The organism is Ensifer adhaerens (genome assembly GCF_028993555.1).
In the GTDB taxonomy this organism is placed as follows: domain Bacteria; phylum Pseudomonadota; class Alphaproteobacteria; order Rhizobiales; family Rhizobiaceae; genus Ensifer; species Ensifer adhaerens_I.
Map to the genome: position 1 here is coordinate 3,405,001 of NZ_CP118610.1, position 115,343 is coordinate 3,520,343.

Genomic DNA, 115,343 nt, shown 5'->3' on the forward strand with positions numbered 1-115,343 from the left:
TACCACTGGATCCACATTCCGGTTGGATACCTCTATTGCATCAACAACCCGCGCACCGACTGGTGCTTCACCACAGCCGCGGAAGAGGGCCTCAACGGCCGCTCGCTCGGCTATCCCCGCGGCAAGGTGCTCGGCGGCTGCTCCTCGATCAATGGCATGATCTATATGCGCGGCCAGGCTGAGGACTACGACCACTGGCGCCAGCTCGGCTGCACCGGCTGGGGCTGGGACGACGTTCTGCCGCTCTTCAAGAAGTCCGAGGACCATTATCGCGGTGCCAACGAGATGCACGGCGCCGGCGGCGAGTGGCGGGTGGAAAAGGCCCGCGTGCGCTGGGACGTGCTCGATGCTTTCCAGAAAGCCGCAACTGAAGCCGGCATTCCCGAGACGCCGGATTTCAACCGCGGCAGCAACGAAGGTTCCGGCTACTTCGATGTCAACCAGCGCTCCGGTATCCGCTGGAACACGGCGAAGGCATTCCTGCGCCCGGCGCAGAAGCGCGGCAACCTGACGGTGCTCACCAAGGCGCATGTGCGCAAACTCATCATCGAGGACGATCGCATCGCCGGCGTCGAGTTCCAGCACGATGGTGTGGTGAAGCGCGCCCGTGCCACCCGTGAGACCGTGCTTTCGGCCGGTGCCATCGGCTCGCCGCACATCCTCGAACTCTCAGGCATTGGCCGCGGTGACGTGCTTCAGGAAAACGGCATCGAGGTCCGCCACGAACGCGCGGGCGTCGGCGAAAACCTGCAGGATCACCTGCAATTGCGCATGGCCTATAAGGTCACCGGCGTGCCGACGCTCAACGAAAAGGCCAATTCGCTGATCGGCAAAGCATCGATCGGGCTTGAATATCTGCTCAGGCGCTCCGGACCGATGGCGATGGCGCCGAGCCAGCTCGGCATCTTCACCCGCTCCGGCCCGGAGAAGGAAACGCCCGATCTGCAGTACCACGTCCAGCCGGTCTCGCTCGACAGGTTCGGCGAGCCCGTTCATTCCTTCCCGGCGATCACCGCCAGCGTCTGCAACCTGCGGCCGGAAAGCCGTGGCTCGGTGCATCTGAAGGGGCCCGATTTTGCCGCCGCACCGGATATCCGGCCGCGCTACCTGACGGCCGAGGCCGACCGCAACGTCGCCGTCAGCGCCATCCGGCTGACCCGACAGATCGTCAAGCAACCCTCCTTCGCCCGCTTCAACCCGGTCGAGTTCAAGCCGGGCCCGTCCTATGAGAGTGAGGACGACCTGAAGCGTGCGGCCGGTGATATCGGCACGACGATCTTCCATCCGGTCGGGACCTGCCGCATGGGCGCCGATCCGGAAAGTGTCGTCGACCCGGAACTGCGGCTTCGCGGCCTCAAGGGCTTGCGCATCGCCGACGCCTCGATCATGCCGACGATCACCTCTGGCAACACCAATTCGCCGACGATCATGATCGCCGAAAAGGCTGCGGGCATGATTTTGGCTGCCAATCGCTAAGACCGTCGAAGGTGCTGATTCCACGCCCGATTCAGGCCTCGTCGCGCCGGCGGATAACGGTAAACTGGCCGAAAAGCGACGCGAAATGCTTAAATCTCGGGGCTTGAGCCCCTATATCAGGCCCTGATGGCTCAGTTTTGAGCCCAAGCAAGATTAGGGGTTATGATGGCAATGCAGCGATTTGGGCGCTTTGGACGAACTCTGGCAATGATGGCGATCGGCATGGTCGTCGCGCTGACCGTTGTGGACGTCGCCGAAGCGCGGCGTTCGGGCGGTGGCTTCGGCAGCCGCGGCACCCGCACCTTCTCGCAGCCGCCGGTGACCCGCACCGCGCCGACAAACGCGGCACCGATCGACCGTTCGATGACGCCGCGCCAAGACGCAGGCCCGGCCGCCACCAATCCGGCAGCCGGACAGACGCGCCCGACCAACGCCACCCAGCCGAACGCCCGTCCGGGCTTCTTCAGCGGCTTCGGCGGTTCCCTCCTCGGCGGCCTCATGGTCGGCGGCCTCATCGGCATGCTGATGGGCGGCGGCATCGGCGGTGCTGCCGGCTTCCTCGGCCTGATCGTGCAGATGCTTCTGATCGGCGGCCTGATCATGCTCGCCATGCGCTTCTTCGGCCGCCGCCGTCAGCAGACGGCCTATGCCGGCCCGTCCGAGCGCTCGTCGGGTCAGTCGCCGTCGAACGGCATGCCGTCGTTCAAGATCCCGAGCATCGGCGGCGGCCAGCCGGGTGGCCAGGCGCAAGCTCGGCCCCAGGCCGCGCCTCAGCCGGCGCCCGTCACCGATGGCCCCGCCGATGAAATCGGCATCCAGGGGTCCGACCTCGAGCAGTTCGAAAAGATGCTGAAGGACGTGCAGGCCGCTTACGCCGCGGAAGACTACGGCACGCTGCGTCGCCTGACGACGCCGGAAGCCATGTCCTATCTTGCCGAAGAACTCAGCGACAACGCGACGAGCGGCGTCAAGAACGATGTGCGCGACGTGCACCTGGTTCAGGGCGACGTGGCCGAAGCCTGGTCCGAAAACGGCACCGAGTACGCGACCGTCGCGATGCGCTACGAGAGCATCGACGTGATGCGCGACCGCGCCACCGGCAAGGTGATCAGCGGCGATCCGGACAAGCTGACGGAAGCAGTCGAACTCTGGACCTTCGTTCGCAAGCCGGGCGCCGAATGGCAGGTTTCGGCGATCCAGGGTGTCAGCCACGACTAACGCGGACGCGAAATGAAATCGACGAAAGGCCCGGTCGGCTCCGCCGCACCGGGCCTTTTCCTTTTCACCGTCACGCGATTGCCGGAACAGCCTCCGACGCGCCAAGAATCTGGGTGATCACGTCCCGGAGCCAACGGTGGGCAGGGTCAGCGTCGCGCCGCCGATGCCAGATCTGTCGAAAGGCAAAGGGCGGAATGGCAAAGGGGGGATAGAAGACAGTCAGCGGCCCGGCCTCTGCGTCGAGCGGCAGGATACGGCGTGCCACCGTCAGCACGAGATCGGTTCCGAGAACGAGGCCAGGTGCGGCACTCCAATGGGGCAGCGCCAGCGCAATGCGGCGTTTGTGCCCTGCGGCCGCCAGCGCCAGGTCGATCTCGTTGCCGGTGTCGCCGCGCAGCGAAACGAGGATATGCGGTCGCTGCAGATAGACCGTGAGATCCATCGTCTTTTCATCACCAAGGCTGGCGGCATCTGCCAGACAGGCGAAGTGCTCTTCGAAGAGAAGCGATGTTCTGAGATCCTCGGCAAGGACGGGAAACACGCCGAGCGCCAGGTCGATCTCGCCGTCGATCGCCTGCGACATCATCACTTCGCGGCTAGCCTGGCTGATGATGAGATCGACGTTTGGCGCGCCCCTGCGCAGCACCGCCATCAACTTCGGCAGCAGCACGAGTGCCGCATAATCGGACATCGCCAGCCGAAAGACATGCCGCTCGCGCAAGGGATCGAACGCCTCTGATCCCATGAGCTGGCGCATGTGCGCCAGCGCCTCGGCGAGCCGAGGGGCGATCTCCAGCGCGCGCACGGTCGGTTCAAGCTGTCCGCCACGGCGCACGAGCAGTGGATCGTCGAAGAGAACTCGCAAACGCGCAAGCGCATGGCTCACGGCCGGCTGGCTTTTGTTGAGCCTGATCGCCGCCCGGGAGACATGCCGTTCTGCGAGCAGGGCATCGAGCACCACCAGCAAGTTCAGATCGATCGCGCCAAGATTATTCATCAAACGAATATAGCACGTGATAAATTGGAATTTCCATTCTTGCAGTCGATGAAGAAGAATTGGGCAGTCAAGAAGGAAAAACAATGCCCACTCTCTCCTCCCTCCTCATGCTTGCCGCGGCGATCTTCGCCGGCGCCGTCGTCCCCCTCCAGGCCGGCGCCAATGCCAACCTTGGCCGCCTCCTCGGCCATCCGCTCTGGGCGACCACCGTCTCGCTCGGCGTCAGCCTCGCGCTCATCCTACCGATGCTGATTGCCTTGCGGGCGCCGTTGCCAAGCCTCTCGTTGGCTTTCAAGGGTCCGTGGTGGATCTGGATCGGCGGCCTCGCCGGTGTGATCTACATCACCGCGGCTCTCCTCCTTGCGCCGACGCTCGGCGCGGCAAGCTTCATCGTCGCTGTCATCGCCGGCCAGATGGTCATCTCCATGCTGATCGATCACTACGGCCTGATGGGTTTCCCGCAAAAGCCGGTCAATGCGGCGCGGCTGACCGGCCTGCTCTTCATCGTCGGCGGCATGGTGATCACGCAGATCGCCAATGTTGCTCCGGCCTTGGCCAACGCAACGCGATAGCGCCGCAAAGCGACGCGGGCAGCCAGACCAACGCGGCTGCCGCTTGTCACCTGGGAAGCGCGCATGGTAGATGGCTGATCATGTCGAGCGAACCCCATTTGATGGCCTGAGCTGCCCCGCAAGGCGGGGCTTGCAACCGTGAGCCCAGAACCGTCCGCCTGTCGAGCGGACAGATTACGTTCGCATCGATCCGCCCAAAGCTCGGCCCTTGAAAGGGCACCCGGATCGACTGCCTGCCATCGGGCTCGTCATGACCACACCCAATCTCTGGGGCGCCGCCGCCTTCCGGCGCATCAGCCTCGTTCTCGTTGTCCATTCTTTCGGTTCCTGGATGCTCGTTGCCGCGTTGCCGCTCATCGTCGCCGCACGCTTCGGCGCCGGCGCTGAACTCGTGGGCAGCCTGGCTCTCCGCCTTCTGCCGCGCATCCTGTTTGCGCCCCTGGCCGCAGCCCTCCTGCGGAGAACCGGTCCGCACATTCCGGTCCGCTGTGCGATCGCTGGCATCGCCGTAGCGATCCCGGGCCTGGCACTGGCACCGGATGCGATAACCCTGCAAGCAATCGTCTTCCTCATCGGCCTTGCGGATACGGTGATCACGCCGGGCCTTCTCACGCTCCGTGCCGCCTCCGTACCGCCCGCCCGCAATATGGAAGCCAACACCGCCTTCCAGGCCATCGACCGCTTCGCCAAGATCTTCGGCCCGCCGGCGACGGGTCTTGCAGCGGCCGCGACCTCGATATCCGCGACACTGTTTGCCCTGGCGCTCGGCCACATCGTCGCGGCAGCTCTCCTTTTGCGCCATGCCGGCAACCGGCAGCCATGTGCGCCTTCCGTCTCCAATGCCCCGAATTTCCGGCAGGAGGTCATCACGATCCTGCGCGACAATCCGTTGCTGTGGGCTCTGCTGCTCCCTGCCCTGGGCTACATGGTTTCGCTCGGCGCGCTGCAGCCATTCCTGTTCTGGCTCAACCGTGACCAGTTTCATCTGGGACCGGAGATGTGGACCGTGCTGCTCGGCGCCCAAGGGCTGGGCGCCCTGATCGGCGCCCTTGTCTCGAGCCGGCTGGCGAGAGTTCTCACCGAGACGCGTGCACTGTTGCTTGCCTATCTCGCCGCAAGCCTATTGGAGGGCATCTCGACCTTCGCGCTGATCTTCGCGCCCGATCATGGTACGGCCACGGCGCTGCTGATCGTCGGCGGCATACCGGAGATGGTCGCATTCGCGGCCTACTTCACTCTCGTGCAGCGATGCCTGTCGCTGGAACGCCAGACTGTCTTCTATGCCCTTACCTTGCCGCTGATGGATCTCTGCCTTGCTGCAGGGGTGCTGTCCGGAGCGATCTGTACGAGCGGGCTCATGTCCCTTGGGCAATTCTGGTTGTTTGCCAGCGCCTGTGCCGTGCTGCCGGTTCTGCCGTTCCTCGGATGGCGCGGGCGGATTGCCGACCGCTGAGCGACCGCTCTGAGCCAAAAAGATCAACGCCAGCCGTCACTTGCGGCTGGCGTGTTTCGTTTCGACTGGCCATACTCTCTGCGGGCTAGAAGGGGTTTGGCATGCAGGATCGATTGTTCATCGACGGAAAATGGGAAAAGCCGCGGCGCGGTGGCACGCTCGACGTCATCAACCCGGCGACGGAGGAGATCATCCACCGCGCACCCGCCGCAACTTATGAAGACATCGACCGGGCCGTGAAAGCCGCTCGTATCGCCTTCGACAATGGTGGCTGGCGGCAATTATCCGGCACCGAGCGCGCCGCCTATCTTCGGGCGATCGCCGCAAAGATCGAGGAGAAGCGCCACTCGCTGGCGCGGCTCGAAGTGGCCGACAACGGTAAGCCGCTGCCCGAGGCGCTGTGGGACATCGACGATGCCGCAGGCTGCTTTCGCTACTATGCAGGCCTTGCCGAAGAACTGGATGCCGATCCCGAAGAGACAATCGCCGTCAGCGACAGTCGCTTCACGTCTCGGGCCGTGCGCGAGCCGCTCGGCGTCGTCGGCGCGATTACGCCCTGGAACTATCCGCTGCTGATGGTCTCCTGGAAAGTCGCACCGGCGCTTGCCGCCGGTTGCACCATCGTGCTCAAGCCCTCGGAGCTGACGCCGCTGACGGCGCTGGAACTCGGCGCCATCGCCGAGGAGATCGGCCTGCCGCCCGGCGTGCTCAATATCGTCACCGGTACCGGCGCGGATGCCGGTCAGCCGCTCACCGAGCACCCCCTGGTCGACAAGCTCGCCTTCACCGGCTCTGTCGTCACCGGCCGCAAGGTGATGATGGCCGGTGCCCAGGACATCAAGAACGTCAGCCTCGAACTCGGCGGCAAGTCACCCTTCGTCGTCTTTGCCGACAGCGACATCGACAAGGCCGTCGAATGGATCATGTTCGGCATCTTCTGGAATCAGGGCCAGGTCTGTTCGGCGACCTCGCGGGTGCTGGTCGAGGAGGAGATCTACGAGACTGTCGTCAGGCGTCTTTGCGAGGAAGCCGCGAAGATCAAGATCGGCAACGGCCTGGAGGATGGCACCCTGCTCGGGCCGATCGTCTCCCGCGGCCAATATGACAAAGTTGTCGGCGCCATCGATCGCGCCCGGCAGGACGGTGCCACGGTCGCAACAGGCGGCGGCCGCCCGGCAGGCCTGAACAGCGGTTACTTCCTCGAGCCGACTGTGCTGACCGACATGCGCGACGACAGTTTCGTCTGGCGCGAAGAGATCTTCGGCCCGGTCGTCTGCGTCAAGCCGTTTCGCGAGGAGGCGGACGCGATCCGCATGGCCAACGACAGCCGCTTCGGGCTGGCCGCGGCTGTCATGTCGGCCGACCGCGAGCGTTGCGAACGCGTCGCCCGAGCCTTTCGCGCAGGCATCGTCTGGATCAACTGCTCGCAACCGACCTTCACCGAAGCCCCCTGGGGCGGCTACAAGCAATCGGGCATCGGCCGTGAGCTCGGCCGCTGGGGTCTTTCGAACTATCTCGAGACCAAGCAGATCACCAGCTTCGACACCGACGAGCCCTGGGGCTGGTACATCAAGGAGTAGCGACGACCGTGTCGCGGAAGCCGCGGCGTCAAATTCCCTTCATGCGCCTGTGAAATAAGCCGACTAACGATAGCATCCCACAGGCTGTCGCGGGGCACACTCAATCCGGAGGGTCAGATGAACAGTTCGAACGACGAAACACAGGACTGGCTGGAAGCGGAATTGGCCGACACGCTCGATGAGGATTACGAGCTCGAGCTCTCCGAGCCGGCGCTGTCGGAAGAGATCCGCAAGATCTACCGAAAGAGCCACCCGCCATCGATCCCGCGTATCGATTACTTCCGGACGCTCCTGAGGCTTCAGTCCGAGCTGATCAAGCTGCAGGACTGGGTGGTCTACCACAAGGAAAAGGTCGTGGTGATCTTCGAGGGCCGTGATTCTGCCGGCAAGGGCGGTGTCATCAAGCGTATCACTCAAAGGCTCAACCCGCGCGTCGTGCGCGTCGCAGCGCTGCCGGCGCCGTCCGACCGTGAAAAGACGCAATGGTATTTCCAGCGCTACGTGCCGCACCTGCCGGCCGGCGGCGAGATCGTGCTGTTCGACCGCTCCTGGTACAACCGCTCCGGCGTCGAGCGCGTCATGGGCTTTGCTACCGAAAACCAGGTCGAGCAGTTCTTCGACGACGTGCCGGAGTTCGAGCGCATGCTGGTACGCTCGGGCATCCGGCTGGTGAAATACTGGTTCTCGATCACCGACGAGGAACAGCAGATGCGCTTCCTCGTGCGCATCCACGATCCCTTGAAGCAGTGGAAGCTGTCGCCGATGGACCTGCAGTCGCGGGTCCGCTGGGAAGGCTACACCAAGGCCAAGGAAGAGACCTTTGCCCGCACCAACATTCCGGAAGCCCCGTGGCACATCGTCGAAGGCAACGACAAGAAGCGCGCCCGGCTCAACTGCATCGACCATCTGTTGACACAGATCCCTTACGAGGACGTGCCGCACGAGGAAATCTCGCTGCCGGAGCGCGTCTTCAACCCGGACTACGAGCGCAAGGTGCTGCCGCCGGAACTCTACGTGCCGTCAAAGTACTGACAACGAAGCGAAGACCCTCGTCCGTTCGCAGTTGAAAGCGAGGCGGCACCCGCCCGCCTCGCTTGCAATGTCTCCCCGAACATCAGAGATTGCCGTGAAACGACAGTTTCATGGAATCGACATGAGCCCCAAAGAACGCTCCTTCCTCACCCGTGTCCGCCAGGTGCTGCCGGAGCTGCATCCGGCCGAGCGGCGGCTGGGGGATTTCCTCTGCGATTTTCCAGGCGAAGTCGCAAGCTACTCGGCCCAGGAACTGGCCGCGCTGGCGCATGTGTCGAAGGCGACTGTCTCCCGTTTCATCCAGCGGCTCGGCTACGACAACTACGAGGAGGCGCGTCGTCATGCCCGCGCCGACAAGCAGACAGGTTCTCGCCTGTTTCTCGCGACCGCCACCGACAGCGGCGGCGAGCAGTCGCTCACCTCCCACGTAGCCCAGGGCGTCGCCAATATCGAGGCGACCTTTCTCGCCATATCCGAAACCCAGGTGACCGCGGCGGCAACCGCCATTCTCGGCGCCCGCAAGGTCTGGGTGATCGGCTTCCGCGCCAGCCATTCCTTCGCCACCTATCTGCAATGGCAGATGACACAGGTGGTCGAGCATATCGCCGCCATCCCGGGCGGCGGCCAGACGCTGGGGGAACATCTGGTCAGCATCGGTAGTGATGACGTCGTCATTCTCTTCGGCCTGCGCCGGCGCGTTTCGCTGATGGAGCCAATCCTCGCACAGCTGGAAAAATCGGGCACGCGCCTGCTCTATATCACCGACGAGGGTGTACCTTTCCTCAACCAGGCGGAATGGCACTTCCGTTGCCAGACGCTGGCGCCGGGGCCCCTGTTCAACCACGTCTCGGTCATGGCGCTCTGCCATCTGCTCACCACCCGATGCATCGAAATTGCCGGCACTGCCGGCCGAAACCGGCTGCGCGGCATCGAAGCCATCAACGACGCGCTCGAGGAATTGTGAGCGCCGATTGGGCATTTGCCTGAAACGCTGGAACAATTTTCAAGCACAGGAAATCTGAGTTTCTTCCGCGCGAATGATGGCCCCTACGCCTAAAGCTTTGGTATTAAACAAGAAACCTTAGTTTCTCAACAAATGGCATGAAATCTGCATTGCATGTGCGGCGCGGCGAACGACCGTTTCGTTCCGCAGCGCATCATAGAATCCTCTATGAAACTGAGATTTCATGATGTAGATTTCATGAAACTGAGTTTTCACATTTTCACGTTGTTAAGCCATAAAGGGGAACGAACCATGGCAGCGGAAAATATGGTGCCGTCCGGCAGGTCATCGCCGGTCATCAGACAGTTGGAATCAGCCTTCACCAAGATCGGCGTCACCGGCGCCCACAAGCAGATCCTCGCCCTCGTGCTCATCGGTTGCCTGTTTGACAGCTTCGAGCAGAACACCATCGGCGTCGCCGGCCCGATCCTGAAGGAACATTGGGGCCTCACCGGCACCGACATCGGCTTCCTCAACACCATCACCTTCGGCAGTGCAGCACTTGGCCGCCTGCTCTCCGGTATCCTCGGCGACCGCTACGGCCGGCGCGTAATGCTGACGATCAACCTCCTGCTCTTCACCATTGGCTCGGCGGCCTGTGCCATGGCGCCGAACTTCGCCACGCTGTGCTTTGCCCGCGCGATTGTCGGCTTCGGCGTCGGCGGCGAGATCTCGACGGCCGTGACGATGCTCTCGGAATTCTGCTCTCCAAAATTCCGCGGCACCGCAGCCGGCCTCGTCAATGTGGGCGCCGGCGGCTTCGGCAACTTCCTGGCACCCGCCTTCGGCCTGATGATCTTCACCCTCTTCCCGGGTGAAAACAGCTGGCGCTGGCTCTTTGCAGCCCTCGCCCTTCCGGCCCTTCTCGTCGTCTTCTACCGCCGCTTCGTGCCGGAAACGCCGCGCTTCCTGGCATCGCAGGGCAAGATCGACGAGGCCAACAAGGTGCTTTCGATCCTCGCCTCCGGCTCGCTTCGCCCGCGCAACCTCAAGGTCCAGGAGTATCTGACCAAGGACCATCTGAAGGACGAGGAACCGGCCAAGAGCGACTGGAAGGAACTCTTCCGTGCGCCCTTTATCGGCCGCACCATTCCGGTCGCCATCGCCATCCTGATGAGCTACGGCGCCCAGCTTTCGGTGCTGACGCTGATGCCGATCATCTTCGTGTCGATGGGCTATACGCTTCAGGGCAGCCTGCTCTACAGCATGATCATCCAGAGCGGCAGCGTGCTCGGCGCCATCGCCGCCTCGATGTTCGGCTACTACTTCCCGCGCAAGAGGGTGCTGACGCTTGGTGCTGTCTTCGCCTGCCTCGCGGCGGTCTCGATCGCCTATCTCGGCACCAACATCTATCTGGTGCTGATGTTCGGCGCGATCTTCCAGTTCTTCGTGCTCCTGCTCAACACCTCGATCTGGATCTACGCGCCTGAACTCTTCCCGACCCGCATCCGCGCCTTCGGCGTGGCCCTGATCCTGGCAACCGGTTCGGCCGCGGGCTCCTTCATTCCCACCATCGCCGGCGCCCTCTTCGATGTCTACGGCATGGTCGGTGTCTTCGGTCTCGCTGCCGGCATGTATGCAGTCTTTGCCTTCTGCATCCAGCTGGGCCCCGAGACCTACGGCATGTCGATGGAAGACTTGACCCAGCCTGCCGACGCCGATCTGGCCAAGGCTGACACTTCTGAAATCAAAGTCGGCGTGGAACTGAGAACGTGAGCGCACATATCCTTCTGATCAACCCGAACAGTTCACGTGCCACCAGCGACATGATGGTCGCCATCGCACGCCGGGCGGCATCAGGACGCATGGCCGTGGCAGTTGCCACGGCCATGCGGAACCCACCGATGATCGTGACACCGGAGCAGCTGGATGCAGCCGCCGCCGAGGTCGTCGAGATCGGCGAAAAGCACGAGGCCGGATGCCTCGGCATCGTCGTCAGCGCCTTCGGCGATCCCGGCCTTGCCGCCCTCAAGAACCGCCTCGCGATCCCCGTGATCGGTATCTGCGAGGCCTCGATGATCGAGGCCTCGCGCAACGGTCGCAAATTCGGCGTCGCCACGACGACGCCGGAACTGATCCAGGCGATCGACGACCGCGCCCGAGACCTCGGTGTCTGCCCGCAATATACCGGCATCCGCTGCACGTCAGGCGACCCACTCGCACTCTCCGCCCACCCGGAACGGCTGCTGGCAGCTCTCGGCGACGCCGTCCGCCAGTGTGTTGAGCTCGATGGCGCCGAAGCCGTCATTATCGGTGGCGGCCCGCTCGGCCAGGCGGCCGAACAACTCCAGCCGCTGTTCTCGACGCCGATCATCGCACCCATCCCGAGCGCGATCGACCGCATGCTCGACCTGATGCAGGTCGCCGCCTGACAGGCATTCATCATGAGCCACCCAAAAGGAGTATGGATCAGGCGGCAGTAACGCCTGTTTCCGCCGGTCGCCCTGTGGTATTTTCGCTCTTTCAAATTAGGCGAGACCGAAGCTGGGGCGGAGGTTGCGCGATGAAATCTCTCTTTGCTTCGCTGGCCGCGGTGGCGTTTTTTACCGCGGCGGCCATGGCAGGTCCCTTGCATGACGCGGCACGGGACGGCGAAACAGAACGCGTCAAACAGTTGCTCGATCAAGGAACCGACATAACCGAGCCCGATGCGGCCGGTGAGCCGGCGCTGCTGATCGCTGCTCTGAAGGGACGCACGGAGGTTGTAGCGCTCCTCATCGAGCGCGGCAACGACATCGAGATTCGCAACAAGGGCGGCCTGACAGCACTGCATGCGGCGGCCTATGGCGGCAATCTCGAAACCGTCAAACTGCTCGTCGCCAAGGGTGCTGCCGTCAACGACACCGCGAACTTCTACAAGATGTCGCCGCTGCATGCGGCAGCCGAAGAGGGCCACGCCGAAGTCGTCGCCTTCCTTCTCGCCAACAAGGCCGACATCGAGGCCAAGGAGCGCAACGGCTACACGCCGCTGACACAGGCGGGGTGGCGATCATACTGGCCAACCGCCGAGCTTCTCCTGAAGGCTGGTGCCACCTGCCAGAAGGCCGAATTGGTCGGAGATTGGCTCTATGGTGAATGCACCAAGCGGCAATAAAACCAGATCCGGAAACGGAGGAAATGGCATGTCTCGATACTCCATACCATTTGCAATCGCGGCGACAGCGGTGCTTGTTGCGTCCGCCGGCCCGTCGCTGGCCGAAGAACCTGTCAATACGGGCTACTTCGGCGATGTGGCGATCAAGGGATACGACCCTGTCGCCTATTTCACCGAGAACAAGGCAGTCGAAGGATCGCCCGAATTCAGCTACCGCTGGCTGGGCGCCACCTGGCAGTTCGCAAGCGCCGAGCACCGTGAGCAATTCATGAAGGAACCGACCCGCTATGCACCGCAATATGGCGGCTACTGCGCCGATGGCGTCTCCTTCGGTACCGTGACGACCAATATCGATCCGAAGGCCTGGCGCATCATCGAGAACAAGCTCTATCTCAGCTATGATCCGGGGGCGGCAGACGGTCTGGTGAAGAACCCCAACAAGGTGGTCGATTCGCGCAAGCATTGGTCCGAGGTGGAGCAGACGCTGCTCACCGAGAAGGCGAACATCAACTGGACCAAGGCCCAGCCCTGACAGCTTATGGACCGGACGTGATCGCGACTATCGTTCGATCGAGAAGAATTTCAGCGCCTGCGGCGTGACGTTGATGTAGTCCGCCGTACGCTCGCCCTTCGCCGTATTGCGGTAGACGTAGCCGCAGACCATACGGTCGAGAAAATACCCGTCATACTTCTCGCAGAGCTGGTTGCCCTTCACTTCGATGCGGCCGGTGATGTTGGTGTTGCTTGTACGGTAGGCGGTGTTGCCGTCCTTGTCGAAGAACTGTGCGAAGCTCGTGCCGTTCTTGTGCACGCCGACCCAGGTCTTGTCGTCGGTCAGTTGCTTGAGCTCCGCCGGACCAAGCCGGTCGCCGGCAGCGCCTACGAAGCCAAAGGGCCATTCGGGGATACCGGCGACGCGTAGGCCGAACAGATGACGATAGAGATCCTCCTCGCGCCAGTAGTCGTAGAGATAGCCGTAGTAGCTGAGGTTCGTATCCGGGAAGAGCTTCAGCAGTTCGGCCGCTTCGGAAGCCGCACTCTGCTGGTCACCACGCTGGGCATAGGCGGACGCCAAGTATTCGCGCACCGCCTCCGCCTTTGGCAAGGACGCACCTGCTGCCTCAATCAACGGGATCGCCTTTTCGAGGCGGCGCGCCGTGTAATAGACAATGCCCGCCAGCAGCTGCAGGCTGGATGACGGTGACGGATCGAGCCTCAACGCCCGCCCGACGTCATCGATCGCTTGCTCATGTTCACCGGTCTGGGCCAGCACCAGCGCCAGGTTGGCAAGCGCCTCGGCATCGTTCGGCTGGGCGGAAACGGCCCTGAGCGCCGATTCCTTTGCCTCCAGCGGGCGACCGTCGACCAGTTGCAGCAGCGCCAGCACCGTATGGGCGCGGGCATTGTTGGCGTCGAGCTTCAGCGCCTGGCCTGCCGCATCATAGGCAATCTTGCGCGCCACCGCCGCCGACCAGAGGTAGTTGTAATCGTTGCGCCAGACATCGACTGCGACACGGGCAATCCCGGCGTGGGCATCGGCGAACTTGGGATCGAGGTCGATCGCCCGCTGGTAGAAGGAAAGCGTCTGGCGATAGGTATCGACATCGCGCCAGACGAGACCCTGCTGCTCGGCCCGCATGTAGTTGTCATAGGCCTCGAGATTGTCCGTCGGGATGCGTGCCAGCTGGTCGCGCTCCCCCTCGCTGAGCTTGACCTCCAGTGCGGCAATGATCTTGCTGATGACGTCGTCTTGGACAGCGAACAGGTCGGCATACTGCCGGTCGTAGCGCTCCGCCCAGAGTGACAGCCCGCTCACCGCATCGATCAGCTTGACGTTGATGCGTAGCCGCTGGTCAGCCCGCTGCAACGTGCCCTCCAGCACGTAATGCACGCCGAGTTCGGCAGCCACGTCCTGGATCTTGGTGGCATTGCCCTTGAGCGCGAAAACCGAATGCCGGGCAATGACGAAAAGGCCGGAGACCTTGGACAATTCGGTGATGAGATCGTCCGTCAGCCCTTCGGCCAGGTGATCGTGATCGCTGTCGCCGCTGACATTGATGAAGGGTAGTACCGCGACCGAAGGCTGGTCCGGAAGGGGATAGGCAAAGCGCTGTGACGGGCCTTGTGCCGGGATCATCGTCCACGGCTGCCACCAGGCAGTCGCGGCGGCCAGCGCCAGCGCCACCACGCCGATCGCTACACGTTTCAACAGGGCAGCGGTACTTCTGTCTTTCACGACAATCGTCTTGCCCGCCGCACCGGGGTCCAGAAGTACCCGGTAGACGCGGACCGGCTCGGCCAACCCCTTGACCGGCTGTCGGCCAAGCGAGGCAAAGCCGACTTTCAGCTTGGAGCTGACCTGGTCATAGGCCGTTCCCGAGATGGCGATGCCGCCAGGCTCGGCCAGACCCTGGACCCGGTCGGCAATGTTGACGCCATCACCGTGGATGTCGTCGCCTTCGACGATGATGTCGCCGAGATTGATGCCGATGCGGAAGTCCAGCCTTTCCCCGTTGGGTCCCTTTTCGTCTTCCGCCTCAGCCTTGCGTTTCTGGATATCGATCGCGCATTGTGCCGCGTCGACGACGCTGCGGAATTCGACCAGCAGGCCATCGCCCATCGTTTTCACCAGACGGCCGTGATGCTCGCGAAACAGCGGCTCCAGGATATTGGAAACGTCAGACTGGAATCTCAGGCGCGTCCCTTCCTCGTCCAGCCGGCTCAAGCGGCTGTAACCGACGACATCCGCGATCAGGACGGCAGCGAGGTGGCGCTCCATCGACGAGCTCTCAACGCACGATGTACTCCAGCCGTAATGTTACCGCAGCTTGGCGGGCGGCGCCATCGGCGCGCATGGGCAAGACGCTGCGCCAGCACCGTAACCGTTACGTACTTGCGGCACCCAGCCGAACTGGCACGATTGCCGGCGATCATTCAAAGGAATTTGCCATGCTCAAACGACGGTCACTGCTGATGCTCGGCGCTCTTGCAACGGCACTGCCAGTGCTCAAGATGACGAAAGCGAGCGCTGCCGATATCGGCCTCTCCGCGGACGAGGCGCGCGCCATCGCCAAGGACGCCTATATCTACGGTTTTCCGCTCGTCGACAGCTACCGGATCCAGCATTCCTATTTCGTCGATCGCAGCAATCCGGAGTTCAAGAGCGGCTGGAACACGCTCAACAACACCGCGCGGGTCTATACGCCTGAGGACAAGGCAATCCAGACGCCGAATTCCGATACGCCCTATTCCTTCCTCGGCGCTGATTTGCGTGCCGAGCCGCTGGTCCTGACCGTGCCTGCGGTCGAAAAGGAGCGTTACTACTCGCTCCAGTTCATCGACATGTACACGTTCAACTTCGCCTATGTCGGCAGCCGCGCCACCGGCAGCGAGGCCGGCGCCTTCCTGCTGGTAGGACCGAACTGGAAGGGCGAGACGCCGCCAGGGATCAAGGCGGTAATCCGCTCGGAAACCGAATTCGCCTTCGTGCTCTGCCGCACGCAACTCTTCAACCCCGCCGACATCGAGAACGTCAAGAAGATCCAGGCCGGCTATAAGGTCGAGCCGCTGTCGTCCTTCCTTGGTCAGGCTGCACCGGCGCCGGCACCCGCCGTCGATTTCATCAGGCCGCTCAGTGCCACAGAGGAGAAGACCTCGCCGGAGTTCTTCGAGATCCTCAATTTCGTCCTCGGTTTCTGCCCGACCAACCCATCGGAAAAGGACCTGATGGAGCGCTTCGCGAAGATCAATGTCGGGGGCGGCAAGAGCTTCGACTTCGACACGTTTTCTCCTGACATGCAGCAGGCGATCGAAGGCGGCATCGCCGACGCCTGGGCCGCCTTCAAGGAATTCAAGGAAACCGAACTCGATACCGGAAAACGAACGAGCAGCGACAGCTTCGGCACGCGCGAATATCTGAACGGTCGCTATCTCGACCGCATGTCCGGCGCCGTGCTCGGCATCTACGGCAACTCCAAGGATGAAGCGATCTATCCGGTCTATTTCACCAGCGACGACAAGAAGCCACTTTCAGGTGAGAACCGATACACGCTGCGCTTCGAACCGGGGCAACTGCCGCCGGTCAACGCCTTCTGGTCGCTGACGCTCTACGAACTGCCGGCGAGCCTGCTCTACGCCAATCCACTCAACCGCTACCTGATCAATTCGCCGATGCTCGGCGATCTGAAGAAGGACGCCGATGGCGGCGTGACGCTCTACATCCAGCACGCGTCACCCGGCGCCGACAAGGAAGCCAACTGGCTGCCGGCACCGAGCGGTCCGTTCTTCACGGCCATGAGACTCTACTGGCCGAAGCCGGACGCATTGGACGGCAAATGGAAGGCGCCGCCGATGCAGCGCGCCAACTGATGAAAAGGGACCCGATAATGATGAACACTCGTTCTCTCTTCGCAGCCGGCGCGCTGCTGATCGCCGGCGCAGCACCCTCGAGCGCGGCCGACCCCGTGACCGTCGGCGTCGACAACTTCATTCGCGCCGAGAGCGACATGTATGCGGCCGGCATGGTCAAGGACGGCGCCTTCGGCAAGTTCCTGCACCGGCGCGAGCCCGCCTCGATCGACAATCAGACCGTCATCCGCCTCAATCGCGACACGCTCTATTCGTCAGCCGTGTTCGATCTCGATGCCGGCCCGGTCACCATCACCATGCCGGACGCGGGAAAACGCTTCATGTCGATGCAGGTTATCAGCGAGGATCACTATGTACCCGAAGTCGTCTACGGCGCCGGCGAAACGACGCTGACCAAGGAAAAGGTCGGAACCCGCTACGTCGTCGTCGGCATCCGCACCCTCGTCGATCCGGCCGACCCGAAGGATATTGCCGCAGTGCATGCGCTGCAGGACGCAATCAAGGTCAGCCTGAAGGCTGAAGGTAAGTTCGAGATCCCGGCCTGGGATCCGGCAAGCCAGAAGACGGTGCGCGAGGCGTTGCTGGTGCTTGGTTCTACGATACCGGACTTCAAGAAAGCGTTTGGCACCAAGGCTGAGGTCGACCCGATCCGCCACCTGATCGGCACTGCTACCGGATGGGGTGGCAACCCGGACAAGGATGCGACCTATCTGAACGTGACGCCGGCCAAAAATGACGGCAGGACGGTCTACAAGCTTACCGTCAAGGACGTGCCGGTCGATGCCTTCTGGTCAGTCAGCGTCTATGACGCGCAAGGGTTCTACGAGAAGAACTCCTACAACGCCTATGCGATCAACAACATCACCGCCAAGAAGGGGGACGATGGCAGCGTTGCGATCCAGTTCGGCGGTTGCGACGGCAAGTTCGCCAATTGCCTGCCTGTGGTCGACGGCTGGAACTACACGGTTCGGCTCTACCGGCCGCGCAAGGAGATCCTCGATGGCTCTTGGCATTTTCCCGAGCCGCAACCGGCGAACTAAGCTTCCCGCGTCGCGAATCAGGCTGCGGAGGCCGCGTGCATGGAGTTCAGGGATGACGACCTCGCGGCTTTCGCCGAGCATGGCGCAACGCCCCTGCCCACAGCAACCGTCGAGGGTCATGTCGAGCACGACGGAGCGCGCATCTGGTATGCGGCCCATGGCGAGGGCAAACCGGTAATCCTGCTGCATGGCGGCCTTGGCCACAGCGGCAACTGGGGCTTTCAGGTCCCGGCGCTGCTTGAGACCGGCCACCGCGTCATCCTGATCGACAGCCGTGGCCATGGCCGCAGCACCCGCGATGCCAGGCCCTACACCTACGAACTCATGGCGTCTGACGTGCTCGCCGTCATGGACAGGCTGGAGCTGCAAAAGGCAGCCTTTGCCGGCTGGAGCGACGGTGCCTGCATCGCGCTCGTTCTTGCCTCGATGACACCGGAACGCGTCAGCGGCGTGTTCTTCTTCGCATGCAACATGGACCCGAGCGGAACCAGGGAGATCGAGCCGAGCCCGGTGCTTGACCGCTGCTTTGGGCGGCATGCGAGCGATTACAAAGCGCTATCGGCAACGCCTGATGTTTTCGGCGCCTTCGTCGGTGCCGTCAGTGAGATGCAGAGGACCGAGCCGAATTACACGGCCGAAGACCTCGGCCGCATCGTCGTGCCGGTCGCGATCGTCCAGAGCGAAAACGACGAATTCATCAAGTGCGAACACGCAGACTATCTCGCGCACAGCATTCCGGGCGCCGCGTTCATCCTGCTTCCCGGCGTCAGCCACTTCGCACCGCTGCAGCGGCCGGACCGCTTCAATGCCGCGCTCACGGCCTTCCTTGCCGCGCTGGATGATGAGACCGAACGCGACGCGCAGCGCGACTAATGACGAGCCCGGATCGGCCCGCCATCATTCCCGATCGCAACGTTACTCTGCTGCTTCGGTTTCCGGCATCGGCACGTAGTTGAGGATCGGCGACAGCCAGCGCTCGACCTCGCGTACCGGCATGCGCTTACGTTCGGCATAATCCTCGACCTGGTCGCGCTCGACCTTGGCGACACCGAAGTAGTAGGCTTCCGGGTGGCCGATATAGAGACCCGAAACCGACGAGCCCGGCCACATCGCATAGCTCTCCGTCAGGCTGACGCCGATCGCGGCGTCAGCATCGAGCAGCCGGAAGAGAGTCTCCTTCTCGGTATGGTCGGGCTGGGCCGGATAGCCCGGCGCCGGGCGGATGCCGGCATAGGGTTCGCCGATCAGGTCCTGCGGCATGAAGGTCTCGTCGGCCGCATAACCCCAGAGCTCGGTGCGCACATATTCATGCATGCGCTCAGCGAAGGCCTCGGCGAAGCGGTCGGCCAGCGCCTTGACCAGGATCGAGGAGTAATCATCGTTGGCGCGCTCGAAACGCTCGGCGATCGCTACCTCCTCGATACCAGCCGTCACGACAAAGCCACCGACATAGTCCTTGGAGCCGCTATCGGCAGGGGCAACGAAGTCGGAGAGCGCCACGTTCGGGCGCCCATCGCGCTTCGACAATTGCTGGCGCAGCGTGAAGAAGGTCGCAAGCTTAGAGGTCCGATCCTCGCCGGTGAAAAGCCGGATGTCGTCGCCGACGGTGCCAGCCGGCCAGAAGCCGACGACCGCCTTCGGAGCGAACCACTTCTCCTCGATAATCTTCGCAAGCATCGCCTGGGCGTCATCGAAGAGTTGCCGCGCGGCGGCACCTTGAGCCTCGTCGTCGAGGATTTTCGGATAGACGCCCTTCAACTCCCAGGTCTGGAAGAACGGCGTCCAGTCGATGTAGCGGGCGAGTTCCGCCAGGTCCCAGCTTTCGAAGATGCGCGTACCGAGGAACGATGGCGCCTTAACCTGATAGCCGCTCCAATCGATCCGGTGCTGGTTGGCGCGCGCCTGCGACAAGGGCAACCGGCGCTTTTCCGCCTCGTTGCGGGCATGCGCGTCTGCGACCTTGCGGTATTCCGCCCGCACCGTCTCCATGTAGCTGTCACGCGCTTCGGGCGACAAGAGGCTGGAGACGACGCCGACCGCGCGGCTTGCATCGGTGACATAGACTGTCTGGCCGCGGTCGTAGCGCGGGTTGATCTTGACCGCCGTGTGCACGCGGCTGGTCGTTGCGCCGCCGATCAGCAACGGCACGTCGAAGCCTTCGCGCTCGAGCTCGGAGGCAACATGCACCATCTCGTCGAGCGACGGGGTGATCAGGCCGGAGAGACCGATGATGTCGACCTTCTGCTCGCGCGCCACTTCGAGGATTTTTGCCGAGGGCACCATGACGCCGAGATCGATGATCTCGTAATTGTTGCAGGCGAGCACGACGCCGACGATGTTCTTGCCGATATCGTGCACGTCGCCCTTGACGGTTGCCATCAGGATCTTGCCGGCGCTCTCGCGCGCCTCACCGCCATTGGCAAGCTTTTCCGCCTCCATGTGCGGCAGGAGCACGGCAACCGCCTGCTTCATCACGCGCGCGGATTTGACCACCTGCGGCAGGAACATCTTGCCGGAACCGAAGAGGTCGCCGACGACGTTCATGCCGGCCATCAGCGGGCCTTCGATCACGTGCAGCGGCCGCGCAGCGCCAAGCCGCGCCTCCTCCGTATCGGCCTCGATGTATTCGGTAATGCCGTTGACCAGCGCATGCTCGAGACGCTTTTCGACCGACCATTCGCGCCAGGAGAGATCCTTCTCGCGGCCCTGCGAGCCGCCCTGGCCGCGATATCGCTCGGCGATTTCAAGCATGCGCTCGGTCGAGTCGGCGCGGCGGTTGAGCACCACATCCTCGCAGGCCTCGCGCAGATCCGGGTCGATCGCATCATAGACGGCAAGCTGGCCGGCATTGACGATGCCCATGTCCATGCCCGCCTGGATGGCGTGGTAGAGGAAGACCGCATGCATCGCCTCGCGCACCGGCTCGTTGCCGCGGAAGGAGAAGGAGAGATTGGAGACGCCGCCCGAGACGTGCACATGCGGCAGGGTCGTGATGATCTCGCGCGTCGCCTCGATGAAATCGACGCCGTAGTTGTTGTGCTCTTCGATGCCGGTCGCCACCGCGAAGATGTTCGGATCGAAGATGATGTCCTCGGGCGGGAAACCCGCCTCTTCGGTCAAGAGCTTGTAGGCGCGGCTGCAGATCTCGACCTTGCGCGCCTTGGTATCCGCCTGGCCGACCTCGTCAAAAGCCATGATGACGACCGCGGCACCGTAGGCGCGGCAGAGCTTTGCGTGATGCAGGAACGCCTCTTCGCCTTCCTTCATCGAGATGGAATTGACCAGTGGCTTGCCCTGAACACATTTCAGGCCCGCCTCGATCACCTCCCATTTCGACGAATCGATCATCACGGGAACGCGGGCGATATCGGGCTCGGAAGCAACGAGGTTCAGGAACTCGATCATCGCCTGCTTCGAATCGATCAGGCCCTCGTCCATGTTGATGTCGATAATCTGGGCGCCGTTGGCCACCTGGTCGCGCGCCACATCAAGGGCTGCCGAATAGTCGCCGGCGGTGATCAGCTTGCGGAACTTGGCCGAGCCGGTGACGTTGGTGCGCTCGCCGACGTTGACGAAGGGAATGTCCGAGGTCAGCGTGAACGGCTCGAGCCCGGAAAGCCGCATCAGCGGCTCGACCTTCGGGATCTCGCGCGGCGGATGCTTGGCAACGGCTCTCGCAATCGCGCTGATATGCGCCGGCGTCGAGCCGCAGCAGCCGCCGACGATGTTGAGGAGACCGTCGCGCGCAAACGCCTCCACCTGGGCGGCCATCTGCTCCGGCGTCTCGTCGTACTGGCCGAATTCATTCGGCAGGCCGGCATTGGGGTAGGCGCAGACGAAGGTATCGGCGACACCAGAGAGTTCGTCGATATGGGCGCGCATCGCATTGGCGCCGAGCGCGCAGTTGAGCCCGATGGTGAACGGATCGGCATGGCGAACGGAATGCCAGAACGCCGTCGGCGTCTGGCCGGAAAGCGTGCGGCCCGAGAGGTCCGTGATCGTGCCTGAGATCATCACAGGCAGTTCGATGCCCTTCTCGGCAAAGACTTCCTTGGTCGCAAAAATCGCCGCCTTGGCGTTCAGCGTGTCGAAAATCGTCTCGATCAGGATGATATCGGCGCCACCGTCGATCAGCCCGCGGATCTGTTCGGCATAGGCAATGCGCAGGTCGTCGAAGGTGACGGCACGGTAGCCGGGGTTGTTGACATCGGGCGAGATCGACGCGGTGCGGTTGGTCGGTCCGAGTGCGCCGGCGACGAAGCGACGGCGGCCGTCCGCGGCCTCGGCACGCTTGGCGGCACGGCGCGCCAGTCTGGCTCCATCGCGGTTGAGATCATAGACCATGTCCTCCATGCCGTAATCGGCCTGGGCGATACGGGTCGAGGAGAAGGTGTTGGTCTCGAGGATGTCGGCACCGGCAATCGCGTAGGCGTAGTGGATGTCCTCGATCGCCTTCGGCTGGGTCAGCGTCAGAAGATCGTTGTTGCCCTGCTGATGACAGGCGCAGCCGCCGAATCGGTCGCCGCGGAAATGCTGCTCGATGAAGCCGAGCTGCTGGATCTCCGTGCCCATCGCGCCATCCATGATCAGGATGCGTTCGCTGGCCGCTTCGCGCAGCGCGCGCATGATCTCGGAGCCGTCCGGCTTGGAGGAAACGTCACCGAAAAGGGCGCCGATGGCGGACATGGGAAATCTCCCGTTCTGAAAACGACAAACAATAAACGAGTCAATCACATAAAGATATCTTTATGTCAACATATGGCAAGCTCACATTTGACCACCAAGGCAAAGAAAATGGCCCGTCGCGATTGCGGCGGGCCATAACGAAAGTGCTGCGCAGGATCGGAAAATTAGAGCCGGGCCAGGCAGTCCTCGGTTTCATAGATGGCGCAGAGAATATGATAGAAACTGCTGGCCGGCGCAGGCTCGTCGACAAAGCTGCCATCGGCCTTCTGTTTGTCGCGCCAGAGGCCCGCGACCGGTGTGTCGAGGAAGGTTTGAAGGGCCGCTGCCGCCCGCGCGGCCGAAGCGAGATAACGCTCCCGCTCGGCGCCGCCGGTCAGCGCCGCGAAACGAACCGCGGCCTTCAGCCACTCGGTCTGCGGCCAGAGCCGCGCGATCGGATCGGCCACCGAGAGATCGTCGAGCAGGGTCATGATTGCGACGTTACGGTCCGCGCAGATGCCGTGCGCCTCGCCGATATCGAAGAGCCGCCTTGCTTTCACGATCGCCTCGGCGCTGCCACGACGCTCCGCCCAGCGCAACAACAGCCAGGCCCATTCGAAGAGATGGCCCGGCTCGACGATGCGGCCCTTGTCGCCGGCAATCGGCGCCCAGTCGTGATCGAAGAATTCGCGCAGCACGCCGGTCTCGGCATCGATGAAATGGTCCATCGCCAGATCCGCAATCTCGTCGGCGAGATTGGCCCAGGCGACCTGATCGAAGCCTTCAACCGCCTCACTGGCAAGGCAGGCCTCGAAGAGATGCATATGCGGATTGGAGCAAAGCGGCAGCCGCGGCGGCCTGTCTTCCTCGAAGCCGGCGACCGGATGCTTGACATGCGCCTCTATCCGAGACCGGAGTCCATTGCTGCGTTCGATCATTTCGGCCTTCCGTGCCGGCACGACCTCAGCGAGGTAGGCGAAGGCGAGAAGCGCGAAAGCCTGATTGTAAAGATCGAAGGACGGATCGAGAAGATTGCCGTCGGCATCGGCGAGCGCGCCGTAGAAGCCGCTCGGCTGCTTGAAGACACGATCGAAATAGGCGAGCCCGCCTTCGGCGGCACCCTGCCAGTCGCCGGTCCAGCCGCGTCGGCCGGCTTCGGCAAAGCAATAGACCTGCCGCGGCTGCACCCGCGCACGCCGGTTGGCGCGCGTCGGCTCACCCGCCATGTCGATCGTCTCGACGAAGCCGCCTGTGGAATCGACACCCTTGTCCCGCCAGAGCGGCAGGGCCTTGTCGGCTAACCACTGAGACAGCGCGCGCGATTGCGAAAAAATATCCACTGCCAACTCTTAGCCCTCAAGCTTCAACGCGTCATGATCCTTGCCGAGCAAGCTCGAGAGCGCCTCGACCACCATATTGTGGTCCTCGCGCTGCGGCAGGCCGGATACGGTGACGGCACCGATGCAGCCGGTCCCCTTGACGACGATCGGGAAACTGCCGCCGTGGGCGGCATAGTCGGCATCGGCAAGCCCGAGCTTTGCCTGCAGGTTGGTCTGCGCCTTGGCAAGCTCGCGGCCGGTGGCGTAGCTGCTCTTGAACAGGCGGAATACGGTGTTGCGCTTGCGGCGCACCCAGTTCGGATTGTCCGGCGTCGCACCTTCGAGCGCAGCGTAGAACACCTGCATCGAAAACAGGGTAATGTCGATGACGACGCCGAGCTTGCGCTCGACCGCCATCTTGCGCAGCGCCGCGCCAAGCTCCCAGGCCGTTTCGAGGTCGAAGCGCTCGAACTGCAACTCCTGTTCCTGCCGCGCGATGCGGGCCAGATCCTTGTCGATGTTCATGGGGTCAGTCCTTCCAGAGCCAGGCCGCACCGCGCACGCCGGAGCTGTCGCCATGCAGCGCCTTGCGGATGGGGGTTTCGAACGTGTCGCCGAAGAGATAGTTGACCACCCGCGGCGGCACGTCGTCATAGATCTCGTCGACATTCGACATGCCGCCGCCGAGCACGTAGACATCCGGGTCGACGATGTTGGTGAGCAGCGCCAGGCTGCGCGCGAGCCGGTCGACGAAGCGCTCGTAGACGCCGGTTGCCACCGGATCGCCCGCCCGCTTCGCCTCGATGATGTCGCGCCCGCGCTTTTCGACACCTGTCGTCAGGCGATAGTCGAGTTCGACGCCGGTGCCGCAGGCGTACATGTCGAGGCAGCCGTGTTTGCCGCACCAGCATTTGTGGCCGGGATACTCGTCCTTTGTCATCCACGGCAGCGGATAATGGCCGATCTCGGCGGCAACGCCCTGGTAGCCGGCATGCACCTTCTTGTCGATCGCAAGACCGCCGCCGTGGCCGGTGCCGACGATGACACCGAAGACCACATGCGCGTCTTTTCCAGCACCGTCGACGGCTTCCGAAACCGCCAGGCAATTGGCATCATTGGCGAGCCGGACCGGGCGACCGAGCGCCGCTTCGAGGTCACGCCCAAGCGGCTTGCCGTTGATCAGCACCGCGTTGGAATTGCGAACGATACCGGTGCGCGGATTTGGGCTGCCGGGAATGCCTATGCCGATCGAACCCTTTTCGCCCGCCGTCTGTTCGGCTGCGGAGACAAGGTCGAGAACGGCGCGAATGCAGTCGTCATAGCCGCTGGTCGGGGTCGCGACGCGATGCCGGGCGCGCGTTTCGCCATCACGCCCAAGCGCGATGACTTCCATTTTTGTGCCGCCCCAATCTATTCCGATGAACATATGTGGATCAGGTCTCTGATGAAGGTCTCAAAAGGGGAGCGCCAGCCTCCTCAAGCCGACGCATGCCTTGCTTAGCATTCGAAAGACCTGAAAGACCAGCCCGTTTTGCAATCGATTTAAATCGATGGTGGGCGCCCCATGCGCCAGCCGCTCAGAGCGTTACCCCTGACGCGCCTCGCATGCATTTCCGGCTCACTTCCACGCAAAAACACTTGGCGAAGGGGCCGGGCTTTTGTATGGGTGCTATCCAAGTGGTCCCGTAGCTCAGCAGGATAGAGCAACTTCTAGGGGAGGATTTTTACCTGTTGGCGCAAATGGCCTCCGTCGCGCTGGAACGCGGGGCCAGTAAACTTACCGACGAGGTCGGATTGAAATTTGCGGAGGCATGAGTTACGACGGCTCCGCAAATACAGGAAGAAGTCCACGTAGCTCAGCAGGATAGAGCACAGGATTCCTCAATTGGGGGTTGTATTAGGAAACTATTACAATCTAACTGCTCAAAGTCGGGGAACGCTTCGCTGGGCTTCCAGCATGCCAATCCCGAGCCAAGCCCTGAAGAAATTCAGGGAAGTGTGTAGAGACTGGACGGGCAGCACCTAAAAGCATTCGTGCTCATGGTGAAGGGACAGTCCAGACCACGAACGCGGAAGCGGCGGCGAAAGTCGAAGTGGTATGAATCCTGGGGTCGGAGGTTCGAATCCTCTCGTGGACACCATTTCCTGCGTAGATTGGCATTGGGGCGTACTCCCTCTGCCGATTGAGCCAAGCCGACGAACTGATCGTCGATCTTCAGTTGTACAAAGGGCTTTGCGGGCGTGTCCTTGATCAACTCGGACAAGTCACTCTCCGGCAGTACGTTCCCAGTTGCTCGGCAGAGGTCGCTCCTCGCCAAGTGGCCATGTCCCGAGCTGCCACAGATTATAGATGTTCGAGAGGTAGGTAGACACCTTGTCCTGAGCATCGTGGATGATTCGGGCCGTATCGATAGAGGGCCGACTCAGACCGAGCGTTCCGAAACCGAGCATCCAGGAATCTCCATCGATCTCTCCGCACAGTTCTTCGACTCAGGGGCGCCACCATTCAAGGCTTAGCGGACTAATTTCGCTGGAAAAGTTGCTCGCTGTTATCAACGTGAGTGCTCTGGTGGCCCGATGGGAAAGCTTGAACCGCGAAAATCATCGCTCTCGAGCTTTTCTCGTTTTCCGGATACGTTCGTAATCGTCGGTGAACTTCTTCAGGGCACCGAATAGCGTGGCACTCATCACGCGTGTCCCGGGCGGCGTCTTCCCTGTGACCCGCAGCCCAATTTCATCGAGCTTGAAAGGACCATCCACTGCGTCTCGAAGCCAGATTCCGAGTGCGTTCATGACCTCGTCCGCATCTGGCGATTCCGGAGCATCGGCAGCTTGAACTGGAACGCCTTCGTCGATGATCTTTTTGAGTACGTTGTTTCGCTGCGTCACTTCGGCAACTATCGCCTTCAGGTGATCGACGAGGTTACTCATCGATGGTGTCATCACCGAAGTGTCGATCTTGGCGACCTCGTCCACAGAGATCGCCGGATCGGCGTCGATATTCATGACATCGTGATAGGCTTTCCTCCAAATTCTCAGCGGCTGTTGGTAGGAGTTGTAGATCGTCCGCTCTAGCGGGAAGTAGGGGTTATGTTTCCTCCCTTCCTCCGACACGACCTTCGCGGTCGGAAGGATGGGAGTCCGCCGTTGTAGCAAGCTTCGACAGATACCGTTAATGCCTTCAATGTTTGACCTTGCCCGACTTTCGTCGGGCAAGGATTCAAGAAGGCTTTCAGACTTCCTATCAGCAATGGCGATGATGGCTCCGATGCGACTTGCCATCAAACGCTCTCCAGCAGAGCGGTTGTTCTGCTCGGCAAGCTTCCGAAGGTAATCGGATCGGAAAGAGCCGTATCGATAAGTTTTCGCACCTGGTCCTCAACTCCTAAGTCGTGCAGGCGCAGGGTTCCATCAATCAGCCCATCTATCGCATCGGCTTGAATTCGCGCGTTCGCGTATAGCGCATATTGGTCCAACGCCCGGCGACGATGTTCGGGGCTCACATGCGTCATCAACTGCGGAGGGGTGATTCCACTATGGAACAACATCTGGGCAATCCACTCGTCGCGGCGAGCCTCGATGCGGTCATCGCCAAGAATTCGATGTACACGGCCTGCAGCAGTAATGCGGACTGCCTGCTCGAACTCCGACACCTCCTTGAATTCCACTACCGAAGATCGGGCATTCGCGACCAGCATGATGCCAGCGTCCTGATTGGGGTTCTGGTCAAGCAACTTCACGCTTGCATTGCATAAGAGCTCAATGTTGAAGATCGAATTTTCGACCACTTCCTGTTCATTTTTGACTTTCTGTATTTCAGCTCCGTGGTCATCACATTCATTGTCAAAAGCATCCGCCGACAGCAGGCCCGACAGGCGGGCGTCATGTCGTTCACCCGCGATCTGGTTAAGCCTCGCTTCTTCCCGGGCGAGATCGCGGCGACGCGCACACAGCTTCGTGCCGTACTCCGTGAGTTCGTTGAGCCATGGAGGCCCAGAAATGAAGTGCCGGCACATGACACAGTTGCGCGGTTCCACAGGTTCGTAGACAGTCTTCGAGGTCCCGTCTCCCTCGTCCTTTCGGCTGACTGCGCCGCCGTCCCTGCACCGGCTGCCGTCAAATGGACAGACGCCGATGGCGACGTTGATGAATTGCATTTGCGATTCTGATTCAATTGCGTTCCGCACTGCATTCGGCGAAACGGAAACCGTATTCTTCCTCGCCTCGTCGATTTCCCAGCGCCGAAGATCGTCGATGAAATCGCGCTGGGCTAGTGACCGGGCGGCAGCACTCTCGACCGCGTCCGCCACCTCCGATGCATGTGGCTCGGTGTAGTAAATTGTCATCAGAAGGCTGGCGTGTCCGGCTATGAACTTGCTCAGCAAATCGAGCGGCATCCCTCCACGTCTCAGGTGCGTCAATCCGCGGACACGAAGTCCGTGGATGTTGTATCTTGGTCGATAAGGCTGATTGGACTTCGGGTGAATGTCCACCAGAGTTACTTGGTTTGCGGAATGCTGCTGGTTCCATCGTTTCTCGATCTCAAGTAACAGCTCGCACCATGCGTGATCGAGTTCAGAGCGTGTTACAGTACGCCCTGGCGTCGGCCAGAAATTGGTGGGGAAGAGGCGGCTCAGCGGGAAAATCTCCGGCATCTCTGCCTTCGTCGCATCAGGATAGTGCTGAGGCGCGTCCAGATATATTTCAGGCCCGATCGGAGCAGTAATCGGATTGTATCGAGCCTGCCACTTTCGGAGATCTGATAGGATTTTGAACACCTTCGGAAGGTGCCATGGAATTGCAAATGGCTTTCCAGTTTTGTTTGTGTTCACCCAAAACCCAGTGATCGGCCTGATCTCGTCTTCGATCTCGATCGCGTACCCTTTTGTCGGAAAGCCGTCCGTTGGTTGCCCGGCGCGCTCGGCCCAATAACCGGAAAGCGGCCCTGAATTGTGCTTCCACTTCAAGGTGTCGCCATCAAAGATTCTGACATCACCTTCGCCACTGTCCAGACGCCGGATTTGCCCCATGCGCAGCGGAAGCTCAAGCATGACCTGGAAAAGCGACGGGATCACAGGGCAGTAGACGTTTCTCAACTTGCCAGAAACTTGAAGATCTACCCGAAAGTTTTTCCCGGGCCACCCTTTCCCACCTTCTTCCAGAATCTCTCTCATCAGCGGGATAAGCTTTTCGGGCAGCGGCCGTGACCGACTGCTGCTGGGCTTCTTGATTTTCTTGACCTCAGCTTCGAGTCTGGCGACCTCCTTCGCGGTGACAAGGTCGAAGATTGTCCTGGCCCCAGCGCCGTCGCCCACTTGCTCGCTTATGCTTATCGAAAGCTTTCTCGCCGCTTTCACTGTGGCGAGCATGTTCCTTGTCGCCGCGCCGCCGCCCTTTCTCTTCATGAACGAGACAAAAGTCTCCGGACGCGCTGCCGTCGCCGCAACTCGACGAATTGTCTCGGTTGGAAAATTTTCTCGGAGGTATGCCGTCAAGTTCAATACTGCGGACTGAGCCAAAGCAGGCCTCATCCGTGTCTCTTCACGGAACTCGTCAAAGAAATGCAACATTTCCCGATCGAGGATATCGGTCGAATATTGAAAACCGTGCCAACTCGTCGGTGTTTTTACAGAGGGAGCACGATGTTTTCGCCCTTTTTGAAGGAGCGAGCCATCGTTGAATATCTTGGCCAGGCCAGCAACGACGTTCAGTATACACTGAGCGGCTACCCCTCCTTTTCCCAGGATCTGTTGATTCCAACTGAGCCCATCAGGCGACCGGAAGAAATCGACAACCGCATGGACGAACTCCAACGGCATTTCCTCGATCGAGGTTAGTCCCGATGCGGAAACGCTGAACACCGCTAAAATCCGCTCGACAGTCCCTTGCGATGTGGCACGGTTGTTTACTCCGTCCAGGAAAGCAAACGCGCCGGCAGCATCAAGCGCCTCGCGAAGTTCCCACCCGATTTCCGATACGTCGTTGAAGTGTTTGCAGAGTTCTCTATGCAGGGGGCGCTCGAATATCGCGAAGGGGGATATGCAAACGCCGGCATCATAGATTTCATCGGCCGCCAGAAGATATTCCGCGGTGATGCGTTTAGTTGCTCCCGCCGACTTTACCAAATCGAGCGCTCGCGTAATTTTCGGCTCAAAGACCTTCTCGCCGTCCGTCAAGTCGTCTCGTTCAAGATTAAGGTAGATCTCTTCGCCGTTCTTGCTGGTAAAGAAGGTCATCAGTCTTTCTCGCTCCGGGCGTTTACACTCGATTCGGACGATGTCTGTTCCATCGCCTCTCGGAGTAGGTCTCCTATCTCGGCGGCCGTGAACCGCGTGTAGAGCTGCTGCAACTTGAGTGATGTGGGGTGCATGCACCGCCCATCCAGGCGCGCCCTCATTGGCAGTCCTTCGTTTGGTTTCGCTTGCATTAGTTGGCTCCGATCAGCGTTGCTGTGTGAAGAACGCTGGGTCATCGAATTGCGCCATGAAGGCCATCCGCATGTCCCTGAATTTCGATTTTGACGACGACCCACTCTCCATCACCTCTTGGAGCAAGTAGTTGATCTCGAATGCCGTCAGGCGCGTGTAGACGTGGTGCGACTTGAGGGACGCATGATGCATGCAACGCTGGATTATCGGTCCCTCCACCCCCAGAGAATGCAAAAACCTGCCGTAGAAATGCCGCCCACCGTGTTTCGTCGTACCGCGATCCTTTTCTGGGGCGAGCATCTGTGGATCGTCGTAGCGCTTGCCGAGCCAGTTGATCGCCTGGGTCCACGCATAATCGAAGGCGGACATTGTGTATGGATCGCCCACCCCGACACCGTGCGGTGTGTCGTGTCGTCGAGCAGTCACAAATAGAAACGGATGATCTGCGGCCGATGCTGGTCGTCTCGCCATTATCGCCGGGCGTGTAATGAGGAGGTACCGCTTGAGAAGCATTGAAGTTCGGCGTCGAAGCGACCCGATCGGCAGGAAAAAGCCGGGCGTTCCCACATCGTCGCCCGCCATGCCTTTCCACCCTGCTTTGAAGGGGCTTCCCTCGTCGAGATTGCGCGGGATGAAGCCGAAATCACGGAGGTAGTCGGTGCGCGTGATTTCAGTACCAGCTCTATTTATCTTCCCAGACTCTGGATGATGAAAGAAGATGAAGGCATCGTCCCGGATGAACTGGATGTCCGTCGCATAGAGGTGAAAGGCCTCGCTCGCGCGAATCCCGAGCGCGAAAATCAGATGCGACACGATCTGGGCTGCTTCGTCTCCATCTCCAGCCTCGTCGATGAACGCCCGGTGGAGGAAGGGAGCAACGTATTTGGACGGGAATGCGGGAACCGCATCGATGACCTTCGCCGCTCGGCGTATCACGCCGGGAAAGGCATGAGATGGCTCCTTTTTCGTACCCTTCAGGTGAATAAGGAGCGAGTTTTGCTTGCGTATCGCCAGTTCCATCGCAAGCCCAAGGGCTACGCTTGGGATGGTCGCCGTCGCATCAGTAGCGGCAGCTCGCACCCAGCTTGACGCAGCCGGGTCGTCGCGAAGCCATCTGAAGTGGAGCGTTAGCGCCGATAGCAGGACCTTCGCTTGACCTTTTCCGAGTCCGTTCCAGTAAAGCTTGGTGGCGTCAACGACCCGACCGTTGGGCGCAAGCTGCATAGTCCCGTTCACCAAGGATCTGGCCAGGCCGCGCAGTAGCCGCCTCTGCAAGACCCCTTGTGCTTTCCAGATATGATAGTCCGGGGATCCGGCGACCGAGAGAGAATGGTCGACCAGCGTTCCCATGGCGCGGGCTGCGTTATGCATCCACTTGAACGACATGGCCGCGTGGTCAGCGTAGTAGTCCAGGAGTGGCTGATACCGCGAGATCCTGATACCCGTGGCGTCGGGGATCGCCAGATACAAGACGGGCCGTTTTACCCGCATGCCGTCCTCCCGTACACTCTGTCGTACAATGAGATGGAAGCGTCCGCGCTCGAGTGTTCTAAAATTCAATGAAGAGCCGGACTTATTGTTCGTCATCGGGACCCTCCGGACGGGTGTTGTTGCCTCCCAGCAGGCGCAAAATTGTTCGCGCCATGCCATGCGACGCCAAGCTGTCTTTACCAGTTCGATCCTTATCCTTGGTCGTCACTTCCTCTTCGTGTCGAAGCAATGGCATCCATCGCACCAACAGCTCCTTATCCGAGGAAGTCGGGCGCTCCTCTCGACCTTCAGTTGGAGCCGTATTTGAAGCCGGATCGGATGGCACCACATAGGGTGGACAGGGCTTGCATGATGCCACCTCGCTCGAACGCGGCGCACCTTGAGGTCCCTGGCAGGAGCCTGTGAAGATGCCTACAGGCTCTTCGAGGTGGCAGAGCTTCGTCTGGGACACAGGCTGTCTCCGCACCGCAAATCCCACTCTTATCCAATTTAGCTGACGCTCGGCCGATCCCATTTGCGGATCTGTATCGAGTGTACGAACCCGATGTTCATCATTCTCAGTCATGTTTAATCCTGGTGCATAAGCTGCAGTTCGAGGAGTCGTGGGCGCGAACGGCCGTTCCGTCGCGCTATGCATGCGCTGCGGTTTCGCCGATCTCGCTTCGTGAATTTGATGGCACCCTCGGATTCGCTCTCGTTGATTCGGACAAACACGCGATCGCGCACAAGTCGGGCGGTCATGATGGATGCCATAAGGCATCGACATGCTCGAACTCGCGCGGAGCGTCCTAAGCCAAAGCGAACCTTTTCAAATGCTTACTGCATTTACGAACGATCGTTTGGCTTTGTCCGGAAAAAGATGGCGTGGAGGGACTGATGGTGTTAAACCGAATGCATACGGCCTCCTTTCTTAAACGGGTTTGGGAGCCGGATCGCACGAGTGAGTACGTTGCTGCGTACTCACTCGTCACTTGCTTGACCGAATCGCTCGGGGACCATAGCCACAAGAGCGGACATAAACAAACCAATTTTCGTACACGGACTATCGTTTGCCTCACGAGCCCAAAGAGATGCTTCGTACAGTGTTGAAAACACTAGAAGCTCAACTGCATGAGCAGCAAATGGTGCTGGGGTCTCTGAGGGCTGTTTGCTTAGAGCAGGAACGCGAGATCGCGAAGAAGGTGGAGCACATCGACAGCCTCAGGCGGGTGATCGGCGAAATGAATGGCGATGCTCCCAACGATCGTCGGTCCAACAAGCAGAAAAACCCAGCAAACGATGAGAGCAATAGTGCGGCGCAACGCATCAGGGAAATGGCGAAAACCATCCTTCGCGAGGCCGGACGTCCAATGACCCAGCGAGCGATCAAAGTGAAGATGGACGAGATTGGCTTCGTCATCGAAAGCGAAAAGCCCGTCGAACTGATCCGCATCTATCTAAACCGCGCCAAAGACGAGTTCCGACGGATCGGCGACGAAGGCTATGTAGCCCTGGATTGAGCCCTAATCCGCCGCATGGCTTCCATTTCAGGAAATTCGGTCGTCTTCCCGTGTCTTGCTCAACAGGCTGTCGCGGCGTTGCCATGCGCACCAGCCTCTGACAGTCCCCGACTTGCGACCGCATTTGCTCGAAAAGAATGCGTACACTAAAGGACTAAATCCTTGCGTACGATCAATCTCCGTACGCGAAACGCAAGCCAATGACTCGTACAAAGGACTCAATCCTTTCGAACACATGGGACAAACAAGCAGCGATAGCACCGCAACCGTATCCAAGGATTCATGTGGTTATCCGCGCATTTGGCACCCAATTAATGTGACGATCATTCACCCGTGCGCGGCAACTGTGGCAGTCTACGTTGAATCTCACCGATTCTGTCCGACTGCGGTTAAGGATGCGCGCCTGAGCGAGGGGTTTGATGCTACAGTCTGAGTTCATATCCATATTCTGCGAGCGTCCTCAGTTCGCTCGGTTCCTGGGCGCCCGAGGAACTACCGCCAAATGATCGAGAATGGCAGGTACATGTCATTCATTCGAGCGCCCGCTGAAGACAGAGGCACGCTTCTTCACTGCCCACGCAGTGAAGGTGCTCACCCGGGTATTTGACGGAATCGATGCGATGAAGACGCAACGGGGCGAGTCGTTGATAACGGAGCCGAGGATAGCCTCCGCGGACTGCACTTTTCGAGGTCAACGAGCCTCTCACGTACAATGCCGCGGCGGAGAATAGTTCGCCTACGACTACGAATCTATCACAAGGATATTTCTGCGGCCCTATCTTCGAGGCCGCGCTTAATAGCCTCCGATCGTAACTCCGACAGGTCGTCGACCGCTTCAGTAGCCCGCTGCGCTGTTTGTGCCAACAGCACCTATTGCTTGCTCAACGAGAATCTGCGCTTCTGACTCCACTTAGGAGTGAATGATGCAAGCTGCAAAAAAACTAGATCTGAAGAACATCGCTCGCGGGGAGATTGGGTACAGATCCTTTAGATGGAAGATTGCACAGAAAGTCTCGGATGCCGCCGCATTCCTGAGCCTCGGAAAATTTCTGGCAAAGAAACTCCTCCAGATAAAACCTGACGAAAATTTCACAGCGCTTGAGCTTTCCAATAAAGATTTCCCTCTTTTGGCCGAGTTGAACTCAAGCGATAGAGGAACTGTCAGCTACCTAAGCCTGGTTTGCGAATACGTAGAGTGCAATATCGACCTCTACCAAGACGTCGAAGGTTTCGACAGATTTCTCTCTACCGCCGTCCTGACAGGAGGCATGAACAAAGAAGTTACGACGCAGTTCACGCATAACAAAAGGCGCTCACAGTCGGTCTTTGTGATGAAGGCCTACTGCGCGCTGTTCGGAGACAGCAACGAGAATATCTCGAAATACTTTGGATCTGGGCTCTACGCGGATTGGCTCCGGCGGCGTCTGCTGTATCCGCTCAGCTACTATTTTACGGCCGAAGCGGAATCCCTGCACTTCGACTTCTTCCTGCGGCAAATTTATGCAGATACAAAAATCCTAAACATCGAAAGAGAGATCGTACAGACGCTCGTTGATGACAACCACATAATATCATCATCGGCTCCGTTCATCTTCTACCTAGCCCTGCTGACCCACCCATATGACGCTGTAATCTTGGTCGCGCGCTACTACGAATCTTTGGCCGCCCGAGCGAAGGACCCATCGCCGGAAGCGCTGCGGCTACTCACTCAATTGGCAAGCGTAACATCCAATTCGCGCCTTCAAAGCATCGTCGATCATTTTCTTGGCACCAAACTGCGCTTCGAAACGTGCCCTGCTCCAAGCCTTTTTGGACACTTGGAGTTCTCTCAAGAAACCGCCGAATATTATCAAGGCATCGTTTCGCTGGACGCTTCGGACGGGCCCGTGATTCGTGGCCCGCTCCTGGAGACGCTTCACCGATTGCGATTCGAGAAGTACCCGGACCTCGCGGACTTCCACGACGCCACTGCATGGGCTTCAAGATATGGGTTTTGCACGGCCGGCCGATTTCTCAGGGTGGTGATGACGTCGCTGTACATGTGGCCACGCAGAGGCCTCGGTACGGAGTTTACCGACCTCTTTGCGCACGTCGAGGTATTCGGGACGTTGACGTCTTGGACTGCCGCGTCGCCGCGTGGATACGCGTTTCTCCGCCTTTTGGCGGCAAGAGGCAGGCTGGATCAGCCCATTGAGAAGCTGGAAGCGGCCGTCGACAAGCACATCGCCGACATGGTCCCGGCGGACAGGCGTTGGATAAAGCTCTTCCACTGGGGGCAGCGAAATAACGAAGCCAATTTCCGCTTCCATGAATGGTTCAGCAGCATCCGCTCGTCCATGCCTCTCTTCGGAAGCCAGAGATACTTGTCGGGAATTGATTGGGCGGTCCTCGATGAGATCATCCAGACATTCCGGATCAAGCCCTTCCTCGATAACCGGGACGCGATCTTTGTTCTTATGCTGCGGCAGAGCGAGGAACGAAGACACGATTCAGCGATTTTGCGATTTGCGCTCGAACCCTGGGCCTCACGCCATCCCAGCGTCGCAAAATTTTCTGAAGACCTCGCTACGGAATATGGTCGATCGTCGATCGTATTTCTCAGACGTTTTCTGTCACCGGATGAAATCCTGCACCTCGACCTCGAGAACAACTTCACCGCCGCGGTAAGCGAGCGACTGAACGCACTGGAACGTCTCGTAAAGACTTTCAATTTTTCGGAAGAGACGATCAGCGAGCAGGAGCTCGAGAAAGAGCAGAAGGCTGTTACAAGTGTCCTCTCACTCATGAGCGTCAACGCCAATCAATTCGAGATAAACTGGGACGCAATTCGCAATGAAGCGCTCGCGGCCACCGCAGACATCTTTAACGCCTACCTGCCTCTTTCCGTAAAATACAACTCGCTGGATATCATCTCGCAGGCCACGACGAAGTTCGTCCACATTTTCTCGAACAAACAGACTGGGCAGTTCGTCCTGAAGAATAATGAGAACCATGTGGCACACATGGCGTTTCAGGCCATCGACGTCTTCCTTTCAAATCCAGCGCACGGCATAGAGTCCGTTCTCGCCATCCGTATCCGACACGACAACATCCGCCGTGAGTTCGATCGAGCGCTCGAGGCTGTCCGTCTAGCACTCAATCTTAGAATGCCTGTCAAAAACGCGATCCTGTCTCTCTACAAGGACGCCGTCTCCGGACAGGTTCGCGAATGGGTCCGCAAATACATGCATACCGGACGTGTTTCGCCCGAGACCGCATTGTTCAACTTCGTTCCCAGCCAGGCCGACGTCCATTCCTTTGTAACGCGGTTTGCCCAGTCCAATTCCCAAGAAGATCTCATCGATGGTGTCATCGAGTGGATCAGATCTCGTCTCGATGCGCACCTGGCAAAGGCGCGAGTGCTTCTATCAGAGGAGCTCACCGACAATCTGAAGATGGTCATTGAAGAAGCCTCGGCCGAAGCCCGGCTAACGCAGACGTCTTTGAATGTCCGCGCGGCCCAACTAGCGGTCTTGCAGGCTGTCCACCGGACTGCAGGTGAACTCGGAGAGTGGTTCAAGTCGCCCGCATCTGCACGGGCCAAGTCGATCAGTTTCAAAGAACTGCTCCTGGCAGTCGAGGGGCGCTTCGAACACGAGGTACGCAAGGGAGAGCTCGGTTTTTCGCGTCTATCCCCGGCCTTCGAAAGGGTTGAAGTGCTGCCTCAGAACATCAGAAATCTCTTTGTCGCCATGTCCGAGTTGACGCTAAACGCGGTGAAGTACCGATGCGATGAAGACACCAGGGTCCGCGTGAAGCCAGTCGCGACAGCGGACAGAATGATGGTCTTGTTCTCATCTCCAAGGCTCGGCGACAACGAACCCAAGCGGACGCTGGAGGGCAGGCCATCCGGCAGTTACACCGAGGGGATTTTCAACAGCGGCAATACAGGACTTGAGAAGGTGGCATTCCTGGCAGCATCGGTCGTCGGCGAACAAACAGAGATCACTGTCTTCAAGAGGCGTCGAGGTTTCCACGTCTTGCTTCCAATCGGGAACTATGCGGCATGAACATTCTGATCGTTGAAGACCGCGATGAGAAGTTCGGCGACATCGTGAGTGTAGTGCAACCTCACCTTTCGGGTGGAGTGGAACTGCACCGCTCCACAACTGCCGTTTCGGCGGTAAACGAACTGAAAACGAAGGACTGGGCACTCCTGTTATTGGATATGTCCATAGACATCCGCGGCGGGACTGTGAACGTCTCCAGGGGCGGCCACGCAAATCTGGGGGGGCTCGACATCATCGAGTACCTCTTTCTGTTCGAAGTCAACCTTCCTACGATCATCATCACGGGCTTCGACTACTTCGAAGCCGCAAGGGCAGACGAGCGGATGGCTGAGTTGGTTGGCCTCGACGAGATCGGAGCCACGGCTCGCAACAAGATCGGCACGAACTTCCTCGGCGTGGTTCGCTATCAGGACGCGGCATGGAAGCAGGAGCTTCAGCGGCTTATGAGCATTTGGAGAAAGTAGATGAAGGCTCTTATCGTACACGACAGGATGGAAATTGCTGAGCAGATTGCCGACCTCATCGTGGAGTGTGGATCTGATCGCGGCGATGTTGTCATAGCTGAAGACGTTCGGTCGGCCAGTTCGGAACTCAGGCAGCGGATGTTCGACATCGCCATCATCGACTTGACGCTCCCCTACAAGAAGGGGCGCGGAAGTCCGAGCTATGAAGCCGTGGAGAACATGCTGGTTGAGATTTTCGAAACTGACACCCTTCACATTCCGGCGGACCTCATCGGGATCACGAAGGAGCCGAGCGCTGTGCAGGCCGTGTCTAAGTTGATCGGCTCGCATGTTCTCGCGGTGATCGAAGAAGATGACGAAGCAAACTGGAAACGCGAGCTCCTCGACAAACTGCTCTATGCGCGAAGGGTTGCCAAAGCCCGCCAGGAGAGCCTGAACAGTCAATACGACGTAGATCTGTGCGTCATCACAGCGTTGGACTCCGAACTCGCCGTCTACAGCGACAGATTGACACTGGTCGAGGCAGACGGCCTTCCTGGTGCCCGGAAGTTCATGTTCACGACCTCCGACGGCAAACCCCGCAAAGGGGTAGTGTTTGCGGTCGGGCGTGCCGGACAGGCATCAGTCGCGTCCGCGACCCAGGTCTTGCTGTCGCAGTACCGACCGAAGCTCGTCGTCATGTCCGGGATCTGTGGGGGCATCAAGGGAAAAGTGAAGCTGGGAGACGTTGTGGTGTTCCAGCAGGTGTTCGATTGGGACTACGGAAAGTGGGCTATCGAGAAGCACGAGGTCAAACAACCTGGCGTTACGGACGTAGAGATCAATAACCCGGATGGCACCGTGACTTACGGGCGGCGCACGTTCTTGGCTCGTCCGACGCCTTTGGCCCTAGACCAGGTGCCGGTTACATCTTCGTGCAGGGCGCTCAAGAACTCAGGCTTCAAATTTCCCGATGAAGATCTAACAGTCATTAAGGGTCTCTCAAAGGAGGAGATCGGCGTCCCTGATATCCATTACGGCCCCGTAGCCTCGGGCTCGGCCGTGATCGCTGACGAATTCATCATGCCCCGGATCACTAGCCTCAACGAGGACATCCTGGCTGCGGACATGGAGTCATACGGATTTTACTATGCTGCCAAGAACACAAACGTCGTCAAACCGATGTTCTTTTGCGTGAAGGCGGTTTCAGACTATTGCGATCACAAAAAGAACGATGGCATCCAGAAAGCCTGCAACTTCGTCTCGTCCAAGATCGCATTGCATCTCAGCGACACGATACTTACGTCGCAATCGCAGTGAGGCATGAGGGCAGGCGGGCGCTTGTCTGAGGAAGTGCCCGCCTGACCTTTCGAGGTAAAATAGCCCGCCGCTCGGGGAGGCGGACGCTGTTCGTTCGGGCCAAAAGGCGGAAGCCTTCCAACCGCCAAACGGGGACCTTGACGTGGACGTCGACCGTCGCCCGTGCCTCGGTTCCGAATAGGCCTCCCCCATCTTCACGCCTGAGCGTGTGACTGGCGTGTCAGGCGGCCTTCGAGAGGCCGATGTAACCAATCAGATCTTCGTTGGTCAGTTGGTCACGAGGAGCAAATTGTGTTTCTCCGCGAACCGGATCAAATTCCGTCCTGCGTCCAGGCGCGATACTCAACTTCGGCGACCAGAAGTGGCCGCGCAAAGACGGCTCCCTTGCGCTTCCACTTCACGGCCGAGCGTTCCGCGGGGATCGCATTGAGCAGTTCGCGAAGCTTCGCTGGCTCCTGATTGCTCCACCCAGTTCCGCAGCCGCCAACATATACGAGGCCTTCGCCTTTCCTGGCTGCCAGCAAAAGTCTGCCGATCGCGCCGAGCACGATCGACGGCTCGTATCCGGCGATCACGAAGCTGTCGCACGGAGCGCACTTGATCTTCAGCCGCTCCGGTCGGCGACCCGACCGATAGGGATTGTCCCGCCGCTTCGCGATGATGCCTTCGAGCCCTAACTCGCAAGCGACACGGAAGAACTGCTCGCCATCGGCGTTGACGTCCTCGGAGAAGCGGATTGGCACGGTTGATCAACTCGAGCTGCCGTCGGCGCTTAAACAACGGGAGGTTCCTCAGATCATGGCCATGGATATTGAGGAGGTCGAAGGCGCAAATCACCCGGCTGATCTGGAACATATCCTGAACAAGGAAATAGTCAATTAACGCGAGAACAACAATCGCAATGCGCGATGCGATCTTAACTATCGTCAGCTCGCCTTTAGTTCCTTTGACCGCCCCCTGCGGCACTGAAAGGAAACCCCCTCAGTTCCCAAAATCAGAGCACGGCAGCTTGAACAAACGGCGCCAACTCCAGCGTGCCGCGGTAGATCATGTCCAAAGAGACGTAGAGGATGATCGCAAGGCCGACGTACGCGATCCACCTATGCTTGGTAAGCAGGCGAGCGATCAGGTTGGCGGCAATTCCCATCAGCGCGATCGAGAGTCCAAGACCGACGATCAGGACGCTGGGGTGCTCGCGCGCGGCTCCGGCGACCGCCAGCACGTTGTCGAGCGACATGGAGACGTCCGCGACGACAATCTGCGTGGCGGCCTGAAGGAAGGTCTTCCTCGGCGCGCTCTCGTCCGCCATTGCCTCTTCGTCGCCGTGACTTGCCCGCAGTTCGCGCCACATCTTCCAGCAGACCCACAACAGCAGCAACCCGCCCGCCAGCAGAAGGCCGATGATCGCCAGCAGATGCACAGCAACGGTGGCGAAGGCTATTCGCAGTACCGTGGCAGCGAGGATACCCACCATGATCGCCTTCTGGCGTTGCTTCGGCTCCAGACCTGCAGCGGCAAGACCGATCACCACGGCATTGTCGCCCGCAAGAACCAGGTCGATGGCTATAACCTGAATCATTGCCGACAGACCGGCGGCCGTGAACATGTCCATGCGATTACCTCAGAGTTACAAGACAGGGTACGGGGGAAGTCGGAACTCAGGACTCAACCGAAAGCGGAACTGCCCCGGTGACGATGGCGGCGAACAGCATCACGACCGCCAACAGCGCCGCTCACTTGAGCGTGAATCTCTGGTGGGCCCCGAACTCAACCTTGGACAGTCCCGTCAGCACACAAGCAGCGGACTCTCCGCGACGAAAAAAGGGGCCCTCGACGGCCCCCTGTCCGTAGCGTTTGTATCAGGCCAGCGTGTAAGCCGTCTTCACCGTCGTGAAGAACTCATTGGCATACCTGCCCTGTTCGCGTGGACCAAAGGAGGAAGCCTTGCGGCCGCCGAACGGGACGTGAAAGTCGACGCCGGCAGTCGGCAGATTGACCATCACCATGCCCGCTTCCGAGTTGCGTTTGAAGTGGGTAGCATGCTTCAAACTCGTCGTGGCGATGCCGGCCGACAGCCCAAACGGGGTGTCGTTGGCAACGGCAAGCGCCTCATCGTAGTCTCTCACCCGAATGACGCTTGCAACGGGTCCGAAGATTTCCTCTCGGCTAATGCGCATCTGGTTTGTCGCTTCGGTAAATAGCGTGGGCTGAAGATAGAAGCCGGGCGTTTCGCGCTTAACTAGTTCGCCACCGAAGGCAAGCTTGGCGCCTTCCGACTTGCCGATTTCGATGTAGTCGATGTCAGTCTTCAACTGCTTCTCGTCGACGACAGGGCCGATATGGGTGCCTTCCTTTAAGGCATTGTCTACGGTGAGCGACTGCAGCCTCTCAGTCAGGGCCGATACGAAGCGGTTGTGAATGCCTTCGGTCACGATCAGTCGCGACGAAGCCGTGCAGCGCTGGCCGGTGGAGTAGAAGCTGGAATTGGCGGCAGCTTCGACGGCAACGGAAAGATCGGCATCATCCAGCACGACCATCGGATTCTTGCCGCCCATCTCCAATTGGAACTTGCGGTTATGTTCGATTGAGGAGAGCGCCACCCGCCTGCCAGTGGCGGTCGAGCCGGTGAACGTCACGCCAGCAAGGTCCGGGCTGTCCAGCATGGCCTGTCCAACCACTGAACCGCGGCCCATGACAAGGTTTAGCACGCCCTTGGGCAGCCCGTTACGATGCAGGATGTCGACGATCGCCCAGGCACAACCGGGGACGAGATCAGCGGGCTTGAAGACGACGGTATTGCCATAGGCCAAGGCTGGGGCGATCTTCCAGGCAGGGATGGCGATCGGGAAATTCCACGGCGTGATGATACCGATGACGCCGAGCGGTTCACGGGTGATCTCAACGCCGATGTTAGGCCGGGCGGACGGTACAAGCTCACCCGCCAGACGCAGGGTTTCACCTGCGAAGAAATCAAAAATCTGTGCGGCGCGGAGCACTTCACCGGTGGCTTCCGGCAAGGTTTTTCCTTCCTCCCGCGCGAGCAACTTGCCGAGTTCATCCTTGCGAGCAAGAATTTCATCGGCCGTCTTCTTCAAAACCGAGTTGCGCTCCAGAATTCCGGAACGCGCCCAAGACGGGAAGGCAGCCCTTGCCGCTGCAAGAGCCATCTTGACCTCGTCGACGGAGGCGCGCGCGTATTCGCCCACCACATCGTTCGTATCCGAAGGACTGATGTTCTTGGAAGCATCAGTGCCGATCCATTCGCCGGCGATGAGGTTATGGTAGATCTTGTTCATGTGTTCATCCCATCCATTGACTTACGGGAGCAGCAGCCTCTTGCAGCGGCTGCGTTGCGATATCGAGGAGCACCGGATGATCGGCCTCGAAGGCGGCACGCATTCGGATCTCCAAGTCCGCTGGGTGCACAATCTTGTGCGCCTCAATGGCATATGCCTCGGCAATGCGAGCGTGATCCGTCTGTGAAAAGTCGACCGAGAAGTAGCGTTCGTCATAGCCAGCCTTCTGTGAGGCTTTGATCCAGCCGAAGGTCGAATTTGCCAAGACGATTATCACCAAGGGTATCCGCAACCGTGCGACCGTTTCGAGTTCGCCGGCCGTAAAACCAAAGCTCCCGTCACCCATTATCGCCACGACCTTGCTATCGGGTCTGGCGTACCAGGCGCCAATCGCCGCCGACAGGGAATAGCCCAGTGCTCCATGGGCGCGGTTCGTCAGGAAGTAGCGTCCGGCCTGTCGGATTTCAAAATAACAGGAGACATAGGGGCACGGAGTTCCCGGGTCGGCCACCACGATCGTTTCGGCAGGCGATGTCCGGTTAAGTGCAGAGAGAATTGCTTCCGGTCGGATTGGTTTGTCATCACCGACGGAAAGATCGGCAAGCCTCTTGCGTTTAGCGTTTCTCGCCTCGGACGCACGATTGCGTGATGCGCCTCCTTCCGGGGCATGGTGCCTCGCAAGGATTCGGCAGAGTTCAGCAAGAGACGCCTTCGCGTCTCCGACAAGGGCGGCCGACACCAGATAGTTCGCCCCGATGACGGCGGGATCAATATCGAGATGGACGATCGGTACTTCGCGAGACGGCACGCGCCAATTCTCGGTGGTAGTAGATCCGGCACGGCATCCGATGAACATGACGAGGTCGGCGGCTTGAACGACCGCACGTGTCTCGAGGGTTCCCCCATTGGCGCCGACCACACCCGCCGCCAATTTATGGCTGTCAGCAATTGTTCCCTTGCCGGTTACGGTCGTGCAAACCGGCGCCTGAAGGATTTCTGCCAGTGCGGCCAATTCCGCAGTGCCTTCTGACGCAAGCACGCCGCCGCCGCAGATCAGCACCGGACTCCGGGCGTTGCGCAACAGTTCCGCAGCCAGTTCGATTTCTTCTCGCGCTGGGACGGATCGGTATGCGGGAGCGCGGTCATGCCCAGGCTGCGCCCAGATCGATGACGCTTCGAGAGACTGTTTCTGCACGTCGTAGGGCATGCAGAGATGCGTCGCGCCTGACCTGCCCGTCGTCATGGAACGGAAAGCGTGTCGAACCAGGCTCGGGATCTGAGACGGCAGGTCGGCCGTCCCGTTCCATTTCGTCAGGGGCCCGTAAAGCCGTTGCTGATCAAGTTCCGTCAGCGGATAGCGGTCGCGCGAAGTTACCGGAACGTCCGATGTAATGCCGAGCACCGGTACCGAAGATTCATTGGCTTCCACGAGGCCAGGCAACAGATAGGTCGCACCTCCGCCGCTTGGCCCTTCGCATACGCCGACCTTGCCCGACACCTTCGCATAGGCTTCCGCCATATAGCCGGCGCTCCGTTCGTCACGGGCAAGAACGTGCTGCATTCCATGATCGAGACGGTGCAGGGCGTCATAGAAGGGCAGACTGGTGTCGCCGCACAAGCCGAAGATGTATTGAACACCGTTCGCCGCCAACATTTCGACAAGGGCCTCGGCTCCACTAACAGTGTCGTTCTTCATCTTGCCAGTGCCGCCTCTCTGATTTGGGTCAGGGAGCGGTTCGCGGTCAGGGCATCAGGATCGGTCTTCACATGAATAAGTGCGAGTTTCCCGGATTTTTCGGCACGCCGGAAAGCATCTGCAAATTCGTCGGTGCGGTTTACGAATTCAGTATGCGCGCCAAAGGCCGACGCCATCACACAGAAGTCCGGATTGACGAGTTCGGTTGCAAAAGGCCGCGAAGGATAATGCGTTTCCTGATGCATGCGGATCGTACCCAGCATGCCGTTGTCGACCACGACGAAAATCGGTTTGGCATCGTATTGGACGGCCGTTGCCATTTCCTGGCAGGTCATCATGAAATCACCGTCACCGGCGATGCACACTGCCGGGCGATCCGGGAAGCGTAGCTTGGCAGCCACCGCTGCCGGCACGCCGTAGCCCATGGAACCGCTTGTGGGTGCTAACTGGGTTTGAAGCTTGCGGTGGCGATGAAACCGGTGCAGCCAGGCGGAGAAATTCCCCGCCCCGTTCGTCATGATGGCATCGTGAGGAAGATTGTCCCGAAGCCAAACGATAATATCGCCCATGTTGACGTCGCCGGGAACCGGCCGGGGTTCTTGCCAGGCCTCATATTCCTGGCGGGCCTGTGCCGTGCGTTCGGCCCAACCCTTACGTTTTGACACAGGTAGGCCTGTCAGCATCGTTGCGAAGCCCTGCGGCGTCGCGTTGATGGAGAGATCGGGAATGTACACTCGCCCGAGTTCTTCCGCTCCAGCGTGAACATGAATCAGCTTTTGCACCGGCCCGGGTACCGAAAGGAATTGGTAGCTGCTTGACGCAACCTCCCCCATGCGGGTTCCAAGTAGAATGACGAGGTCGGAATCCTTGACCAATCTTGAAAGCGTGGGATTCACCCCGAGCCCAATCTCACCGACGTATGAGGGGTGATCGTTGTTAAATTTCTCTTGGCGCCGGAAAGCAGCGACCACGGGAAGACCATTCTTACCAGCGAAATCCTCGACTGCCGCCTTTGATTCATCGTCCCAGCGACTACCGCCGACGATCATCAGGGGGCGCTCGGCTTCTGAAAGAAGCCTGGCGAATTCGTCCATCTGCTCTGCAGAAGGCGAAAGCTCGAAGGATTTGACAACACGCGGGGCAACAAGTTCTACGGCGTCAACCAGCATGTCTTCCGGAAGGGCCAGCACGACGGGACCCGGCCTGCCTGCCATAGCGACAGCGAACGCCCGGGATACGAATTCGTGGACCCGATCGGCGCTATCGATCTGAGCGACCCATTTCGCCATCTGACCGAACATGCGTCGATAGTCGATTTCCTGGAAAGCTTCCCGCTCCGTAGCATCCCGGCCGACCTGGCCGATGAACAAGATCATCGGCGTCGAATCCTGGAAGGCAACATGAACGCCTGCGCTGGCATTTGTTGCCCCTGGACCGCGCGTCACCATGCAGATACCTGGCCGCCCCGTTAGCTTTGCATCCGCCTCGGCCATCATGGCAGCACCGCCTTCGTGACGGCAAGTGATTGTCTCAACTTTGTCTGACACGTCGGAGAGCGCATTCAGCACGGCGAGATAGCTCTCGCCGGGGACACAGAAAATCCGGTCGACATTCTGCGCCACGAGGCAGTCGACCAAGTGCTCGGCACCCGTCTTCGATCTCTTTTCCATAGTCATCGAATTCTCTCAATCTTTCTTCTGGGCGGCGATCTTCAATCTCAGTGTTCCGTCGGAACCAAAGTCGATGGCCGCCTCGTCTCCCGGAGCAACCTTGTGAACGCCAGTCGTTGCACCGGTCGCGACCCAATCACCCGCTTTGAGGTATCGTCCGCGCTCGGCCAGGTTGTTCACCAGAAAGGCCAGCGAGCCAAGGATGCCGCCCGTCGGAAGACGGGAAGCCCCGCCTTCGCCTACCAACGTTCCGTTGACGAAGGTGCGCGCCGTCAATGTCTCCCAGGAACGGCCTCGCCAATTGGCTATTTCGGGTCCGATCACCACTGCCGCATTGTTTCCGTGATCGGAGATAACCGCTGTCGGCCCAAGATCGCTCAGGGTTGGAAGTGGACTGCCAGCGATTTCTGACGCGACATGCAAAGCCGCAATCGAAAGAAGAAGGTCGGCTTCAGAGCGATCTTGACCGTAAAGCCGGATGTCGCGTCCGATCCGGATAGCGAACTCGGCCTCAACCGCCGCAAATCCGCCTTCGATCACCGGAACCTCGATCGCAGCATCGCCGGATGTCGTTGCATCGGCAACTCGAACGATCGGGCCAGCCAGGCGCGCCGCCCCCAAGCTATCTCTGAGCTCTGGCTTGATCGCAGCAACCTTCCAGCCTGCAAAAGGACCGCCAACGCGAAGCTCGTCTTCCTGAACAGAATAGGCGTCGGCGAGCGTCAGTGGTTGTGCTCCGGGGAATGCGCCAATTGCACGGCCAGCCTTGCGGGCCGCTACGAAGGCCTGCGAGATATCTCTGGTCGGAGAACTCATCACTTTGCCCCACCCAAGAAGTCCCTGGTCCAGTCCTTGTATGCGTCATCGATCGTCGCCACTCTTGTGACCTCTGAAGAAGCTCCGGAGAGCTCTTCAGGTGACTTCCCGCCCCGAAGAGCCAAATAGGTGTCGTGCGCAGCCTGGATGCTTGCCATGATCGGCAGATGTCCCTGCAGGCCAACCCGCACTCCTGCCTTCGCGAGATAGTCGAGGTCATTGATCTGCTTTCCGATCAAGCCGAGCATGACCGGGATCTTGACCGACCCGCACACCGCCTCGAGTTCTTCACGCGTCTTGATGCCTGTAAGGAACACCGCGTCGACGCCGGCAGCCTCATATGCCTGGCACCGCGTGATCGCGTCTTGGAGACCGGAAATGCTGACCGCACTGGTCCGGCCGACAACGACGAGTGAGGGATCCGATCGACCGGCCAGTGCCGCCTGCATTTTCCCGGTTCCTTCTTCGATGCTGATCAGCGAAGGCTTGCCGTCGCTGCCAAAGGGTTGCGGCAAATCGGTGTCCTCGATCGTCAAGGCGGCGATGCCGGCATTCTCAAGCTCTTCGACCGTGCGCTTGACGTTGAGAGCGTTGCCAAAGCCGTGGTCGGCATCGACCAGGATCGGTAGTCTCGAAGCGCGGGTGATGCGGCGCGCCTGTTCCGCCAGTTCGGTCAGCGTGAGGACGATCAGGTCGGGTGCGCCGAGGACGGCAAGTGATGCCACCGATCCGGCAAACATCCCGATCTCATAGCCAACGCTCTCGGCAAGCCGCGCCGACATCGGATCGTAGACCGATGCCGGGATCATGCAGCGCGAACCGTTCAGATACTCGCGGAACTTTAGCCTTTTGTCCGTGTGGGTCATTACGCGAACTCCTGCAGGCCTTCGATACCGACAGCCGCAGCTTCGGCGTTCAGCATGGCGATATCTTCCGGCGGCACGACGATCCCGGCGACAGCTCGCTCTGCCGCCATCCGCGCTTCGATTTCCCCTGGCATCAAAACTTCCTTGAAGCCGTCCGCGAGCTCAGATCCCTTCGCACGCTTGACAAGTTCGTTCATGCGCTCGCGATACGCATCTCCGCCAACAAAAAGGTCCGGCTTGAACGCCATGAACAGATGGCCGGTGGATTGCGGACGGTCGAGATCGAGGTAGGGGTTGCCGACCTCGCCCCCGAAGGCGGCACCGGATGCGACGCCCGCCATGGCCTCCATCAGCAGGGACAGACCGGAGCCTTTCGGCCCGCCGAGAGGAAGAACAATGCCTTTCAGAGCCGCATCGGGATCGGTGGTAGGCTTCCCCTGCTCGTCAAGCGCCCAGCCTTCCGGAATCTGCTCCCCGCGCTTGGAAGCACGGCGGATCTTGCCGCGAGCGGCCACAGAGGTAGCCATGTCGAGGATCAATGGCACATCCGCACCAGGCGCGGCCAAGCCAAAGGGACTCGTGCCGAGGAAGGGCGAGCGGCCGCCCCAGACCGGCATGGCCGGCGACGCGTTTGTCATCACCATGGCAGCCATCCCCGCATCGACTGCCTGTTGCAGGTAGATGGCCGACATGCCGAAATGGCTGCTTCGATATGCGAGCGCCATTCCTACGCCAAAGGTTCCCGCTCTCTTGATCGCTTCCTGCATTGCCTTGCGACCGACCAGGAAGCCCATGCCATCGTCGCCGTCCACACGGGCGATGGCAGGCATGACCTCGTCAACGGCGAGCGAAGGATGCGGGTTAATGAGCTTCTTTTTCAAGCGGGTGGTGTAGTTCGACGCTCTGTTGATGCCGTGCGATTGGACACCACGCAGGTCGGCATAGAGGAGGCATTCTGTGATGTAGGCGGCGTCTTCTTTTGGCAGGCCATTTGCTTCGAAGATTGCTGTGCCGAGCCTTTGAAGCACGTGAACGGGGACTGTCTTCGGTTGATCGGTCATAATACACTCCTATAGGTTGCATTGTTGGGCAAAGCCACTCCATCTGAAGGAAGGCTCCCAGCGGATTTTCCGTTTATTGATCGTCAGGAACGAAACACCGTGGTCGAGCGTCCATTCATCAAAGCGTCAACTGTCTTTTGCGAACACCACAGCGCCGTTCGCAGGAACCCAAACGCCGACATTCGTGTCGGCCGGAAACTCCTGCGCGGATTCCGTCTTGGCAGTCACGCCGTCAATCTCGACTAGATACTGGTACTGGGCACCGAGGTAGCTGCGCGAAACGATGCGTCCCTCCAGCATCGTTCCCAGTTCGCCCGGACGATTTTCGCCCCGTGTCGATAGTATGAGGTGCTCTGGCCTCACCGCGGCGACAACTTCAACGCCAACCTTCAACGGCTTAACGCTCCTGGCCACCAGTGTCTTGCCGCCGGGCAGTGCTACGACCGCACTGTCGTTTTCAACCAACTGAACACGGCCCGGAAAGAACGTGCTGGTGCCGATAAAGTCCGCAACGAACGGATCTGCGGGCCGGGAATAGATCTCGTGCGGCGTTCCGAGCTGGACGATGCGGCCCTTGTTCATTACGGCGATCCGGTCACTCAGCGCCAGCGCTTCCGACTGATCGTGCGTGACATAAATTGTCGTCAGCCGCACCTGCGCCTGTAACTCGCTCAACCAAAGGCGGGCCTTGTCGCGCAGCTTGGCGTCAAGGTTGGAAAGCGGCTCGTCAAGGAGCAGGATCGACGGCTGGTACACAAGCGTGCGAGCTAGAGCAACACGCTGCTGTTGCCCCCCGGAAAGCTGGTTGGGATAGCGCTTGGCGTAGTCCTGCATCTCGACGAGCGAAAGGACTTCCCTAATGCGCCGATCCCGTTCCACCCTCTCTACTTTGCGCAGCTTGAGCGGAAAGGCGAGATTTTGCTCGATGGTCATGTGCGGCCAAAGAGCATAGCTCTGGAACACGAGACCGCAGTTTCGCGCTTCCGCCGAGACATAGATGTTCTTCGCGCTGTCGAAGATGGTCCGGTCGCCGAACTTGATGAGGCCTTCGGTCGGCTTATCGAGCCCAGCCAGGGCGCCGAGCGTGGTTGACTTGCCACAGCCGCTGGGTCCCAGAAGGGTCAGGAATTCACCGCTTTTGACCGTGAAGCTGACGTTGTCGATCGCCTGCAGCGTGCCGTAGCGTCGGATAAGTTTGTCGACGACGAGATCAACCATAGAACTTTACTCCAAAAAAGCGGCGCATGAGGTAGATGACGCTGATTGTTATGAACATCTGGACGGTCGAAAGCGCTGCAACGCGGGCGACTTCCCCCTGGGCCCAGCGGCGCAGAAGCGTGACGCCCATCACCTCTGTGTCAGGACTGAACAGAAACAGGGCGACGGTGTATTCCTTCAAAAACTGAATGAAGAGCAGCGAGAAGCACGCGAACAGTGCCGGGCGCATGATCGGCAGAAGAATACTGTGGGTCGTCGTCCACCAGTCGGCGCCAGACACCTTGGCTGCGCGGTCAATGCCAGGTCCGATCTGCATGAGGGACGGAGAGATGGCACCATAGCCTGTCGGGATGTAGCGCATCACGTAAGCGATCGCCAAAAGCCACACCGAGTTCTGCAGTAGACTCATCCCGGGCAGGAACGTCATCGCATAGAAGAAGCCAAGACCAGCAATCAAACCCGGCACCGCGCGCGGGAAGAGCGCAATGTACTTCAACGGGCCGAACCCCGGGCTCGAACGCTCGCTCACCAGTGCGACCAACGCGATGTACAAGGTGCCGAACACGCCCCCGATGAGGGAGATAAGGAGGGTGTTGATGATCGACCTCTGGTAGTTTTCGACCGTGAAGACTTCCACGAGGTACTGGAGCGTGAGGAACTTCCAGAACGGGATCAGTGGCGAAAGCACCGGAACCAGCCCCCGTACAGCGAGAAAGACCATCGGAGCAACGCAGAACAGCAGTGCGTAGGTGGCAACGATGGCGAACACCAGCCAGCGATACGGTCCAAGCTCAAACATCTTCGGCTTGTTCACCTTGCCTGTGACGCTGATGTAGCGGGAAGCGTTGCGCAGAATACGATTCTGCAGAAAGACCAGCCCGACGACGAGCAGCAGCATGAAGGCTGCAGCGGTCGCAACCAGGCCATAATCAGGGCGCGGTGAAACGATTCCCTGTTCGTACAGGAAGGTCGTGAATACCGTGATCCCGGCTGGCTGGCCAAAAATCAGGGGGATCGCGAGGCTTTCCAAAGCCGAGGTCGCGTTCAGGATGCCGCTGGAGACAATGGCTGGAAGCAGCATCGGCATCGTCACGCTCCAAAGGGTGCGCATCGGTCCGGCGCCGCAACTACGGGCGGCCTGTTCGAGGCTGGGATCGGAAAGCGCGGTCGACGCCTGGCAATAAAGAAATGCCAGTGGGGCTTGCGAAATCCCACCAATCAGAGCCATTCCCGCGATCGAGTACAGATTCCAAGGCGCCCCGCCGAAGCTATTTGCAAACCACGCGGTGATATAGCCCGACGGGCCGTATGCGATGAACCATCCGAAGGCCAGAACCAGTGACGAAAGATACATCGGCAGCAGCACGAGATCGCCGAGGAAGCTTCGGCCCGGCAGATCGGTTCTGCCGATCAATATCGCAAGTGCGGTGCCAATCACCTGAGCGATTGCGGTCGTCAGCACAACGACGAGCGTCGTGTTCCAAAGGACCTCTAAAATGGTCGGGCTGGAGAGAAGGTTCGTGTAATTGCTCGCCGTGACCACCGCCCCCGCCTCGTAAAGCGGACGATCGATGATCGACTGGTAGAAAAGCGGCAAGATCGGCGCAAACACTACGACGACCGTTACGACGGTAATCGCGATTTGGATCAGAAGCGAACGATTGATCTTCGCCCCGATAGTCCCGCGTGCAGCAGGAGCACCAACGTAGCTGACGACGGAAAGGTCTGCCATGATTTCCTCGGTATAAATCTATTTCGCTGAGGGTTTCCGCATGACGCGGAAACCCCGCTGGCGGTCAGGCTGGGAGGATCAGCCGCCGAATGTCGCCTTCCACTTCGCGATGAAGTCGGCATAACCGCTGACAACGTCCTCGTCATACGGGACGTTCAGCATCTTATCCGCGCCGATTTCCTTGGCGACGGCCGCGTAAGTGTACTCGCCCTTTGCATCCTCTCGAGAAATGTCGGGCCGGATGATCGTCCTATGCGTGGCGGCGAATCCTAGCTGGCCTTCACGCGAGAGAATGTAGTCGAGCATCAACTTAGCGGCGTTCGGATGAGCTGCGCCTTTCGCCACGGCCATTGACCGGGGGACCATCGGAGTTCCGTCTGTGATGAAGCTCCATCCGAGCAACTGGTCGCCGCCAGGTGCGCGGGTGGCCACCCACGAACTCGCCGAACCCGTGAGGAAGGCGAGCACGTATTGGCCGGACGAAACCTTCTCCGTCATCGGACCAGCACCGGTTTCGGGACGGGTATACGGGGCCAATGCCTCGTACCATTCCCAGATCTTGTCCCCTTGGCCCTTCTTCATCGCATACTGCACGGTGTATCCGTACGTGTTGAGGTTGGCCGCATAGGTGGTGAGCTTGCCCTTGAATACGTCCGGGTTGGCCTGCGCCTTGGCGACAAGGTCAGCCATGCTCGTCGGTACCAGCTCGGGCTTCAGCAGCATCTTGTTGTATAGGAAGATGATCGGGTCCACGGTCATCGTGTAGATTCCCGGGAATGGCTTGCTCCAGCTTTCATAAGCAGACGATTCCGGTGATTCATAGGGCATCACTTCGCCCTTCTTCTGAATATCGAGCCAGACATCGGGGCCCGTCGTCACGAGAAGGTCACCTGTCGGCCTGCTGGATCCTTTTTCGCTAAGATAGCGTTGGATGACCTCGTTAGCCTCCAGGTCGAGCGTCTGGACCTTAAGCCAGGGATACTTTGACTCAAAGCCTTTCTTGACCTCCGCCCAGACGTCGGAGTTCATGTTCTGATAGATCAGAACGCTGCCTTCGCTCTTGGAGGCCTCCACGATGTCCTTGTATTCTGGGGGATAAGTTGCGTCGGCGGCAGCAACAGTCGCACTGGCGCCGCTGATGGCGAGTATAGAACAGGCGCTCGCCAAAATGACGAAATCACGTCTTTTCATGTGGTTTCCTCCAAATAAACTGAGTGTGCGACACAGCACGACACTCTCTCCCATCGCGGCCCACATCTCATTGAATATCCTCAGATCCATGAGATATTTGTTTCGGCTGCGATGACTACAGCCTATGAAGCAACGCATAACCATGCAAACGAGTAATGCTCTAAAGGGTGTGAGGAAAAGTCAAAGTGAGTAGCCGCCGAAAGCTCCCACCTCTTAATGCTATTCGAACCTTTGAAGCCGCGGGCCGTCACCAGAATTTCAGTAAGGCTGCGGAGGAGTTGAACGTGACACCGGGAGCGGTCTCGCGCCAGGTCAAGGTTCTGGAAGAGCATTTAGGTATCAGCTTGTTTGTGCGTACTCCCGTCGATGTGCGGATCACGCGCCAGGGCCAGCTCTACCTCCTATCTGTGCAGGAATCCCTCGCGCGCCTTGAAGCGAGCACCCAGGAGATCGTGGTGCAGACGCTGGCGCAGCCTCTCAGGATTTGGGGATCGCGGTTTTTCATTCATCTCTGGCTAGTTCCTCACCTTTCGCGCTACTTTCGAGAATATCCGGATCAAGAGGTCGAGATCACGTCGCTGCTATCAAGCGAGCCCATGCCCCCCGAAGTCGACGTAGGATTTCGTTTCGGAAATGGTATTTGGCCTGGTATGCGCTCCCATTTCCTGTTGGGCCTGAATTTAACGCCGGTCTGCAGTCCAGATTACCTTGCTAACAGTGCCCCACTGCGCACGCCGGAAGATCTCTCGGCTCATCCGCTCCTCCACAACATTGTCGGTTCGGATCATTGGCGCCTTTGGTATGAGGCAAGCGGTGCAGAGCCAAGGGAATTGAAGCGGCGGATCGTCTGCACCAGCGCAGACGTTGCATACAAATCAGCGGTAGAGGGACTTGGTGTCGCTCTTGGACGAAGAGGATTCATTGAGCGCGATCTAGCGACGGGCCGACTGGTTATGCCTATCGATTTCACGATGCAAGCGGAGGGCGCATTCTATCTAGTCTACCATGACCGCGACCCGTTGCCCGGAAGGCTGCTCCAATTTCGTCGATGGATTCTCAACGAAATAGCTCGATCACAAGGTGAGCTCCAAGGATGACTCCCGCGCGCCGGATTCATATTCGCGTTCCAGCCATCGCAATCTGCTCGTCGATGTCGGACGCTTCACCCGAAACCCCGATAGCTCCGAGCATATTGCCTTGGTCGTCGAGGATGATCAGACCGCCAGCAGTCGGCACCATGCCACCCACGACATGAGCGATTCCCGCGAGGAAGTGCGGCGGCTTAGTTGATAAAGATCGCGTGGATTCGCCCGTTGCCAATACGGCGTTCGCTTTGGCGATCGCGATTTCCGCTCTACGAATACTGCAGCCGTCTTCAACCAGCACCGAGCGAACGGCAGCCCTGATATCCAGCACAGCAATCGCAACTGGCTTCATATTCCGCTCGCGCGCGTGTGCTATCCCTCGATGACAAATTTGTAGTGCACGTTCCAACGTAAGTGACAAAATTCAATCCTCTTGAAAGGCTACTTCGCGTTTCTTTACGACGGCCGGAAGGCTCACCACCAACATCAGAACAAGGGCTACGACGAGGAGGCTCGCGCTAATTGGGCTGGTCAAGAACACGGTCGCATCACCTTGAGAAATCAGCAATGCGCGACGGAAGTACTCCTCCAGCATCGGGCCCAGGATAAAGGCTAGTAACATCGGTGCCGGTTCGGCGCCGAACCGTCGCAGAATGTAGCCAAGAACTCCAAACAGAGACATCAACAGCACCGCCGGCGTCTCGTTTTCGAGACTGAAGACACCAATGCAGCAGAACATCATGATCATTGGGTACAGAAACTTGTAGGGAATCGTTGCCATACGGGCCCAAATTCCGACAAGCGGCAAGTTCAAGATGACGAGCATCATGTTGCCAATCCACATCGATGCGATCAGACCCCAGAATAGTTTTGGATTTTCAGTGATAACGCCGGGGCCGGGTTGTATGCCTTGAATAATCATAGCTCCGACCATCAACGCCATGACTGCATTCGATGGAATGCCAAGCGTGAGCATCGGGATGAACGAAGTCTGCGCGCCGGCGTTGTTTGCGGCTTCCGGAGCGGCGACTCCTTCGAGTGCGCCATTGCCGAATTCTGCCGAGTTCGGAGAGAGCTTCTTTTCCACGCTGTATGATACAAAGGCGGCCAACAATGCGCCTCCGCCTGGCAAGACGCCGAGCACGGAGCCGAGCGCGGTTCCCCTCAGAACCGGACGCACCATACGGCGCAAATCTTCTCGACCAGGCCATAACGTGGTGATCTCGTGTGTTGTTGCCCGCCCTTCTTCCGCCCGGCGAACATTGGCGATAATCTCACCCAATCCGAAAATGCCCATCGCGATGACCACGAAATCAAGTCCGTCCGACAGCATCTGCGTGCCGAACGTGTAACGTGCGTAACCAGAATTCACGTCCGTTCCGACAAAACCAAGCAATATTCCGATTACGACCATTCCCAGCGCATGAAAAATCGATCCGCTCGCGAGAATGATGGACGCCACAAGCCCAAGCACCATTAGCGAAAAGTACTCGGCAGCGCCGAACTGGACGGCCCAACTTGAGAGAACGGGCGCAAAGATGACGATCACGCAGGTAGCGACTGTGCCTGCGAAGAATGACCCCAGGGCCGCCGTACAAAGCGCAACTCCGGCCCGACCTTTCTGAGCCATCTTGTATCCGTCGATCGTCGTTACAACGGAGGAGGATTCGCCGGGGAGATTCACAAGGATAGCGGTAGTCGAACCTCCGTACTGCGCGCCATAGTAGATTCCGGCGAGCATAATCAGCGCCGTCTCGGGCGGCAGTCCGAAAGTGATGGGAAGCAGCATGGCGATTGTTGCAACAGGACCGAGGCCAGGCAGTACGCCGACGGCCGTTCCCAGCAGAACGCCGATGAAACAGTAGCCCAGGTTCATCAGCGTGGTGGCTGTTGCGAAACCCAGCGCAATATTGTCGAGATAATACATCCCTTGTCCTCAGAATGGCAGCCGGATCAACGGTAGTGGTAGACCCAATACTCGAACGAAGATGAACGAAAAGCCGAAGGCAACGATCAGCAATCCCGCCAGCAATTTCGGGGAAAAGCGAAAGTCCGCACTCGCCAGCGCGCCGACGAACATCATCAATGCAACCGTGGGGAACAGGCCCACAAGTCGACAGCCAACGACGAAAGTCAGCATGGAAAGCATCAGCAGGAACATCGCTCTGGCCTGCTGCCTAGCGTTCGGATGAAGAACGGGCTTTAACGCCTGCCCCCTTGCAAAGCCGCGCATGAAACTTATGGCGGCAAACCCTAGTATGATCAGGGACACCGCAACCGGCAGGAAGCCGGGCCCCATTCGCGAGAATGAACCAATTGGATAGGAGAGACCGCCAATGAGGCCGGCCGTTCCAAAGACAAGATAAATCAGCCCCAACCCGTGTTCGCGCTGTTGCATAGTTTCACTCCTCCAAGTGTTGGCCGGCGCACGCCGGCCATCTCGGTCATTGCAGTGTGATGCCCGCCGTTGCGATCAGCTTCGACCACTTTTCGGAGTCGGATTTCACCATCGCGCCAAATTCTTCCGGGGTCTTGCTCATCGCGTCACCGCCTTCGTCGACGATTCGTTTCAGAACCTCCTCGTTTTGAAGGGCGACTGCGATTGCCGCGTTCAACTTCTTGATAATGGACGGATCTGTCCCGGCTGGTGCGAACAACCCGTACCAAGTTCCGGCGTTGAAACCTGGATACCCCTGTTCCTCGATCGTTGGCACTTCCGGCAGTGTGGGACTGCGCCTATCCGCAGAAACGGCAATCGGGCGAAGGGCTCCGGCGCGGATTTGACTCAGCGCCGTTGGAATTGACGAGAGCATGAAATCAATGCGACCGCCTACCACATCGACCAGGGCGGCGGCGGCGCCCTTGTAGGGGATGTGGTTCAAATGGATGTCTGCCGTTTGCTGCAGAAGTTCGCCAGTGAGATGGGAAACCGTCCCGTTCCCCGGCGTCGCCAACGTCATAGCGCCGTTCTTCTCTTTTGCCACGGCAATGAGTTCGGCTACGTTTTTGATCGGCGACCCCTTAGGAACCACGACCACGTTTGGCGCATTCGCCAGAAGCGCTATCGGAGAAAAGTCCTTCGCAGGATCGAAGGCCAGATTGTCGTAGAGGCTCGGATTTATCGAGAAGTGGGCCGTCTGTCCGACAAGGATGGTGTATCCGTCCGGTTCGGATTTAGCGACGTAGTCGACGGCGATGTTGCCACCCGCTCCAGGCTTGTTCTCGACCACTATGGGCTGGCCTAGATCCTTCGACAGCCGATCGGCAACGACGCGCGCGATCACATCCATTCCGCCGCCGGCGGTACCCGGTACGACGAATGTCAGTTCCTTTTGCGGGTAGTCCTCGGCTCGCCCGATGGACGCGACCCCGTTCAGACCGACACCTAGACAGATCGCTATTGCGATCGGCAAGATGCGCCGACGTACAAGCTGTGTATCTGCAACATTATCCATTTCGTCTCCTCCCTGAGCGAACGTATGATGAGTGCTGTGCCTATGTGCTGGATTTATCCCTCGTCGGCCCCGTCTCAGTGCCGCTTTCCGGGACCGAACTGCCGTATATGAGGCCGGCCTTGATTTTCGGAAAAGTCGTCTTCGGGTCGATGACCGGTAGCCCATGCGCCGGCCCAATGGCGCGCACATCAAGCTCATGAACAAGTTTCTCCAGACGGTCTGCGTACAAGTCCATCTGTGTAAACTTGGTCCAAAAGAGTGCTCGGTCTGCGAAGACCGCTGATACTTCGGGAATGTTTAGAGAGACAGCTTCTTCAGCAAAAAGACCGCAGTGGCCGTCTTCATGGTAATGGCTGTACGCAAATCCATCGCCGGGGAACAGGACACGTTCCTTCTCATCGAAGCCCCACCACGTCGTGCGGAGATCGCGGATAACGGGTTCCACAACTCGGAAAAGACGATTGCCGAGATCGATAGTATCGCCCAAGGCCAAGGCCGACATCCGATGTGAAAACTGCGGGAAGGCCAGGTGATAGTCGGACATGTCGCCGCAGAGGATTACATCATCAAAATCTTCCAGAATCCGTCCCAGGCCACCGGAATGCGGGGTTTCCTGATGCGTCACGAAGAGATATCGAAGCGGCGGCTGACCTTTCAGCACCTTTTCCAGTTGCCGCGCCAATAGCGGATAATCCTTAGGGTGGCCCGTCTCGACCAAAAGCGAAGCTTCTTCCCCAATCACCAGATAGGCTGCATTGTAGGTGTGATAAATTTTGCCGTTGGCGTGTTGCGCAAGGCAATCGCCAAGCCATTGGACGCCCGGAGCGATTTCGCGCGGTGTGGACTTGCAGTGGATGTGTTGGTTCATCGGATTAGTTCCCGGTCTACATAGGCACAGGCGCTATTGGCTTGGTCTAAATCTTCCAAAGCGGCAATAAGGGTATCGAATTGCTTCTCCACCGAGGCGAAGCCCTCGGTAATCTTCCCATATCCGGGAGCAATTCGCGTGATTGGATACTGGCTGCGCACTGCATCGAGCTTCCGGCACAACTCTGCCGTCTTCCCTCCTTCGAGCCACCAATATCGCGTGTTCAACAAGAAGCTTCGGACGAAGGGCATGTCAGCAACATCGGCGCGCGAACGAATTGTCGCCGGTTCGTCAGCCGCCAACTGCCACTGATGCGTGAAGCTGTCAGAGGTAAAAAGAGTCTGGGTTTCGCGATCGTAGACCCAACGAGTTCCGATCAGGCGAATAGGCGCCTGGAAAGCACTTAGGATCCGTCCGTCTCCACCGCCCAACCGCAGATCCTGCTTGCGCGCGACGAGTGTGGTCTTCAGCTTGTAGTCAGTCAGGTTCTCTGAGTGACGTGAGAATGCCACCCAGAGGCTGGCATCTGGATTGCCAGAGTAACATTGTTTCGCCCTGAAGGTGTTTGCGATCGCCTCAACGTTGCAAACCGACATGTATTCGTTCAGCCGCAACGGATAAATCGAAAGTTCGTCGTCCGGAAGCAAGAGCGTTCGCAGCGACTCGATGATCTGCGAGCGGTAGGCGGAATAACCGCTGTCGAGCAGGAGTGCGTCGTTGGCTTCCTTCAAAAGGTAACAATGGCCGAGCGCGTAACCACGCACGTTTGCCGGGTAAGCACTGACACGGCCGTCAAGTACAATAGTTGAGGCGATGGAGAAGAGTTTACCGTCGACCAATGGGATGATTTCGGTACGAAATTCCTCGATAGTCTGTTTCACGACGTCACCTTTTGAGTATATTTCGTGATCATGCCTCGAATATTCACCTCCGAACTCGATTCAATTTCACATCGGATCTTCCCGAACGTTTTATAGACGTCTTCGAAATTAGCTCCGGTCAGCGTGTAGTTTAGAAAATTACTATCTCTCCTCGCCATCGACCTCTCTTCCCAAATTGTTTCTTGTCAAATTTATTGACGCCTGACCCGCTTGGGGTCAAAAGAGAAAAAGCAGGAGCACTTTAGAAAGACTAAACCGATGGCATTCGATCGCGTACCGCTAAACTGGATCCGCACATTCGAGGCGGCGGCCCGCCTTCGCAGCTTCCAGAACGCCGCCTTAGAATTGCATGTGACGCCGGGGGCCATCAGTCAGCAAATCCGCAAGCTGGAACTTGAGCTTGGCCAAACGCTGTTCTATCGCGCGCAATACCCCGTAGCACTGACCGAAACTGGAGAGGAGTTATTCGAGCGGGTCACGCGCCCTCTTCAGCAAATCGAACAGGCCATTCTGGATAACCGTAATTCCAATAGGGGAAAGCAGATCAATGTGTGGGGCTCCCGCTTTTTTATGCGCCTGTGGCTTTTGCCGAGGCTTCAACTGTTCAACGATGGCAGACCTGACCTACTTGTTGATCTGACGACCGCGCCCCCCCTGGCACCCGTTCCGTGCGATTGTGATATCGCGATCCGGGTCGGCTTTGACGGCAATCCGGATCTGCACGGGGAGGAACTGCTACGCCGTGTCGCTGTTCCAGTTTGTAGTCCCGAGTACCTGCGTCGACATGGACCAATCGGGCATGTGCGCGAATATGCTCAGCACCATCTTCTAAAAGGCAGTTTGCATGACGATGAATGGGGACTCTGGCTCGCCTTAAACAATCTTGGCGATGCGAAATTGAGCAACATCACGACACTGAGCAGTTCCGATCTCGTCCACGCCGCAGCTCTTGAAGGCGTCGGTATTGCGCTAGGTAGGCTGGGATTCATTGAGAACGACCTCAAAGCCGGTAGGCTCGTCCAATTGCCTGGCAATGCTTCAGAAGTTGGCGCTCCGTTTTATCTCCATTACCGAAAGGACCGAGCCTCGGATCCTGCAATACGCGCGTTTACAAGTTGGCTTCGCAAAGAAATGGAACGTTGCACTTTAGACTTCCCGCCCGTCCTACCCTGATACGCCTTCCTTGCCCGCTGCCTGCCTTCACGTTTCGATCGCAAAATGTGCCCGCGATGGTGGGGAGTATCGACATCTATGACGCCCCTCGACCCCACAACGATCGCCGAGCTCCTTTCGCAACGTGCACCACCAGAGACGGTATCTGCTGGGAAGCTGATCAAGCAAAAAACGAGACGTCTTCGAGGTGTCTATGCCGCCGCTAAGTCGCGAACGCGATTCGCAATGGCATCGCCCACCTCAATGGTTCCTAGTGGCCCGCCTGCATCGATTGTCACCTGCTTATCCGCAATGCAGCGTGCGACCGCATCCTCAATAGCTGCGGCCGCAGCCGTATGGGCGGCTGACGACTTGCGACGGCCATACCATTCGAGCAACAACGCAACCGACAAAATCTGTGAAATTGGGTTTGCGACATCCTGTCCTGCCAGATCGAGCGCCGAACCGTGTCCGGGCTGAGCCAAAGCATGTTCGACACCAGCATTCAACGATCCGGCCATGCCGATGCTCCCCGTGAGTTCGGCAGTGAGGTCGGAGAGGATGTCGCCGAACATGTTGGTCGTCACCATTACGTCGAAACGGTCCGGCGCCCGTACCACGTGCGCCATCGCTGCGTCGACGATAAGATCGCTGACGGTAACCTCTGGAAAATCGCGCGAAACCCTACGGCATTCCTCCATGAACATGCCGTCCGTGACTTTGAGGACGCTTTCCTTATGAACGATCGTGACATGCCGACGCCGACGCATAGCCAATTCGAACGCAGTCCGGGCGATCCGCTCACAGCTCGGACGGGTGATACGTCGCATGGCGATCGCAACATCCGGTGTCACCAAAATTTCGCTACTGCCGGATTCTACATTTCTGTCGGCGTAGAATCCTTCAGTATTCTCCCGCACGACGACCAGATCGAAATCACCGACGCGGTTCGGCAAACCGGCGTAGGTCCTGGCTGGCCGGATATTCGCGAACAGATCGAGGCCTTTGCGGAAGAACTTGTTGACACCCGGCTGACCCGTAAGTTCATGTTCGTATGAAGAAGTCGGCCCCAGGACGACGCCGTCGACCGCTTTTGCCTTCTCAAGCAGGTCGCCTCTGACCGTCGTGCCGTAGCGCTGAACACTGGCATGGCCGACGACGTCTGCTTCCAGTAGGAGACGAAGATCGAAACAGGCGGATGCCGCGCGTAGCACGTTCAGAGCGGCCGCAGTGATTTCCGGACCGACCCCGTCTCCCGGAAGAATAAGAAGGTTCATCGCAATTTCCTTGTTTCCGCCCATGGAACGGCGGCGTGGTTAGCCTTGCGTGGCCATCAAAGGCCGCCGTTCACACAGCCCGGGCCTAGGTCGGCACGTTCAATGTCGACGGATTGACACAGATTGCGGGATCGATCGGCTCTCCTCTCAAGTATCGCAGAGCGTTGGCAACAACGGAATGCGCCGTGAGATTGAGCGCCGTGTCCGTCGATGCGCCCATGTGAGGTATCATCACGACATTGGGTATCGTGTTCAGCACATGCTCCCGAGGCAAGGGTTCCGTGATGAACGTGTCGAGGCCCGCGCCAAAGAGCCGGCCATCACGGAGCGCTTCGATCAGCGCAGACTCGTCAACCAGGGCCCCGCGAGAAGTGTTGATGACGATTGCCCCGCGCGGCAACAGGCCAATTTCTCGGCGGCCAATCATCCCAAGTGTCTTATCGTCGAGTGGACAATGCGGAGACAACACATCCGACTGCTGCAGCAGTTCGTCGAGCGAGGACAGCATCGTGACCGATAGCGCTTCCAGCTCGGTTCCGGGTGAACCGCGATATGCAACGACCCTCATGCCAAGCCCGATTGCCGCTTTAGCAACGAGGCGGCCGATGACGCCCAAACCGACGATGCCCAGGGTACGACCGGAGAGCTGGCGCCCAGCCAAAGTTCGATCCCAGTTGCCAGATCGAATTGCGTTGTCGTGACAAGGAATCGATCGCGCGACGGCAAGAAGCAGACCTATGGTCAGCTCTGCAACTGCATGGCTGTTCGCTCCCGGCGTCGTCAGAACGGGAATACCTCGCTGTGTGGCAGTCGCAACGTCAATATGGTTCACGCCAATCCCATGGCGCGATATGACCTTCAGTGTCGGGCACGATCTGATCGCTGTTCCCGAAAGGCGCATGGTGCGCGAAATGATCGCATCAATTGGCTCGCGGTTGAGGATGCCGATCAATTCCTCATCGCGATCCGGCGTTGACGTAAAGATCGCGTTACAATCCGAGCTCTTGAGTAAGTCCATACCTGCTGCGGCAAGCCTTGGCGTAGTGACGACGATGTTGAATGTCATTGGTCCACCTGTTTTGCCGCTGGGGAATAGTTCCGAGCCCCATTGTCCAGTGTATCAGTTGGCTGATCGCCGACGCGCCTGCTCATGAGCGAACGCACAATTGGGACGATCACTGCGAGAGACGCAAGCACGACAAGAACTGCCGATATCGGGCTATGGAAAAAGATGAGCGGGCTTCCATCGGATATGATCAGCGATTGCCGCAAGGTCTGCTCGGCAAGGTCGCCCATCACGATTCCCAAAACCAGCGGGATCGTCGGGTACTCGAGCTTGTTCAAGATGTAGCCGACCACACCGAAGGCGATCATCGTCCCCACGTCGAACATGCTGTTGCGGAATGCAAACACGCCCACGATGCAGAAGACTATAATAGACGCGTTGAGCACTTTCACAGCCTTCAACGTCAGCGTCGTGAGAACAGGGATGAAGAAGGTGTTGAGTATGAGCAGTATGACGTTACCGACATACATGCTGGCAAGGAAAGCCCATATGACGTCGGGGCTGTTCTCGAAAAGCAAAGGGCCGGGGCGCAATCCCTGCATAAGCATCGCGCCGAACAGAACTGCCGTTGCCGGGGATCCCGGCACCCCCAATGCAAGGATTGGAACCATAGTTCCGCTGGTTACGGCGTTGTTTGCGGATTCCGGCCCGGCGACGCCTTCTATTGCGCCTTTGCCGAACATCTCCGGTCGCTTCGAAAGCTTGCGCTCGACAACGTAGGATGTCGTGGAGCCGACCGTCGTACCGGTACCTGGAATGGTGCCAAGAAAGAAGCCGATAAGCGTCCCACGGATCGATGGCCAGCAACTGAGTCGCCACTCCTCGCGATTGGGAAGGAGCTCCTTCATTCTCACGCGGCTGTTGGCGCTCACGCGCATCTGGCGCTCGATGTTCGCGAGCACGTCTGCAAGTCCAAACATGCCCACGGTGACCGGAAGGAAGTCGATGCCGTCGATCAGGCGGTCGACCCCGAAAGTAAAGCGCGGCATGCCGGTGACCAGATCCATGCCGACGAAACCGATCGACAGTCCGAAGGCCAACATGAGGTATCCCTTGGCGGGCACGGTGGCATTCAGTCCCGAAACGAGGGCGAGCCCCAGAAGCAACATTCCGAATTGTTCGGCCGGCCCAAACCTTAGTGCCCACTCCGCCAAGATTGGCGCCAGGACGACGAGCAGAATGAGGCTAACCGTGCCGGCGAAAAATGAGCAGACCGCCGCGATCACAAGCGTTGCTCCGCCACGACCTCGTTTTGCGAGTTGATGCCCTTCCAGCGCCGTCCATATCGAGTCGGATTCACCTGGCAAATTCAGGAGGACCGCGGTGATCGTACCGCCATACATCGCGCCGTAGTAGATTCCACCCAGCATGATGAGACTGGACGTAGGATTCATCGTGAAGGCGAAGGGAAGGAGGATCGCAATCCCCGCAGTCGGCCCAAGTCCCGGAAGTGCCCCGACGAGCGTTCCCATGACGGCGCCCATCGTAACCCACATCAGATTTTCCACTGTAAGGGCGCCGGAAAACCCCTGCAGAAGTAATGTCAACGTTTCCATTGTTCGGTCTTCCTATATGCCGAGCAGGCCTTTGGGCATCGGAACACCCAGCAAAACTTCAAAGAGACAATACAGTCCGACAGGAAGTATGATGGCCGTGGAGGCGCTCAGGAGTAGGCTTCTCTTTTCCAGAACGAGCAGTTCGATCAGAGTGAACAAGCCCAGAGCCACGACAAGTCCGACAAGCGGCGTCATTGCTGCTGCCAAAATGGTCAGCGCCAACAGCGAAAGCGCGCGCAATCCTTCCGCTTTCGTGGGCATCTCGACGTCATCCGACACCAGACGCCGGGATCTCAATTGGAACAGAACGGCCAACGAGGATGCGATCATCAAGAGCCCGACCAATAGGGGAATGGCGCCAGAACCCAACTGGGCCTGAGAGAAAGCATCGAGATCGATGATGCTGCTATAGCAAATGTAACCACCCAGAACGCAGAATGCACCGCAAACAATTCTATCGGCAGTTTGCGTAACGTCGCGCGGTCCTTCGGATGAGCCGGCGCTTTCGGTCTTTTCCATGTCAACAATACCTTCAATGTTGCGCTGGAGCCCATGAGCTCCAGCGCATTTAGAACCGGTTTGACTGGCGTCACTGCTTGAAGGCAGCTCCCATACGCGCGTACTCTGCGCTCAAAGCCTCGCGGTAGTTGTCCGGTCCCATGTAGACGACATTGAAGTTCAGCCGCTGCGCGAGGCTCTTGAACGAGTCGTTTTCGATCGTGGCCTTGAGCCCCTGGTGCAGTTTTTCTACGATCTCGGGCGGAGTGCCCTTGGGCGCGGCAATGCCCAGCCGGCTGTTCAGAACAACGTTCTTGTAACCGATTTGAGTAAAGCTTTGGACGTCGGGAAGGTTCTTGGATGCTTCGTTGCTGAAGACGGCAAGTATCTTGAGTTTTTTGGCATCCACATAGGGCGTGACCGACGCCAAGGATCCCACGACACCATCGATGTGACCGCCAGCGGCCGACGTCGCCGCTGGTCCCGCACCGTCGTAAGGCACGTCGACGATCTTCGATCCGAATTCACGGGACATCATCTGGATGACAGCCCAGTCCTCGCCGCCCGTGCCCGGATGGCCGAGCTTTGTTTTCCCTGGGTTCTCCTTGGCGTACTTGACGAACTCCTCCGCGTTGTCGGCAGGGAAGTCCGTACGCACAGCAAGCACCTCTGTGTTGAGCGAGATGCCGATCAAAAAGGCGAAGTCCTTGATCGGATCATAGGCAACCTTCTGAGCATGCGGAACAGTAGTCGATGCGCTGGTTCCGACGAGGATGAGGGTGTAGCCATCAGGTTTCGCATTTCGCACGAAGTTCGTCGTGCCGATGACACCGGATGCCCCGGGCATTAGCTCGACGACCATGGGTTGGCCAAGCGAGGATCCGGCCGCCGACGTAACCGCGCGCGCCAGGGTATCAGACGCACCACCGGCGCCGAAAGGCACGATGACCGTAATAGGTTTTGAAGGAAAGTCCTTCTCCTGGGCCGCAATCGGCGAGGAAAGAGTGAATGTGGCGGCAAGCGCCGTGGCGCAGATAACAACTGATCGTCTTGTAAACCGAGTCAAAGTGACCTCCCGAATCTTTAACTTGAGCCCGGCTGCTTCGTGTGCGTTCTACGTCCGCTGTCACCCAGCAATGCAGGCAAACATAGGATTAGCCCCGTTTTTCGTGCTGTCCATTCGCCAATGTTTGTCGATTGGAAACTTTCAGGAAACAGATATCGTGGAGCGTGCGGACTTAGCGCCGCGTGACACGGGGCCATTGTCACGTCGGGAGATCATGGCGTCGAAAGGTGGAACCGGAACTACGGCGCGAGCAAAGCTTCGGCGCTTTTTTGCAACTCCGCGATCAGTGTCACTGTTGCGGGGGAAAGATAGCTGTCGCGGCGATACACTATGCCAAAATGCCGACGCATCGTCGTTGCCTCGGCATAGATTTCCGTCAGCCGCGCACGCGCCCTCTCAGGCCGAAGATTTCGCCGGGGGATGAAGCTCAGCAGATCGGTCTGAGCGATCAATTGCGGCAGAAGATGCAGCGAATTCGTCTCGATATGAACCTTTGGTCCGGGAAGGCCTCTTGAAGTAAACGCTCGGTCCAACCACTGACGTGTTGCTACGGAGGTTGCGGGCAGCACCCAACGGCTTGCGACGAGATCCTCAATCGAGGCATTGGTCGCCGCGCACAGCGGGTGGTCACTGTTTGCAGCGACGACAACCTCGTCCTCGACCAGAACTTCGGTGACGAATTCACCGCTTTCATTCTGCATCACCGGGCCCACGACGAGGTCGAGTTTCCCCTCACGAAGTGACGCGCGCAGCACGTCGTTCATTCCGATCACAAGTTCGGCGGTGATTTCCGGGTTCGTCTTCGTCAGGCGATTGAAAACTGCCGGCAGCAAATACTCGACAGTCGTCGCCCCGGCTCCGATACGGACATGCCCGGCGGTTCCGCTGGCAAATTCACTGACTTCGCGCAGAACTTCTTCCATCGTTGTGGCGATCCGGCGCGATCTATCACGCAGGATTCGACCGACCGGAGTGAGAACGATGCCACGGCCCACCCGCACAAAGAGTGCGGCGCCAAGCGATTCCTCCAGGCGCCGGATCGATTTCGTTAATGCGGGCTTGGTTCGCCCAAGCCGCTCGGAGGCTTGTCCGAGGTTTTGTGTCTCGGCAATCACTTCGAAATAGGCGAGATCGCGCATGTCCATTTGTGTACCAAAAGTTTCCAATTGCCAAAAATTAGAAAATGGACAGTGCCCTATCGATGACCATTATGTCCAGCGCTGGCCGAATTAGTTCGGGTCGATCGCCTCAAGTAAGTCGAACGCCCCTCAAACAAATGCGGCTTCTAATCAGCCTTCACCCTCGCGATTGACCGTAATCCGACCGGGTTCCGAGGCCGTCGCACCGATGAGAGGGGGAATGAAATGAGCAACCCAACACACCGCAACGGTGGCCGCATACTTGTGGATCAGTTGATCGCTCAGGGCGTTGAACGGCTAACATGCGTCCCCGGCGAAAGCTATCTCGCTGTCCTTGACGCACTGCACGATACCGATATCGACGTCCTCGTTTGCCGCGCCGAAGGCGGTGCGGCCATGATGGCCGAATCCTATGGAAAGCTCACGGGCCGTCCCGGCATCTGCTTCGTTACGCGAGGCCCGGGAGCCACCAACGCGAGCCCAGGGGTCCACATCGCGGCCCACGACTCCACGCCCATGATCTTGTTCATCGGCCAGGTGGAGCGTGGCATGAGGGAACGCGGCGCCTTTCAGGAAGTCGACTACAAGCAGTTCTTCGGCGGCATGGCCAAATGGGTTGTCGAGATCGATGAGGTGGAGCGCATCCCCGAACTTGTCGCACGCGCCTTTCGGGTCGCCATGCAGGGCAGACCTGGGCCCGTCGTAGTGTCATTGCCGGAAGACGTACTTCTGGAGCGCGCGGATGTCTCCGACGCCCCTCGTGTCGAGCCGGCTGAGATCTGGCCGGGCTCGCCAGATATCAAGCGGATGCATGATCTGCTGCACGAAGCGAAAAATCCACTCGTCATCGTCGGGGGGTCGCGATGGACTAGCGAGGCACGGAATGCGCTCGTATCCTGGAGTGAGCGTCTTGAGCTGCCAATCGCCACTTCATTCCGCCGGGCTCCTCTCTTTCCAGCGGACCACCCCAACTATGTCGGTGACGTCGGCATTGGCCCCAATCCGAAGCTGGCGGCTCGCGTCAAAAATGCGGACCTTCTGATCCTAATCGGTAGCCGCATGTCCGAAATGCCCTCGTCCTCCTACACATTGATCGACATCCCAACACCCCGGCAGAAACTCGTTCAGGTTCATCCAGACGACCAAGAACTTGGTCGCGTTTATGTGCCCACCCTTGCGATCCAGGCGTCACCAGTTGCGTTTTGCGCGATGCTCGCAAGCAGCAACTCCGCGGGAGAAGCCTCCAGGCCGACGACGGCCTTGGCACATCGCGAGTATCTCGAATGGTCGGAAAAGCCGGCCGCGACACCGGGTGATTTTCAGTACGGAGACGCGATGGTCTGGCTTCGGGATCATCTTCCGGAAGACGCGATCATCTGCAATGGCGCTGGAAACTACTCTGCGTGGATCCACCGCTACTATCGGTTTCGAAGCTTCGCGACGCAGCTCGCGCCCACATCGGGCTCGATGGGATACGGTGTACCGGCGGCTGTTCTTGCAAAAAGACAGCATCCCGACCGCGTGGCCGTCGCCTTGGCCGGCGATGGCGATTTCCTCATGAACGGTCAGGAATTTGCGACCGCCGTTCAGTACGACATTCCGGTCATCGTCATCGTCGTCGACAACAGCATGTACGGCACCATCCGCATGCACCAGGAACGCGAGTTTCCCGGACGCGTCTCTGCCACGCTGCTTAAGAACCCGGACTATGCTGCGGTAGCCCGGGATTACGGCGGATACGGCGAACGTGTGGAGCGCACCGAAGACTTTGCGCCCGCATTCCAACGAGCGCTCGAGTCGAAGAGGCCGTCGATCCTCCACTGCATCCTAGACCCGCAAGCCATTACGCCGACGATGACCCTGGACGAAATTCGAGAACGCGCATTGGCGACGACCTGAGCGCTAGGAGCGAATCCTTCTTATTTCAGTCTTTGAAGAGCGGCTACGATGCACGATGAACTCATCCAAAAACTACAGAAGACACTCGGCAATCCGGGCATCCTCACAGTGCCGGCGGACATGGCGCCTTACTGCGAGGACTGGCGCGGCTTATATCGTGGCCGGGCAGCCGCAGTTCTGCGACCCGCTACTACGGAACAAGTCGCCGACGCAGTCCGGCTATGCGCGGAACACAACGTTGCTGTAGTCCCACAAGGCGGCAATACGGGCATGGTCGGAGGCACTGCGATCACCGGCGACGGCAGCCAGATTGTTGTGAACCTGTCTCGGCTTAACCGAATCCGCACAATCGACCCGATCGACATGACGCTGGAAGTCGAGGCAGGCGTCACCTTGAAAGCAGCTCAAGACGCGGTGGAAACCGCGGGTTGTCTGCTGCCGCTTTCGATCAGTTCAGAGGGAACAGCTCAGATCGGGGGCGTGCTCGCGGTAAATGCCGGCGGCAACAATACCGTCAAATATGGCAACGCTCGTGATTTGCTGCTTGGGCTCGAGGTCGTGTTGCCTGATGGACAAATCTGGAACGGGTTGCGCCGGCTGCGCAAAGACAACACCGGATATTGCCTTCGGCAGCTCTTCGCAGGCAGCGAAGGAACTCTGGGCATCATCACCGCGGCCGTGATGAAGCTCGCACCGCGGCCGAGACAGATCGAGGCCGCCATGTGCGCGGTGGAATCGCCACAAGCTGCGCTAGACCTCTTTCGGAAGTTCCAACATCACGATCCCGACGCCATCCTGGCTTTTGAGTACATGTCCGGTGAAGGTCTCGACCTCGTCATCGAGCATATCCCAGGAGCCTCCCTGCCGCTTGGCGCACGGGCTCCGGGCTATGTCCTGGTCGAGCTCGGAGTGGTCCGAACAAGCGGCGATCTGCGCGCAGAGCTGGAACTGATCCTCTCCGAAGCCTTTGAAGCTGGACTTGTCAGTGACGCGGTCATCGCGGAAAGTGGACAACAAAGAGCTTCCCTTTGGAAACTACGAGAAGAGCATTCGGAGGCTCAGAAACGAGAAGGCGCATCCGTCAAGAACGACGTGTCCGTTCCCGTATCCGCTGTTCCCGAGTTGCTCCGAAGAGCATCGGAATCCTGCGAGCGACTTGTTCCGGGTATCAGGGTCATGCCGTTCGGCCACATCGGCGACGGTAACATCCACTTCAATCTCCTTCAGCCGAAAGAAATGCAGGCAAGCGACTTCCTGGCCAGAGATCGCGAGATCATGAGCGCGGTCAATGAGGTCGTCCAGTCGCTCCACGGAAGCTTTTCCGCAGAGCACGGCGTGGGGTGCCTGAAGACCCCTCTTATGCGCCACTGGAGAGGCGGCCCCGAGCTGGAAATCATGCACCGTCTCAAGCGCGCCCTTGATCCCCAGGGGCTTCTGAACCCCAAGAAGGTGCTCCCATCATAGAAAGATGCCCGGCCGAGCGCCGGCCAAAGATTCACCCCGTCAGAACGGACATTACGGAGAATTCAAAATGCCCCAGGTCATGCCAGATCAACTGCGTAAGATCGGAGAAACTATCCTTGCCGGCGCTGGAGTTCCAATACAGGAGGCCCAGACAATCGCCCGTCACCTTGTTGGCGCGAATCTGGCAGGGCATGACTCTCACGGGATCATCCAAATACCAACCTATATAGATCGGATGAAGGCAGGCCACATCGTACCGGGCGCCAAATGGAACATCGTCCAGGAAAGCGCGACCACGACGGTCATCGACGGTCATTGGGGTTTCGGCTACGTCGTCAATGAACGAGCAATGCAGATCACGATCGACAAGGCCGAGAAATCCAATGTCGCGGCGGCAACCGTCTTCCGCCAAGGACACATCGGACGTCTCGCCGCCTATCCCCTGATGGCTGCGGAGCGCGGCATGATCGGCTTGATTGCGGCAGACTCCGGCCGGTCGCCGAAAGCCGTAGCACCCTATGGTGGCGCGGAAGCTCGGCTCGGGACCAATCCCCTCGCCATTGCAGTTCCTTCAGAGCTTGACGGGCCAATGTTCATCGACATGTCCACCGCTGCCGTCTCCATGGGCAAGGTCAAGCTGGCGGCCGCGCGCGGCAGGGCCATCCCCGAAGGTTGGGTCGTCGACAAGGACGGAGCAGCAACAACGGACCCGCAGAGCCTATTCCAGGGTGGATCGCTCCTCCCGCTTGGCGGTTCGGAGGGCTACAAGGGCTACGGTCTCGCCGTAATGGTGGAGATTCTTTGCGGGCTGCTCACGGGCCTCGGCTTCGGCGTAGAGCCGACCGGTAGGCACAATGACGGCTGCTTCATGGCCGTCTTCAAGGTTGATGCCTTCAGGCCACTGGCTCAGTTCAGACAGGAAGTGGCAGACCTCGCGCACTTCTTGAAGGACACCAAACCCTCTCATGGCAGCGATGGCGTCCTCTATCCCGGCGAGATCGAAAATCGCAATGAGCGCCGGCGTTCGCAGGCAGGAATCGAGATCGAGGCTGCCACCTGGCAGAAACTCCAAGCACTCGCTGAGAGCTACGGCGTAGCGGACCAAATGGCACTCGCCTGACCTCAAGAAAACATGGAAGAAAGTCATGAGCTACAATAGCGAAGTCGGTCAACGACGCCTTTCCAGAGCGGAACCGCCTCGCGCGGAACTAATTTCAAGGTTTGCGAAACTTGCGACTACCGATCTATCGGATGCGATGCACCAAAGCGGAGTGATGCAACCGGGCATCCGCTCGATCTATTCGACGGACGTTCGATGCGCAGGACCTGCTGTCACCGTCTTTGTGCCGTCCGGCTCACAAGAGGTCAGGCGGGAAGCGATGGCGTCCGCCCAACCTGGCGATGTCCTGGTAATTTCGTCACCTGGTATTCTCGGATCTGTCCTCGGAGGCAAGCTGGCGAAAATCCTTGCTGACAAGGGCGTAGCAGGTGTCGTTATCGACGGTTACGTGCGCGATGTTTCAGAAATTCAGAACGTCGGTCTGCCCGTGTTTTGCCGTGGACATATCCCTGCGGCCGCACCGAAGGTCGGTCCTGGCGAGGTCAATGTTCCGATCGCGTGCGGCGGCGCAGTAGTCGCGCCAGGTGATATCGTCGTCGCAGACTGGAACGGGGTCGTCGTGGTGCCACGCGACGCTGCCGAGGCAGTAGCAACGAAGGTACTGTCTTCATAGGAAGCTATCAACTTCGCAAGCGTGGAACCATCAGAGCACGCTTGCGAAGTCAGGAAAGGTGCTTTGACCTCAATGAACAGCCAAGAACTGCCCGAACGCGAGAGCATGGAGTTCGACGTTGTGATCGTCGGCGCGGGGACGGCCGGTCTTGCGGCAGCAATCCGGCTGAAGCAGGTCAATCCGGAGCTTTCGGTCGTCGTGCTCGAAAAGGGCGCCGAAGTCGGCGCACATATCCTGTCTGGCGCCGTCGTCGATCCGATTGGCATCGACCGGCTGCTGCCGGGCTGGCGCGAGGACGCCGACCATCCGTTCAAGACCGAAGTGACGGACGACCACTTCCTGTTCTTGGGCCCCGCCGGCTCGATCCGCCTGCCGAACTTTTTGATGCCGCCGCTGATGAACAATCACGGCAACTACATCGTATCGCTTGGGCTCGTCTGTCGCTGGCTGGCGACAAAGGCGGAAGAACTCGGCGTCGAGATCTATCCGGGCTTTGCCGCAACCGAAGTGCTCTACAACGACGAGGGCGCGGTCATCGGTGTTGCCACCGGCGACATGGGCATCGAGAGGAACGGCGAGCCGGGACCGAACTTTGCCCGCGGCATGGCGCTCTTGGGCAAATACACGCTGATCGGCGAGGGCGTGCGCGGCTCGCTCGCCAAGCAACTGATCGCCAAATTCGATCTCTCCAGGGACAGCGACGTCCAGAAGTTCGGCATCGGCCTGAAGGAACTCTGGCAGGTGAAGCCGGAGAACCATCGTCCCGGCCTGGTGCAGCACTCGTTCGGCTGGCCGCTCGGCATGAAGACCGGTGGCGGCTCGTTCCTCTACCATCTCGAAGACAACATGGTCGCCGTCGGCTTCGTCGTGCACCTGAATTACAAGAACCCCTATCTCTTCCCGTTCGAGGAGTTCCAGCGCTTCAAGACGCATCCGGCGATCCGCGGCACCTTCGAGGGTGGCAAGCGGTTGTCCTATGGCGCGCGTGCGATCACCGAGGGCGGCTACCAGTCGGTGCCGAAGCTGTCGTTCCCGGGTGGTGCGCTGATCGGCTGTTCGGCCGGTCTCGTCAACGTGCCGCGCATCAAGGGCAGCCACAATGCGGTGCTTTCAGGGATTCTCGCGGCAGAAAAGCTGGCGGCAGCAATCGAAGCCGGCCGGGCCAATGACGAGCCGATCGAGATCGAACGCGGCTGGCGCGACAGCGCCATCGGCCAGGACCTGAAGCGGGTCAGGAACGTCAAGCCGCTGTGGTCGAAGTTCGGCACGGCGATCGGCGTTGGGCTCGGTGGTCTCGACATGTGGACCAACCAACTGTTCGGCTTCTCGTTCTTCGGCACGCTGAAACACGGGCTAACCGACGCGCAGTCGCTCGAGCCGGCGGCCGAGCACAAGAAGATCGACTATCCGAAGCCGGATGGCGTGCTCACCTTCGACCGACTTTCCTCGGTGTTCCTGTCGAACACCAACCATGAGGAAGACCAGCCGGTTCACCTCAAAGTCAAGGATCTGGACCTGCAGAAGCGCTCGGAGCACGACGTCTTTGCCGGCCCGTCGACGCGCTACTGTCCGGCGGGCGTCTACGAGTGGGTGGAGAAGGACGGCAAGCAAGTCTTCGTCATCAACGCGCAGAACTGCGTGCACTGCAAGACCTGCGACATCAAGGATCCGAACCAGAACATCAACTGGGTGCCACCGCAGGGCGGCGAAGGCCCGGTCTATCAAGACACGTAAGATCACTCAGCCGGCGCGGTTCAAGACGAAGTAAGAAAGTGACATGTCCGGGAGGACACCATGGGATTCCTTCGCCCGAAGTTCGCCGCGGGAAATGTCGCTCTGCTCTTGAACACTGTGTTGTTGCAGTTTGTTGTCTACGCGCTTCGCCTTGCGACCGTCTACCGGACGGTCGAATTGTCGCTTCCTGCAGTCTGGCTGGGTATCATCGCGGGCTGCTTCGCTCTCCTTCCCGTTTTCCTCGCGCTGCCTGCGGGAAGGTGGGTGGATCGAGGAGGTGAACTCTGGGTATTGCAAAGCGGCAATTGGTGCGTCGCACTATCCGCTTTGGGTTTCTGGCTTTTCGGCGACAACGCAATAGGCCTCCTGTTACTAACCGTTACGCTCGGCATCGGTCACACACTTGCTACAGTATCCCAACAGGCAGTTGCGGTATCCAAACCGGCGAAACGACAAGATCGCCAGATTGGCCACTACACGCTGGCTGTTTCCCTGGGGCAAATTGCTAGTCCCTTATTGGTGCTTCTAGGCCAGAGACCGGAGAGCGGAATACCGCATATGCAGCCCGTCTTTCTGGCTGCGTTGGTTCTTGCAGGCGCTTCGGCAGCAAGCGGTAGATTCGTCAGTGGCACACCACATGTCGGAGAGGCTGCATGTTCGCGGTCGGCAGAGATAAACGAAATCCTTCGGCTGAAAAAAATGCCCCTACTTATAGTAACCGGTGCTCTCGGCTTGTCGGCCAGCGATCTTCTTATGATTTACATCCCCGTATTGGGACTCGAACGGGGAATCGGCCCTGAAGCAGTCAGCTTGATACTGAGTGTTCGCGCATGTGCTGTAGTCTTATCCCGGGCGCTCTTTTCCCAACTACTTAACCTGCTCGGAACGAACAGGAATCTATTGATTGCGAGCCAATTTACGGCGTTCGCAGGTGTAGGTTCGCTTTTACTCCCGCTTGGGGCATGCGGGATGGCGGTCGCTGTATTCGTCTCAGGTTTCGGCATAGGGGTGAGCCAACCCCTGACGATCGCGTGGGTCAGTCAAATCACTCCGAAACATATGCTCGGTACCGCACTATCGCTGCGACTTACAGGAAATCGAGCAGGCCAACTTGTTATCCCCGGCCTTTCCGGATTATTGGCTACGTTCGCCGGGCCGATAAGTGTGTTCGCAACGACTGCGGCGGCTTTTATCGCGCTGAGTCTATGGTCGGCTAGACTCTAAACCTTGGGACTGATGGCCAGTTGGGGATTGATCGGCAAACCAACTTCTGCATGGCTTCGCAACCTTACACATTCTTGAAATTGCGCTAAGCGGTGCCCGCTTACGTGGAGGAGCTGATCGCATCAGCCTTCACCGCGGTTGAGTTCGTAACCCTCCTGTTCTGCGCGGTAGCTCTGCTCCATCCGGTCAACCTTCATCGACCGAACGCGTCCGCTGGAGCGGAGAAAGGTCAGCATCGCCTCAATGTCATCGCTGCCGCCGGGCGGCGCACCATATGCAACCGGGCGGCGCGAGAGTTTCTGCACCCAGTAGCGAATTTCGCGCTCGGCTGGAGGGTAATACATGCCAAGCCGATAAAGCCGGCCGCCTGTTCGAACCCAGCGTGGGGGCACCATATCGTCCATCTGGACGATCGGGGACGTGTGCCCATGCTCGCCGTCGCCGATATCAGGCTTACCGAAGAACCAGCCGTACAACCATGGTCGGGAACCGCTCTCGCCCTGCTCCTCAACCACCCATCCGTCAATGATGGGAGCAGCATCGAACTCGGCAGCCGTCGGCCGAGCGGCTACGAACGAGTCTGCCTCGGGAGAATAGGAATCATCGGCATCGAGAGGACCTACGAAAGGAACAACGCCCTTGCCGAGCTTTCCATCAGCATGCTCGCTGCAGACAACCTTCCATAGGCCACCGAAGTTGCTCAGCCGCCCGCGACGTCCGCAGATCTCGCAGATGTGGAAGGAGCGCGCGGATGCCAGCCGGTGGGCATCGGCGATCGCACGGCTTGCATCAGGTGCGACGTCTGATGTGGTGTAGTGGATGTGCAGACAACCCATCTTCTCCTTCACCTGCTGGATCATGAACGTCCCTCCTGCTGCCATGGCTTTGTCAGCATCGTCCAAGAATGCGTGCAAGATGCCCAGCCAGCCATCGTCGCATGAGGCCGCCAATGGACGGTCGTCGAACCCCAGGTGGGGGTATAGATCGCGTAGACCGGTGATCAGGCTCATGGCTCCGATCCCTTGTCTCTTCCCTTTCGAGCAGGTTTTCCGCGGACAAGTTGACCGAGCTCACTCTTGCGCCCTTGTCCGACGACGATGCGATCGCCCGTATATGGTTTGAAGCCGATAGCATCGAGAGCCTCGCCAAAGCTCTCTCCCTGCCTTGCAGCAATAACAAGCTCGGCAAGATCCTTCAGAGCGATCACCGCTACCATGTCTTCATTCGTCTTGGGACTGCCGATGAGCTGAGGGATGCCTTTTCGGGCCTTCCGGAGCAATGCGCTCAGCTCGTCCCGTGCCCGTCTGACCGTTAGGGGATCACCGCCGATCTGAGCGATCGTCTCTACAAGGCCATCCGCAATCTCCTGCCTGCTGGCGTTGCGGAATATTTGAACCTGATTGTTTATTCTGGCGTCCATGTTCTCCGCACTTCCCGTCGGCATTGGGAGCGTGACCGCAAGCCTTTCACGGGCTGTCCGACGGTTGCCCGAACGACCAAGCGCTCATGTACTACGCGAGCGCGCGCACTTCACGATCGGTAATGGTCCCAGGAAACTCGGGCTCAACCTCCGGCTTGACTGGAGATCGCTCACGACGACAGCGGCCGCACCCGCCGCCGTAAACCTCCGCAAGTTTCGCTGCAGTTTCGGCAATGTCGATAATGACTACGGTCACATGACGAAGAGCCGTCTTCGAAACCCTCATCGAAACCCCACTTGAATCCTTCAATCTAGGACACGGTCTATTCGGAAGCGGTTTCCACCCCGTTACGCGCAATGTCGTCGAAGGATTCAATCCTGGGAATATCGATAACCTGTCGCTCGTGGACACGACTTCGGCCGAAGGTCCATCAATCGGTGGCCACGTTCACCCGTTGGCGCACCGCACTCTTCTATCCTCCGCGTTCTATCTTGAGGGCACGATGGTTGACCGCCTCCGTAGCAAGGGAGAGGACACGATCCCGCTGGTCAGAGAGCATTTTCAAGACTCGATCATACTGAACGCCGACAATATCAACGACCTCATTCTCGAAGCGTTCAGGCAACGACGCGTCGACGAGATCTTGGACAGTCCCCAGGAAGACAGGTTTCGAGCCGAACCCGTAAGTGCCGACCATCCGTCGGGCGAGTGACGTCGCACGCTCAATATCGCTGCCCATGACGCCGCCCGATCCCACAGATCTATCCCCGAACACCGCGGCCTCTGCCGCCATTCCGGCAAGAGACACTGCAATGCGGTTGCGAAGGCTTGTTTCTGTGGGGAGATTGTCCTCCGTCAGCTCGTAGGTAGCCAAGCCACCAAGGTACCCCGGAGCCGATCGCTCGAACGAGTCCTTGATTTCGATCGTGGCGCTCGTCGCGTACCCGACTGATAGTGAGACCAAGGCATGACCTGCCTCGTGCACTGCGAGGCGGAGCAGTTCTTCCGGCGTATAGCTTGTCCTTTCGGGAAGCTGAGCTCTGATGTCTTTCAGTTCCAGCTCTCGATCCTCGTCCCGTGCCTTCTTCCGTGCATCGCGAACGAGCTGTGCCAGGGCAGAACCGGACTTGCCTTCCAGATGTTCGGCTATCTCCGCCAGCGATTCGAGCGGGAAGTTGCCATCCGCATGGTAGTTCAAGATCTCGGCTCGCGTGTTTTTGTCTGGAAGCGGCAGCGTGAATTGGTGCTCCAGTCGACCGGCGCGCTTGACGGCTGGATCGATGTAATCCGGATAGTTCGTGGCGCCAATCACAATGACGCCCTCGCCCAGTCTGGATAGAAGGTTCAGAAACTCGTTCAGAACGTTTCGCCAATAATGATTGTTGCCTTCACGGGCTGAACCGCCCGAGCGTGAGCCTATACTGTCGAGTTCGTCTATGAAGAGGACAGCGCCACGACCGTCGTTCGCCTTCTCGAAACAGTTCCGCATCGCTTCCAGCGTGTCACCGAGATGTCCCGCAGACTGCCATTCTCCGATGGTCGCTGGGATCAACCTCAATCCCAGTGCTTTTGCCAGTGCTGATGCAAAGAACGTCTTGCCTGTGCCCGGAGGACCGGAGAGCAGAGCACTGCTGCCGACCTCCTTCCAAGCCAACCTCCCGGCTCGCCACTGCGCGACGTCCGTACGAAGTCCCGCAACCCAAGGCTTCGCGTCCGCGTATCCTGGTAGTTCGAAAAGGCTCGGTCCCTCTATCTCAGGACGTTCCAGGTCGTCGAGGAGGGCAAGCTCCCGCGTCCCGAGGTCCTTCTTGAGGATTGCCGCAACCACGATGTTTGCCGGTTTCCTAGCGAGCAGCAGAGCGTGCTCTTCCGAAATCGGCGGTCTCCCCGAAAGCCGGCGCGCCGCATGAATGTGACTAGGAGCCGGGGGCTCGACAAACATGAGCGCCAGAGCGGCGAACCGAACGTCCTTTGGAACCTCGTCAATGCTCCTGGCGATCAAGACCGCCAGTCCGTGAAGGCCGAACACCGTTATGCACTCGTTGGAGCCGCCCTTCTTCCTTGGCGGATTGGCAAGACGCACCCCGGGGCGCGGCGCCCACTCATCACTGTCGGCTCCAATCATCGCATACGCAGCGAGTTCATAGTCCTGTGTGCGATATCCGTCAGGAACCACGAAGATGACAAACCCATCGGAACCGGATCGAAGCGAGTGGCCGGTTCCCATTAGAGCCGCGCGCAGACCACGGTAGGCGAGGTATGTTGAGGGTTCCTTCGACAGCTTGCGGAGCCGGTCGCGCGTATCTCGCCGCCTCATATCAGCGTTCCCCATGGCCGGCCCCACCTGAGCGACCGAGCTTTGTCAGGCGCATTGGCGTCCGCGCACAGTGCAGCGATCTTTCCACGCCACAGTCGGCGAGGAATGCAGCGGGTGACAGTACAAGCGCATGAGGCGGCGAGCGTTTATGCATTCCGGCGCCCTTCAGATCCGTGCGGACGCCCCAGGCGGTACCAACGGTTAACCGTGCGGGCCAATCCGCGATCAACATCGAGATAGAAAACCTGTGTTGTCATGCAACGGTGCCCATCCAAGATACGCGGGTGTCCCGTCACGATGCCTGTCAAGGCGAGTGAAGACTGGGGCACATAAGCGTACTCATCCAAGATCGGGGCGACTGCCAACGCCGAAGCGTCCATCCCCAAAGACGAAACACTTCGGATGTCGTCCGTCAGCCGCTGGAGTGCAGCGCCGTCGATAAAGCTGTACCTCAATGAGTTGGCCTCCTTCGAAGGGCGTTAGAAGCAGCGGAACTGATTCGGCAATTATGGAAACAAGATCGCGGCGCCCGTCCCGCATTCTTGCCGAAAATCGGCACCCAAGTGCCGAATTTCGGCACACTTATGCCGAAATTCGGCACGTTGTCAACACTTCACCAGCGCCATTTGCTCCTAGGTGTTTTGCATGACATTGAATCCTTATGAGACCGCCGAAAAGGATCCTGATTGCCGCCCGTTTGTTGCTTGGCCAGACACAGGCCGAGCTCGCACAGGACTCTGGGCTTGCCGTCCGAACCATATACAAAGCTGAGCATGGATCGATGGGTGTCGAGACCGTCGAAACACTTGTCGCTCACTTTGAAAAGCAGGGCATCGAGTTCGTGAAGCCCGATTCTGGGCGAGGCTGGGGGGTGTTCAACCATACGCTTTTCGAATCGTTCGATCAGGAAAAGCGCCGCCTACGAAAGAACAAAACCGCAGACGTTTCGCACTAGCGGGAACCAGTACGGCCCTGCCTATGCGGCAAGCTCGCCGTCAACATCCGGAGCTCAAGGCGCACGGCTGGCTTCGGCCGGATCCAAAGGGCTGTCGCAATCATGCGGCCCCCACAAAGCCTCAAGGCTAAAGCCGAATGGGAGCAAGACAAGTCCGTCTGGCCGATCCGCTCCGAGTAATGGAGCACTACACGGATCGGCCAGACTACCGTTGGAGCAAGGGAACACAGGCTTGCAACGGAAGAGAAATCCGCTAGCCTCTGGAAGCGGTAAAGAATAGTAACTGGCGCTCCACCCTTAAATGAGCACCAGATTCCTAATCTGGGGGTCCCGCGTTCGAATCGCGGCGGGATCACCATGAAAATCAAACAGATAGAAACCCACACCTTCCTGCACGTTCCCATAACCGTTCTGACTGGCGTTTACGCAGCTCTTAGCACCGCCCAAATGCGAGACTTCAGACAAACGCATTCGTCCGGTACTCATGGTTCAGTTGCTCGTCACCTATATGGAAATGTGCAGACAGCCTGCGGGTGAAGCGCTTCCGCCGCCGATCGTCCATGCGGCAGTCGCGTCCGAGCGGCCGGATGCCGCCTCGTTCATGTCGCTCTATCGTGCCGTCGGCGAGCCATTGCGCTGGGATCAGCGCCAGAGCATGCCCGCAGCCGATCTCGACCACTTCCTCAGCAGTCCTTCGACGGGTCTTTACATCCTGCGGCTGGAGGGCCGGGCGGTCGGGCTCTGCGAATTCGACCGCATCGATACGCCGGACGTCGAACTCACCCATTTCGGTCTGGTCCCCGAGGCGTATGGCAGGAAGCTCGGACCGTTCCTCCTCGACAGCGCGCTGCGTTCCGTCTGGGATCGCGGACCGAACCGTATCTGGCTGCACACGGACGAATGGGATCACCCCAAGGCGCAGGACACCTATCGCCGCGCCGGCTTCAGCGTCTTCACGCAGAAACTCGAAGAGATCGAACCCTGACGCCTGCCCTCACCGCAACGGCTGCCACGCCGGGCCTCGCCAGGCCCTCAACTCCTGCAGGAAAACCTGCAGCCGCGACGGCAGAAACCGTCGCGTCGGATAGACCGCTTGAACGAAGACATCGGGGGCAGACCATCCCGGAAGCACGCGCACGAGCTTGCCGCTCGCAAGCAGGCTGTCACAGAAGATCGGCGGAAGCCGGCCGATGCCGTGACCGCGCTCGGTCATGGCGCTCGCCGATTGGATATCGTGCACCGACACCACACCGGTCACATGAAGGCTGATCGTTTCATCCCCATGGACCAGATGCCATTCGGCTTCATTGTTCCGGGCATTGACCAGGACGCAGCGGTGCCCGCTGAGATCGTCCGGTCGCGACGGAACGCCGTATTCGTCGAGATACTGAGGGGCAGCGACGAGATAATGGGTGCTTCTGCCGATGCGCTGCGCGACAAGCGATGAATCGCGCAAGTCGCCAAACCGGACCGCGACGTCGATGTTTTCGGCAACGAGGTCCATGAACATGTTGGTGACGAGGAGATCGACCTCGATATCAGGATACTTCTTCAGGAATGCGGACAGGAAATCGAAGAACGGCGGCTGCCCGAGCGTCACGGGTACCGTGATGCGCAACAGCCCTTCGGGATTTCTCTGCGCCTCGCTCAAGACCCGTTCGGCGTCGTGAAGCTGCTTCAGCGGTTCGCTGCACTCCGCATAGTAGGCACGCCCCTGAGCCGTCAGGCTCAATTTACGCGTCGTCCGCTGGATCAGCGTGACGCCCAGTTGCTCTTCCAGCGCCGTCACCTTGCGGCTGACGGTGGAGACCGGCATGCCGAGCGCCCGCGCTGCCCGGCTGAAACTCTCGAATTGGGCAACGGCAGCAAAGACCGCGATATCGTTCAAATCGACCATGTGACGATTTTTGCACCAGTGGAAATGTAATTCCAGATATTTCCGTCTAATCGCGCAATGCGGCGTCGGCCATATTCACCTCACCAAAGCAATCCAGCCACGGAGAGATCAAATGGCAAACAAGGTCGCAATCGTCACCGGCGCCTCCCAGGGCATCGGAGCCGGTCTGGTCAACGCCTTCCTCGGTGAAGGCTACAGCGTCGTCGCCACCTCGCGAAACGTCAGTCAGTCCCGGGAAATCATCGAATCTGACCGGGTGGCGCGCGTCGACGGCGATATCGCCGATCCGGCAACGGCAAAACGGGTGGTCGAAACCGCGATCGACCGGTTCGGCTCGATCGATGCGCTCGTCAACAACGCCGGCATCTTCTTCACCAAGCCCTTCATCGACTACACGGCCGACGACTATCGACAGCTGAGCGCCACGAACATCGAGGGTTTCCTGCATATGACCCAGCTCGTCATCAAACAGATGCTGGCGCAGAAGCGAGGCGGCAGCATCGTCAGCATCACGACGCCGCTCGCCGATCGGCCGATCGCAGGCATGAACGCTTCCGTTGCCATGCTCACCAAAGGCGGCGTCAATGCGATCTCGAAGAACATCGCCATGGAATACGCAAGGGACGGAATCCGGGTCAACATCGTCGCTCCCGGCGTCGTCGACACGCCGCTTCACAAGAACAATCCGAAGGATTTCCTGAACACGCTCTCGCCGATGCACAGCATTTCCAGCGTCGACGAGATCGTCGATGCCGTGCTCTTCCTCACCAGGGCGCCGCGCATAACCGGGGAGGTGCTGAACGTCGACGGCGGCGCGCATTTGGGTCGATGGTAGACCGGATCCCCGCGCCCGCCGTTGGCGCAGAACAGCGGTTGAAGGAACTCGGCATCACTCTGCCTCCGCCACCCACACCCTTCGGCAATTATGTCGAAGCGGTCAGGATCGGCAAGCTGCTCTATCTGAGCGGCATGCTGCCGGTCATCGACCGAAAGCCGCAGGTCATCGGCCGGCTCGGCGGCGAATTGACTGCCGATGAGGGACGTCGCGCGGCGGAGATCGCCACACTCAGCGCGCTCTCGGCGATCAGGGCGGAACTCGGTTCGCTCGACAGGGTCACCGCCATCGCCAAGCTCGGTGTCTACATCGCAACGTCAGGCGATTTCCGCGATCACCCTCAGGTCGCCGATGGCGCGTCCGACATGCTCGCCGAGATCTTTGGACCCGAGATGCTGTCCGGCCGCATCGTCCTTGGCGTTGCCAGCCTGCCACTCGGGCTGCCGGTCGAAATCGAGCTCTTGGTCGAAGTGGCGGAATGAAAAAAGCGTGTTCGTCATTTGCCTGTCACGAACAGAAGCTATTGAACAGTCATACCTTCTTGATGACCACGGATGAACTGGCGTCGATTGAAGGTGATGAGGAAGGTCGGGTTTGCCCCGGCCTTTTTTGTTGGGTGGAAGCCCGTCTGCGCGGCGCCTTAGCCATCCGGCCGGCAGACACGCAGCCTGTGACCGTCCGGGTCGAGCGCGACGAAGGTGCGGCCGAAGACAGCGGTCTTCAATTCCTGCTCGATCATGATCCCGCGGCTCTGCCATTCCGCGTAGAGCCGCTCGACCTCCGCATCGTCCTTCACCATGAACGCGATTTCCGAGCGGTGGCCGGTACCGGACGAGACGAAATCCCGCGCAGCTGTGGACCAGAGGCTGAAAGTCAGCCCGTTCTCGAGTTCGAAGGCGACATAGGCCGGGAAAGCGGCCACGGGCTCCCGTCCGATGAGGTCGATGTAGAAGCGTGTGCTTGCCATGGGGTCTTCGACATAAAGCAGGATAAGGTTCGGTGACAGCATCGTCGGGTCTCCTTCTGGACGACCGGACCCTAGGCGAGGCCGCTGTCAATTCCTGGCAGCATCTGCCGATCCATCAAAAAACCGCCGGCTCATCCGAACCGGCGGTCGTCGTTTTGCCTGGAAGGCAGCGCGTCAGAAGACGGCCAGGTATTTCAGCAGAGAGATGATGCCGATGATGATCACGATGATCTGGACGATCTGTTTGGCGCGCGCGTCGAGCGGCAGCCGCTGGACGAGGTAAAGCACCAGCACGATGACGAGGAACGTAATCAGGATTCCGATAAGCAGCCCCATGGATCAACTCCCATCTTTTACAACAGCGCCGCGATGGCGTCGGAAATGTAACTAGGAGGCGAGGGCAAAAGTTCCAATCGGGGCGTGAACTTGTATGGCCGGCAGGCCCGATACGCGCAGGCAGAATACGTTCACGCCGCCGAAGTGTCGGTGTCAGGAGGCAGGCTTGCAGGCGATCCCCTGATCCCCTTCGCCCTTCGTCGCATCGAACAGCGTCGCCTCGTCACCCTTGGTCCACCAGATGTACTGGCCACCGGCATATTTGGCGCCCGAGCCCGAGATCACGTTCGACGCCACGACGAAGGTGCCGTCGATGGTGAAGGTCACCAGCGAGACCGGTCCGGCATTGATGTATTCCGCCTCCACCACCTTGCCGCCGCAGTCGTAGCGCACCGATTGCCGATCCACGGAACCCGCGCCCGGAACCCGGATCGTCACATCAACCTCTTCGGCGCTTGCGGCCATCGAGGCAAGCCTCATGGCAGTAGCCCCGCCCTGTTTGGCAAGGATGAGCTTCGTACCCTCCACCGTCCAGGTGAGCTCGCTGCGCAGCGCATCGAGGAACTTCCGCTCCTGATCCATCACCGCCGGTACGCACATCTTGCGCGTCGACGCGGCAGGACCAAAGGTGATTTTCTTGCCCGACAGGCTGAAGGTGCCGGTGAAATGGTTGCACCCGGCCATGCCGCCATAGGTGCCGTCTTCGCGGATTTCCAGCGTCGACTGAAGGTTGTCGATCACCCCGCCGCCGCCAATGTCTTCGGCAAGCCAGGTGGCGACCAGCGGCGTCGGCACGTTTTCGGCGGCGACAGGCTGCATAGACGCCACTTCGATCGTCACGCAGGCGCAGGAAACGGCGGCAATCGCTTTCAGCATCGCGAACTCCTTCAGGCTTCGACTCAAATAGCAGATCCGATTCTTAGCCCGTGCGCGAGACGGATTGAAGACCACGCCCTTGTTGCCGGCGGAATTCGCCTGTAGAGCCTAGAGCGCCGTGCGTTCATTTGAACGCACAAAGGACGCTCTAGCACTTTGATGGTAGAGCATCGTTCTGCCCTCAAGTGATTCCACTTGAAGGCAGGATGCTCTAGCGCACAACATAAAAAACTCGGACCGATCTGAACCAGATCATGCGCTGCATCCGCGACTCGCCGCGTGCATTGCCTCCGAAAAAAAGAACATGGGTATTGGCATGGCATCCCGCGACAGTGCGAAACGCCGACTGACGATTCTCGGCTCGACCGGTTCGATCGGCACCAACACGCTCGACGTCATCGAGCGTCTGGGCGGCCGCGAGCGCTTCGACGTGGTCGCAGTCACCGGCAACGGCAACATTCCTCTGCTTGCCGAACAGGCTGTTAAGGTCGGCGCCGAACTCGCGGTCACCGCCAACGAAAACCAGTACGAAAACCTGAAGGCAGCACTTGCCGGCACCGGCATTGCGGTTGCCGCCGGCAGGAGCGGCCTGATCGAGGCCGCCGAGCGTGACGCTGACTGGGTGATGGCGGCGATCGTCGGCAATGCCGGCCTGGCGCCCACTCTCGCGGCGGCCAGCCGCGGCGCCGACATTGCCCTTGCCAACAAGGAGTGCCTGGTTTCCGCCGGCAGCCTGTTCATCGAGGCGGTGAAGAAGGGCGGCGGACGTCTGCTGCCTGTCGACAGCGAACACAACGCCATCTTCCAGGTTCTGGAGGAGCACCAGCGCCATGCGGTCGAGCGCATCATCCTGACGGCTTCGGGTGGGCCGTTCCGCACCAAGTCGCTGGAAGAGATGCGGCACGTGACCGCCGATGTCGCACGTGCCCATCCGAACTGGTCGATGGGCCTGAAAATCTCGATCGACAGTGCCTCGATGTTCAACAAGGCGCTGGAGATGATCGAGGCCAAACATCTCTTCGCGCTTGAACCCGAGCAGGTCGAGGTGATCGTGCATCCGCAGTCGGTGATCCACTCGATGGTCGGCTATACCGATGGCTCGGTGCTCGCACAGCTCGGCTGCCCGGACATGCGCACGGCTATCGGCTATGCGCTCGCCTATCCGAGCCGCTGCAGCCTGCCGATCGAGCGGCTCGATTTCGCCAAGCTCTCCCGCCTCGATTTCGAAGCGCCGGACGAAGTGCGCTTTCCCGCAATCCGTCTCGCACGCCGCGCGATGGTCGAAGGCGGAGTGCAGGGGGCCGTGCTCAACGGCGCCAAGGAAACGGCGCTCGACGCCTTCATCGCCGGCCGCACCGGCTTTCTCGCCATGGCCGAAATCGTCGAAAAGGTCATGGACAAGCTCGCCCACCTGCCGGCGGCCGCAACGATGGACGATGTTTTCGCCGCCGACGAAAAAGCCCGGCACTTGGCGGCCGGGCTGCTTCAGTAAGTTCTAGCTTTCAGTGCCAGCCTGAGCCAGCGATCGCCTCAGGCGACCGCGCGGGCCAGCGCACAGCGCGACCACAGCGAATGCAGCGCGCCGACGAGATGGTCGATGTCGGCATCCGAATGCAGCGGCGTCGGGGTGATGCGCAGGCGCTCGGTCTTCTTCGGCACCGTCGGATAGTTGATCGGCTGCACGTAGACGCCGAAATTGTCGAGCAGCAGATCGGAGATCCACTTGCACTTGGCCGCGTCGCCAACCATGACCGGCACGATATGGCTCGGGTTCGGCATGTGCGGAATGCCACGCTGGTCGAGCAACGAGCGCAGACGACGGACGCGCTCCTGATGCGCGAAACGTTCGACCTGGCTTTCCTTCAGGTGACGGATCGAGGCGAGTGCACCGGCGGCAAGCGTCGGCGGCAGCGCCGTCGTGAAGATGAAGCCGGATGCGAACGAGCGGATGAAATCGCAGAGCGCCGCCGAGCCGGTGATATAACCGCCCATGACGCCGAAGGCCTTGCCGAGCGTGCCTTCGATCACCGTCAGGCGGTGCATCAGGCCTTCGCGCTCGGCAATGCCGCCGCCGCGAGGACCGTACATGCCGACGGCATGCACCTCGTCGAGATAGGTCATGGCGCCGTACTTGTCGGCGAGGTCACAGAATTCCTTGATCGGCGCGATGTCGCCATCCATCGAGTAGACGGATTCGAACGCGATAAGCTTCGGCGCGCGCGGATCGGCAGCGGCGAGCTTGGCTTCGAGGTCAGCGACCGAATTGTGTTTGAAGATGACGCGTTCGCACTTGGAGTGACGGATCCCCTCGATCATCGAAGCGTGATTCCCGGCGTCCGAGAAGACGATGACGCCAGGAATCTTCGAACAGAGCGTGCCGAGTGCGGCCCAGTTGGACACGTAGCCCGAGGTGAACAGCAGCGCCGATTCCTTGCCGTGCAGGTCCGCGAGCTCGCGCTCAAGCAGGACGTGGTAGTGGTTGGTACCGGAGATGTTGCGGGTACCTCCGGCGCCGGCACCGCATTCGTCGATGGCGTGCTTCATCGCCTCGGTGACAACGGAATGCTGGCCCATGCCGAGATAGTCGTTCGAACACCAGACGGTGACTTCCTGAACGCCTGCAGCCGTGTGGCGCGCTGCCTTCGGGAATTGGCCGCGATGACGGGCGAGGTCTGCGAAAACCCGGTAGCGGCCTTCCTGATGCAGCCCGTCCAGCTCGTTCTTAAAGAAATTCTCGAAATCCATCATTTTCTCCAGTGCCCGGTCGCTTTTCTTCAATCAAAGCGACCTGGGGTCAACCTCGGAATGCTCGGCATCTGCCAACTGCGGCAAAAGGCCCTTCAAGCGCTGCCCGCCCAATGATTGCATCCGAGATGATCTAGCATTTTTGATCCAGAGCATCTTCGCTGCTTTCAGTGAAAGCGTTTCAACCGAGACAACGCTAGTTTTGAAACATTCCAAAGAAAGCCTTAGCGCATGTTCATCCCTTCAAGCTTGATCGAAGTCAAGCAAGGATGAAAAAAGGACGACCGAAGCCGTCCCCTTTTTTGCTGTCTGTTTGGTGGCACCCCACGCCGCTCAGGCCGCTGCCACGGCGCGCTTGGCCATGACCTTCACCAGATTGGCGCGGTAGGCCGCATCGGCGTGAATGTCGGAGAGCAGTTCCGAAGCATCGACGCTGACGCTGCTGAGCGCATCGGGCGACCAGTTGGCGACGAGTGCCGCTTCCATATCGCCATGCCGGAACACGCCGTTCGCTCCCGCGCCGGTAACAGCCACCCGGACGTCGCCATTGTCCCGTCGCGCGACGAACACACCGGTCATTGCATAGCGCGACGCCGGGTTGGCGAACTTCTGGTAGGCAGCCTTCGCAGGCGCGTCGAAGGCGATGGCAATGATGATCTCGCTGTCCTCGAGGGCCGTTTCGAAGAGCCCAACGAAGAAATCATCCGCCACGATCTCACGTCTGTTGGTCACGATCGTCGCACCGAGCGCCAGCATCGCCGCCGGATAGTCGGCCGCCGGGTCGTTGTTGGCGATGGAACCGCCGATCGTGCCCATGTGGCGCACATGCGGGTCGCCGATATGGCTGGCAAGGCTGCAGATCGCCGGACAGACGGCTTTGAGCGCCGCCGACGACGCCACGTCGTAGTGTGTCGTGGCGGCGCCGATCCGCACTGACCGGCCAGAGACCGTCATGCCCTGCATCTCGGCGATATGCCGGAGATCGATCAGGTCGCTCGGTGCCGCCAGCCGCTGCTTCATCGTCGGGATCAGCGTCATCCCGCCGGAAACATACTTGCCCTCGCCAGCCGCTTCCATTCTGCTGACGGCATCCTGGATAGAGGACGCCCGGTAATATTGGGTCTCGTACATATGGGTGTCCTCCCGTTCACTTGGCCGCGTGCGCTGCCGCCCACACCTTCTGAGGTGTCGCCGGCATGGTGAGCGCGTTGTTGCCGATGGCATCGGTGATGGCGTTGATCAGCGCCGGCGGCGAACCGATCGCCCCCGCCTCGCCGCACCCCTTGATCCCCAAGGGATTGTTCGGGCACGGCGTGTTCGAGGTGGAGACCTGGAACGACGGCAGATCGTCGGCGCGCGGCATGGCGTAGTCCATGTAGCTTGCCGTCAGCAGCTGGCCGGAGGGGTCGTAGTGCACGCCTTCGAGCAGCGCCTGGCCGATGCCCTGGGCAATGCCGCCATGCACCTGCCCCTCGACGATCATCGGGTTGATGATGTTGCCGAAGTCGTCGGCGGCGACGAACTGCACGATCTTGGTTCGGCCCGTATCGGGATCGACCTCCACCTCGCAGATGTAGCAGCCGGCCGGGAAGGTGAAGTTGGCGGGATCGTAGAAGGCGCCTTCCTTCAAGCCCGGCTCCATGCCCGCGGGCAGGTTGTGGGCGGTATAGGCGGCAAGCGCCATCTGGAACCACGGCACCGCCTTGTCGGTACCGGCAACCTTCAGTTCGCCGTTCTCGATGACGATGTCGCTCTCATCCGCTTCCATCAGATGAGCGGCGATCTTCTTGGCCTTGGCCTCGACCTTGTCGAGCGCCTTGACCACCGCCGACATGCCGACGGCACCGGAGCGCGAGCCGTAGGTGCCCATGCCCATCTGCACCTTGTCGGTATCGCCGTGCACGATGTTGACGCTGTCGAGCGGCACGCCGAAGCGATCGGCGACAAGCTGGGCAAAGGTCGTCTCGTGGCCCTGGCCGTGGCTGTGCGAACCGGTCAATACTTCGATCGTCCCGACCGCATTGACCCGCACCTCGGCCGATTCCCAAAGCCCGACGCCGGCGCCGAGCGAACCGACCGCAGCCGACGGGGCGATGCCGCAGGCCTCGATATAGCAGCTCATCCCGATACCGCGCTTCATGCCGCGACGCTCCGCTTCCGCCTTGCGGGTAGCAAAGCCGTTCCAGTCGGCCGCCTGCATCGCCGCATTCAGCGACGCCTCGTAGTCGCCGGCGTCATAGTTCATGATCACCGGCGTCTGGTGCGGGAAGGAGCGGATGAAGTTGGCCCGACGCAGCTCGGCCGGCGAGACGCCGAGTTCGCGCGCCGCCGTCTCCATGGTGCGCTCGAGCAGATAGGTCGCCTCCGGCCGACCGGCACCGCGATAGGCATCGACAGGCGCGGTGTTGGTGTAGACGGTGCGCACATTGGCGTGGATCGCCGGAATGTCGTACTGGCCGGAAAGCAGCGTTGCATAGAGATAGGTCGGCACCGCCGAGGAGAAGAGCGACATGTAGGCGCCGAGATTGGCGATCGTGTCGACCTTGAGCCCGATGATGCGATTGTTCGCATCGAAGGCCATCTTCACCTTGGACACGTGGTCGCGGCCATGGGCGTCCGTCAGGAACGCCTCGGTCCGATCCGACGTCCACTTGACCGGCACGCCAGTGCGCCTCGACGCCCAGAGACAGACGATTTCTTCGGGATAGATGTAGATCTTCGAGCCGAAGCCGCCGCCGACATCGGGTGCGATCACCCTGAGCTTGTTTTCCGGAGCGACATTATAGAAGGCACTCATGACCAGCCGCGCCACATGCGGGTTCTGGCTGGTGGTGTAGCAGGTGTAGTGGTCGTCGCCGGCGTCATAGATGCCGAGTGCTGCGCGCGGTTCCATTGGATTGGGCGAAAGCCGGTTGTTGTGGATCGTGACCTCGGTGACATGGGCCGCCGCTGCGATCGCCTTGTCGGTCGCCGTTTCGTCGCCGATCTGCCAGTCGAAGATCAGGTTGTTTGGAGCTTCAGGATGCAGCTGCGGCTGGCCAGCCTCGAGCGCTTTCGACGCATCGATCACGACGGGAAGTTCCTGGTAATCGACGACGACCGCTTCGGCCGCATCGCGCGCCTCAGCCACGCTGTCGGCAACGACGATCGCCACGGCATCGCCGACGTAACGCACGGTCTCGTGCGCCAAGGGCCGCCAGGCACCCATCTTCATCGGCGTTCCATCCTTGGAGTGGATCATCCAGCCGCAGATCAGATTGCCGATGCCGTCGGCGAGAATCTGCTTGCCGTCGAGCACGTCGATCACGCCAGGCATGCCCTTGGCGGCAGACGCGTCCACCTTCACGATCTTCGCATGCGCATGCGGGCTGCGCACGAAAACCGCATATTTCATGCCCGGCACGGACATGTCGTCCGTATAGCGGCCCTTGCCGGTCAGGAACCGCTTGTCTTCCTTGCGCGCAACCCGCGCGCCGATGCCTTCAACGCCCATTGCCTACCTCCTCCCGAGATATCCAGCGACAGTCCTTCGATGACATGCTTTCGGGGCGAGGTCCCGCCCCCTATCTACCGCTACTCTGCGGCCACGCGGGCGCCGCTCATCTCGGCGGCGGCGGCAAGGATCGCCTTGACGATATTGTGGTAGCCGGTGCAACGACAGATGTTGCCTTCGAGCTCGGCCCGCACCGTCGCCTCGTCCAATTGCCCCTGGTGCCTTCGGATCATGTCGACGGCTGTCATCACCATGCCTGGCGTGCAGAAGCCGCATTGCAGGCCGTGATTGGCCTTGAACGCCGCCTGCACCGGATGGAGTTCGCCGTCCGCCGCCAATCCTTCAATGGTGGTGATCGTGGATCCGGCCGCCTGTGCGGCTAGGATGGAACAGCTCTTGACCGATTTTCCATCCATATGGATGACGCAGGCGCCGCACTGCGAGGTGTCGCAGCCGACATGGGTTCCGGTCAGTCTAAGATTTTCGCGTATGAATTGCACCAGCAATGTGCGGTCGTCGCAATGACCGCTCACCTGACGGCCGTTGACCGTCATTGTCACTTTCGCCATTTCGCTCCTCCGGGGTCGGTCAATGCCAACACGAGCGCGGCCGAAAAGTCGGGTGAGATGGTTCACGCGACTAGGGTACGCGCCAACTGATATCGATGCCCGTCGCCCACGGATCCGCTCCTCCGGATTTCGCAGGCTTGTTTGTATCATTTGTCTTTTTTTGGAATGCCGCAACCGCTACCGCCCGCCGGACGACAAAATTTTTCCACGCGGGTTGTATCTCGGGGAACTGAGCCTTCATGTCCCGTTCAGGAACGATATCATTATCTTGCACGCGGAAGAAAGCGCCGCCGCCCCAGTGGACATTCATGGGTGGCCGCGTATTTTCCGGTTTGCAAGTTCAGGTGGAGCGGGATGAGCCCGGCTCCGCCATCATCCAAGAGACGGGCTGAGCGGACGCTCAGATCCGTCGAGATCGGAGAGGACAAAATGAAGAAAGCCATCGCACTTGTGCTGGTCGCCCTGTCGGTCGCAAGCTGCACCCAGACGGAAAAAGGTGCTGGCATCGGTGCCGTTTCCGGCGCGATCATTGGCGGCGCGGTCACCGGCGACGTCCGTGGCGCAGCGGTCGGCGCAGCCATCGGCGGCGTTTCCGGCGCAGTCATCGGCAACGTCACCGAGCAGCCTGGCCAGTGCTACTACCGCGACCGCTACGGCCGCCGCTACATCGACTCCTGCCCGCGCTAAGGCGTAGCGAAGTCGATCGCCCTTCGGCGTAGCGCGAGCTCTCCGCAGGAACCATTTACCCCCTCATGGCGCAAAGCCTGAGGGGGTTTTTCGTGCCGGAAGCCGGCGAAGCGAGGCATGCGCCCCAAGAAATGATCCGGCGCGCGCAAACCGGGTGGTTATCGGTCGCGCAAATGCGTCTGCTCCTCGAAGTATCATCATCGAGGCCGTTTCATGTCGAAAATACCCAGCAATCCATTGCCGCCAGCCTTCAAGCGGATCGGTTGGTCCAATCTTTTTGCACAGTTCTCCGAGCAGATGGCGCTGGCCGCCGCCCCGCTCGCCGCGGTGCTTCTGCTTGCAGCCGGCCCGGCGGAAACCGGATGGCTGCAAATGGCCCAGACGCTTCCGTTCCTGCTGCTCGCCATTCCCGCCGGCCTCATTGCCGATCGCGCCTCGCGGCGCAGGCTGATGGTCTCGTCGGAAATGCTGCGCGCGCTGTCGCTGGTTGCCACGCTGCTTCTGATGGTCAGCGGCCTGCTGACCCTGCCGCTTCTCGGCTTGATGGGTTTCGTCGGCGCCATCGGCACCGTTTGCTACAACGTCGCCGCCCCCGCCCTCGTTCCGGCGATCGTCCCCCGCGCCCAACTGGCCGATGCCAACCGCTGGCTGGAACTTGCCCGCAGCCTTGCCTATTCGGGCGGGCCGGCGATCGGCGGCGCCATCGTGGCATGGACGGGCGCATCGTTCGCCTATGTCGCCGCCACATGCCTTTCTCTTCTCTCCGTCGTCCTGCTTGCCGGCCTCAGTGACCATCACCAACCGACCAGCCCCAAGCGTAAACTCCTTCAAGATCTGATCGAAGGCGCGCAGTTCCTTGCCGGGCACTCGCTGCTCAGGCCCATTCTCGTGACTGCCATCGTCTTCAACACGGCCTGGTTCGTGCTGCAGGCGGTCTACGTCGCCTATGCCATTCAAACCATCGGCCTCACCGCAACGGGCGTCGGCATTACCATCGGAATATATGGCGCCGGCATGATGATCGGCGCATTCGCCGCACCCGCCATCGCCCGCCGTGTCCCCTTCGGCGTGATGATTACGCTTGGTCCGCTCGGCGGCTTGGCGGCGGCAACGGTGATGCTCTCGACGATCTGGTTTCCCTCCGGCGCCCTGGCCGGACTGAGCTTCTTTCTGTTTGGTGCTGGCCCGGTGCTCTGGTCGATCGCCACCCTCACCTTGCGCCAGGCCGTCACTCCGAATGCGATGTTGGGCCGGGTTTCCGCCTTCATCACCACAGCCACCTTCGGCGCGCGGCCGATCGGCGCAGCGCTCGGAGCCGTCGTCGCCGCGCGCTTCGGGGTCGAGGCGTGCCTTGCCGTCGCCGCTAGCGGTTTCCTGGTCCAGTTCCTCGTGATCATAGCCTCCCGCGTGCCGCAGTTGCGGGCACTGCCGGAAGCCGCCTAGGCCCGACAAACCGCAGGCAAGGCCAGTCAAGCGCCCGGCAGAATCCCGGTGCGCCGGGCTGGCAACAGCCCATCCGGAGCCTAAGGTTGTGCTGCACCGACAACATTTCGGAGCTTTTTGCAGGAAAACGGCACCGAAAATCGGCATCAGGGGTGGATGCAGCCGGCTGTCATCGTTAACAGATGGAAAACCTTAGGCATGCAATATTGACCCGGCCGCATAAGCAGGCAGTTTGTATTGGGTCGCCTGAAGACGGGATGCGGAAGCGAATGTCCCCACCACGGTCGAGTATTGCGTACTGGAAGGCAGCGACTGCACTCGCAGTGGCCGTCTCGTGCGCGCTCGGCCCGATTTCAGCCAAAAATGCCCATGCCTTCAAACTCTTCGGCATGAAGTTCTTCGAGAGCGACGAAGAGGAAGCGCTGGTCATCGACCCGGTCAACTACACGCTTACCTTCGACGCCGGCACTGAAGACAAGGAACTGAAGGAAGCGCTGGAAAACAGCTCGCAGCTGGTCCAGGGCCAGGAAAAGCCTGTGTCTGGCGATCTCGGTCTTGCCATCCGCGCGCGCGACGATCGCGACCGGCTGCTGGCAGCACTGTATGAAAAGGCCCGCTACGGCGGCACCGTGGCGATCCGCGTCAACGGTCAGGACATCGACAGCCTGCCGCCTGATCCCGCCTTCCCGGACGGCAAGCCAATCCCGGTAACCGTCACCGTCACACCAGGCCCGGTCTTCAAGGTCGGTTCCGTCAGGTTCGAGGGTGATGCGGTCGGTTTCAATCCGGACAACTATGGCCTGCCTACCGGCGCCCGTGCCGATTCGACCCTGATCATCAAGGCTGGAGAAAAGGTCGTGAACGACCTGCGCGAGCAGGGGCGACCGCTCGCCAAGCTTACCGAACGCAGCGCCGTCGCCAACCACGCCACTTCCACCGTCGACGTCGTCATCGGCGCAAGCGGTGGGCCGGTAGCACCCGTCGGCGATGTCAGCGTGTCGGGAACCAAGACCGTCGATCCCGCTTTCGTGCGCGACTATTCGCGCCTCAACGAAGGCCGGCCCTACTCGCCCGAGGATATCCGCAAGGCATCCGAGCGATTGCGCCAGCTCGGCGTGTTTTCGAGCGTGACGATCAAGGAAGCCAACACGCTGTCACCCGACGGCTCGATCCCGATGAAGATCGAGGTCTCCGAGGGCAAGCATAAGTATTTCGGCTTCGGCGCCCAGGTTTCGACCACGGATGGCTTGGGTCTCTCGGGATATTGGGGGCACCGCAATCTCTTCGGGCGGGCGGAATCGCTGCGCATCGAAGGCTCGGTCGACCGCATCGGCGAGACGAAGGAACTGGACAAGCTCGACTATTCGCTCGGCGTCCTCTTCGCAAAGCCCGGCGCCTTCGGCCCCGCCTCGACCTTTACCGCCAGCCTCAAGGCCAACATCCAGGATCCGGACGCCTACCGCGCGAAGATCCTGACGGGTGCGGCCGGCGCCACGTTCGAACTCTCGGATACCGACACCGTCTCCGGCGGCGGCGAGTTGAGCTGGGCGAACATCGACGATGCCTTCGGCCAAAATTCCTATCTGACCGCCGCCATTCCGCTCGAATATGTGCGCGACACCCGTAACGACAAGCTCAACGCCACCGAAGGCTATCGGGCGATGATCAACGCCAAGCCGAGCTACGAGATTAAGGGGCAGACCTTCTTCTCGTCCTTCGAAGCGTCGGCATCGGGTTACCATGCGCTCGGCGACGAGAAGCGTTTCGTTCTCGCGGGCAAGGTTGGCGCCGGCGTGCTGGTCGGCGGCAGCGGGCTTGAGGATATTCCGGCGAACCGTCGCTTCTATCTCGGCGGCGGCGGTTCCGTGCGCGGCTACTCCTACCAGGAGATCGGCCCGCGCAATTCCGAAAACCGGGAGACCGGCGGGCGTTCCTATGTCAACGCCTCGCTCGAAGCCCGCATCGCCATCACCGACACGATCGGCGTCGTACCCTTCATCGACGCCGGCACGGTGTCGGCGAAAACGACGCCCGATTTCTCCGACATTCGCGCCGGCGCCGGCATCGGGCTGCGCTATGCGACGCCCTTCGGACCGATCCGCCTCGATTTTGCCGTGCCGCTCAACAAGTATCCCGGCGGCACCAAGTACGGGATTTACGCCGGTATCGGCCAATCCTTCTGATTCAAGCCGGTTTTCCAGCCAGTTCCGGCAAATTGCCCTCATCTATCGATAGTTTCGGCTTGCGGCGATTCCGCTGCAGCGCAACTTGCGCTAAGGGTAGAGCATGAATCAGGTCGTCCGCTTCCTTCGCGCGACGCTGCGCTATGGCCTTCGTGTGCTTGGCGTGATTGCGGTCGTTGCCCTCCTCCTCGTCGCCTTCGTGGGCTTCACGACACCAGGCGCCCGCCTCGTCGCCTGGGCAATCGAGAAATATGCGGCAACGCCTGACCAGATCGTGCGGATCACCGACCCAAGCCCGCTTCTGACGGGTGAGTTTGCAGCCGGAAGCATCACGCTTTTCGACGGCGAGGGGGTCTATGCGGAGGTCCGCGACCTCAAGTTGAACTGGTCGCCTGCAGCCCTTCTCTCCTTCCGCTTCGACGCCGCGGCAATCTCAGCCAGTTCGGTGCGTGTCGAGCGCCTGCCGATCCCCTCGACCGAGACCAAGGAAGTGCGGTCGACCTTCGTGCTTCCCGTCGACGTCAAGATCGATGCAATCGATCTCAAGGAGATCGTCATCGGCAAGGCGATCACCGGCGAAGACCAGTTCCTGACAGCCAGCGGCAAGATCAATGCGACCAACGAGAGCATCGCCCTTGGCCTCACCGCCGCCCAGCGCGACCGGCCGGAAGCCCGCGCCGTCGCCGACATCGTCTTCAACCCGGCCGGCAACGAACTGAAGCTGGAGGCAACCGTCGACGAGCCCAACAACGGCGTGCTCGCGAAACTCCTTCGCCTGCCCAACGAGCCTGCGGTCAACATCAGGCTGACCGGCCAAGGGCCGCTTTCCGATTGGGCCGGCACCGCAACGGCAGCACTCGATGGCAGCGAGATCCTCAAACTTGACGGTCGCCACGTCCAGACACCCGACGGCATGCACCGGCTCACCGTGACGGGTGGCGGCGGTCTCGGTTCGCTGATGCCGCCGGCACTGCGACCAATGTTCGAGGGCGAGACCAGCATCGACGTCGCGGCCGCATTCAACGGCCAGGGCATGGTCCGCGTCGACAAGGGGCAGATCGCGACCGGCGCGCTCACCTTTGGCGCCTTCGGCACCTTCGACAGCAAGGGCGACAACAATCTGCAGGCACGGCTCGCCGGCACCAATGGCGCGATCGACTTCCGCTGGCCGCTGCAGAAGGGCGAGGCGCAGGCAAAGATCAACGCCGTCAACCTGTCGCTGATCGGCGATGCTGAAGCCGCAATCCTCGATCTCGCCGCCGACGTCGCCTCGGTCGCGCTGCCGGATGTTGCGCTCGGTTCCATCAAGCTTTCAGCGCGCAGCGACGGCTTCAATCTCCAGGCCCAGTCGGGTCCGGTGAAGACCGTGCTCGAAGTGGGCGAGGCCGGCTTCAAAGACGCCAATCTCGCCCGGCTGGTCCAGGCGCCGATGAAGGTGGATGCCAGCCTTGCGGTGACCCGGGAAAGCGTCAGCTTCGATCCGGTGACGATCGAAAGCCCCGGCATCGGCGGCTCGATCAGCGGCACCTTCTCGCGTGAAGAAAACACCGTTGCCGCCGCATTCAAGCTCTTTGCCGTTCCAGGGGCCCTGCCGCCGGCCGCCGCGGCAAAGTTCGACGGCACCATCGCGCTTGCCGGCGAAGTGAAGACGGCGAACGACGGCAGCGTCACCGTCGAGGGCCTCGAACTCAAGTCGAGCACGATCGAGGCTGCAGGCACCGTCGCCATGGCTCAGGGGCAACTGACCACCGATCTCAAGGGGAAACTTCCCAATCTCGGCAAGCTTCTGGCTGACGCGAAGGGTGAGGCCGAATTCACCGCAGCCGTGACCGGCCCGCTTGCCGAACTCGGCATCAAGGCCGAACTGACCTCGAGCGGCGCCACCCTGGCCGGACGCACCCTCAGCGACCTCACGATCAAGGCTGACGCGAAGGCCAACCCATCGAGCCCGCAGGCAAGCCTGACCGCGACCGGCGCGCTCGACGGCCAAGCCATCGACGTCAAGGCCGACGTCGTCTCCAAGGACGGCCGCACCGCAATCCCCGTGCTCGAAGCAAAGGTCGGCGAGAACAAGCTCACCGGCGCGATCAGTTTCACCCCTGATTTCAAACCGGACGGCACGATCGATTTCAACCTGCCCGATCTCGGCCTGCTGGCCGCCATGGCCGGACAGAAGGCCTCCGGCGATCTCAACGGGTCGGCCGCGATCAAGACCACGAATGGCATCACTTCCGTCGTCGTCAAGGCCGGCGGCAGCGGCATCAAGCGCGATGCCCTGACGATTGCCAAGCCGACCGCCGATATCACGATCTCCGATGTCGCAGCCCTTGCCATCAAGGGCAGCGTCCGAGCAGAGACCATTGCGCAAGGCGCCAACCGCGTTACCGGCCTCGCCGTCGATTTCCAGCAGCAGGCGGGGCGCACCGGCTTTTCGATCGACGGCAAATATGACGGTGGCCCGCTCACGGCTAAAGGCGATCTCACAAGTGCAAAGGGACGCACGGAAATTCGCCTCGCCTCCTTCGGCGCGACCCCGAAGGGCATCCCGCTGAAGCTCGCGCAGCCGACGGTCATCGCCATCGAAAACGGCACCGTCCGCCTCAACACGCTGACGATCCAGGCCTCGAAGGGTACCATCGCCGTCAACGGAACGGCCGGCGAAAAGCTCGACATCACGGCCAAGCTCAATGCGCTGCCCGCAGCCCTGGTCAACGCCTTTGCGCCGGACCTCGGCGCCGAGGGCACGATCGCCGGCACCGTCGATGTCGATGGCACAGCATCCGCACCCGTTGTCGCCTACGATCTCAGATGGGCTGGCGCCTCGCTCGCCGCCGCCCGCACCGCCGGGGTCGCCGCCTTCGACATCGCAGCCAACGGCAAGTTCGCCAACAACAGGGTAACGCTCGACACGACGCTTTCGGGCGCCGGGGGCCTGTCCTTCAGGGGCGGCGGCAATGTCGATATCGGCGGCAACATGCCGATTGCAATGAAATTCAACGGCAACCTGCCCTTTGCCCTCATTGCCAACCTGATGGCGGAAAAAGGCTTCACGCTGACAGGTCAGGCCAACATCGACGTCGCCATTTCCGGTTCAGCCAAGGCGCCACAAATCGCCGGCACTCTGACCACGGCTGGCGGCCGCCTGGTCGACGTGCGTCGCAACCTGGCGCTGAACGACCTGACGGCCAATGTCGCGCTCGACGGCAAGCAGGCGACGATCTCGAAGCTGTCGGCCAATCTCGCGACCGGCGGCTCGGTCGAGGCGACAGGCACTGTCGGCACGGTTCCCGGCTCCGGCTTTCCGGCCAATCTGACGATCCGCCTGAACAACGCAACCTATGTCGACGGCACGCTGTTCAACGCCAACCTCGCGGGCGAAATGACACTGACCGGGCCTTTGGTCGCGACGCCGACGCTCGGCGGCAAGGTGACGATCCGCAAGGCGTCGATCACCATTCCGGAGAAGTTACCGACCTCGCTTTCGGCGATCGACATCAAGCACAAGAATGCGCCGCCCAAGGTGCAGCAGATGGTCAAGGACCTGCGCAAGGACGAGGTGCCGGCCGCCGGCGCCAATGCCAGCGGCGTCATCGCCTTCGATCTCGGCGTTGCCGCCCATCAGGTCTTCGTGCGTGGCCGCGGCATTGACGCCGAACTCGCCGGCAATCTGACGATCCGCGGCACAGCCGTGCAGCCAATCGTTTCCGGCGGCTTCGAAATGCGCCGCGGGCGCCTCGAGATCCTGGGCAAGCGCCTGACCTTCACCGACGGCAATATCGGCTTCGGCGGCGACCTCATCCCGACGCTCGACCTCAAGGCAACTTCGAGCGTCGGCGCGACGACGATCACCGTCTCGGTCGCAGGCCTCGCCAACAATCCGCAGATCGGCTTTTCGTCGTCACCGGCGCTGCCGCAGGACGAGATTTTGGCGCAGCTGATCTTCAACCGGTCGCTGTCGAACCTCTCCGCCTTCCAGATCGCGCAGCTCGCCTCTGCCGTCAGCCAGTTGGCCGGCGGCGGCTCGACGTCGCTGCTCGACGGCCTGCGCAACAAGCTCGGCGTCGACGATCTCGACGTCACCACCGACGAACACGGCGGCGCCTCCGTGCGCGCCGGTAAATACCTCAACGACCGGACCTATATCGAGCTGCAGCAGGGCTCAGATTCCTCCTCCAGCAAAGCGGTCATCAATCTCGATGTCGGTAAGGGCGTGAAGCTCAAGGGCTCGGCCGCCGGCGACGGTTCCGCATCGGGCGGTATCTTCTTCGAAAAGGAATATTGAGCGGTGGCCGGCGCAAAGGCACGCTGCCCGGCAGACGGATTTAAGAAGCCCGCGGATCGATCCCGATCCGCGGGCTTGATTTCTTCAGGGTGACCCGCCTCAAAAATCGGCCGCGGTCATCCTACAGTGCCGGTCGAAAATAGATGCCGCTGAATTTGCCGTTGGCCGCCAGGGTAAAGCCGCATCCCAGCGCGCCTTCAGCAAAGCGCACGTCGTAGACATCCCAGCCGCCGTCCGACAGCACGCCCTTGAACGTCAGCGACTGCAGCGGCCCCAGACGCTCGAAGTCAGCTTTGATTGCCTGGGCCTGCTGTCGCGCCAACTCAGCGAGCGGGGCGATCATCGCCTCGTAGTCGGGCATGCCACGCTGATGCTCGGAAATGATGCGGCGAAGCAGGTGCTCACTGTTTGGAAACGGGATCTTCTCCTTCACCCGCTTTTCCAGACCGTCGGCCAGGGCCTGCGCCGTTGTCTCGTCGATGCGCTTGGCGGTCAGTTCGTGCCCGTGCTGGTGTAGGACGACACTCGCGGCACACCCGGCACCGTCGCGTTCGAAGGTAAGTTGCGCGTCCACCACACGGTAGAAGAAGGCATCCCGAGCCTCCGGGTAAATATCGACAGCGCTTTGCCCAGCCATCTGCGCCGACAGGACATTCTCGCGGAGCCTGACCGTCAGCACATCGCCATTGTCCAGTTGAAACGCGCCGACGAGGGCGCCGTGCTTTTCCGGATCGAATGGAATTTCGTGGCGCGGTCGCGTCTGCTCGTAACGCCGCCACGCGACGGCATCGGGTGATAGGTCGGTCATCCCAGTCGCCTTGGCGAGTGTTATGAGTTCGTTGATCGAGACGGCGTCGCCTTTGTTGATCTTTTGAAGGGCCGCACCGATCAACGACAGGCTGTTGTCGACGCGGTCGCGCAGGTCGGAAAGCGCCGATTGCTGGACGGCAAGCGTTTGCCCGAGGCGCCGTGCCGGCGAGGAGTTCGGTCATTCGGGTGAGGCTGAGCCCAAGGCGTTTCAACGCCAGGATTTCCGTGAGCCTTTCAATCTCGGCGGCGCCATAGAGCCGCCAGCTCTTCTCCGTGCGCCGCGGCGTTATCAGCCCGCGGTCCTCATAGACTCTGAGCGCACGGATCGTGAGGCCGAGCCGTTCGGCGCATTCGGCGGCCGACAGAAGTTCATTGTTATTCATGCCCATGCGGACCTCCTCGAAACATCGTCTAAGGTATGACCTTGGGTTCGGCTCAAGCGGTATTTGCGAAGTTTTGGCGGAGATCTGACGAAGGCGCACCGCGATCGGCGCATCATGCGACGGGTCGGGCGAAACTTGTACTATCGGCGCGTGGAGTTGCCACTTTCCCAAACCTACATCGGCATCTGGCCGTGGTCGCGGCGCTTTCTGTTTCAGTCGTTTTTCAGGTGGTTATCTTGTTGTCTCATTTTCCGCATCCCGAACTGCCCCACCCGCTCCTTCCGCTTGTCGCCGGGTATCAATGGAACCGGGATGTGCTTGGACAGTCGGACTCAAGCATTTTTCTATTGAAGGCGCCGGATCGCCCGATGCTGGTGCTGAAAGTCGAGGCTGCTGGCTCCTTCAGCGAATTCGTCGACGAAGCGGCGCGGCTCGATTGGCTGGGATCACATGGCATGCCCTGTCCGCAGGTGATCGCCTGCGCCTTCGAAACGCACACGAACTGGCTGCTGCTGCAGGCGGTCGAGGGCACGGACCTTGCCTCGACGAACCTGTCGCCCAAGGACCGGATCGTCGTCCTTGCGGATGCCCTGAAGCGCTTGCATGCACTGGATGTCAGCGATTGCCCCTTCGATCACCGGATCGAAAAACGCGTCGCCATCGCGAGAACGCGCACCCAAGCCGGCGTGATCGATGAAAGCGATTTCGACGAAGCACGGCTCGGCCGCACGGCGACAGATCTCTTTGCCGAGTTGCAAGCCCGCATCCCTTCGACCGGCAGGCTCGCCGTGACCCATGGCGACGCCTGCCTGCCGAACATCATCGAGAAGAACGGCCGGCTTTCCGGCTTCATCGACTGCAGCCGGCTCGGTGTCGCCGATCCCTATCAGGACATCGCGCTTGCCTGCCGCAGCATCGCCCACAATCTCGGTGAAGAATGGGTGCAGCCGTTTCTGGCACGCTACGGCGTCGACCGGGACGATGCGGAAAGGCGCGATTTCTACTGCCTGCTTGACGAGTTCTTCTGATCGCCTGCGAAAGGCCCCGCTTCCGGAAGACCCTTGTCCTGGTGCCAAGTCACCGCAAGTAATACGACGAAAGACCCGCAACGCCTCAGGCGGCGTTGCGGGCCTCGATGCTGAGGTCGACGATGTCGGCATCCTCGATGGCGTTGAACAAGGCCCAGATATGGCCGAAGGGATCGATGAAGGCGCCGACGCGATCGCCGGTCGACAACGTCTCGGCCGGATTGCGCAGACTGGCCCCGGCGCCGATCGCCCGGCCGATGACACGATCGACATCCCGCACGTGCAGTTCGAGGATCACCGCCGTGGTACCCAGCGCATGCGGCGAGCGCGGCCCCCCAAGCTTGGGTTCCGCATCGCGGCGCGGGTTCGCCCCGGCAATCCGGAAGACCGATTCCCCGATCCTTAAGTCCGCACTCGTCAGGATCCCGCTCGGCCATTCGTGCCGCTGCAAAAGCTCGGCGCCAAGCGCCTCGCGGTAAAAGGCGATGGCGCGATCCTCGTCGCCATGCCTGACAAACAGCTTCACACAGATCTGCCGATCGGCAAGCCTGCCGCCATTGGCAACCATGACATCCTCCATCTTGGGTGAGGCCGACATCATAGCGGAACACGAGAACAAAGCAAGAACAATTCGCCTCTGAGGCCTGATTTCGTTACCGGTTCAGGGCGGGGAAAAACAATCAGAATGCGCCGGTCATCTTGCTGGTTTTCAACAGGATATTCGTCTCCGTGACCGTGATGCCGTCGATCAGGCGGATGCGCCGCAACGTCTCGTCGAAGGAGACGAGATCACGGTCCTCGAGTTCGGCGATGAAGTCCCAGCGGCCATTGGTACTGTGCAGCGCCCGGACCTGCGGCAGGCCCCGCAACTGTTCGGCAACGCGGTCGGCCATCTTTCCGTGCACCTCGATCATCACCACGGCCCGGACCCCGGACGCCGGAATTTCCGCGCCGGTGCGGATGGTAAAGGCAGCGATCGTGCCATTGGCGACGAGCCTGTCGATGCGGGCAGCAACGGTTGCACGCGATACGCCCGTCATTTCCGATAGCGTTGAAACGGGGATGCGCGCATTCTGGCGCAAGGCGCTGATGAGCGCCTGATCGAGATCATCCATCGGCTGTCACTTTGTAAGAACGCACTTATCAATCTGTCGATTTTATCTCACTAATCGGCAGTTTTCCATCTTTTTGCTGACACGCATTTTGGCCATAATCCGCGCGATCCCAACCGGGAACATACGGATTTATCTTGAGAAGGAATCGGGCGGATATGACGACCATCACGCTGATCGGCGCACCCATCGAGGAAGGTTCTGGACGACGCGGCGCGGCCATGGGGCCGACGGCGCTGCGCATCGCCGGCATCGACACGGTGCTGCGCGACCTCGGCCACACGGTTCACGACGACGGCGACGTCAAGCCGCTGCCGGCCCGCGACCTCGCCAACCACCCGGGCGCCAACAACCTGCAGATCGTCGGCGCCTTCGCCCGCGCGCTGCATGATTCCGTCCACGACACGGTTCGCAAGGGCCACTTCCCGATCATCCTCGGCGGCGACCACGCGCTCTCCATGGGCAGCGTCTCCGGCATGGCGCGTTACGCCGCCGAAGTCGGCCGGCCGCTCTTCGTGCTCTGGCTCGATGCGCATGCCGATTTCAACTCGCCGTCGACCTCGCCGTCCGGCAACATGCACGGCATGCCGGTTGCCTACTTCTGTGGCCAAGCGGAGTTCGCTCCGATTCTGCCGGCCGACCGACCGTTCGTCGATCCGAAGAAGGTCTTCCAGGTCGGTATCCGCTCGGTCGACGACCGCGAGCGCGAAGAGATCACCGAACATGGCGTACGCGTCTATGACATGCGCGCCGTCGACGAGCTCGGCATGGCCCACATCATGCGCCAGATCCTCGAAGAGGTGCGCGCCGCCAACGGCCTGCTGCATGTCAGCCTCGACGTCGATTTCATGGATCCGGAACTGGCGCCGGGCGTCGGTACCACCGTGCCCGGCGGCGCAACCTTCCGCGAAGCGCACCTGATCATGGAAATGCTCTGGGAAAGCGGGCTGGTCTCCTCGCTCGACGTCGTCGAGCTCAACCCCTTCCTCGATGACCGCGGCAAGAGCGCGCGCATCCTGGTCGAACTGACGGCGAGCCTCTTCGGTCGCCGCGTGCTCGACCGGCCGACCCGCAGCGCCTGAGATAGAAAACACTGGAGGACGATGTATGAATACGACGGCAGCCCTGATCGAAACCGAATACCGGCTCGGCGCGCATAACTACAAGCCGCTCGACGTGGTGCTTTCGCGCGGCGAAGGCGTCTATGTCTGGGACATGGAGGGCAATCGCTACCTCGATTGCCTTTCGGCCTACTCCGCGGTCAACCAGGGCCACTGCCATCCGAAAATCCTGAAGGCGATGATGGAGCAGGCGCAGAAGCTGACGCTCACCTCCCGCGCCTTCCGCAACGACCAGCTCGCGCATTTCTATGAGGAAATCGCAGCGCTGACCGGCTCGCACAAGGTGCTGCCGATGAACTCGGGCGCCGAGGCCGTCGAAACTGCCGTCAAGGCGGTGCGCAAGTGGGGTTACGAGGTCAAGGGCGTGGCCGAGAACAAGGCCGAGATCATCGTCTGCTCCAACAACTTCCACGGCCGCACCATGGGCATCGTCGGCTTCTCGACCGATCCGGACGCCCGTACCGGCTTTGGTCCCTTCGCGCCGGGCTTCAAGGTCGTGCCCTTCGGCGACATCGACGCCTTCCGCGCAGCGATCAACGAAAACACGGTTGCGTTCCTGGTCGAGCCGATCCAGGGCGAAGCCGGCGTCATCGTCCCACCAGTCGGCTACTTCACGACGGTCCGCGAACTCTGCACCAAGCACGGCATCACGCTGATCCTCGACGAAATCCAGACCGGCCTTGGCCGCACCGGCAAGCTGCTCGCCGAAGAGCACGAAGCCATCGAGGCCGACGTGACGCTGATCGGCAAGGCGCTCTCCGGTGGCTTCTACCCGGTCTCGGCCGTGCTTTCGAACTCCGAAGTGCTGGGTGTCCTGAAGCCCGGCCAGCACGGTTCGACCTTCGGCGGCAACCCGCTCGCCTGCGCCATCGCCCGTGCGGCGCTGAAGGCGCTGACCGAGGAAGGTATGATCGAGAATTCGGCAAAGATGGGCGAGCGCTTCCAGAAGGGCCTCACCGACATCCGTTCCAACATCATCAAGGAAGTGCGCGGTCGCGGCCTGATGCTGGCGGTGGAACTGGTACCGGAAGCCGGCGGCGCCCGCAAATATTGCGAAGCGCTGAAGGAGCGCGGCATCCTCGCCAAGGACACCCACGGCGACACCATCCGCATCGCACCGCCGCTCGTCATCACCCCCGATCAGGTGGACTGGGCCGTCGAGCAGTTCGCGGCCGTCCTCGCCTCCGCCTGATGCTACTGCATGTTTCCTTAAATCGTCTCCGATTTAAGGACAAAAATATGCAGCAAATTCAAAGTGCTACAGCGACCTTTGCGCGTCTGATAAGACGCGCGGTGCTGTAGATCCGATCTGCCCCGATCATTTTCGGGGCAGATCGTCCTTGAAGCGACGCAATTCCGGACGGAAAACCGCTTCACACTTTTCCTGGAACTGCACTAAGCACTTGCAAAAGCAAGTCTTAACGAATCCCGGCCTATAGTCCCTTCCCAAAGCGCAAAGCGGTTCCTCCGCGCATGATGCAGCTGCGCCCCGCCGGATGTGATCGGCGGACTGTAAGGATCTCTCCCCAATGGACCATCGCCGCGCTCCCGTGCGCCGGCAGCCATGCGGAGATATCTCGAGTTTGGCGATGTCGCGCCCATGGGCGTCGACCGGAAAGCTGGAAGGACCTTCGATGACAAGCACACTCAGGACGGCCGGGTTTGACGGCGAGACGCTGGAAATCATTGCGTTCCGCCTCCACGATCAGGAATTCTGCGTCAAGACGACGACGATCCGCGAAATCCGCGGCTGGGCGCCCTCCACCCCAATCCCGCATTCGCCGCCGGAAGTGATCGGTGTCATGAACCTGCGTGGCACGGTCATCCCGATCATCGATCTCGCCCACAAGCTCGGCATGAAGTCGACCACGGCCAACGAACGCAGCGCCATCGTCGTCGCCGAAGTGCACAACATGGTCATCGGCCTCGTCGTCGATCGCGTCTCCGACATCCTCACCGTTCAGGGCAGCCAGGTGCAACCGGTGCCGGAAGTAACGGCATCCTTCGACAAGAGCTTTGCCGAAGGCATCATCGCAAACGAAAACGGCATGATCTGCTTTCTCAATCTGGCGCGCATGTTCAAGGAACGCGAAGTCGAAGAACTGGCCGCCTGAGCCGGCACCAGACGACAAGCTATCCCAAGGGCCGCCCTGCATATGGCAGGGTGGCCTTTGTTTTTCGCGTTGCCGACTCGGCGCAAACCGCAAATTAGAAATAAAGAATTAGCTAATTCAACTCAAATGTGACATGCGAGTTTTTACAACTGAAATTTGATAGTTGCTATTTTAACACCCGCTTAATAGTCCTGTTACTAACCTAGATTGCATAAACACGGCGCCTTGGGCATGAAGCCCGGTAGTTCGAACTCTCCCTACGAAGCACGAAGCCGCTGGCCCGTAAGGGCCGGCCGTAGAACGGACCAGACATTTTTCGGCAAGCCGGCCTTTGTCCTAGTCCAGAGAGTTGCGCCGCTTTGGCCCGCAGGCCCTGTCGACAGCACGCACGTAGCCGGCTTGAACCACGAACCAGATTAGAGGGTTATCATGTTCGCTCTCGGAAAAATCGCGGATGCGCGCCAGATCGTCGCCGCACTTTCAAAATCGCAGGCCATCATCCAGTTCGACCTCACCGGAAATATCCTGACTGCCAACGAGAACTTCTGCCAGGCGATCGGCTACAGCCTCCAGGAAATCGTCGGTCAGCACCACCGCATGTTCTGCACTGCAGACTACGCCCAGACGCAGGAATACCGCGACTTCTGGGCCAGGCTCGGCCGCGGCGAATTTGACGCCAATGCCTACAAACGCATTGCCAAGGGCGGTCGCGAAATCTGGATCCAGGCGACCTACAACCCGGTGTTCCGCAACGGCAAGCCTTACAAGGTCGTGAAACTTGCAACCGACATAACCGCCGCCAAGGCGCGGGCAACCGAGGATGCCGGCAAGCTCGACGCGATCTCCCGCTCCCAGGCAGTCATCGAGTTCACGCCGACAGGCGAAATCCTGACGGCCAACGAGAATTTCTGCGCCGCACTCGGCTACAGCCTCCAGGAAATCCAGGGCAAGCATCACAGCATGTTCTGCGAGCCGAACTACGCCCGCACCGCCGAATATGCCGATTTCTGGAAACGTCTCGCCGCCGGCGAGTTCTTCTCCAACGAGTTCGTGCGCTACGGCAAGGGCGGCAAGGAGATCTGGATCCAGGCGGCCTACAACCCGATCCGCGATTTCAGCGGCAAGGTCTACAAGGTCGTCAAGTTCGCGACTGACGTCAGCGAGCGCATGAGCGCCATCAACAGCCTCGGCGCAGGTCTCAGGGCGCTCGCCGAGGGCGACCTGACCCGAAATCTCGACACGCCCTTCGTGCCCAGCATGGAAGCGGTGCGGACCGACTTCAACGGGGCGACCGCCAAGCTGCGCGAAGCGATGCGGACCGTCGGCGACAATGCCAGCGCGATTGCCTCCGGCGCTCGCGAAATCCGCTCAGCGGCCGACGATCTGTCGAAGCGCACGGAACAGCAGGCGGCCTCGGTCGAGGAAACCGCCGCCGCCCTCGACGAGATCACCACGACGGTTGCCGACTCCAGCCGCCGGGCCGAAGAGGCGGGCGGACTGGTGGCCAAGACCAAGGCCGGTGCCGAACGCTCAGGCAATGTGGTCAAGAGCGCCATCGGCGCGATGGACCAGATCGAGCAATCGTCGAGAGAAATCTCCAACATCATCGGCGTCATCGACGACATTGCCTTCCAGACCAACCTCTTGGCGCTGAACGCCGGCGTCGAGGCAGCCCGCGCCGGTGAAGCCGGCAAGGGCTTCGCGGTCGTCGCCCAGGAAGTGCGCGAACTGGCGCAACGCTCCGCAAGTGCGGCCAAGGACATCAAGGCGCTGATCGGCGCATCCACCGAACACGTGAAGAACGGCGTGTCGCTGGTTGGGCAGACGGGTGCTGCACTCGAAGAAATCCTCATCCAGGTCCAGGAAATCAACGCCAACGTCTCGGCGATCGTCGAGGCCGCCCGCGAACAGTCAACCGGTCTCAAGGAGATCAACCAGGCTGTCAACTCGATGGACCAGGCGACGCAGCAAAATGCGGCGATGGTCGAGGAGAGCACCGCTGCAAGCCACGCCATGGCGCGCGAGGCGGACGCCCTGCACGAACTGCTCCGACAGTTCCGCTATGGCGAGCAAGCCCAGATCATCGACGCGAACCGCCACTTCGACGACCGCGCGCAGCCGGCCCGGCTGCAGGCGACCGCCCGCGCCATGCGCGGCGGTGGGCGAACAGCACTTGCCGCGGCACCGGCCGCGGATGGCTGGCAGAATTTCTGAGCGCACATCCCTGCACCCCGCGCTCGGGAATGGGGAAGGCGGCGACCGGTAGCCGCCTTCCCTTAAATCTTTTCAGAGGAAGCACTGACTTGCTTGGAAAAGTGCCACGCCGGCTGAGTGCAGAGAACCCGTGGCCAGTGTTGAAAGCAGGCTAGAGCATCCGGTTTTCAAGTGAAATCACTGGAGGCAGAAAGATGTCCTAGAATCAAAGTACTAGAGTGCCCTTGGTGTGTTTAGCCGAACGTACGGCGCTCTAGGCGGCTTCCGGGCGTTTGATCTTTGCCGCCGCTTCCAGCACCAGCGGCGTCAGCCCTTCCCCGCCATTGTCGATATGCTCGAACAATTTGCGCCGCATGCGCGGTTCCCAATACTTGTTGATATGGGTGGCAACGCCCTGGGCCGCCTCGTTCGCTGGCTGGCTCTTGAAGAAGGTGGCGATCTGGTTCGCCATGTAGATCAGCTTGGCGTTGGTGTTGTCATGCGACATCGGCGACAGCTCCGGACTTGATGCGTTCGGCATGGGTGAAAATCTCGAATTCGTCTCCGCGCACCAACGCGATCAGCGTCATGCCCGCGGCTTCCGCCGTGCGGATGGCGAGTGCCGTCGGCGCCGAGATGGCAACGATCACGGGGCTGCCGACCACCGCCGTCTTCTGCACCATCTCGACAGACACGCGGCTGGTCACGACGACCGCGCCCTCGCTGCCCCTGAAGCCGGCGCGCGCAGCAGCACCGACCAGCTTGTCGAGCGCATTATGGCGGCCGACATCCTCGCGCACCGCAATCAGCCCGCGCCCCGGCACATAGAAGGCGGCACCGTGCACGGCGCGCGTCTCGAAATGCAGCGGTTGCTGCCCGTTGAGCAGGGCCACGGCCGAAACCACGTCCTCTTCAGACAAAGTCAGCGTCGCGCCGGAAACATCCGGCGTTGGCCGCACCGCCTGCTCGATCGATTCGATACCGCAGAGCCCGCATCCGACCGGACCCGCCATGTGCCGGCGGCGCTGGCGGAGCATGTCGTTCTCTTCGTCGCGAAGTACGATCTGCAAGTCGATGCCGAGATGGCCGGCAACCGTTTCGGCGACGACATCGACCGTTTCGATCTGGTCGGGATGGGTGATAATGCCCTCGGTCAGGCTGAAACCGACGGCAAAATCCTCGAGATCGCCGGGCGTGGCCATCATCACCGCATGGGTCGAGCCGCCATAGCTGAAGGCAACCGGCGTTTCCTCCGGAACGGCGCGCGAACCGTCCCGAAGCACGCCGTTGCGACGGGCTCCCTCGGGAACGGTTGCTGATGTCCTAAACGTCGCCATGGTCGGTCGCGGCCGGAGCCATCACTCGGCCGCCTCCAGCTTGCCGGAAATCCGACGCGACTGGCGGGCCTGCTCGTCATAGTCCACCTGCCAGTCCGACGGACCGTTCGACGGCATCACCTGCACCGCCGTCACCTTGTATTCCGGGCAGTTGGTCGCCCAGTCGGAGAAGTCCGTAGTGATGACGTTCGCCTGCGTCGTCGGATGGTGGAAGGTGGTGTAGACGACGCCGGGCGCCACGCGATCGGTGATCAGCGAACGCAGCGTCGTCTCGCCGGCGCGGCTCGCAAGCCTGATCCAGTCACCGTCGCGGATGCCGCGCTGTTCGGCGTCGTGCGGGTGGATTTCCAGCCGGTCCTCCGCATGCCAGACGACATTGTCGGTGCGCCGCGTCTGGGCGCCGACATTGTACTGGCTAAGGATACGGCCGGTGGTGAGCAAGAGCGGGAAGCGCGGACCGGTGCGCTCGTCCGTCGCCACATACTCAGTGCGGATGAACTTGCCCCTGCCACGCACGAAGCCGTCGACATGCATGATCGGCGATCCCTCGGGGTGCGTCTCGTTGCAGGGCCATTGCACCGAGCCCATTTTCTCCAGGTAGTCGTAGGAGACCAACGCGAAGCTCGGCGTCGTCGCAGCGATCTCGTCCATAATTTCGGACGGATGGCGGTAATTCCAGTTGAGGCCCATGGTCTGCGCCAGCTTCTGGGTAACCTCCCAGTCGGCATAACCATTCTTCGGCGTCATCACCTTGCGCACCCGGTTGATGCGGCGCTCGGCATTGGTGAAGGTGCCGTCCTTCTCAAGGAACGTCGAGCCCGGCAGGAACACATGCGCGTAGTTGGCCGTCTCGTTGAGGAAGAGGTCGTGCACGACGACGCACTCCATCGCGGCGAGACCGGCGGCCACGTGCTTGGTGTCGGGGTCCGACTGCAGGATGTCTTCGCCCTGAATGTAGATGCCCTTGAAGGTACCGTCGACGGCGGCATCGAGCATGTTGGGGATGCGCAGGCCCGGCTCGTTGGAGATCTGAACGCCCCAGAGCTTTTCGAAGGTTTCGCGGGTCGCATCGTCGGACACGTGGCGGTAGCCCGGCAGCTCGTGCGGGAACGAGCCCATGTCGCAGGAGCCCTGCACGTTGTTCTGGCCGCGCAGCGGATTCACCCCGACGCCCGGCCGGCCGATATTGCCGGTGACCATGGCGAGGTTGGCGATCGCCATGACCGTGGTCGAGCCCTGGCTGTGCTCGGTGACGCCGAGACCGTAGTAGATCGCGCCGTTGCCGCCGGTGGCATAGAGTCGGGCCGCGCCGCGCACGAGATCGGCGGGCACACCGGTATAGGCTTCGGTCGCTTCGGGGCCATGATAGGGCTCGGCGACGAAGGCCGCCCAGTCCTCGTATTCCGACCAGTCGCAGCGCTCGCGGATGAATTTCTCGTTGGCGAGCCCTTCGGTAACGATCACATGCGCGATCGACGTCAGGATCGCGACATTGGTGCCGGGCTGCAGCGGCAGGTGATAGGCCGCCTCCACGTGGGGCGAGCGCACGATGTCGGTGCGGCGCGGATCGATGACGATCAGCTTGGCGCCTTCGCGCAGCCGCTTCTTCAGCCGCGAACCGAACACCGGATGGCCGTCGGTCGGGTTGGCGCCGATGATGACGGCGACGTCGGTGAATTCGACGCTGTCGAAATTCTGCGTTCCGGCCGAGGTGCCGAAGGCCTGGCCGAGGCCGTAGCCGGTTGGCGAATGGCAGACGCGGGCGCAGGTGTCGACATTGTTGTTGCCGAAGCCGGCGCGCACCAGCTTCTGCACCAGATAGGTCTCTTCATTGGTGCAGCGCGACGAGGTGATGCCACCGACGGAGTCGCGGCCGTACTGGTACTGGATCCGCCGGAATTCCGAAGCCACATGCGCATAGGCCTCCTCCCAGGTGACCTCGCGCCAGGGATCGGAGATCTTCTCGCGGATCATCGGGTTGAGGATGCGGTCCTTGTGGTTGGAGTAGCCATAGGCGAACCGACCCTTGACGCAGGAATGGCCGCGGTTCGCCTGGCCGTCCTTCCACGGCGCCATGCGCACCAGCTCCTCGCCGCGCATTTCCGCCTTGAACGAGCAGCCGACGCCGCAATAGGCGCAGGTTGTCACTTCGGAATGTTCCGGCTGGCCGATTTCGATGACCGACTTTTCGGTGAGCGTCGCCGTCGGGCAGGCCTGCACGCAGGCGCCGCAGGAGACGCATTCCGACGACATGAAGTCTTCCGCCATGCCGGCGGAAACGCGGCTGTCGAAACCACGGCCGCCGATGGTCAGCGCAAAGGTGCCCTGCACTTCCTCGCAGGCGCGCACGCAGCGCGAACAGACGATGCACTTCGCCGGATCATAGGTGAAGTAGGGGTTGGACTCGTCCTTCGGCATCCACTTGGCATTGATCTCGCCATTGTTGCGCGCCGTGACGTGGTTCTCTCCCTCATAACCGTAGCGCACGTCACGAAGCCCCACGGCACCGGCCATGTCCTGCAGTTCGCAATCGCCATTGGCAGCACAGGTCAGACAGTCGAGCGGATGGTCGGAGATATAGAGTTCCATCACCCCGCGGCGCACATCCTTCAGCCGCGGCGTCTGGGTGGAGACTTCGATGCCCGCCGCCACCGGCGTCGTGCACGAGGCCGGCATGCCGGCGCGGCCCTTGATCTCGACGAGACAGAGCCGGCAGGAGCCGAAGGCATCCATCATGTCGGAGGCGCAGAGCTTCGGCACCTCGATGCCGGCATCCATCGCCGCCCGCATGATCGAGGTGCCCTCGGGCACGGTGACCTCGCGACCGTCGATCGTCAGCGTCACCAGCTTTTCGGACCTGGAAGCGGGAGTGCCGTAGTCGATTTCATGAATGAGAGACATGGTCTTTTTCCTCACTCCGCCGCTTCAACGCGCGGTGCCGGCTGAAAATCATCCGGGAAATGGGTCATGGCGCTGAGCACCGGATAGGGCGTGAAACCGCCGAGCGCGCAGAGCGAACCGAACTTCATCGTGTTGCAGAGATCGGCGAGCAACTCGCGGTTCTTCTCCGGCTCTATGCCGGCGGCGATCCTGTCGGCCACCTCGACGCCGCGGGTCGAGCCGATGCGGCAGGGCGTGCACTTGCCGCAGCTTTCGACCGCGCAGAACTCCATGGCGAAACGGGCCTGATGCAGCATGTCGACCGTGTCGTCGAAGACGACGATGCCGGCATGGCCGATGAGACCGTCGCGTGCGGCAAAGGCCTCGTAGTCGAACGGCGTGTCGAACAGCGCCCGCGGGAAATAGGCTCCGAGCGGGCCGCCGACCTGCACGGCCTTCACCGGCCGGCCGCTCGCCGTGCCGCCGCCGATATGGTCGATGATCTCGCCAAGCGCAAGGCCAAAGGCCGTTTCGAACAGGCCGGCATGCTTGACGTTGCCGGCAATCTGGATCGGGATCGTGCCCCGCGATCGGCCCATGCCGAAGTCGCGATAGAAGGCAGCGCCCTTGTCCATGATGATGGGAACTGACGCGAGCGAGATCACATTGTTGATCACGGTCGGACAGTCGAAGAGGCCCTTGTGGGCCGGCAGCGGCGGCTTGGCGCGCACGATGCCGCGCTTGCCTTCGAGGCTGTTCAGAAGCGCCGTTTCCTCGCCGCAGACATAGGCACCGGCGCCCTCGCGCACCTCCATGTCGAAGGCCCGGCCGGAGCCGAGCACCGAGGTCCCGAGCACGCCCGCCTTACGCGCGATCTCGATCGCCTCCGCCATAGCGGCGATCGCATGCGGATACTCGGAGCGGGTATAGATGAAGCCCTTGGTGGCGCCGGTCGCAATACCGGCAATCGCCATGCCCTCGATCAAAACGAAGGGGTCACCCTCCATGATCATCCGGTCGGCAAAGGTGCCGCTGTCGCCCTCGTCGGCATTGCAGACGATGTATTTGCGTGTCCCCGCCGCCTCGAGAACCGTCTTCCACTTGATACCGGTCGGGAAGCCCGCGCCGCCGCGGCCGCGAAGGCCGCTTTCGGTCACCTGGGCGACGATTGCCTCCGGTGCCATGGCGATGGCGTTGCGCAGGCCGGCAAGGCCGCCATGCGCCTGGTAATCGTCGAGCGAGAGCGGATCGGTGACGCCGCAGCGGGCAAAGGTCAGCCGCGTCTGCTGCTTGAGGAAGGGAATGTCCTCGGTCTTCCCGAGACAGAGCGCGTGGTCGCCGCCGTCAAGCAGGCCTGCATCAAGCAAGGAGGTGACGTCGCGCGCCTTGACCGGACCGTAAGCGATGCGACCGCCAGCCGTCTCCACCTCGACCAGCGGCTCCAGCCAGTGCATGCCCCGCGAACCGTTGCGCACGATGACCGCGTCAAGACCGCGGGCAGCGATCGCCTCAGCCATGGCCTTGGCAACCTTCTCAGCTCCGAGCGCTACGGCAGCGGCATCACGCGGAATGTAGATCTTCTTGGTCATCGACGCGCCTCCTGAACGAGCGCTTCGAGATCGGCGACATCGACCCTCGCATGCACCTCTCCGTCAAGCATCGCGGAGGGTGCGCAGGAACAGAGCCCGAGACAGTAGACGGGTTCCAGCGTCACCGCCCCATCCGGCGTCGTCTGATGGAAATCGATTCCGAGCAGGCGCTTGGCCCGCTCGGCAAGCTGATCACCACCCATCGACTGACAGGCTTCGGCACGACAGAGCTTCAGCACATGGCGTCCGGCCGGGTGCTCGCGGAAGTCATGGTAGAAGGTCATCACGCCATAGACTTCGGCGCGCGACAGGTTGAGCTCGCGCGCAATGACCGGAAGACAGTCCTGCGGCACATAGCCGAACTCTTCCTGAAGCTCGTGCAGGATCGGCAGCAACGGCCCTTCGAGCCCCTTGAGCTCCTCAACGATGGCGAGCGTGGTTTCCGCGACGTCGGTGCGCGACTGATGGATGTTCAACAGGAGCCCTCCCGGCTCGTGGGCTGGAATGGCAAGTCCCGAAACGGGCAACCGGTCCAGCCGACTTTACTTCCTGGCGAAGGCCGTTCCTCGGCGGTCTCCGGCCTTGATCAAAAACCTTCGCGCTTATGGCCCGAAGGGTCAATAAGGCTGTTCCGTCGATCGATAGAAAAAATCTATTGAACCTGATTTCGCTCGCCGAGAATGCGCGCCTCGTGCAGCAGAGCCGAGACCAGCGGCGTAAACGGCTCACGATGCGTCGCAACCAGGCCGACGGTGTGGCGGGCATCCGGATCGACGATCGGGATCATCCGGATATCCTCGTGAAAACCGAATGATTTCGCTACGTTGAACGGCATGATGCTGGCCCAGCGACCGGTGCGCACATGCGAGAAAAGCACGATCATCGAGTTCGATTCGAGCGTCGGCTTGGCAACGACGCCGGCCTCGGCAAAATGCTGGTTGACGATGCGGCGGTTCTGCATATCGGCCGTCAATAGACAAAGCCGAACGTCGCTAACCTCTTTCCACGTCACGCTTTCCCGCTCGGAAAGCGGCGTTCCGGCGGCGGTGACGAGGTGATAGCGCTCGACCTGCAGTGGCA

At 60.4% G+C, this 115,343-nt stretch carries 94 protein-coding genes and 1 pseudogene (2 of these 95 only partly in view); 40 read left to right on the forward strand and 55 right to left on the reverse strand.

Annotated elements, in window-relative coordinates:
- Together PWG15_RS16555 and PWG15_RS16560 are read left to right on the forward strand one after the other, a co-directional pair.
- A protein-coding gene (locus tag PWG15_RS16555; RefSeq protein ID WP_275021616.1) for a GMC family oxidoreductase crosses the window boundary here: on the forward strand, nt 1-1,476 show its 3' portion. It extends 120 nt beyond the left edge of the window; the window shows 1,476 of its 1,596 coding nt (coding positions 121-1,596); its start codon lies off the left edge, out of view; its stop codon occupies nt 1,474-1,476.
- Between the two features lie 165 nt (nt 1,477-1,641).
- Nucleotides 1,642-2,694 carry a Tim44 domain-containing protein gene (locus tag PWG15_RS16560; RefSeq protein ID WP_275021617.1) on the forward strand — a complete coding sequence of 351 codons (1,053 nt, stop codon included), beginning with the start codon at nt 1,642-1,644 and terminating at the stop codon, nt 2,692-2,694.
- A gap of 70 nt (nt 2,695-2,764) precedes the next feature.
- Here the strand turns inward: PWG15_RS16560 and PWG15_RS16565 are convergent, their stop codons facing one another.
- The gene (locus PWG15_RS16565) at nt 2,765-3,691 is read right to left on the reverse strand and encodes a LysR substrate-binding domain-containing protein (protein WP_275021618.1); all 927 of its coding nucleotides are present in this window, start codon (nt 3,689-3,691) and stop codon (nt 2,765-2,767) included.
- 83 nt (nt 3,692-3,774) lie between these two features.
- On the opposite strand from PWG15_RS16565, the gene PWG15_RS16570 reads away from it, so the two are divergent.
- The 9 genes from PWG15_RS16570 to PWG15_RS16610 all read left to right on the forward strand — a co-directional run bounded on the left by PWG15_RS16570 (nt 3,775) and on the right by PWG15_RS16610 (nt 12,957).
- Nucleotides 3,775-4,263, forward strand: coding sequence for a DMT family transporter (locus PWG15_RS16570; protein ID WP_275021619.1), 489 nt, complete (start codon nt 3,775-3,777; stop codon nt 4,261-4,263).
- 250 nt (nt 4,264-4,513) lie between these two features.
- Complete coding sequence (locus tag PWG15_RS16575) at nt 4,514-5,716, forward strand: MFS transporter (protein ID WP_275021620.1); 1,203 nt, start codon at nt 4,514-4,516, stop codon at nt 5,714-5,716.
- Nucleotides 5,717-5,817: 101 nt separating this feature from the next.
- Nucleotides 5,818-7,296 carry an aldehyde dehydrogenase family protein gene (locus PWG15_RS16580; RefSeq protein ID WP_275021621.1) on the forward strand — a complete coding sequence of 493 codons (1,479 nt, stop codon included), beginning with the start codon at nt 5,818-5,820 and terminating at the stop codon, nt 7,294-7,296.
- Between the two features lie 117 nt (nt 7,297-7,413).
- Entirely contained in the window at nt 7,414-8,328 is a 915-nt protein-coding gene (gene ppk2 / locus PWG15_RS16585) for a polyphosphate kinase 2 (RefSeq protein WP_275021622.1), read from the forward strand.
- A gap of 121 nt (nt 8,329-8,449) precedes the next feature.
- Entirely contained in the window at nt 8,450-9,292 is an 843-nt protein-coding gene (locus PWG15_RS16590) for a MurR/RpiR family transcriptional regulator (RefSeq protein ID WP_275021623.1), read from the forward strand.
- A gap of 291 nt (nt 9,293-9,583) precedes the next feature.
- Nucleotides 9,584-11,047 (forward strand): MFS transporter, encoded by a 1,464-nt coding sequence (locus tag PWG15_RS16595; RefSeq protein ID WP_275021624.1) that lies wholly within the window; start codon nt 9,584-9,586, stop codon nt 11,045-11,047.
- Nucleotides 11,044-11,703 carry an aspartate/glutamate racemase family protein gene (locus PWG15_RS16600; RefSeq protein ID WP_275021625.1) on the forward strand — a complete coding sequence of 220 codons (660 nt, stop codon included), beginning with the start codon at nt 11,044-11,046 and terminating at the stop codon, nt 11,701-11,703. Before PWG15_RS16595 ends, PWG15_RS16600 begins: the two co-directional genes overlap by 4 nt.
- A 131-nt stretch (nt 11,704-11,834) precedes the next feature.
- On the forward strand, nt 11,835-12,425 hold the full coding sequence (locus PWG15_RS16605; protein ID WP_275021626.1) for an ankyrin repeat domain-containing protein: 591 nt from the start codon (nt 11,835-11,837) through the stop codon (nt 12,423-12,425).
- A gap of 28 nt (nt 12,426-12,453) precedes the next feature.
- Nucleotides 12,454-12,957: a YHS domain-containing (seleno)protein gene (locus PWG15_RS16610; RefSeq protein ID WP_275021627.1), complete on the forward strand. Its 504-nt coding sequence runs from the start codon at nt 12,454-12,456 to the stop codon at nt 12,955-12,957.
- Between the two features lie 27 nt (nt 12,958-12,984).
- Here the strand turns inward: PWG15_RS16610 and PWG15_RS16615 are convergent, their stop codons facing one another.
- A complete protein-coding gene (locus PWG15_RS16615; protein WP_275021628.1) occupies nt 12,985-15,204 on the reverse strand; it encodes an adenylate/guanylate cyclase domain-containing protein in 2,220 nt (739 codons plus the stop codon).
- Nucleotides 15,205-15,437: 233 nt separating this feature from the next.
- On the opposite strand from PWG15_RS16615, the gene PWG15_RS16620 reads away from it, so the two are divergent.
- From PWG15_RS16620 to PWG15_RS16630, 3 genes are read left to right on the forward strand one after another with little or no spacing between them, the layout of a single operon-like run.
- Nucleotides 15,438-16,793: a DUF1254 domain-containing protein gene (locus tag PWG15_RS16620; RefSeq protein WP_275024445.1), complete on the forward strand. Its 1,356-nt coding sequence runs from the start codon at nt 15,438-15,440 to the stop codon at nt 16,791-16,793.
- Nucleotides 16,794-16,810: 17 nt separating this feature from the next.
- A complete protein-coding gene (locus PWG15_RS16625; RefSeq protein WP_425536708.1) occupies nt 16,811-17,833 on the forward strand; it encodes a DUF1254 domain-containing protein in 1,023 nt (340 codons plus the stop codon).
- A gap of 39 nt (nt 17,834-17,872) precedes the next feature.
- Nucleotides 17,873-18,706 (forward strand): alpha/beta fold hydrolase, encoded by an 834-nt coding sequence (locus PWG15_RS16630; RefSeq protein ID WP_275021630.1) that lies wholly within the window; start codon nt 17,873-17,875, stop codon nt 18,704-18,706.
- Between the two features lie 42 nt (nt 18,707-18,748).
- Here the strand turns inward: PWG15_RS16630 and metH are convergent, their stop codons facing one another.
- From metH to PWG15_RS16665, 7 genes are all read right to left on the reverse strand, one after another.
- Nucleotides 18,749-22,519 carry a methionine synthase gene (metH, locus tag PWG15_RS16635; RefSeq protein WP_275021631.1) on the reverse strand — a complete coding sequence of 1,257 codons (3,771 nt, stop codon included), beginning with the start codon at nt 22,517-22,519 and terminating at the stop codon, nt 18,749-18,751.
- Between the two features lie 164 nt (nt 22,520-22,683).
- On the reverse strand, nt 22,684-23,838 hold the full coding sequence (locus tag PWG15_RS16640) for an AGE family epimerase/isomerase (RefSeq protein ID WP_425536709.1): 1,155 nt from the start codon (nt 23,836-23,838) through the stop codon (nt 22,684-22,686).
- Nucleotides 23,839-23,847: 9 nt separating this feature from the next.
- Entirely contained in the window at nt 23,848-24,342 is a 495-nt protein-coding gene (locus PWG15_RS16645; RefSeq protein WP_275021633.1) for a heme-degrading domain-containing protein, read from the reverse strand.
- 4 nt (nt 24,343-24,346) lie between these two features.
- Nucleotides 24,347-25,243, reverse strand: a complete 897-nt coding sequence (locus PWG15_RS16650; RefSeq protein ID WP_275021634.1) for an ROK family protein — start codon at nt 25,241-25,243, stop codon at nt 24,347-24,349.
- 1,175 nt (nt 25,244-26,418) lie between these two features.
- Nucleotides 26,419-27,099 carry a hypothetical protein gene (locus tag PWG15_RS16655; protein ID WP_275021636.1) on the reverse strand — a complete coding sequence of 227 codons (681 nt, stop codon included), beginning with the start codon at nt 27,097-27,099 and terminating at the stop codon, nt 26,419-26,421.
- Nucleotides 27,099-30,053 carry a VPA1269 family protein gene (locus PWG15_RS16660; RefSeq protein ID WP_275021637.1) on the reverse strand — a complete coding sequence of 985 codons (2,955 nt, stop codon included), beginning with the start codon at nt 30,051-30,053 and terminating at the stop codon, nt 27,099-27,101. Before PWG15_RS16660 ends, PWG15_RS16655 begins: the two co-directional genes overlap by 1 nt.
- 204 nt (nt 30,054-30,257) lie before the next feature.
- Entirely contained in the window at nt 30,258-31,832 is a 1,575-nt protein-coding gene (locus PWG15_RS16665; RefSeq protein WP_275021639.1) for a hypothetical protein, read from the reverse strand.
- Between the two features lie 974 nt (nt 31,833-32,806).
- On the opposite strand from PWG15_RS16665, the gene PWG15_RS16670 reads away from it, so the two are divergent.
- The 4 genes from PWG15_RS16670 (at nt 32,807) to PWG15_RS16685 (ending at nt 39,047) form a co-directional block, all read left to right on the forward strand.
- Nucleotides 32,807-33,235, forward strand: coding sequence for a hypothetical protein (locus tag PWG15_RS16670; protein WP_275021640.1), 429 nt, complete (start codon nt 32,807-32,809; stop codon nt 33,233-33,235).
- A 923-nt stretch (nt 33,236-34,158) separates the two neighbouring features.
- Nucleotides 34,159-37,284 carry a hypothetical protein gene (locus PWG15_RS16675; protein ID WP_275021642.1) on the forward strand — a complete coding sequence of 1,042 codons (3,126 nt, stop codon included), beginning with the start codon at nt 34,159-34,161 and terminating at the stop codon, nt 37,282-37,284.
- Nucleotides 37,281-37,748 carry a hypothetical protein gene (locus tag PWG15_RS16680; RefSeq protein WP_275021643.1) on the forward strand — a complete coding sequence of 156 codons (468 nt, stop codon included), beginning with the start codon at nt 37,281-37,283 and terminating at the stop codon, nt 37,746-37,748. The genes PWG15_RS16675 and PWG15_RS16680 overlap by 4 nt, the downstream gene beginning before the upstream one ends.
- A complete protein-coding gene (locus PWG15_RS16685; protein ID WP_275021645.1) occupies nt 37,749-39,047 on the forward strand; it encodes a 5'-methylthioadenosine/S-adenosylhomocysteine nucleosidase family protein in 1,299 nt (432 codons plus the stop codon). It begins immediately after the preceding gene.
- A 311-nt stretch (nt 39,048-39,358) separates the two neighbouring features.
- Here the strand turns inward: PWG15_RS16685 and PWG15_RS16690 are convergent, their stop codons facing one another.
- The 11 genes from PWG15_RS16690 to PWG15_RS16740 form a co-directional block, all read right to left on the reverse strand.
- Nucleotides 39,359-39,790 (reverse strand): ATP dependent DNA ligase, encoded by a 432-nt coding sequence (locus tag PWG15_RS16690; protein ID WP_342457041.1) that lies wholly within the window; start codon nt 39,788-39,790, stop codon nt 39,359-39,361.
- Between the two features lie 251 nt (nt 39,791-40,041).
- Complete coding sequence (locus PWG15_RS16695; protein WP_275021646.1) at nt 40,042-40,659, reverse strand: TerC family protein; 618 nt, start codon at nt 40,657-40,659, stop codon at nt 40,042-40,044.
- A gap of 247 nt (nt 40,660-40,906) precedes the next feature.
- A complete protein-coding gene (locus tag PWG15_RS16700; protein WP_275021647.1) occupies nt 40,907-42,343 on the reverse strand; it encodes an aldehyde dehydrogenase family protein in 1,437 nt (478 codons plus the stop codon).
- Between the two features lie 4 nt (nt 42,344-42,347).
- Nucleotides 42,348-44,039: a thiamine pyrophosphate-binding protein gene (locus PWG15_RS16705; RefSeq protein WP_275021648.1), complete on the reverse strand. Its 1,692-nt coding sequence runs from the start codon at nt 44,037-44,039 to the stop codon at nt 42,348-42,350.
- Nucleotides 44,036-45,715 carry a thiamine pyrophosphate-binding protein gene (locus PWG15_RS16710; RefSeq protein WP_275021649.1) on the reverse strand — a complete coding sequence of 560 codons (1,680 nt, stop codon included), beginning with the start codon at nt 45,713-45,715 and terminating at the stop codon, nt 44,036-44,038. Before PWG15_RS16710 ends, PWG15_RS16705 begins: the two co-directional genes overlap by 4 nt.
- 9 nt (nt 45,716-45,724) lie before the next feature.
- Nucleotides 45,725-46,249, reverse strand: coding sequence for a 2-keto-4-pentenoate hydratase (locus PWG15_RS16715; RefSeq protein ID WP_275021650.1), 525 nt, complete (start codon nt 46,247-46,249; stop codon nt 45,725-45,727).
- Nucleotides 46,250-46,524: 275 nt separating this feature from the next.
- Nucleotides 46,525-47,391, reverse strand: coding sequence for an isocitrate lyase/PEP mutase family protein (locus tag PWG15_RS16720; protein ID WP_275021651.1), 867 nt, complete (start codon nt 47,389-47,391; stop codon nt 46,525-46,527).
- Nucleotides 47,391-48,452 carry an Ldh family oxidoreductase gene (locus PWG15_RS16725; RefSeq protein ID WP_275021652.1) on the reverse strand — a complete coding sequence of 354 codons (1,062 nt, stop codon included), beginning with the start codon at nt 48,450-48,452 and terminating at the stop codon, nt 47,391-47,393. Before PWG15_RS16725 ends, PWG15_RS16720 begins: the two co-directional genes overlap by 1 nt.
- Before the next feature lie 126 nt (nt 48,453-48,578).
- Nucleotides 48,579-49,670, reverse strand: a complete 1,092-nt coding sequence (locus PWG15_RS16730) for an ABC transporter ATP-binding protein (protein WP_275021653.1) — start codon at nt 49,668-49,670, stop codon at nt 48,579-48,581.
- Complete coding sequence (locus PWG15_RS16735; RefSeq protein WP_275021655.1) at nt 49,663-51,402, reverse strand: ABC transporter permease; 1,740 nt, start codon at nt 51,400-51,402, stop codon at nt 49,663-49,665. The genes PWG15_RS16730 and PWG15_RS16735 overlap by 8 nt, the downstream gene beginning before the upstream one ends.
- Before the next feature lie 78 nt (nt 51,403-51,480).
- Nucleotides 51,481-52,593, reverse strand: a complete 1,113-nt coding sequence (locus PWG15_RS16740) for an ABC transporter substrate-binding protein (protein WP_275021656.1) — start codon at nt 52,591-52,593, stop codon at nt 51,481-51,483.
- A gap of 185 nt (nt 52,594-52,778) precedes the next feature.
- Here PWG15_RS16740 and PWG15_RS16745 point away from each other — a divergent pair, with 185 nt between their 5' ends.
- Nucleotides 52,779-53,690: a LysR substrate-binding domain-containing protein gene (locus PWG15_RS16745; RefSeq protein WP_275021657.1), complete on the forward strand. Its 912-nt coding sequence runs from the start codon at nt 52,779-52,781 to the stop codon at nt 53,688-53,690.
- A 16-nt stretch (nt 53,691-53,706) separates the two neighbouring features.
- Here the strand turns inward: PWG15_RS16745 and PWG15_RS16750 are convergent, their stop codons facing one another.
- From PWG15_RS16750 to PWG15_RS16775, 6 genes are read right to left on the reverse strand one after another with little or no spacing between them, the layout of a single operon-like run.
- Nucleotides 53,707-54,099 (reverse strand): GlcG/HbpS family heme-binding protein, encoded by a 393-nt coding sequence (locus PWG15_RS16750; protein WP_342457042.1) that lies wholly within the window; start codon nt 54,097-54,099, stop codon nt 53,707-53,709.
- A gap of 3 nt (nt 54,100-54,102) precedes the next feature.
- Nucleotides 54,103-55,605: a tripartite tricarboxylate transporter permease gene (locus PWG15_RS16755; RefSeq protein WP_275021658.1), complete on the reverse strand. Its 1,503-nt coding sequence runs from the start codon at nt 55,603-55,605 to the stop codon at nt 54,103-54,105.
- 9 nt (nt 55,606-55,614) lie between these two features.
- Nucleotides 55,615-56,076, reverse strand: a complete 462-nt coding sequence (locus PWG15_RS16760) for a tripartite tricarboxylate transporter TctB family protein (protein ID WP_275021659.1) — start codon at nt 56,074-56,076, stop codon at nt 55,615-55,617.
- A gap of 46 nt (nt 56,077-56,122) precedes the next feature.
- Nucleotides 56,123-57,133: a Bug family tripartite tricarboxylate transporter substrate binding protein gene (locus tag PWG15_RS16765; protein ID WP_275021660.1), complete on the reverse strand. Its 1,011-nt coding sequence runs from the start codon at nt 57,131-57,133 to the stop codon at nt 56,123-56,125.
- A 40-nt stretch (nt 57,134-57,173) separates the two neighbouring features.
- On the reverse strand, nt 57,174-58,001 hold the full coding sequence (locus tag PWG15_RS16770) for an MBL fold metallo-hydrolase (protein ID WP_275021661.1): 828 nt from the start codon (nt 57,999-58,001) through the stop codon (nt 57,174-57,176).
- On the reverse strand, nt 57,998-58,882 hold the full coding sequence (locus tag PWG15_RS16775) for a hypothetical protein (RefSeq protein WP_275021662.1): 885 nt from the start codon (nt 58,880-58,882) through the stop codon (nt 57,998-58,000). Before PWG15_RS16775 ends, PWG15_RS16770 begins: the two co-directional genes overlap by 4 nt.
- Nucleotides 58,883-59,140: 258 nt before the next feature.
- Here PWG15_RS16775 and PWG15_RS16780 point away from each other — a divergent pair, with 258 nt between their 5' ends.
- Nucleotides 59,141-60,055, forward strand: coding sequence for a LysR substrate-binding domain-containing protein (locus tag PWG15_RS16780; protein ID WP_275021663.1), 915 nt, complete (start codon nt 59,141-59,143; stop codon nt 60,053-60,055).
- Nucleotides 60,056-60,246: 191 nt separating this feature from the next.
- On the opposite strand, the gene PWG15_RS16785 is transcribed toward PWG15_RS16780, so the two are convergent.
- The 6 genes from PWG15_RS16785 to PWG15_RS16810 all read right to left on the reverse strand — a co-directional run bounded on the left by PWG15_RS16785 (nt 60,247) and on the right by PWG15_RS16810 (nt 66,642).
- A complete protein-coding gene (locus PWG15_RS16785) occupies nt 60,247-61,311 on the reverse strand; it encodes an isocitrate/isopropylmalate dehydrogenase family protein (RefSeq protein WP_275021664.1) in 1,065 nt (354 codons plus the stop codon).
- Between the two features lie 85 nt (nt 61,312-61,396).
- Complete coding sequence (locus tag PWG15_RS16790; RefSeq protein WP_275021665.1) at nt 61,397-62,377, reverse strand: hydroxyacid dehydrogenase; 981 nt, start codon at nt 62,375-62,377, stop codon at nt 61,397-61,399.
- On the reverse strand, nt 62,374-63,933 hold the full coding sequence (locus tag PWG15_RS16795) for a tripartite tricarboxylate transporter permease (RefSeq protein WP_275021666.1): 1,560 nt from the start codon (nt 63,931-63,933) through the stop codon (nt 62,374-62,376). The genes PWG15_RS16790 and PWG15_RS16795 overlap by 4 nt, the downstream gene beginning before the upstream one ends.
- Nucleotides 63,934-63,945: 12 nt before the next feature.
- Nucleotides 63,946-64,452, reverse strand: coding sequence for a tripartite tricarboxylate transporter TctB family protein (locus PWG15_RS16800; RefSeq protein ID WP_275021667.1), 507 nt, complete (start codon nt 64,450-64,452; stop codon nt 63,946-63,948).
- Nucleotides 64,453-64,522: 70 nt separating this feature from the next.
- Entirely contained in the window at nt 64,523-65,497 is a 975-nt protein-coding gene (locus PWG15_RS16805) for a Bug family tripartite tricarboxylate transporter substrate binding protein (protein WP_275021668.1), read from the reverse strand.
- A 239-nt stretch (nt 65,498-65,736) separates the two neighbouring features.
- Nucleotides 65,737-66,642 carry a LysR family transcriptional regulator gene (locus tag PWG15_RS16810; protein ID WP_275021669.1) on the reverse strand — a complete coding sequence of 302 codons (906 nt, stop codon included), beginning with the start codon at nt 66,640-66,642 and terminating at the stop codon, nt 65,737-65,739.
- Between the two features lie 219 nt (nt 66,643-66,861).
- On the opposite strand from PWG15_RS16810, the gene PWG15_RS16815 reads away from it, so the two are divergent.
- From PWG15_RS16815 to PWG15_RS16840, 6 genes are all read left to right on the forward strand, one after another.
- Nucleotides 66,862-68,535, forward strand: coding sequence for a thiamine pyrophosphate-binding protein (locus tag PWG15_RS16815; RefSeq protein WP_275021670.1), 1,674 nt, complete (start codon nt 66,862-66,864; stop codon nt 68,533-68,535).
- 48 nt (nt 68,536-68,583) lie between these two features.
- Nucleotides 68,584-69,999 (forward strand): FAD-binding oxidoreductase, encoded by a 1,416-nt coding sequence (locus PWG15_RS16820; RefSeq protein ID WP_275021671.1) that lies wholly within the window; start codon nt 68,584-68,586, stop codon nt 69,997-69,999.
- Between the two features lie 79 nt (nt 70,000-70,078).
- The gene (locus PWG15_RS16825; protein WP_275024447.1) at nt 70,079-71,119 is read left to right on the forward strand and encodes an Ldh family oxidoreductase; all 1,041 of its coding nucleotides are present in this window, start codon (nt 70,079-70,081) and stop codon (nt 71,117-71,119) included.
- Nucleotides 71,120-71,144: 25 nt separating this feature from the next.
- Complete coding sequence (locus PWG15_RS16830; protein ID WP_275021672.1) at nt 71,145-71,732, forward strand: RraA family protein; 588 nt, start codon at nt 71,145-71,147, stop codon at nt 71,730-71,732.
- Nucleotides 71,733-71,804: 72 nt separating this feature from the next.
- Nucleotides 71,805-73,466, forward strand: coding sequence for an electron transfer flavoprotein-ubiquinone oxidoreductase (locus PWG15_RS16835; protein ID WP_275021673.1), 1,662 nt, complete (start codon nt 71,805-71,807; stop codon nt 73,464-73,466).
- A gap of 60 nt (nt 73,467-73,526) precedes the next feature.
- Complete coding sequence (locus PWG15_RS16840) at nt 73,527-74,690, forward strand: MFS transporter (protein WP_275021674.1); 1,164 nt, start codon at nt 73,527-73,529, stop codon at nt 74,688-74,690.
- Between the two features lie 122 nt (nt 74,691-74,812).
- Here PWG15_RS16840 and PWG15_RS16845 read toward each other — a convergent pair whose 3' ends face one another.
- From PWG15_RS16845 to PWG15_RS36550, 4 genes are all read right to left on the reverse strand, one after another.
- The gene (locus tag PWG15_RS16845; RefSeq protein WP_275021675.1) at nt 74,813-75,700 is read right to left on the reverse strand and encodes a hypothetical protein; all 888 of its coding nucleotides are present in this window, start codon (nt 75,698-75,700) and stop codon (nt 74,813-74,815) included.
- Complete coding sequence (locus tag PWG15_RS16850; protein WP_275021676.1) at nt 75,697-76,110, reverse strand: hypothetical protein; 414 nt, start codon at nt 76,108-76,110, stop codon at nt 75,697-75,699. The genes PWG15_RS16845 and PWG15_RS16850 overlap by 4 nt, the downstream gene beginning before the upstream one ends.
- A gap of 473 nt (nt 76,111-76,583) precedes the next feature.
- On the reverse strand, nt 76,584-78,443 hold the full coding sequence (locus PWG15_RS16855) for an AAA family ATPase (RefSeq protein ID WP_275021677.1): 1,860 nt from the start codon (nt 78,441-78,443) through the stop codon (nt 76,584-76,586).
- Between the two features lie 131 nt (nt 78,444-78,574).
- Nucleotides 78,575-78,883 (reverse strand): DUF6634 family protein, encoded by a 309-nt coding sequence (locus PWG15_RS36550; RefSeq protein WP_425536710.1) that lies wholly within the window; start codon nt 78,881-78,883, stop codon nt 78,575-78,577.
- A gap of 326 nt (nt 78,884-79,209) precedes the next feature.
- Between PWG15_RS36550 and PWG15_RS16860 the strand changes: the two genes are divergently transcribed.
- On the forward strand, nt 79,210-79,383 hold the full coding sequence (locus PWG15_RS16860) for a hypothetical protein (RefSeq protein WP_275021678.1): 174 nt from the start codon (nt 79,210-79,212) through the stop codon (nt 79,381-79,383).
- 484 nt (nt 79,384-79,867) lie between these two features.
- The gene (locus PWG15_RS16865) at nt 79,868-80,368 is read left to right on the forward strand and encodes a GNAT family N-acetyltransferase (protein WP_275021679.1); all 501 of its coding nucleotides are present in this window, start codon (nt 79,868-79,870) and stop codon (nt 80,366-80,368) included.
- A gap of 9 nt (nt 80,369-80,377) precedes the next feature.
- Here PWG15_RS16865 and PWG15_RS16870 read toward each other — a convergent pair whose 3' ends face one another.
- Entirely contained in the window at nt 80,378-81,280 is a 903-nt protein-coding gene (locus tag PWG15_RS16870) for a LysR family transcriptional regulator (protein WP_275021680.1), read from the reverse strand.
- A gap of 112 nt (nt 81,281-81,392) precedes the next feature.
- Between PWG15_RS16870 and PWG15_RS16875 the strand changes: the two genes are divergently transcribed.
- Together PWG15_RS16875 and PWG15_RS16880 are read left to right on the forward strand one after the other, a co-directional pair.
- Entirely contained in the window at nt 81,393-82,115 is a 723-nt protein-coding gene (locus tag PWG15_RS16875) for an SDR family NAD(P)-dependent oxidoreductase (RefSeq protein WP_275021681.1), read from the forward strand.
- Nucleotides 82,109-82,597: a RidA family protein gene (locus tag PWG15_RS16880; protein ID WP_275021682.1), complete on the forward strand. Its 489-nt coding sequence runs from the start codon at nt 82,109-82,111 to the stop codon at nt 82,595-82,597. Before PWG15_RS16875 ends, PWG15_RS16880 begins: the two co-directional genes overlap by 7 nt.
- A 158-nt stretch (nt 82,598-82,755) precedes the next feature.
- On the opposite strand, the gene PWG15_RS16885 is transcribed toward PWG15_RS16880, so the two are convergent.
- The 3 genes from PWG15_RS16885 to PWG15_RS16895 form a co-directional block, all read right to left on the reverse strand.
- A complete protein-coding gene (locus PWG15_RS16885; protein WP_275021683.1) occupies nt 82,756-83,124 on the reverse strand; it encodes a VOC family protein in 369 nt (122 codons plus the stop codon).
- 132 nt (nt 83,125-83,256) lie between these two features.
- Complete coding sequence (locus PWG15_RS16890; RefSeq protein WP_089044368.1) at nt 83,257-83,418, reverse strand: Thivi_2564 family membrane protein; 162 nt, start codon at nt 83,416-83,418, stop codon at nt 83,257-83,259.
- 153 nt (nt 83,419-83,571) lie between these two features.
- The gene (locus tag PWG15_RS16895) at nt 83,572-84,294 is read right to left on the reverse strand and encodes an META domain-containing protein (protein WP_275021684.1); all 723 of its coding nucleotides are present in this window, start codon (nt 84,292-84,294) and stop codon (nt 83,572-83,574) included.
- Nucleotides 84,295-84,610: 316 nt separating this feature from the next.
- Here PWG15_RS16895 and dxr point away from each other — a divergent pair, with 316 nt between their 5' ends.
- Nucleotides 84,611-85,786, forward strand: a complete 1,176-nt coding sequence (gene dxr, locus PWG15_RS16900) for a 1-deoxy-D-xylulose-5-phosphate reductoisomerase (RefSeq protein ID WP_275021685.1) — start codon at nt 84,611-84,613, stop codon at nt 85,784-85,786.
- Between the two features lie 38 nt (nt 85,787-85,824).
- Here dxr and hemA read toward each other — a convergent pair whose 3' ends face one another.
- The 5 genes from hemA to PWG15_RS16925 form a co-directional block, all read right to left on the reverse strand.
- Nucleotides 85,825-87,039 carry a 5-aminolevulinate synthase gene (gene hemA / locus PWG15_RS16905; RefSeq protein ID WP_275021686.1) on the reverse strand — a complete coding sequence of 405 codons (1,215 nt, stop codon included), beginning with the start codon at nt 87,037-87,039 and terminating at the stop codon, nt 85,825-85,827.
- A 333-nt stretch (nt 87,040-87,372) separates the two neighbouring features.
- Nucleotides 87,373-88,170 (reverse strand): FAD binding domain-containing protein, encoded by a 798-nt coding sequence (locus tag PWG15_RS16910; RefSeq protein WP_275021687.1) that lies wholly within the window; start codon nt 88,168-88,170, stop codon nt 87,373-87,375.
- Nucleotides 88,171-88,186: 16 nt separating this feature from the next.
- Nucleotides 88,187-90,532 carry a xanthine dehydrogenase family protein molybdopterin-binding subunit gene (locus tag PWG15_RS16915; RefSeq protein WP_275021688.1) on the reverse strand — a complete coding sequence of 782 codons (2,346 nt, stop codon included), beginning with the start codon at nt 90,530-90,532 and terminating at the stop codon, nt 88,187-88,189.
- A gap of 80 nt (nt 90,533-90,612) precedes the next feature.
- Complete coding sequence (locus tag PWG15_RS16920; protein ID WP_275021689.1) at nt 90,613-91,101, reverse strand: (2Fe-2S)-binding protein; 489 nt, start codon at nt 91,099-91,101, stop codon at nt 90,613-90,615.
- A gap of 70 nt (nt 91,102-91,171) precedes the next feature.
- Entirely contained in the window at nt 91,172-91,411 is a 240-nt protein-coding gene (locus tag PWG15_RS16925; protein WP_275021690.1) for a hypothetical protein, read from the reverse strand.
- Between the two features lie 119 nt (nt 91,412-91,530).
- Here PWG15_RS16925 and PWG15_RS16930 point away from each other — a divergent pair, with 119 nt between their 5' ends.
- From PWG15_RS16930 to PWG15_RS16945, 4 genes are all read left to right on the forward strand, one after another.
- Entirely contained in the window at nt 91,531-91,788 is a 258-nt protein-coding gene (locus PWG15_RS16930) for a YMGG-like glycine zipper-containing protein (RefSeq protein ID WP_058321762.1), read from the forward strand.
- A 213-nt stretch (nt 91,789-92,001) separates the two neighbouring features.
- The gene (locus PWG15_RS16935; protein ID WP_275021691.1) at nt 92,002-93,231 is read left to right on the forward strand and encodes an MFS transporter; all 1,230 of its coding nucleotides are present in this window, start codon (nt 92,002-92,004) and stop codon (nt 93,229-93,231) included.
- 269 nt (nt 93,232-93,500) lie between these two features.
- Nucleotides 93,501-95,414: an autotransporter assembly complex protein TamA gene (locus tag PWG15_RS16940; RefSeq protein ID WP_275021692.1), complete on the forward strand. Its 1,914-nt coding sequence runs from the start codon at nt 93,501-93,503 to the stop codon at nt 95,412-95,414.
- Nucleotides 95,415-95,517: 103 nt separating this feature from the next.
- On the forward strand, nt 95,518-99,696 hold the full coding sequence (locus PWG15_RS16945; protein ID WP_275021693.1) for a translocation/assembly module TamB domain-containing protein: 4,179 nt from the start codon (nt 95,518-95,520) through the stop codon (nt 99,694-99,696).
- A gap of 121 nt (nt 99,697-99,817) precedes the next feature.
- Here the strand turns inward: PWG15_RS16945 and PWG15_RS16950 are convergent, their stop codons facing one another.
- Together PWG15_RS16950 and PWG15_RS16955 are read right to left on the reverse strand one after the other, a co-directional pair.
- Nucleotides 99,818-100,588, reverse strand: coding sequence for a transcriptional regulator (locus PWG15_RS16950; RefSeq protein ID WP_275024487.1), 771 nt, complete (start codon nt 100,586-100,588; stop codon nt 99,818-99,820).
- 142 nt (nt 100,589-100,730) lie between these two features.
- Nucleotides 100,731-100,895, reverse strand: a pseudogene (locus PWG15_RS16955) (MerR family transcriptional regulator); the annotation flags it as partial.
- Between the two features lie 230 nt (nt 100,896-101,125).
- On the opposite strand from PWG15_RS16955, the gene PWG15_RS16960 reads away from it, so the two are divergent.
- A complete protein-coding gene (locus tag PWG15_RS16960) occupies nt 101,126-101,917 on the forward strand; it encodes an APH(3') family aminoglycoside O-phosphotransferase (RefSeq protein ID WP_425536711.1) in 792 nt (263 codons plus the stop codon).
- An 85-nt stretch (nt 101,918-102,002) separates the two neighbouring features.
- On the opposite strand, the gene PWG15_RS16965 is transcribed toward PWG15_RS16960, so the two are convergent.
- Both PWG15_RS16965 and PWG15_RS16970 read right to left on the reverse strand, forming a co-directional pair.
- On the reverse strand, nt 102,003-102,485 hold the full coding sequence (locus tag PWG15_RS16965) for a VOC family protein (RefSeq protein WP_173517698.1): 483 nt from the start codon (nt 102,483-102,485) through the stop codon (nt 102,003-102,005).
- A 112-nt stretch (nt 102,486-102,597) separates the two neighbouring features.
- Nucleotides 102,598-103,032 (reverse strand): Lrp/AsnC family transcriptional regulator, encoded by a 435-nt coding sequence (locus PWG15_RS16970; RefSeq protein ID WP_173517699.1) that lies wholly within the window; start codon nt 103,030-103,032, stop codon nt 102,598-102,600.
- Nucleotides 103,033-103,187: 155 nt separating this feature from the next.
- Between PWG15_RS16970 and rocF the strand changes: the two genes are divergently transcribed.
- The 4 genes from rocF to PWG15_RS16990 all read left to right on the forward strand — a co-directional run bounded on the left by rocF (nt 103,188) and on the right by PWG15_RS16990 (nt 108,478).
- Nucleotides 103,188-104,111, forward strand: coding sequence for an arginase (gene rocF, locus PWG15_RS16975; RefSeq protein ID WP_275021694.1), 924 nt, complete (start codon nt 103,188-103,190; stop codon nt 104,109-104,111).
- A 25-nt stretch (nt 104,112-104,136) separates the two neighbouring features.
- Nucleotides 104,137-105,342: an ornithine--oxo-acid transaminase gene (gene rocD, locus PWG15_RS16980; RefSeq protein WP_275021695.1), complete on the forward strand. Its 1,206-nt coding sequence runs from the start codon at nt 104,137-104,139 to the stop codon at nt 105,340-105,342.
- Between the two features lie 442 nt (nt 105,343-105,784).
- Nucleotides 105,785-106,264, forward strand: coding sequence for a chemotaxis protein CheW (locus tag PWG15_RS16985; RefSeq protein WP_057255050.1), 480 nt, complete (start codon nt 105,785-105,787; stop codon nt 106,262-106,264).
- Between the two features lie 429 nt (nt 106,265-106,693).
- A complete protein-coding gene (locus PWG15_RS16990; RefSeq protein WP_275021696.1) occupies nt 106,694-108,478 on the forward strand; it encodes a methyl-accepting chemotaxis protein in 1,785 nt (594 codons plus the stop codon).
- A gap of 253 nt (nt 108,479-108,731) precedes the next feature.
- On the opposite strand, the gene PWG15_RS16995 is transcribed toward PWG15_RS16990, so the two are convergent.
- From PWG15_RS16995 to PWG15_RS17020, 6 genes are all read right to left on the reverse strand, one after another.
- Entirely contained in the window at nt 108,732-108,965 is a 234-nt protein-coding gene (locus tag PWG15_RS16995) for a formate dehydrogenase subunit delta (protein ID WP_275021697.1), read from the reverse strand.
- Nucleotides 108,955-109,794, reverse strand: a complete 840-nt coding sequence (gene fdhD, locus PWG15_RS17000; RefSeq protein ID WP_275021698.1) for a formate dehydrogenase accessory sulfurtransferase FdhD — start codon at nt 109,792-109,794, stop codon at nt 108,955-108,957. Before fdhD ends, PWG15_RS16995 begins: the two co-directional genes overlap by 11 nt.
- Nucleotides 109,795-109,815: 21 nt before the next feature.
- Nucleotides 109,816-112,695, reverse strand: coding sequence for a formate dehydrogenase subunit alpha (gene fdhF / locus PWG15_RS17005; protein ID WP_275021699.1), 2,880 nt, complete (start codon nt 112,693-112,695; stop codon nt 109,816-109,818).
- Between the two features lie 11 nt (nt 112,696-112,706).
- Entirely contained in the window at nt 112,707-114,263 is a 1,557-nt protein-coding gene (locus tag PWG15_RS17010) for a formate dehydrogenase beta subunit (RefSeq protein WP_275021700.1), read from the reverse strand.
- Nucleotides 114,260-114,739: a formate dehydrogenase subunit gamma gene (locus PWG15_RS17015; protein ID WP_275021701.1), complete on the reverse strand. Its 480-nt coding sequence runs from the start codon at nt 114,737-114,739 to the stop codon at nt 114,260-114,262. The genes PWG15_RS17010 and PWG15_RS17015 overlap by 4 nt, the downstream gene beginning before the upstream one ends.
- Nucleotides 114,740-114,915: 176 nt before the next feature.
- Nucleotides 114,916-115,343, reverse strand: partial view of a LysR family transcriptional regulator gene (locus PWG15_RS17020; protein WP_275021702.1) — the 3' portion only. It continues 469 nt past the right edge of the window; the window shows 428 of its 897 coding nt (coding positions 470-897); its start codon lies beyond the right edge, outside the window — the gene reads right to left on this strand; the stop codon is at nt 114,916-114,918.

Excerpts from the sequence above, each read along its gene's own strand:
- PWG15_RS16630 (WP_275021630.1), top strand. The coding sequence starts at position 17,873 with ATGGAGTTCAGGGATGACGACCTCGCGGCTTTCGCCGAGCATGGCGCA.
- PWG15_RS16735 (WP_275021655.1), bottom strand. The coding sequence starts at position 51,402 with ATGGCAGACCTTTCCGTCGTCAGCTACGTTGGTGCTCCTGCTGCACGC.
- PWG15_RS16580 (WP_275021621.1), top strand. The coding sequence starts at position 5,818 with ATGCAGGATCGATTGTTCATCGACGGAAAATGGGAAAAGCCGCGGCGC.
- PWG15_RS16765 (WP_275021660.1), bottom strand. The coding sequence starts at position 57,133 with ATGGATAATGTTGCAGATACACAGCTTGTACGTCGGCGCATCTTGCCG.
- PWG15_RS16820 (WP_275021671.1), top strand. The coding sequence starts at position 68,584 with ATGCACGATGAACTCATCCAAAAACTACAGAAGACACTCGGCAATCCG.
- PWG15_RS16695 (WP_275021646.1), bottom strand. The coding sequence starts at position 40,659 with ATGGACATGTTCACGGCCGCCGGTCTGTCGGCAATGATTCAGGTTATA.
- PWG15_RS16855 (WP_275021677.1), bottom strand. The coding sequence starts at position 78,443 with ATGGGGAACGCTGATATGAGGCGGCGAGATACGCGCGACCGGCTCCGC.
- PWG15_RS16665 (WP_275021639.1), bottom strand. The coding sequence starts at position 31,832 with ATGACGAACAATAAGTCCGGCTCTTCATTGAATTTTAGAACACTCGAG.
- PWG15_RS16790 (WP_275021665.1), bottom strand. The coding sequence starts at position 62,377 with ATGACATTCAACATCGTCGTCACTACGCCAAGGCTTGCCGCAGCAGGT.
- PWG15_RS16605 (WP_275021626.1), top strand. The coding sequence starts at position 11,835 with ATGAAATCTCTCTTTGCTTCGCTGGCCGCGGTGGCGTTTTTTACCGCG.
- PWG15_RS16850 (WP_275021676.1), bottom strand. The coding sequence starts at position 76,110 with ATGGACGCCAGAATAAACAATCAGGTTCAAATATTCCGCAACGCCAGC.
- PWG15_RS16860 (WP_275021678.1), top strand. The coding sequence starts at position 79,210 with ATGGGTGTCGAGACCGTCGAAACACTTGTCGCTCACTTTGAAAAGCAG.
- PWG15_RS16680 (WP_275021643.1), top strand. The coding sequence starts at position 37,281 with ATGAACATTCTGATCGTTGAAGACCGCGATGAGAAGTTCGGCGACATC.
- PWG15_RS16725 (WP_275021652.1), bottom strand. The coding sequence starts at position 48,452 with ATGACCGATCAACCGAAGACAGTCCCCGTTCACGTGCTTCAAAGGCTC.
- PWG15_RS16760 (WP_275021659.1), bottom strand. The coding sequence starts at position 56,076 with ATGCAACAGCGCGAACACGGGTTGGGGCTGATTTATCTTGTCTTTGGA.
- PWG15_RS16910 (WP_275021687.1), bottom strand. The coding sequence starts at position 88,170 with ATGTACGAGACCCAATATTACCGGGCGTCCTCTATCCAGGATGCCGTC.
- PWG15_RS16770 (WP_275021661.1), bottom strand. The coding sequence starts at position 58,001 with ATGAACCAACACATCCACTGCAAGTCCACACCGCGCGAAATCGCTCCG.
- PWG15_RS16780 (WP_275021663.1), top strand. The coding sequence starts at position 59,141 with ATGGCATTCGATCGCGTACCGCTAAACTGGATCCGCACATTCGAGGCG.
- PWG15_RS16845 (WP_275021675.1), bottom strand. The coding sequence starts at position 75,700 with ATGAGCCTGATCACCGGTCTACGCGATCTATACCCCCACCTGGGGTTC.
- PWG15_RS16925 (WP_275021690.1), bottom strand. The coding sequence starts at position 91,411 with ATGAATGTCCACTGGGGCGGCGGCGCTTTCTTCCGCGTGCAAGATAAT.
- PWG15_RS16675 (WP_275021642.1), top strand. The coding sequence starts at position 34,159 with ATGCAAGCTGCAAAAAAACTAGATCTGAAGAACATCGCTCGCGGGGAG.
- PWG15_RS16645 (WP_275021633.1), bottom strand. The coding sequence starts at position 24,342 with ATGAACATCGACAAGGATCTGGCCCGCATCGCGCGGCAGGAACAGGAG.
- PWG15_RS16610 (WP_275021627.1), top strand. The coding sequence starts at position 12,454 with ATGTCTCGATACTCCATACCATTTGCAATCGCGGCGACAGCGGTGCTT.
- PWG15_RS16620 (WP_275024445.1), top strand. The coding sequence starts at position 15,438 with ATGACGAAAGCGAGCGCTGCCGATATCGGCCTCTCCGCGGACGAGGCG.
- PWG15_RS16945 (WP_275021693.1), top strand. The coding sequence starts at position 95,518 with ATGAATCAGGTCGTCCGCTTCCTTCGCGCGACGCTGCGCTATGGCCTT.
- PWG15_RS16930 (WP_058321762.1), top strand. The coding sequence starts at position 91,531 with ATGAAGAAAGCCATCGCACTTGTGCTGGTCGCCCTGTCGGTCGCAAGC.
- PWG15_RS16615 (WP_275021628.1), bottom strand. The coding sequence starts at position 15,204 with ATGGAGCGCCACCTCGCTGCCGTCCTGATCGCGGATGTCGTCGGTTAC.
- PWG15_RS16565 (WP_275021618.1), bottom strand. The coding sequence starts at position 3,691 with ATGAATAATCTTGGCGCGATCGATCTGAACTTGCTGGTGGTGCTCGAT.
- PWG15_RS16650 (WP_275021634.1), bottom strand. The coding sequence starts at position 25,243 with ATGTTCATCGGAATAGATTGGGGCGGCACAAAAATGGAAGTCATCGCG.
- fdhD (WP_275021698.1), bottom strand. The coding sequence starts at position 109,794 with ATGGCGACGTTTAGGACATCAGCAACCGTTCCCGAGGGAGCCCGTCGC.
- PWG15_RS16710 (WP_275021649.1), bottom strand. The coding sequence starts at position 45,715 with ATGACTATGGAAAAGAGATCGAAGACGGGTGCCGAGCACTTGGTCGAC.
- PWG15_RS16795 (WP_275021666.1), bottom strand. The coding sequence starts at position 63,933 with ATGGAAACGTTGACATTACTTCTGCAGGGGTTTTCCGGCGCCCTTACA.
- PWG15_RS16840 (WP_275021674.1), top strand. The coding sequence starts at position 73,527 with ATGGGATTCCTTCGCCCGAAGTTCGCCGCGGGAAATGTCGCTCTGCTC.
- PWG15_RS16560 (WP_275021617.1), top strand. The coding sequence starts at position 1,642 with ATGGCAATGCAGCGATTTGGGCGCTTTGGACGAACTCTGGCAATGATG.
- PWG15_RS16995 (WP_275021697.1), bottom strand. The coding sequence starts at position 108,965 with ATGTCGCATGACAACACCAACGCCAAGCTGATCTACATGGCGAACCAG.
- PWG15_RS16660 (WP_275021637.1), bottom strand. The coding sequence starts at position 30,053 with ATGACCTTCTTTACCAGCAAGAACGGCGAAGAGATCTACCTTAATCTT.
- PWG15_RS16785 (WP_275021664.1), bottom strand. The coding sequence starts at position 61,311 with ATGAACCTTCTTATTCTTCCGGGAGACGGGGTCGGTCCGGAAATCACT.
- PWG15_RS16825 (WP_275024447.1), top strand. The coding sequence starts at position 70,079 with ATGCCAGATCAACTGCGTAAGATCGGAGAAACTATCCTTGCCGGCGCT.
- ppk2 (WP_275021622.1), top strand. The coding sequence starts at position 7,414 with ATGAACAGTTCGAACGACGAAACACAGGACTGGCTGGAAGCGGAATTG.
- PWG15_RS16880 (WP_275021682.1), top strand. The coding sequence starts at position 82,109 with ATGGTAGACCGGATCCCCGCGCCCGCCGTTGGCGCAGAACAGCGGTTG.
- PWG15_RS16670 (WP_275021640.1), top strand. The coding sequence starts at position 32,807 with ATGCTTCGTACAGTGTTGAAAACACTAGAAGCTCAACTGCATGAGCAG.
- PWG15_RS16920 (WP_275021689.1), bottom strand. The coding sequence starts at position 91,101 with ATGGCGAAAGTGACAATGACGGTCAACGGCCGTCAGGTGAGCGGTCAT.
- PWG15_RS16830 (WP_275021672.1), top strand. The coding sequence starts at position 71,145 with ATGAGCTACAATAGCGAAGTCGGTCAACGACGCCTTTCCAGAGCGGAA.
- PWG15_RS16700 (WP_275021647.1), bottom strand. The coding sequence starts at position 42,343 with ATGAACAAGATCTACCATAACCTCATCGCCGGCGAATGGATCGGCACT.
- PWG15_RS16705 (WP_275021648.1), bottom strand. The coding sequence starts at position 44,039 with ATGAAGAACGACACTGTTAGTGGAGCCGAGGCCCTTGTCGAAATGTTG.
- PWG15_RS16755 (WP_275021658.1), bottom strand. The coding sequence starts at position 55,605 with ATGTATTATCTCGACAATATTGCGCTGGGTTTCGCAACAGCCACCACG.
- PWG15_RS16800 (WP_275021667.1), bottom strand. The coding sequence starts at position 64,452 with ATGGAAAAGACCGAAAGCGCCGGCTCATCCGAAGGACCGCGCGACGTT.
- PWG15_RS16720 (WP_275021651.1), bottom strand. The coding sequence starts at position 47,391 with ATGACCCACACGGACAAAAGGCTAAAGTTCCGCGAGTATCTGAACGGT.
- PWG15_RS16810 (WP_275021669.1), bottom strand. The coding sequence starts at position 66,642 with ATGGACATGCGCGATCTCGCCTATTTCGAAGTGATTGCCGAGACACAA.
- PWG15_RS16730 (WP_275021653.1), bottom strand. The coding sequence starts at position 49,670 with ATGGTTGATCTCGTCGTCGACAAACTTATCCGACGCTACGGCACGCTG.
- PWG15_RS16970 (WP_173517699.1), bottom strand. The coding sequence starts at position 103,032 with ATGGATGATCTCGATCAGGCGCTCATCAGCGCCTTGCGCCAGAATGCG.
- PWG15_RS16885 (WP_275021683.1), bottom strand. The coding sequence starts at position 83,124 with ATGCTGTCACCGAACCTTATCCTGCTTTATGTCGAAGACCCCATGGCA.
- PWG15_RS17010 (WP_275021700.1), bottom strand. The coding sequence starts at position 114,263 with ATGACCAAGAAGATCTACATTCCGCGTGATGCCGCTGCCGTAGCGCTC.
- rocF (WP_275021694.1), top strand. The coding sequence starts at position 103,188 with ATGACGACCATCACGCTGATCGGCGCACCCATCGAGGAAGGTTCTGGA.
- PWG15_RS16575 (WP_275021620.1), top strand. The coding sequence starts at position 4,514 with ATGACCACACCCAATCTCTGGGGCGCCGCCGCCTTCCGGCGCATCAGC.
- rocD (WP_275021695.1), top strand. The coding sequence starts at position 104,137 with ATGAATACGACGGCAGCCCTGATCGAAACCGAATACCGGCTCGGCGCG.
- PWG15_RS16985 (WP_057255050.1), top strand. The coding sequence starts at position 105,785 with ATGACAAGCACACTCAGGACGGCCGGGTTTGACGGCGAGACGCTGGAA.
- PWG15_RS16655 (WP_275021636.1), bottom strand. The coding sequence starts at position 27,099 with ATGGCAAGTCGCATCGGAGCCATCATCGCCATTGCTGATAGGAAGTCT.
- PWG15_RS16570 (WP_275021619.1), top strand. The coding sequence starts at position 3,775 with ATGCCCACTCTCTCCTCCCTCCTCATGCTTGCCGCGGCGATCTTCGCC.
- PWG15_RS16940 (WP_275021692.1), top strand. The coding sequence starts at position 93,501 with ATGTCCCCACCACGGTCGAGTATTGCGTACTGGAAGGCAGCGACTGCA.
- PWG15_RS16815 (WP_275021670.1), top strand. The coding sequence starts at position 66,862 with ATGAGCAACCCAACACACCGCAACGGTGGCCGCATACTTGTGGATCAG.
- hemA (WP_275021686.1), bottom strand. The coding sequence starts at position 87,039 with ATGGATTTCGAGAATTTCTTTAAGAACGAGCTGGACGGGCTGCATCAG.
- PWG15_RS16865 (WP_275021679.1), top strand. The coding sequence starts at position 79,868 with ATGGTTCAGTTGCTCGTCACCTATATGGAAATGTGCAGACAGCCTGCG.
- PWG15_RS16590 (WP_275021623.1), top strand. The coding sequence starts at position 8,450 with ATGAGCCCCAAAGAACGCTCCTTCCTCACCCGTGTCCGCCAGGTGCTG.
- PWG15_RS16625 (WP_425536708.1), top strand. The coding sequence starts at position 16,811 with ATGATGAACACTCGTTCTCTCTTCGCAGCCGGCGCGCTGCTGATCGCC.
- PWG15_RS16990 (WP_275021696.1), top strand. The coding sequence starts at position 106,694 with ATGTTCGCTCTCGGAAAAATCGCGGATGCGCGCCAGATCGTCGCCGCA.
- PWG15_RS16875 (WP_275021681.1), top strand. The coding sequence starts at position 81,393 with ATGGCAAACAAGGTCGCAATCGTCACCGGCGCCTCCCAGGGCATCGGA.
- PWG15_RS16895 (WP_275021684.1), bottom strand. The coding sequence starts at position 84,294 with ATGCTGAAAGCGATTGCCGCCGTTTCCTGCGCCTGCGTGACGATCGAA.
- metH (WP_275021631.1), bottom strand. The coding sequence starts at position 22,519 with ATGTCCGCCATCGGCGCCCTTTTCGGTGACGTTTCCTCCAAGCCGGAC.
- PWG15_RS16595 (WP_275021624.1), top strand. The coding sequence starts at position 9,584 with ATGGCAGCGGAAAATATGGTGCCGTCCGGCAGGTCATCGCCGGTCATC.
- dxr (WP_275021685.1), top strand. The coding sequence starts at position 84,611 with ATGGCATCCCGCGACAGTGCGAAACGCCGACTGACGATTCTCGGCTCG.
- PWG15_RS16965 (WP_173517698.1), bottom strand. The coding sequence starts at position 102,485 with ATGGTTGCCAATGGCGGCAGGCTTGCCGATCGGCAGATCTGTGTGAAG.
- PWG15_RS16890 (WP_089044368.1), bottom strand. The coding sequence starts at position 83,418 with ATGGGGCTGCTTATCGGAATCCTGATTACGTTCCTCGTCATCGTGCTG.
- PWG15_RS16835 (WP_275021673.1), top strand. The coding sequence starts at position 71,805 with ATGAACAGCCAAGAACTGCCCGAACGCGAGAGCATGGAGTTCGACGTT.
- fdhF (WP_275021699.1), bottom strand. The coding sequence starts at position 112,695 with ATGTCTCTCATTCATGAAATCGACTACGGCACTCCCGCTTCCAGGTCC.
- PWG15_RS16915 (WP_275021688.1), bottom strand. The coding sequence starts at position 90,532 with ATGGGCGTTGAAGGCATCGGCGCGCGGGTTGCGCGCAAGGAAGACAAG.
- PWG15_RS16935 (WP_275021691.1), top strand. The coding sequence starts at position 92,002 with ATGTCGAAAATACCCAGCAATCCATTGCCGCCAGCCTTCAAGCGGATC.
- PWG15_RS16685 (WP_275021645.1), top strand. The coding sequence starts at position 37,749 with ATGAAGGCTCTTATCGTACACGACAGGATGGAAATTGCTGAGCAGATT.
- PWG15_RS16870 (WP_275021680.1), bottom strand. The coding sequence starts at position 81,280 with ATGGTCGATTTGAACGATATCGCGGTCTTTGCTGCCGTTGCCCAATTC.
- PWG15_RS16740 (WP_275021656.1), bottom strand. The coding sequence starts at position 52,593 with ATGAAAAGACGTGATTTCGTCATTTTGGCGAGCGCCTGTTCTATACTC.